The following is a 115,343-nucleotide window of genomic DNA, read 5'->3' on the forward strand; positions in this document are numbered from 1 at the left end:
GGATGCGCTGATGGATCTGCCGTTTGCGCTGCCTACGGCGGTAGCGGGTCTGACGCTGGCGTCACTGTTTTCGGTTAACGGTTTCTACGGCGAATGGCTGGCGAAACTGGATATTAAGGTCACTTACACCTGGCTGGGTATCGCGGTGGCAATGGCCTTTACCAGCATTCCGTTTGTGGTACGTACCGTACAGCCGGTGCTGGAAGAGTTAGGTCCGGAGTATGAAGAAGCGGCGGAGACGCTGGGTGCTACGCGTTGGCAGAGTTTTCGCAAAGTGGTGCTGCCAGAGTTATCACCTGCGCTGGTTGCCGGTGTCGCGCTCTCATTCACCCGTAGTTTAGGCGAATTTGGCGCGGTTATCTTTATCGCCGGGAATATTGCGTGGAAAACGGAAGTGACCTCGCTGATGATTTTTGTTCGCTTGCAGGAGTTTGACTACCCGGCCGCCAGCGCGATTGCGTCAGTAATCCTTGGGGCTTCGTTGTTGCTGCTGTTTTCGATTAACACCCTGCAGAGTCGCTTTGGTCGACGCGTGGTAGGTCACTGATGGCAGAGATTACCCAATTGAAACGCTATGGGGCGCCCCGCATCAACTGGGGGAAATGGTTTCTGATTGGCACGGGCATGCTGGTGTCCGCGTTTATTTTGCTGGTGCCGATGATCTATATCTTCGTGCAGGCGTTCAGTAAGGGGTTACTGCCGGTATTACAGAATCTGGCTAACCCGGACATGCTGCATGCCATCTGGCTTACGGTGTTGATCGCACTGATCGCAGTGCCGGTGAATCTGGTGTTTGGTGTCTTGCTGGCCTGGCTGGTGACCCGCTTTAACTTTCCGGGTCGCCAGTTGTTGCTGACGCTACTGGACATTCCGTTTGCTGTGTCGCCGGTTGTTGCTGGTCTGGTGTATCTGCTGTTTTACGGTTCTAACGGCCCACTCGGCGGTTGGCTGGATGAACATAACCTGCAAATCATGTTTGCCTGGCCGGGCATGGTGCTGGTTACGGTCTTTGTAACCTGTCCGTTTGTGGTGCGCGAACTGGTGCCCGTGATGTTGAGCCAGGGCAGTAATGAAGACGAAGCGGCGGTTTTACTCGGCGCGTCCGGCTGGCAGATGTTCCGACGCGTGACGCTGCCGAATATCCGTTGGGCATTGCTGTACGGTGTGGTGTTGACCAATGCCCGTGCGATTGGTGAGTTTGGTGCGGTGTCGGTGGTTTCCGGCTCGATTCGCGGCGAAACCTTATCGTTGCCATTACAGATTGAATTACTGGAGCAGGACTACAACACGGTCGGCTCCTTTACCGCCGCGGCGCTATTAACGCTGATGGCGATTATTACCCTGTTTTTGAAGAGCATGTTGCAATGGCGTCTGGAGAACCAGGAAAAACGCGCGCAGCAGGAGGAAAATCATGAGCATTGAGATTGCCAATATTAAGAAGTCTTTTGGTCGCACCCAGGTGCTGAACGATATCTCGCTGGATATTCCTTCAGGTCAGATGGTTGCGCTGCTGGGGCCGTCCGGCTCGGGCAAAACCACGCTGCTGCGCATTATTGCCGGGCTGGAGCATCAGTCCAGCGGGCATATCCGTTTTCACGGTACCGACGTCAGCCGTTTGCATGCTCGCGACCGTAAAGTGGGGTTCGTGTTCCAGCACTATGCGCTATTTCGCCATATGACCGTTTTCGACAATATCGCGTTTGGTCTGACGGTCCTGCCACGGCGTGAACGCCCGAATGCGGCGGCCATCAAAGCAAAAGTGACCAAACTTCTGGAGATGGTTCAGCTTGCCCATCTGGCGGATCGTTTTCCGGCGCAGCTTTCCGGTGGGCAAAAACAGCGTGTGGCGCTGGCACGAGCGCTGGCGGTGGAACCGCAGATCCTGCTACTCGATGAGCCGTTTGGTGCACTTGATGCTCAGGTGCGTAAAGAGCTGCGTCGCTGGCTGCGTCAGTTACACGAAGAACTAAAATTCACCAGCGTGTTTGTTACCCACGATCAGGAAGAGGCGACGGAAGTGGCCGATCGCGTGGTGGTAATGAGCCAGGGACATATTGAACAAGCCGATGCGCCGGATCAGGTATGGCGCGAACCGGCTACCCGCTTTGTGCTGGAATTTATGGGTGAGGTTAACCGTCTGCAGGGGACGATTCGTGGCGGACAGTTCCATGTCGGCGCACACCGTTGGCCATTGGGTTATACGCCAGCGTATCAAGGGCCGGTCGACCTGTTCTTGCGCCCGTGGGAAGTGGACGTCAGCCGTCGTACCAGCCTGGATTCCCCGTTGCCGGTACAGGTGCTGGAAGCCAGCCCGAAAGGTCACTACACCCAATTAGTTGTGCAGCCACTGGGGTGGTATAACGAACCGCTGACAGTGGTCATGCAGGGAGATGATTCCCCAGCTCGTGGCGAACGTCTGTTTGTCGGGCTGCAAAATGCACGTCTGTACAATGGTGATCAGCGCATTGAAACGCGTGAAGCGGAACTTGCCCTGGCGCAATCGGCCTGATAGGTTAATTCGCATCGTTATCTCCCGGTGGCGCTGCGCTTACCGGGCTTACGGGCTAAAGTATGACCTGTAGGCCGGGTAAGCGTAGCGCCACCCGGCATTTTATTGAGCTGAAAACGTGAACACATTAGAACAAACGATTGGCAATACGCCTCTGGTGAAACTGCAGCGCCTTGCGCCGGATAACGGCAGTGAAATTTGGGTCAAACTGGAAGGGAATAATCCCGCGGGCTCGGTGAAAGACAGGGCTGCGCTGTCGATGATTGTCGAAGCGGAGAAACGCGGAGAAATTCAGCCGGGCGATGTACTGATTGAAGCAACCAGCGGGAATACCGGCATTGCGCTGGCGATGATCGCCGCGCTGAAAGGCTATCGCATGAAGCTGCTGATGCCAGACAACATGAGTCAGGAGCGGCGTGCGGCGATGCGGGCTTACGGGGCTGAACTGATACTGGTGACCAAAGAGCAGGGCATGGAAGGGGCGCGTGACTTAGCCCTGGAGATGGCCCAGCGCGGTGAAGGTACGTTGCTCGATCAGTTTAACAATCCTGATAACCCGTATGCGCATTACACCACAACCGGCCCGGAAATCTGGCAACAAACCTCAGGCCGTATCACTCATTTTGTCTCCAGTATGGGCACCACCGGCACCATTACCGGCGTGTCGCGTTTTCTGCGCGAGCAGGACAATGTGGTGACTATTGTTGGTCTGCAGCCGGAAGAGGGCAGCAGTATTCCGGGGATTCGCCGCTGGCCTGCGGAGTATATGCCGGGGATTTTTAACGCTTCGCTGGTGGATGAGGTACTGGATATTCATCAGAACGATGCCGAGAAAACCATGCGTGAGCTGGCGGTTCGTGAAGGCATTTTCTGCGGTGTCAGTTCTGGCGGCGCGGTGGCGGGGGCGTTACGCGTGGCGCGTGCTACACCCGGCGCTGTGGTGGTGGCGATCATCTGCGATCGCGGCGATCGCTACCTTTCGACCGGCGTTTTTGGTGAAGAGCACTTCAACCAGGGCGCAGGGATCTAATTTGTTGGCCTGATAAGCGTCGCGCCATCAGGCAAACAGACGACACGATCGCCGGATAAGACGTTGCGTGTTTTATCCGGCCTTCAATGATTAATCGTTACGGTTCTCTACCAGTTTATCCAGGAACTGCCACAGTTTTTCATTCATCTGCTGGTAATCCCATTCGCGCATTTCGGCGACAGAGCGGATAAAGCGTTTTCCTTTGGCCTCTGCTAACTCTTGTTCTGAATGCTGAATCAGCCCCTCGATTGCCTCGGCGGTGAATTCCATATGACACTGGAAGCCATAGATAAAATTACCGTATTGCACGATTTGTCGCGGACAGCCTTCACTTGTCGCCAGAATGGTCGCCTGATCGGTTAATCCAGGCATGTCGTTGTGCCAGTGACCGACCATCAGCGGCGATCCAAAGTGGGCGATCAGCGGGTGTGCTTTACCTGCTTCAGTCAGTGTAATGGGATAATGACCAATCTCTTTTTCCGGGCTTTGACACACCTTCGCGCCCAGCGCTTCGCCAATTAGCTGTGAGCCTAAGCAGATCCCCACCACAATTTTGCGTGTTGAAATCGCCTGATTGATCAGATGCTGTTCGGCCTGAGAGTCAAAATACGGGCACTCTGCCAGCGTGGTGCGTGGAGATTGCGGGCCACCAAAGACGACCAGCATATCGAACCCATCAGCATTGGCGGGAACCGATTCTCCGGCGTAAACCCGTGACCAGGTGATGGTATAGCCACGCTGTTCTGCCCACGGCAGATACGCGCCAGCAGATTCAAAAGACTCATGAATAACAAAATGAACTCGCACTTTTTCTCTCCTGTTAGCGCTTTTGCGCCTGATGAATATCAGCCGCCAGCTTATGAATATCGCTGTCGTTTAAGGTCGACAGCGTAATGCGCAGACCGTGCGATGGTGTATTCACACCAAACACCTCACCTTCGCGTACCAGCCAACCGGATTTTGCCAGGGCAAAAGCAAGTGATTGACTGTGGTGCGCCAGGGGCAGCCACAGATTCAGACCATCACCGACGGGCAGATCAATGCCATATCCTCTGAGAGCGGTGGTCAGTTTTTGCTGCTGTTTTGCGTAAAACCGCTGAGTCTGCACCAGCTTACGTTGATACTCCTCGTCACTCAGGCAAGCGCAGGCTAAATCCTGCAGCAGATGGCTGACCCACTGACTGCCGGCGTTGAGTCGTAACCGCAGTTTTGCTGAAGTGACCGGATCGCTGGCAACGATGGCAAGACGTAAGTCCGGGCCTAATGTTTTCGACATTGAACGGACGACAGCCCAGTGCGTGGTTTGCGTGGCAATCACCGGGTGCCAGCGGGAAGCGGACAGCAGCGCAAAGTGGTCGTCGACAATCACCAGCACCTGCGGATAGCGGGCCAGGATTTTTTGTAACTGGGCGGCGCGTGAGGCACTCAGGCTACATCCCGTCGGGTTGTGGGCCCGCGGCGTCAGGATCACTGCCCGCGCCCCTCTCTGTAACGCCGCCTCCAGCATGTCGGGTTGCATACCTTCGTTGTCTACGGTGACCGGGCTTGCTGAGAATCCCGCATAACGCAACATATTGATGCTACTTAAAAAGCAGGGATCTTCTACCGCGACGCTATCGCCCGGCAATAAATGGGCGCACAGTAGTCGTTCAATGGCATCAATAGCACCGCTGGTGATATCAATTTCCCCCACGCCAGGGAGGGCATCCTGCATCCAACGTGTGGCCCAGGTTTTAAGCTCAGGCGATACGACGGCATCGCCATACAGACGTGGATTCTTATTTATTTGCGCGAAATAACGACTGAGATCGGGGAGACAAGTCGGCGCAGGGTTACCGCCGGAAAGGTCGGTAAGTGGGGTATCCGGGTTCCCTCCCTCCAGCGCGATAGGGGAGGAAATTCCTTTTATTACCGTCCCGTTTCTCCCAAGACTGAGTGCCAGCCCGGAGGTGACCAGCCGTTTATAAGCCGCCGCGACAGTATTGCGGTTGACGTTCAATGTCGTCGCCAGCTCGCGCACTGGCGGAAGCGTTTCGCCTGAGGCGAGGGTGCCTGTAGCGACATGTTGACGAATACTGTCAAAAATTTCGTTAGCGGTTTTTCCGTCGATCATTATTGACCTATGACAAAATGAATTTTAGCATATGACGATAATAGTGAGGCGATAGCCCGTTGTCCAGTGAGAGGAGAAGTTTATGCAGCAGGAGAGTGAAATACAGTCAGTGCTCTTCGACGACAAGCATCGGGCGTTACAAACCGATATCGTCGCCGTCCAGTCACAGGTGGTGTATGGCAGCGTAGGCAACAGTATCGCCGTCCCGGCCATCAAAGCGCAGGGATTACGCGTCACCGCAATCCCAACGGTGCTGTTCAGCAATACACCGCATTATGAGACCTTTTATGGCGGTGTTATCCCGGCCGACTGGTTTAGCGGCTATCTTCGCGCCTTAAATGAACGCGATACGTTACGTGAGCTAAAAGCGGTGACCACGGGGTATATGGGCAGTGCGGAACAAATCGCTCTGCTGGCACAGTGGCTGGAGACCGTTCGGGCTACCCACCCGGATCTGTGTATTCTGGTCGATCCGGTGATTGGCGATACGGACAGCGGCATGTACGTAAAGGCCGAAATACCGGAGGCGTATCGCAAACATCTGCTACCGCTGGCACAGGGACTGACGCCAAACGTGTTTGAGCTGCAGATGTTGAGCGGTAAACCGTGTCGCACGCTGGATGAAGCGATATCGGCAGCCAAATCGCTGCTCACCGATACGCTGAAATGGGTGGTAATTACCAGCGCATCGGGAGAAACCGAGGAGGTCATTCAGGTTGCCGTCGTGACGGCTGAAACGGTTGAGGTGCTGGCCCATCCGCGGGTGAAAACGGACCTGAAAGGGACCGGCGATCTGTTCTGCGCTGAACTGGTGAGCGGTATTGTGCTGGGGAAACCACTCACTGCTGCCACGCACGATGCTGCACAGCGCGTGCTGGAAGTGATGACATGGACGCACTTGTGCGGTTGTGATGAGTTAATTCTGCCACCGGCAGGGGAGGCGCGATGAAGAGTTATCGACTGGTGGTGCGTCAGCATGGGCGCATCGTTGGACATTTTGACACCAGCGGGGCTGCAGCGCTGGAAGATATCTGCGTGGCACGAGCGATGTTTGGTATTACGGGTGGCTATGATTGTGAACTGTTAGTGGCGGATTCGGAACGGCGGATGCTGGAAAGCGGGCCGGAAGGCATGAAAATCCTGATGCGCGAGGCGTGTTACCGACCGGTCACCTCACAAATTTAATGCTGGATGGCGGTGCATACGCCTTATCTGGCCCACGTTACAGCGTTCTTCGTAGGCCGGATAAGCGTAGCGCCATCCGGCAAGGTACAGCCTGATTGCCGGATGGCGGCGTAAACGCCTTATCCGGCCTACGCAAGAATTACTTCTTGATGCGGATAACCGGGGTTTCACCCACGGTCACGCTACCGGACAGTTTGATCAGTTCTTTGATTTCGTCCATGTTGGAGATAACAACCGGCGTCAGGGTAGACTTGGCTTTTTCTTCCAGCAGCGGCAGATCGAATTCAATAACCGGGTCGCCCACTTTAACGCGTTGACCTTCTTCAGCGATACGCTTGAAGCCTTCGCCTTTCAGTTCAACGGTATCAATACCGAAGTGAACGAACAGCTCAATGCCGCTATCAGATTCGATAGAGAACGCATGGTTGGTTTCAAAGATTTTGCCGATGGTGCCATCAACAGGAGCAACCATTTTGTTACCGGTTGGTTTGATAGCGATGCCATCACCAACGATTTTTTCAGCAAAAACTACATCCGGCACGTCTTCGATGTTGACGATCTCGCCAGAGAGCGGAGCTATAATCTCAATAGTTCCGGTGTCTTTCTTATCATCAGAAACCAGAGATTTCAGTTTATCGAACAAACCCATGATCTTCTCCTAAGCAGTAAATTGGGCCGCATCTCGTGGATTAGCAGATTGTTTTTTCTTCAATGAACTTGTTAACCAGCGTCATTAACTCGTCCGTTGTCGGTTGAGCAAGAGCCTGCTCTGCTAACACCTTCGCATCTTCGAAGTTCGTGTTACGGATAATCTTCTTAATGCGCGGGATAGAAATGGCGCTCATAGAGAATTCGTCCAGACCCATCCCCAGCAACAGAAGTGTAGCACGTTCGTCGCCTGCAAGCTCACCACACATGCCGGTCCATTTGCCTTCAGCATGAGAAGCATCAATAACTTGCTTGATCAGCGTCAGAACAGATGGCGACATCGGTTGGTAAAGGTGTGAAATCATATCATTACCACGGTCAACTGCCAGGGTGTACTGCGTTAAATCATTGGTGCCGATACTAAAGAAATCAACTTCTTTGGCTAAATGACGCGCAATTGTTGCCGCAGCCGGTGTTTCCACCATCACGCCAATCTCAATGCTTTCGTCAAATGCTTTACCTTCGAGCCTAAGTTCCTGTTTGTAGATTTCGATCTCTTTGCGCAGCGCGCGCACTTCTTCAACAGAGATAATCATCGGGAACATGATGCGCAGTTTGCCGAAAGCAGAGGCACGCAGGATTGCGCGAACCTGGTCACGCAGGATCTCTTTACGATCCATCGCGATACGCACGGCACGCCAGCCCAGGAACGGGTTCTCTTCTTTCGGGAAATTCATGTACGGCAGTTCTTTATCGCCGCCGATGTCCATGGTACGTACGATAACCGCCTGAGAGCCACACGCTTCAGCAACGGCTTTATACGCAGCAAACTGTTCTTCTTCAGTCGGCAGCGATTCACGGTCCATGAACAGGAATTCGGTACGATACAGACCCACGCCTTCAGCGCCGTTACGCTCAGCGCCTTCAACGTCACGAACGGTACCGATGTTGGCACACACTTCAACCTGGTGACCGTCCAGCGTGATAGCGGGCAGATCTTTCAGCTTAGCGAGTTCCGCTTTCTCGGTAGCAACCTGCTCCTGAACGGCACGCAGTTGTTCGATAACGTCGTTAGTTGGGTTGACGTAAACCTGATTGTTTACGGCATCCAGAATCAGATAGTCGTCGTTTTTCACCTGAGAGGTGACGCTACCGGTACCTACGATGGCAGGCAGTTCCAAAGAACGCGCCATGATTGAGGTATGAGAGGTACGTCCACCTGCGTCAGTGATGAAACCCAGCACCTTCTCGAGGTTCAGCTGTGCGGTTTCTGACGGAGTCAAGTCAGCGGCAACCAGGATTACTTCTTCCTGGATAGCGCTCAGGTCGATAATTGCCAGACCCAGGATGTTACGCAGCAGGCGTTTACCGATGTCACGTACGTCAGCCGCACGTTCTTTCAGGTATTCATCATCCAGCTCTTCCAGGGCTGTGGCCTGACCTTCGATAATCTCATGCGCAGCTGCGTCAGCCGTCATGTGCTTATCTTTAATCAGGGCTATGATTTCCTGCTCCAGCTCCTCATCTTCGAGCAGCATAATATGCCCTTCAAAGATGGCTTCTTTTTCTTCACCGAATGTTTCACCAGCTTTGGTTTTGATCGCTTCCAGTTGCGCAGATGCCTTGGCACGACCGCTCAGAAAACGTTCAACTTCCTGATCAACCTTGTCGGCAGAAATTTTTTTCCGGTCAATGACGATTTCGTCTTCTTTCAGCAGCAGTGCCTTGCCGAAAGCGATACCCGGGGATGCTAAAATGCCTGAAATCATAACCCTACCTTACTTGTGACTGATATTTAAAAGAACTCGTTGAACTTACTCGAGTTCAGCCATCAGTTTAACCAGATGCTCAACTGCTTTCTGCTCGTCTTCGCCTTCTGCGGAAAGGGTAACAACGGTGCCCTGAGTCAGGCCCAGAGTCTGCAGCTTAAACAGGCTTTTTGCGCTAGCGCTTTTGCCGTTGGAAGTCACAGTGATTTCAGACGTAAAGCCTTTTGCTTCTTTAACAAATTGAGCAGCAGGGCGAGTATGCAGACCGTTCGGAGCGGTAATGGTAACTTCTTGCTGGAACATTATATTTCCCCAACTTATAGGTTTAGTGTTGTGGAACTAAAGTCTAGCCTGGCGGTTCAACTTTAGCCTGTATTGTTAGCGTCGACGTAAACAGGACGCGACACAAAAGGAGTTCGGTGCAATCCGTTGCTGGCAACTTCTTGCCGCTGACGTTTCGTTCGTCATTAAACATTATGCCGCGAAAGGAAGAGTTGAACCAAATCATAAAATCGATTCAGCTAGCGCTTTTCCTGTAACGATTAATTTCGCGCATCAAAATAATTAGTTTGGTTAAATACCAGTTCCGGCGGGCTGAATCAATGCCAGGTGGGTTGAAACTTTGAAGCAGGCCACAAAAAAGCACCCAAAAGGGTGCTTTTTTACGCGTATTTAACATGCTGGCATTACTGTTGCAGTTCTTTCTCAGTGAAGAGATCGGCAAACAGTGCTGTGCTCAGATAACGCTCACCCGATGACGGTAGAATAACCACTATATTCTTATTGGTAAAGGTTTCATCTTCCTGGAGCTTAAGCGCGGCCGCAACCGCAGCACCTGAAGAGATACCTGCCAGAATACCTTCTTCTTCCATCAGGCGGCGTGCCGTGGAAATCGCTTCATCATTAGTGATGGCAACCACTTTATCGATAAGCTTCAGGTCAAGGTTACCAGGAATGAAGCCTGCGCCAATGCCCTGAATTTTGTGCGGACCCGGTTTCAGCTCTTCACCCGCCAGCGCCTGGGCGATAACCGGCGAGTCTGTCGGCTCAACGGCAACGGTGATGAGGTCCGTTTTGCCCTTGGTCCCTTTAATGTAGCGAGTCACCCCGGTCAGCGTACCGCCGGTACCTACGCCAGAGATAAACACATCAACCTGACCATCGGTATCTTCCCAGATTTCCGGACCGGTGGTTTTCTCGTGGATTTCCGGGTTCGCCGGGTTGCTGAATTGCTGAAGCAGCAGGAATTTTTCTGGGTCGCTGGCAACAATCTCTTCTGCCTTTTGAATCGCGCCCTTCATGCCTTTCGCGCCTTCGGTCAGCACCAGGTTTGCGCCTAATGCCTTCAGCAACTTGCGACGCTCAATGCTCATGGTTTCTGGCATCGTCAGGGTGAGTTTGTAACCACGGGCGGCAGCAACGTAGGCCAGCGCGATCCCGGTGTTACCGCTGGTCGGTTCGACCAACTCAATGCCCGGCTTCAGTACACCACGTTTTTCGGCATCCCAAATCATATTGGCACCGATACGGCATTTGACGCTGAAGCTCGGGTTACGTGACTCCACCTTCGCCAGAATGCGTCCGTTACCGATACGGTTCAGTCGAACCAGCGGCGTATGACCGATAGTCAGCGAGTTGTCTTCAAAAATCTTACTCATGGCCTGTCCTTAACTGTATGAAATTGGGATACCGCTTCAGCATACCTGTTGAGAAAGTATGGGGAAGTAAGGATTTAGCATATCTATATTCAGAAAGGAAATATTCGACGTCAGTATGGAATAAGGGGCGGCATAAGCACCCCCTGTTTTACACATTTTTGCATTACTTCCATAACGCGTGTTTAGCACGGTAGCAGTCTACCCACATCGCCGTGGCACCACAAACCGCAACCGGCATGATGAACAGATTGAGCACCGGGATCATCGTAAGCAGACTGGTTAGCGCACCAAACTGCATGTTGGTGACTTTGCGTGTGCGCAGGGCGATACGCATCTCTTTAAAGGGCACTTTGTGGTTGTCGAACGGATAATCACAATATTGAATGGCCAGCATCCACGCACTGAACAGGAACCACAGTACCGGGGCGACGGTCTGCCCCACGCCGGGGATAAAATAGAGGAGCAGTAACACAAAGGCGCGCGGGAGATACCACGCCAGCTTTTGCCATTCACGCTTCATAATACGCGGCACATCTTTCATGATGCCAAGAACGCCAGTGTCAGGCGGTGTTGCACCCGTCAGGCGGGCTTCGAGTTGTTCTGCCAACAAGCCGTTAAACGGTGCGGCAATCCAGTTGGCGATGGTGGAGAACAGGTAGCCAAACACCAGTAGCACGGAGACAGTGACAATCGGCCATAGCAAATAGCTCAGCCACTGTAGCCAGCTCGGGACGTGGCTCATCAGCGCGGGGATCCAACTGTCCAGTTGCGTAAACAGCCACCAGAATGCGCCGCCCATCAGCAGAATATTCACTAGTAAAGGCAGGATAACAAAGCGACGAATTCCCGGTTGCGTGATGAGTTTCCATCCCTGAGAAAAGTAATAAAAACCGCTGCGAGGTTCAATTGCAGATGATGAAACCATGGTCAGGACATACTCCTTGTTATATGAGCTCTGGTAAACTTTGCGTATCTTACCGGGTTGTTGAGCGTTAGGCTGTTCAGAAATGTTCGAAAAAACAGCAAAAAGCACGTTTTTATTCATCTTTATGCCGTGAAAGCCAAGAGTGCACTTGCACTTGGCGTAATCGGCAAATACTCTTAGTGAGTAAATGTTTGCCGTGGTGGCAAGGTGTTAGAACAACAGAGAATATAATGATGCAGGATTTGCGTCTGATATTAATCATTGTTGGCGCGATCGCCATAATCGCTTTACTGGTACATGGTTTCTGGACTAGCCGTAAAGAACGGTCTTCTATATTCCGCGATCGCCCACTGAAACGCATGAAGTCTAAACGTGATGACGAGGATTCCTACGACGACAACGTCGAGGAAGACGAAGGCGTGGGCGAAGTCCGCGTGCATCGTGTGAATCATGCTCCCGGCAGCGCTCAGGAACATGGTGTTCCTCCTCAGTCGCCGCAACACCAGTACCAGCCGCCTTATGCGTCTGCTCAGCCGCGTCAACACGCGCAGCAGCCCACTCAGGCACCGCAGGTACCGCAGCCGCATGCCCAGCATCCGCAGCAGCCAGTACAACAGCCACAACCGGTGCAACATCAGCCGGTACAGCAGCAACCGGTGCAGCCTCAGCCAGCGGCTCCACAGGTACAGCAACCCGTGCAGCAAGCGCCACAACCTGCACCGCAGACCTTCCAGCCAGTAGAGCCTGTTGTTGAACCGCAACCGCAGCCTGAACCGGTTGTTGAAGAAACACCCGTTGCTGAAAAACCGCAGCGTAAAGAAGCGGTCATCATTATGAACGTCGCGGCGCATCATGGCAGCGAGCTTAACGGTGAAGTGTTGCTCAACAGCATTCAGCAGGCGGGTTTTAAATTTGGCGACATGAATATTTTCCATCGTCATCTCAGCCCGGATGGTAGTGGCCCGTCGCTGTTCAGTCTTGCCAATATGGTTAACCCAGGGACGTTTGACCCTGAGATGACCGGCAATTTCAGCACGCCGGGCGTCACTATCTTTATGCAGGTTCCGTCCTATGGCGACGAGCTGCAAAACTTCAAGCTGATGCTGCAGTCCGCACAGCACATTGCCGATGAAGTGGGTGGTGTGGTGCTCGACGATCAACGTCGTATGATGACGCCGCAGAAACTGCGCGAGTATCAGGACCGCATCCGCGAAGTTAAAGAATCTCACGCCTGATTTTCCTCTGGCGTGACCTCTCCTTTCTGAACCCCCGCCTGTCGGGGGTTTTTTATCATTGATGGTGCGATATGGAATCAATCGAACAACAACTGACAGAACTGCGAACCACGCTTCGCCATCATGAGTATCTTTACCATGTGATGGATGCGCCGGAAATTCCTGATGCGGAATATGATCGCCTGATGCGCGAACTGCGTGAACTGGAAGCGCAGCATCCTGAACTTGTCACGCCCGATTCACCCACCCAGCGCGTAGGTGCCGCACCTCTGGCGGCGTTCAGCCAGATCCGTCATGAAGTGCCGATGCTGTCGCTGGATAACGTGTTTGATGAAGAGAGTTTTCTCGCTTTCAATAAGCGTGTTCAGGACAGACTGAAGAGCACGGATAAGCTGACCTGGTGCTGTGAGCTGAAGCTGGATGGTCTGGCGGTCAGTATCCTGTATGAGAACGGTGTGCTGGTCAGTGCCGCAACGCGTGGTGATGGTACTACGGGTGAGGATATTACCTCGAACGTGCGTACCATTCGTGCGATCCCGTTAAAACTGCGTGGCGATAATATTCCGACGCGTCTGGAAGTGCGCGGTGAAGTGTTCCTGCCGCAGGCCGGGTTTGAAAAAATTAACGAAGAGGCCCGCCGCACGGGCAACAAAGTGTTTGCTAACCCGCGTAATGCGGCGGCAGGATCATTACGCCAGCTCGATCCGCGTATCACCGCGAAGCGACCGCTTACTTTCTTCTGCTATGGCGTTGGTGTGCTGGAGGGCGGCGAACTGCCCGATACGCATTTGGGGCGCTTGCTGCAGTTTAAAGAGTGGGGATTGCCGGTGAGCGACAGAGTTACGCTTTGCGACTCTCCGGAGGAAGTACTTGCTTACTATCATCAGGTTGAAGAAGACCGACCGACGCTGGGATTCGATATCGATGGTGTGGTTGTCAAAGTCAACTCCATGGCGTTGCAGGAGCAACTGGGCTTTGTTGCCCGCGCCCCGCGCTGGGCGGTAGCCTTTAAGTTCCCGGCGCAGGAACAGATGACTTTCGTTCGCGACGTTGAGTTTCAGGTCGGGCGTACCGGCGCGATTACACCCGTCGCCCGTCTCGAGCCGGTGCAGGTGGCTGGCGTGCTGGTCAGTAACGCGACGTTGCATAATGCCGATGAAATCGAGCGTTTGGGGTTACGCATTGGCGACAAAGTCGTTATCCGTCGTGCGGGCGATGTGATCCCGCAGGTGGTTAACGTGGTGTTGTCCGAGCGTCCTGAAGATACGCGCGAAATCGAGTTCCCCACTCATTGTCCGGTGTGCAACTCTGACGTTGAACGCGTGGAAGGCGAAGCCGTGACTCGCTGCACCGGTGGGTTAATCTGTGGGGCGCAGCGTAAAGAATCGCTGAAACACTTCGTTTCCCGTCGTGCGCTGGATGTTGACGGTATGGGCGACAAAATTATCGATCAACTGGTCGAGAAAGAGTACGTGCACACACCAGCGGATCTGTTCACGTTGACCGCAGGCAAGCTGACCGGTCTCGATCGTATGGGGCCGAAGTCGGCGCAAAACGTGGTGAACGCGCTGGAAAAAGCGAAAGAAACCACCTTTGCCCGTTTCCTGTATGCGCTGGGCATTCGCGAAGTCGGCGAAGCCACGGCGGCGGGTCTGGCGGCGCATTTCGGTACGCTGGATGCGCTGGAAGCGGCTTCCATTGAAGAGCTGCAAAAAGTGCCGGATGTCGGCATCGTGGTAGCGACCCATGTGTTTAATTTCTTTGCCGAAGAGAGCAACCGCGAGGTGATTGTTCAGCTTTTGGCGCAGGGAATTCACTGGCCAGCGCCGGTGGTAATCAACGCTGAAGAAATCGACAGCCCCTTCGCGGGCAAAACGGTGGTGCTGACCGGGAGCCTGAGCCTGATGTCACGCGATGACGCCAAAGCGCGACTGACCGAGCTGGGGGCAAAAGTGGCCGGCAGCGTGTCGAAGAAAACCGATCTGGTGATTGCCGGCGAAGCGGCAGGTTCGAAGCTGGCAAAAGCACAGGAGCTGGGTATTGCCGTGATCGATGAAGCTGAAATGATCCGCTTACTGGGCGCCTGAGATGGAAAAAGAGCAGCTGGTTGAAATCGCCAACACCGTGATGCCTTTTGGAAAATATAAGGGGCGTCGGCTGGTTGACGTTCCGGAAGAGTATCTGTTGTGGTTTGCCCGCAAAGATGAATTTCCGCCGGGTAAACTGGGTGAGCTAATGCAAATCACGCTGCTGATTAAAACCGAGGGGCTGACGCAGTTGGTACAGCCCCTGAAACGCCCGCTTTAAGCCTTCGCGGCGCGGCTACTCTGCTGCGCCGCCTGCAATGCGTCCGTCTGGCGCTTATACCGACGCGCCAACACGGCGCATACCATCAGCTGGATTTGATGGAAGATCATCAACGGCAGCACCATCATACCAATCACCGAAGTCGGGAACAGAATATTGGCCATGGGGATCCCGTTCGCCAGACTCTTTTTCGACCCACAGAAGACAATGGTAATTTCATCGGCTTTATTGAAGCCGCATTTGCGTGCGACAAAGACGTTGATACCAATCACGATGGCCAGTAATACAAGGCTGACAATCACAATAAACAGCAGTGAACCGACGCCAACTTTGTGCCAGATCCCGTTCACGACCGCCTCACTGAAAGCGGAGTAAACCACCAGCAGAATGGATGACTGGTCCGTTTTGGCGATCCATTTTTTATGGCGCGACACCCAGTCGCCAATCCATGGACGTGAAAGATGCCCAAGCACAAATGGCAGCAGCAGTTGCAGCATGATTTTACCCACCTGCTCCAGGCTGCCCTCTGCACCATGCATATTCATCACCAGTCCGACCAACAGCGGCGAGAGGAAAATCCCCAACAGGCTGGAGGCAGAGGCGGAGCACACGGCGGCGGCAACGTTACCGCCCGCCAGTGACGTAAAGGCAATTGCCGACTGCACCGTGGCAGGCAAAATGCACAGGTACAGAAAACCCGTGTAGAGCATCGGATCAACGTTGACCGGTGCCCACCAGGCAAACAGGACACCCAGCACGGGGAAGACCACAAAAGTGCTGCACATGACCCACAGATGCAAACGCCAGTGGCTACCGCCGGCAATAATGGCTTCACGCGAGAGCTTTGCGCCGTGCATAAAAAAGAGCAGGGCAATAGCGGCGGTGGTTAGGCCTTCAAAGAAAGGAACAAAGCCGCCCTCTGCTGGGAAAAATGAGGCCAATAAAACGACGGTAATCAGCGTTATCGTGAACGGATCAAGGATACGAAAAAGTTTCATAAAAGCTCCTGAAATTCGGTAGGAACATTTTGCGTTTTTCCGTTTGAGAAATAAAATTGATTTATTGCATCTATATATGAATCGAATCGATGAATTATTCTTTGCGCCAATTACGTATCTTTGTCACCGTCGCTCAGGCCAAAAGTTTTAGCCGGGCGGGGGATATCATCGGCTTGAGCCAGTCGGCGGTCAGTCATAGTGTAAAAGAGCTGGAAGGGCAGACGGGGGTCAGGCTACTGGATCGTACAACGCGCGAGGTGGTGCTGACGGAAGCCGGGCAGCAACTGGCAGCACGGCTGGAACGCATTCTGGATGAACTGCACAGTACGCTGCGCGAAGCAGGCCAGGTGGGTACGCAGTTAACCGGTACGGTGCGTGTGGCTGCCAGCCAGACGATTTCTGCGCATCTCATTCCGCAGTGTATTGCGCAGAGCAATCAACTTTATCCGGCAATCGATTTTGTCCTGCACGACCGGCCACAACAGTGGGTACTGGAGAGTATTCGTCAGGGGGAAGTGGATTTTGGCATCGTGATTGACCCGGGAGCCGTGACCGATCTGCAGTGTGAAGCGGTGCTATCGGAGCCGTTTCTGTTGTTGTGTCGTCAGGATCACCCGCTAGCTCACCGGGAATGGATTAACTGGCAGGATCTGCAGCATGAGCGTCTGGTTTTGCAGGATTATGCCTCCGGTAGCCGACCGCTGATTGATGCGGCATTGTCTCATTTTTCTATTGATGCCAACATTGTACAGGAGATTGGACACCCGGCAACGCTGTTCCCGATGGTCGAAGCCGGGATTGGTATCAGCGTGCTGCCCGCGCTGGCGCTACCCTTACCGCAGGGCAGCCATTTACAGGTTAAACGTTTAACACCCGTCGTTGAGCGGCAACTGATGTTGGCACGGCGTAAAAATCGCTCTCTCTCAACCGCCGCTCAGGCATTGTGGGACGTGGTGCGAACGCAGGCCAGTGAATTAACGGCGGGCCGGGCACGCGATCCGCTCTATCAGATTTAAATGCACCTGCCAGTCGGGCAGGTGCGGTAGGTTAAAATATGTATTTGATGGAATAAATAATGCCGTCCTGCAGGAAAGACTCCCCCAGTTTATTATCGGCGTAGCGATATTGAATTCCTGCGGTAAGGCGCGGTGTCGCATTCCACCACAGCGCTACTGCGCCATTAATGCCATCTTTACCGCCATTGCCCGCAGCGTAGGACGCATCGCGATCAAACTCGTACTCATTCCAGTTCGTCACACTGAATTTCTCACTACCCAACGAGAAGCTATATCCGGCAACCCAACCCAGTACATAACCATTATCTCCTGTGTAGTAGGTCTGGTCGGTGTAACGTTTGGCAAAGAAGGGTTTAAACCAGTAGCCGCTGCCAGTGAAGTTATACCCTAACTAGATACGGTTGGTATTTTTGAAGGTATAGCGCTGTTCACTGCCGGGTTTAGCGTGGCGGCCATTGTAGAAATTCTCCCAGTCGAAGAATCCATACATTTCTCCCCAACTAAAATTCGCGCCACCTTCAAGCTCCAGATAACCAAAATTTCATCGGCTTTATTGAGGTAAAACTGTCCTTTTAGCATCCGAAGGCTGGAATTCAACTATAACCGTTCAGGCTTTACGCCTGCATCAGCAACCGCAGGCCATCATATCAGCGAAAATCAAGCTGAAGCCCGAAATGGTGGAGCCGACAGCCAACGCGGTACTAAAAAATTAGGTATATTCAATAAATTCAGTGAATATATAATATTGTATTTATTAGTCAGATGCTACCGGATATCACGGATACTCTAACATCCCTAATTAACGAGTACTTTTAGGTGCTTAAATCTTCATCTTGAGCTTTATTGGGTATATAAGCTATATCTCAAGTAAGCACTTTATATGCGTAATGATGCAAAACTGGCACCATAAGATGATAAAGCAAAAACAAAACACGGTGGTTGTACTATATTGAATAGTAAACCTAATTTTGAGAGGAATGATCATATTTCTGTAAAAGAGAATGTAAATATATCATGAGCTGTTAAGGAGTGATGAAACTTTACAATGAAGTGGCTTTGTTGAATAAATTATATTTTAGTAGATTATGTGTTGTCTGATAACGCTCCCCTCTCATCCTTTTTCGTAACTAATTGATTATTCGTGAATCTATATTTTTCTATGAACGATTTTTGGAGTGAAAGTGATTTATTTAACAAAGTCCAATGAAGCGGATGAGAAAGCTAACTGAGTTGACTAGTGTGTGTAAAATGAGCGTTTTCAGGCGCTTTTCCTAATCTGTTACTGGTTTGGGTAATGGACATTGAATACAGCCGTAAATCGGTTTAAAGTTTCTTTAAACATTAAAACAGACATATAAATTAATAAGTACCAAAAGGAAGTTGGACATAGACAGGAAGTATTTATATGGAACTGCTCAATGAAATTGGGGTGACTCCCATAAGTGTAAGTAACCCTGTTGGCACTTCGCCTCAATACGGTGATCGATATTACGTCATCTCACAAGAAATTGACAAATTAAATAGTATTTACAGTGAGAGTATTGATTGGGCACTGATTGCTAAGAAAAGTAGTGAAATTTTGTTGGAAGAGGGGAAGGATTTTAAAGTCGCGACTTGGCTACTGTACGCAATGTACCGAATTGAGGGGATCACAGGGCTCTGCTGCGGTACTCTGATTGTTAAAGATCTGTTGAGTTACTTCTGGGATAGCATGTTTCCCCCTGTGGATAAACTACGTGCCAGACGTAATCAGTTAGAGTGGCTTATCAATCGGCTTGAAAAAGATTTAGCCAGCGTGAGCGATACTATATCGGCAGAGTGCATCTCAGAGTTGACGGTTACCTGGAAATGGATAGCAGACTTTTGGTATGAAAAAGACAATGATGCGCCAAATATTAGTCGTATGTATAGACTGTTTCGCACATTGCCTCAGGAATCGCCTCAGGGGATTAAGGATGCGAGAAGCATTGATGTTCCCTCTTCGGAAGTCGAGAATCTTGGTGTTCACGACACTGTAGTAGCAGAGGAAAAAACTACCGCAGAGGAGAACAATGATTTTTACAGTGAATCAATCAATGCTGGTGATATCGATACACAGTCCTGTTTATGGCATGATCTTTCATCAGTAGAAAAGAAAGCATCAGAAATATTTGCAATACTGAATAGGTTTGTTGTGACTGGTTTGGAAAAAAATTTCATTTTTCCATTGTGGTATCGTCTTAACAGGCAGGCGGCATGGGCGTATTTAGTTGATAGTCCTCCGGCGATAGAAACTGTCACGCGTATTCCACCGCCACCTCCACAACAAATTGAAAGCTTCAATAGAATTAACGATGCAGGCAATCCGATTGATGTTATTAATTTTTGTGAAGCACGTCTAATAACTTATCCGTTTTGGCTAGATTTAAATCGTGCAAGTTTTGATGCACTGTCAAAACTTGGCGCTGAGGCAAAGAAAGCATCAGAAATTATAGAGCAAGAAGTCAGGTATGTTATTTCCCGATTATCGGGTCTGGAATTGTTAAAGTTTTCAGATGAAATGCCATTTGCAGATAAGAGCACGCGTTTCTGGTTATCGACTTTTAATCATGTCGAAAGCGATATTGTTACCAAATCACAGCCAGATGACATTGAAATGTTTTTCCATGAGGCAATAAAATTAGTTACCAATGATCGATTAGATGCAGGCATTAAATTTCTGAAAAATAAAATAGATACAGCAAGCAGTGAAAGAGAACGATATCAATTTCGTTTTGCAATATGTAAGTTAGTAGACAGGTTTTCTAGTGAGACGGATATTTCTATGTTACTAGAATTGCTTACAAGAATCGCGGATAAACATGAACTTAAAGAGTGGGAACCTGCATTGATAGAGCCTGTCATTGTTTTGGGCTTGTCTCGAAGTAGTCATGATACCAAAAATAAATGGGCCGAACGTTTAGCAGAGCTCGATTTCGAAACATACTTAAAGCTCATGCAAGAGCAAAAATAGCTTAAGACGTTGCCCGTAAATTCTTTTACATAGTATATAGGAAACCACATGGCAGATAATGGTTCTGTAGCCCCGAAAGAAAGGGTAAATATTGTATACCGTTCATCAACGGGTAACGCAAGTGAAGATGTTGAATTGCCGTTGAAACAGCTGGTAATTGGAGATTTTACGCTAAAAGATGACAGTCGCAATGTTGAGGATATTAAGCCGATTAATATCGATAAAGATAATTTTAGCGATGTTCTGAAAGCGCAAGAAATCAGCATGCAGCTGATCGTTCCAAACATGCTTGCTGATAATGCTTCTGACGGCGAAGAACAAGCAAGTATGGCTGTCAACCTTAATTTTGAATCATTGCATGATTTTGAGCCGGATTCGTTAGTAGAACAAATCCCAGAGCTGAAAAAATTGATCGAATTACGCGATGCGCTAAAGGCGCTGAAAGGTCCTCTCGGAAATCTTCCTGAATTCCGGAAGCAACTTCAGTCACTCGTCAAGGATGAAGAAACCAGGCAACGCTTAGTATCTGAACTAGGAATTGAGGACAAGGAGTAATTCCATGAGTAATGAAGAAACCCAGATGCAGGCACAGCCTTTGTCAATGGTTGACGAAAGATCGCTTTTAGAGCAATTACTCGAAACATCAAGAGTTAAGCCGGGAGATGAGTCTTATCCGGTGGCAAAGCAGGGGCTAAAAGCTTTTGTTGCTGAACTTCTTGAACCCGTTCGTAAAGACGAAAAAGTCAGTGTTAATTTAATTGACAGTATGATCGCACAAATTGACAACAAGTTATGTCAGCAAGTTGATGCCGTCATGCACCATGAGAGTTTTCAAAAAATAGAATCTGCGTGGCGCTCACTTAAATTTCTGGTCGACCGCACTGATACGCGCGAAAATAACCGACTGGAGATTCTTAATGTTTCTAAGCAAAAATTATTAGAGGATTTTGAGGACGCTTCAGATATCACCAACAGTGGTTTGTACAAAATTGTTTATACTGCTGAATTTGGTCAGTTTGGCGGACAGCCTTTTGGAAGTATCATCGGTAATTACGAATTTGGTCCAGGACCGCAGGATATCAAATTTTTGCAGTCTGTGGCCTCCATTTCGGCGATGGCTCACGCACCTTTCATTGCAGCAGCAAGTTCGCAGTTCTTTGGTGTGGAAAGTTTTTCTGAGTTGCCGAATTTGAAAGACCTGGAAGCCATTTTTGAAGGACCTCAATACACAAAGTGGAATTCATTCAGAGAGAGTGAAGATGCGCGCTTTGTTGGATTAACGCTTCCACATTTTTTATTGCGGACACCTTATGGTGAAGACACCATTCCGGCTAAAAAATTTGTTTATAATGAAGATGTTAGTTCTGGTAGTGATAAATTCTTGTGGGGAAATGCAGCTTTTGCATTCGCCAGTTGCCTGTCTGACAGTTTTGCGCAATATCGCTGGTGTGCAAACGTAATCGGGCCTCAGGGTGGGGGAGTTGTTGGAAATTTACCAATTTACAATTACAAAGCAATGGGTGAATACCAGACGAAGATTCCAACCGAAGTGTTGATCTCTGAAAGAAGAGAGTTTGAATTAGCAGAACAAGGGTTTATTTCATTATCTATCCGCAAGAATACCGATAATGCAGCTTTCTTTTCAGCAAACTCTTGTCAAAAACCAAAATATTTTGGTAATGATAAAGAAGGCAAAAGTGCTGAATTAAATTATAAACTGGGAACTCAGTTGCCTTATATTTACGTGGTTAGCCGACTTGCTCACTACATAAAAGTAATTCAGCGCGAAAATATTGGTACATGGAAAGAACGCGGTGATCTGGAAACCGAGTTAAACAACTGGATTCGCCAATATGTTGCTGATATGGATAACCCAGCCGCGGGGGTTCGTAGTCGACGTCCATTGCGACAGGCAGAAATTAATGTTGTGAGTATTGATGGTGAACCAGGCTGGTATGGTGTGAATTTGAAAGTACGTCCGCATTTTAAATATATGGGAGCTTCTTTCACATTATCATTGGTAGGTAAGCTGGATAAGTCATGATAGTGGTAAGTGATAATTTGTCTCAATATATGTGAGGCGTTGTCAAATGTATTTATATCAGTGATTTTTTAAATATTTTTGTTGGTATAAATAAATGTAGTGATCATTTTATAAAGGAGAATTATTATGCCTATGCCATGCTATATGACCTTGGAAGGTGTGAACCAAGGGAAAATTGAAGGGTCAAGTGAAGTTTCCGGACATGAAGGGAAAATTCTCATTCAAGCTGTAGACCACCTGGTTGATATTCCGAAAAACCCTCAGACTGGCTTACCTGCAGGTAAGCGTATTCACCAGGGTATGACGTTGACAAAAGAAATTGATAAATCCTCTCCAAAGCTGTTTCAGGCTTTGGCATCTGGTGAGCAATTGAAAAATGTCACGCTGGAATTTTACCGTATTTCTCCAAAAGGTATGGAAGAAAAGTACTACACAATTATGCTGGAGAATGCAGTTCTTGTGAGTGCGCGTACTTGGGTACCAAACGTATTAGTACCAGAGAATAAGCAAATTGGTCAGATGGAAGATCTGGTCTTAACATACGAACGTATTGTATGGACTTGGTTACCAGATGGTATCGAAGCGGAAGATTCTTGGTTAGCACCTAAAGCATAGTTTTTATGTAGATATAAAACTGCACATTCCGCGGTTTGTGCAGTTTTTTACTTATCTGGAGTGGTTGACGTGAGAGAGCAACGATTATTAGAGCGAATTAGCTATGCTAGCGATCGTGCTGAATCCGCTGGAGCCTATAGTTGGGTCCAGGTTGATATGCTGGTTAACTCAATCGTCGAACACTTAAAAAGGATACTCAATACACGGCAAGGCAGTGTTCCTATTGATGATGATTTTGGTGTGCCTGATTTTACCAATCTTGCAGGGACATTAGAAACAGGCGATACCAGACAGATAGTAGATAATGTAGAACGAATGATAAAAAAGTACGAACCGCGTTTAAAGTCTGCACATATTGCTATCATTGAAAACGATCGCGAAGTGCTATCGTTGAATTTTAGCTTGGATGGGCTGATAGAAATAGATAATCAGGATATCCCTGTAAGGTTAACTACTCGCATTTCTTCAAATGGCCAAATTTATCTGGCAAGGAGCTAATTAACTCATGTTAAGTAATTATTATCAAAATGAGCTAAATAGCTTACGCAATCTTGCTGACGAGTTTGCGAGACGAAACCCCGCACTTGCGCCAATGTTAGGTGCTGAGAAAGCCAGCGATCCAGACGTCGAGAGATTGCTTGAAGGTGTGGCATTTCTCACCAGCATTATCCACCAGCGCCTTGATAATGAATTCCCTGAGTTCATACAGACACTCACTCATCTGCTTTATCCTCAGTTTTTAAAGCCGATCCCTTGCATGTCGGTCCTGCAATTTAAGTCTCGCTCTGCCCTACAGAGTGTTGTTCAGATTGAGAAAGGATGCGAAGTTGCTTCTGTTCCTGTAGAGGGCTACAGAATACCGTTTCGGACAGTATTGCCCGTTGCGCTTGAACCGGTGGATATTACAAAAATTTATTGGGATAAGGATAATATTCAGCAAAAGCAAATGGTTGTTGAGTTGAAATTTAGCCAGCCAGATATTAATGCCTGGGAGGCCGATGCACTCCAGTTTTTTTTAGGTGATGGACAAGTTGAGGCATGTTTACTTTTGAGATTGCTTTCCCTCAATTTGAAAGAGATTGTTTTCGAATCTGAGAATGCTCCCTCTAAAACACTCGGACCTCAGCACCTCAAACATTTGGGTTTTGATAATTCATTTAGCCTGTTACCTTGTTCAGATGAGTCTTTCCCGGCTTATCGTCAGTTGCTGGAGTATTTTACATTTCCAGAAAAATTTTTGTTTTTAGAACTGAATGGTATTAAGGAGTGGACGAAACGAGGAGCGTGTAGCACCTTCAATATTAGATTCATTTTTGATACCATCCCCGCGTGGGCTCCAGAATTAACTGGAAATAGCCTGATGCTCGGTGTGACACCTGTGGTGAATGTTTATAAACAAGGCGCTCATCCGCTCTACATCGATCATACTCAGCCTGAGTATCGAATTCAGCCGCCTGGATTGGGAAAGGGATATCATGCGTGGATTTACTCAGTGCTCAATGTCACGAGGTTAATGAGTGATGGTTCAGAAAAAAAACTGCTTCCGTTTAATGTGTTTTCTGAAGATGAATCTTACAATTTAAATATTCAGCCTTCAATTATGAACTCCAGAGAGTATGATATTTATCTGGGGTTAATGAATTTTGAAGATGATCTTTCGCCATCAACGTTATCGATAGATTTGCTATGTACCAATGGGACACTCCCTGAAGTCTTAAATCAAGGTGACATTAATCTCCCAATGGATAATACACCCTCCAGAGTTGTATTCAAAAACATTCGTCTGGTGAGTAACTGCCAACAACCTAAATATGATACCCATCTTTTATGGACAGTATTGTCACAAATTAATGCCAATCATTTTCGCCTACTCGATAGTGATTATTTAAAAAACTTGCTGAAATTATACGTTCCTTATTCAAAAAAGGATAAAACAGGCGCGAGTCATCAGCATATTGAATCCATTGAAAAAATAGAATCATACCAGGAACGTCGTTTCGTGCGTGGTTTACCGATTGATGGAACGATTATAAAACTTTTCTGTAATGGTGATAACTTTGTTAATGCTGGTGACTTATACTTGTTTGGCTGTATTTTAGATTCTCTGTTTTCGAACTGTGCTGCTGTTAACAGTTTCGTCGAATTAGTTATTTATAATACGCTAAATAGTGAGGTTATTATATGGCCAGCGAAATTCGGCAATCAACAACTGCTGTAGATTGTGTATTGCCGTTGAATGGGAACCTTTACTCATTTTTTCAGGCAATTCGTCTTATTAATAAAATTGACTCTTGTCCTGGTGAGATTGTTGACAATTTTAGGATTAGGCCTCATTTAGGTTTGGGGTTTCCTGGCAATGATATCAACTGTATTACGAAAAATAATGATGGAAAATATTTCCTCGAGGCAAATTTTTTTGGCTTGTATGGGGTAGACTCGCCACTGCCTGTGTTCTATACAGAAGATTTGCTTGAAGAGAAAAGGCAAGGTGGAACAGCAGGTAGAGATTTTCTCGATATTTTTCATGCTTCATTATATGCATTGTTTTTCCGAGCCTGGGAGAGAAACAAGCTTTGGTTATCCACTAACGAGAGGAATGATTCACGCCACCTGGTGTTATTAGAGTCATTACTCGGTGTTACCGATGCCAGAGGTAAACATCGAGCTCTGGCCAGAAAACTGTTTAGATTTGCGGGTATATTCAACCAGTTTCCTCGTAATGTAATGGGCCTGGAAACTTTATTGAAGGTTTCTTTAGATAATGAAAATATTAATGTGGTGTCTTGTGTTGAAACGTTGATTGCTATTGAAGAGTCATCTCGTTTTTGTCTTGGGGTAAAACAAACAACGTTGGGCGATGATACTATACTGGGGCAGAGGGTGCTGGATCGCAGCCTTACATTTGATATTTATGTATCATCTCTGAATGAGAATGATTTTATTTCTCTATTGCCTGGTGGTACCAGCTTTAATTTTTTAAAAGAAATAATTTCTCTGTACTTAAATAATGTACTGACATGTCGTTTAGTCTTGAAATTAAGCAATGATGTCAGGCTGATTAATTCATTGGGAAATAATTGGAATCAGTTGGGATTAAACACATGGATCGGTGAAGAGAGCAATCAGGATGCTGTAACGTTTGTTCTTTCAAAGTAGCCGTCTGGAATGTATAAACATGGGAGTTGAAAATGATTCATGTAGAGTTAAAAGAGCTGTTTAAACATTTGAATACATACTCTACTCGCTCAATAGAAAGTGCTGCGGGTATGACATTGGCTAGAAGCCATTATGAAATATCGCTTGAGCATTTGTTCAGACAATTAATGGATGATGAATTGTCTGATATCTCATTGATTTTAAAGTATTTTGAAATTAATTCGTTAAAATTTATTGCTCTGCTGGATGAGTATCTTAGCCATGTCAAAAAAGGAAATCCTGGGCGCCCAGTTTTTTCAATGTTCCTCGTTGAGCTGATTCAAGATGCATGGCTGTTGTCGTCCATTACGCTGAAAAGTTCGTCTATTCGCAGCGGTTCTCTCTTATTAGCATTGATTTCTCGCATTGGCTATTATGCCTCTAACACGCATTATGGCGATCTCTTAGCCAATATTCAAAAAGATGCCTTGATAAGCAGTTTTGCTGATATTGTCAGTAGCTCATCTGAAGGTGATTTAGCTGATTCGCTGAGTGGTATTTCAGAAAATAATAGCACTCTAGCAAGACAATCTGGCGAGAGCGCGATTGCGCGCTTTTGTGAAGACCTTACTGAGAAAGCAGCGTCAGGGAAAATTGATCCCGTGTTTGGCCGGGATAATGAAGTGCGTCAGATGATTGATATTCTTGCTCGCAGGCGTAAAAACAACCCTATTATTGTGGGTGACCCTGGTGTGGGTAAAACGGCTGTTGTTGAAGGTCTTGCATTGTTCATTAGCCAGGGGGATGTACCTGATTTTCTGAAAAATACACGGCTATTAAGCTTGGAACTTGGCCGACTTGAAGCTGGCGCTAGCGTCAAGGGGGAATTCGAAAACCGCCTCAATGGTGTTATCTCTGAAATAAAAGCCTCAATAACACCTGTCATCCTATTTATTGATGAAGCTCACATGCTTATTGGTTCGGGAGGTGCTGCAGGGGGATCTGACGCTGCCAATTTACTTAAACCTGCGCTTGCCCGTGGCGAACTACGCACTATTGCGGCAACAACGTGGGCTGAGTACAAGAAGTATTTTGAAAAAGATGCTGCGCTGGCCAGACGTTTTCAGTTGATTAAACTTGATGAACCCAGTGTCGCGGATACAACACTTATTCTGCGTGGGTTAAAGTGTTATTACGAAGAAGTCCACAACGTCACTGTCCGCGATGATGCCATTGTTGCCGCAAGCGAGATGGCGCATCGTTATATCACCGGTCGCTTATTGCCCGATAAGGCTGTCGATTTGCTCGATACTGCCTGTGCACGTGTTCGTATTGGTCTGGATATTAAGCCCGCTGAACTGGAAGCGATGGAGCGCAAATTACTCGAGTGGAAACGTGAGTGCGAGGCCCTTACGCGTGATCGTGATGCAGGATTCCCAGTGGATAGTATACGGATAAACACTTTACTTACTGAAAGTATCGTGCTCGAGCAAAAGCATGCGGAACTGAAAGCGCATTGGGCACGTGAGCGTGATGCGGCATACCGGCTGCTTGAAGCACGCAAAAACATGGAATTATGTCAATCTGATACAGTGTGCCGCGATGCCGTTGGTGACGAACAGGGGGACAAAGAGAAGTGTGACGCAGAGATTGCGCTATCTATAGCAGAATTAACCGAGTTACAAGGCGAAACGCCACTCATCTTTACTGACGTTAATCCGGATACTATTGCGCAGGTTGTGTCCGACTGGACCGGGGTTCCACTGGGAAAGGTTCAGCGCGATAGCACGAATAATATTTTGACTCTGGCCGATAAGATTAAAGCGCGTATCCTCGGCCAGGATGAAGCTGTATCTGAAATATCTGAAATACTGAAAATTGCTCATTCTGGTGTTCGTGACCCACGGCAACCACTGGGCGTATTTTTGCTGGTCGGCCCTTCCGGCGTAGGAAAAACAGAGACGGCAGTCGTTGTGGCCGATCAACTCTTTGGTGGAGAGCAGTCACTTATTTCTATTAACATGAGTGAATATCAGGAGAAGCATAGTGTTAGCCGATTGGTTGGTTCTCCTCCGGGGTACGTAGGGTATGGTGAGGGGGGGATTTTAACGGAAGCTGTCCGCAAGCGTCCTTATTCGGTAATTTTATTGGATGAAGTTGAGAAAGCACATATTGATGTTGTGAATCTTTTTTATCAGGTTTTTGATAAAGGCAGCCTGGCTGATGGTGAAGGGCGGATTGTTGATTTTAGCAATACGGTTATTTTCCTGACGTCGAATTTGGCAAGCAATGAGATTACAAAATTTTGCGCAACCGAAAGACCCTCCGCTGAGGTGTTGGTTGATAAAATCCGACCACAACTTTCACAACATTTTAAGCCAGCTCTGCTGGCGCGTATGACCGTAGTGCCTTACTTTACCCTTCCTCCGAAGTATTTAGTAGGAATAGTGAGATTAAAGTTAAATATTTTAAGCGATCGGGTAATGAACACGATGAAAGTTGCACTACATTTTTCTGATGATGTCATTGACGAAATTGCAAATCGTTGTACGAATATTGAGACGGGGGCACGAAATGTCGATTTCATTATTCGTAAGGGGCTAACACCGAAGATTTCAGAAATTTTGTTAAATGAAATTGTTGGAGATGAATTCATGAAATCAATTAATGTTTCATTGAGTGAGGAATATGACTGGAAAATAACAGTAAGTGAAAGGCATGACGATATGAGTCAGGAAGTGACCGCTTGAAATCTTACTCATTCGCAGAAAAACAGTTAGTAAAACTACGTATATAGAAAGGATTTTATTATGATGACTCATGCCGAATCAGTAGCAATATTTAGTTCTACCGCACTGGAAGCGACGACACTGTTGGTTGAGAAATGGAAAGGTGAAGAAGAAATTTCGAAACCATACCGTTTTGAGATTGACCTTGCTTGTGAGGATATGACTTTCGATGCTCAGACCCTATTGGGGAAACCTGCAACTATTTCTCTCGTTAATGCTAACGGTGAGATGGAGCCTTATCATGGTGTTGTCACTTCTGTAGTAGAACTGAATGCCGACAGCCATTATTCATATTTTCAGGTTGTGCTTGAGCCGCGTTTGGCATTGTTAAAACAGTTTCGTTTCTCTGATACTTGGCTCGATCTTAGCCTACCCGATATCATTCGCGTGGTTATTGCTGAGCTGGGAAACATGACTGAGGGGGCGGGAGTCCAGTCAAAAGAAAGTATGGATAAATATGACTTCGATATTCGCATCCCCTCTGAGGATATTGGCTATACACAGGAGTATTTTACCTGTCAGTTTGAGGAGACGAGTTTAAGATTTTTGGCCCGTAAGCTGGAGTATTATGGGATTTATTATTATTTTGAGCAACAGCGCGACCATGAGGCGGTTATTTTCTGCGGTGATATCCGTTTTCAGCCGGAGCATGAGAGTGTTACGATAAATTACCGTCCTCAGTCCCGGACGTTGGCGGCGGAAATTGATCAGGCCATGTTGAGTTCGTTTACTCGGCATGCGCAAATAGTACCAGACAAACTGGTACTGAAAGATTTTTCTACAAGTAATGCGCAGCTACAGCTTACTGTAGAAGACACAGTGGATATGATGCCTAATAAAACTTCGTCCCGTAAAGATGGCTCAGAAGGTCATGCGTTTATCGGTGAGCAAGTCACTTATGATGAACATTATGGATCTCTGGCAGAAGGTGACTGGTTGATAAAACGCCGATCTCAGGCGTTGCGCTGCATACAGTCCGTGTATCAGGGAAGTGGTCGGGCCACAGGGGTGCGCGCTGGCTATTTTATGCGTTTAAACGGCCATTCTAACCAGCGACTCAATACGCGTTTCCAGGTGATTAAAGTCAAACATACAGGTCAACAACCGTTGCCTGCCCTGGAGAAAGAGGGAGTTGCTTCTATTCAGGAAGAGTCCCGAACTCAATTTGTTGCGCTGTCAGAGGATCTCCAGTTTCGCCCAATGCGAACGACGGCAAAGCCGCGGATAATTGGCACACTCAATGCTGTTATTGATAATGACAATGAAGATGATGTGCCGTTGCTGAATGAGCATGGCTGCTATAAAGTGAGATTTCCGTTTGCGAGAAAGGACAGGGCGCAGACGCGTGGGTCGGCATGGGTACGGATGGCTACCCCGTCCAATGGCAGTAAGCATGGAATGCACTTTCCTTTAATAAAAGGGACTGAAGTATTGATTTCCTTCATGGGTGGCGACCCGGATCGACCGGTTATTATTGGCAGTGTCCCTAACTCAGAGAATCCCAGTATTGTTAACGCAGATAACGCAACGACCAGTGGTTTCACTACGGTTAATGGCCATTATCTAAAGGCAGATGATAATCCATCTACAGCGAATATCTCTATGGGAACCCCGTCGGGAGATTCGCATTTCTCGCTAGGGCATGCCGGGGTATCTGGCGCCAGTTTGACAACCCAAAATCATATGAAATTTGGTTCGAATTCGTTTGAACAAAACATCGGCGATCATTTCACCGTCTCTGTGACTGGAGCAGATGCACCTGTAGAGTCTGTTAAGGGTGAAGCGAAAGATACGGATAAACACCTGCATTGGGCTAATAACCATTCGACGGGGACTAAAGCGAATAATGTGACGTACAAAAAATTTGTAGCCAACTCTGTATCATTTAGTGGAGATGTAAATAGTGCTGGAATAAAATTTGTAAATAATGCGAACGGTATAAATACTACACTTAATGAAAATGGGGCTGCTCTTACAGTAAATGCAAATATCACTTCTGTTACATTAAACGCTACTGGGGCTACGTTTAAAGCTGAATGTAGCGGTCCTTCATACACTTTAAATAAAGTTTTACATAAACGGCTGGCGACAAATCATGTCTCTCTCATAAAGAAAAAAACAGTTGTTTATGATAAAGAAGATAAAGTTGTGAGCAAATCATTGTTATATATCGCCGATACTTATCATATTTATTTTGCTCCTGAACTTTCTGGTACTGTTAATGTTGCTAACATTGCAGATATAAAAGCTGATGCAAACCCTATTTTTACGATTCATAATACCGGCAAGGTGGAATTACAAAGCCCTGTAGAAATAATTTTAAGTTGTGGGAACTCCAGTATTACTCTAAAAGACGGCGAAATTTGTTTGAAGTCTGGAGATAGTGTTTATCGTGTAAAACCAACCGCAATAAACACAGACTCATCATCGGTGAAGATAACAGCTGGAGGCCAAACGTTGCAGGTTGATAGTACAGGTATCAATGCAAATGATGTGAGTATTTCGAAATAATAAAACTCCTTTGATAATGGTTTTGTTTATAAAAATGATATGGGTTTAATTTGTTAAGGAATATGTTTTCACGGAGGGAATATGAAAAGCAGATGTAGCGATTTCAGCCTGGTCCTGCAAACGAAGCATCGATTAGACGTAATAAACAGCCAGGTGATTACCCTTGGTTTATTACTTGATGCGCAAGGAAGCGTGGTTGCAAGCGAGGAGGCATGGCCGTGGATTGTGCAACGTTTTGGTAATTTACCTTTCGATTGTGGGCTCAAAAAGCACCGTGGAACGTTTGCTGTTCACGGCACCGCTTTTGCGTTGACACCTGAGCAGCGGCAGGGGATGACTGTACTGACCCAGGTAGGTAAGGTTGAAAAAATGTTGCATGTTTTCCCTCCACGGTACTGGCAAAAAGGTATTTTGGGCTGGAAAGCCGTGGTGTCTGCGCCGCTCACGAGCGTTGCCATCGATTGCCACCATGCCTTTGGCGGTGAAGGATGGGCGGCAAACCCCAAAGGGTGTGGTTTCATACAAGGCGAAGTTGAAGACGGTGTTGTTCTGCCGCAAATTGAAATTAAAGAGGAGCCTTTACTTCACCCAGGACAGTGCCCGAAGACTGCCACTTTGATGCCGTTGTTGCCACAAAACCCCGAACGTGCCTGCCATATAGGAACGCTGGATTTACTCTGGCAGCACACAACGCAGCCTTTTTTGCCGATAGATAGCGATCGCCGTTGGTTCGACGAAGTCCCGCAGGATCAATGTCAGGATGATTTCTGGCATGGGGATGAACAGTGGCGCGTAGTGGGGATGCACCCTGAACATCTGGAAATAACCGGCCAACTGCCAGCGCTCCGCCCCCGGTTATTTGTAGAGCGTCTCTCTGGTGATGAGGCAATAGTGACAGAAGCGACGTTAGATCTGGATACCGTCTGGTTGTTCCCGGATGTTCATCATCAATTGCTTCTCTATCGCACGGAATTGCCAGTAGAGGATATAGATGGTGAAGATCTGCTGTCTGTGGCGGCGGTGTGTGAGAAGCAGAGTACCCCTCCACGCCACAAACTTGACTGGATAAATGAGTTATGGCCTGCTGAGCCGGTTATCCCTCTGTTACCTGCTGAACCTGAAATTGAAGTTCCGCCAGTCCTGGATAAAAAAGGTGAATTGCAGCAGAACGGTGAAAATAGAAGTATTATTGATGAGGCATTCGCGGAAGCTGAGAAAGAAATGATAGCCATCATTGATGATATGCAAAAGCGTGCGCCCAATATTGATTTATCCAAGTACAAGGCGGCAATTCTGGCCGTACCAAACCCTGTGGACTTGGAAACTGAAGAGTACCCTTCTGGCATGTCTATCAGTGAACTCATTGATTTTGAAATGGAAAAAGGGATGGCGCAGGTTAAAGAACACGCTGCAAAGGCTGGTATTGATATTGATGAATTTGAGCACTCTGCTTCAGGCGACGTTGACAAATACATTAACGATCCAATGCTATTAATGTCGGACGCAATATCGACACTGGGGGATAACATATCTGAAGAGCAAAAGGCTCAATTCATGCAGAGCATGGACGAATTTTCGGCACTGAATAAAGAGCTGGAGTCTTTATCCAGAGTAGGCATGTTACCTCTGGTCGATATCAACGTTAAAGATAAAACATGGACAAAAGAAGAGCTGGAAGAGAGTTACCAGAATAATATTTTCTTGCAGAAACAACATTTCATGGGGTTGGATCTTTGCGATGTTTATTTGGTGGGCGCAACTTATCATGCTTGTGAATTTAGTCAATGCCAGTTTGATCGTGCCAATGTAGCTGATGCAACATTTAGTGATTGTATCTTCCGTGATTGTCAATTTATTAATAGCAAATTGCAGAACGTATGTTTCCCCAATGCCATGTTTGAAAACTGCAATTTCAGTGGCGCTAATTTTAAATGTGCTGACTTTACGTCGTCAAGGGCTGAATATTGTGATTTTAGCGGAGCATGTCTGGCAAGTGTGGCAGGGGAACACGCCCAATTTAGAGATTGTATATTTAATGATGCAATAGCTGATAGCTCCCGGTTCGAAAGTGGGCGGTTTATAAATTGTAAAATGAATGGCGTTAAGTTTGCACAAAGTGCCCTGACGAAAGCTCAGTTTATTGATTGTCAGATAGATAATGCTGTATTTAGTGGCAGTGTCCTCGCGAGTGTAGTGTGGTCAAAGATAAAAGGTTGCTCTGTTAACCTGAGTGAAAGTGATTTACATGATTTGCGTATGGACTGTGAGTGCCATTTACCTGATGTAGATATGTATAATTCTGACTTAACAAACATAAGTATTCAGAATAGTTATTTAAAAGGAGCCATTTTGCGTCAGGCCAATTTGGAGAAGGCCTGGATTGTTCGTTGCGATTTGACTGAATCAGATGGGTATCGGTTTGTTGGCCAGTCAGCGGATTTTAGCCGCTGCGATCTGAGCCGTGCTCACTGGATTTCAGTGAATTTAATGGATGCCTGCCTTCGCAATACCTGCTTACAAAATGCTGATTTACGCGGCAGTAATTTATATGCCGCAGATACTGAAGGGGCATATGGGAATGATGTTAATCTTGAGGGTGTTTTATTAACGGATTGTCGTATATTGCAGGATTTGAATGACGGAGCACAAAATGCTTAGTGCTGATGAACTGCAGGAGTATATAAAAAATAGTGCTTGTGTACATGATGTTTCTCTCGCCGGAGGAGATTATCAGAACATAAATCTCGAGGGGATACGTTTTGAATGTATTGATGCCCGAGGTGCAAAGTTCACTGCGGTGAATTTAAATGATAGTGTCTGGGAATGTTGTCAGTTAGATAATGCTATTTTTTCTCAATGTCATATTGATAATTTGTATATGACAGATTGTACGCTGACAGATGGAAATTTTTTTGATACCGTGCTAAAAAAAGGTTTGTGGAGCCGTTGTTCTGCTGAACGTTTGAGTTTTGCTCAGGCGTCTCTTGAGAGTACTGTTTGGAATGCTTGCCAGTTTTCGGACATTAGGCTGACAGAAGCACAGTTTCATAATGCAACCTGGTCTGCTTGTATTTTTAAAGATCTGCAGCTAGATGATTGTTATCTGGAAAAAGTGAGAGCAAGTGATTGTGATTTAAATAATGCCTGTTTTCGGCGTTCAGATCTGATTCAATGCGCAATTGAGCGGTCGGTACTAAATGAATGTATTTTTTCCATGAATGATTTGCGGTATTTATCATTATACCGCTCACAATGTGAAAACAGTGATTTTACTCATGCTAATATGGCATTTTCGATACTCAGTGAAAGTTATTTTCGGCATTCAACATTCACTGGCGCAAATCTGACAAATGCGAATCTTAATCTCATGAGTCTTGATGCTGGAGATATGTCAAAAACCGATCTGCGTTACGCCAGTTGCCGTAGGCTAAAGGCGAACCTGACTTCATTTGTGGAAGCCAGGTTAGATAATGCTGATTTTCATCAAGCTGAATTTATTGATTGTGACTGGCGTGGAGTGGACAGAACTTCAGTACGACCCATCGAAGAGAAACGGGTGGCGGCAGAAAAGTGGCAACCTCATTTATAGGGAAAGATGATGAATCTAAAAAGTTGTGTTTCATATAGTTCAACCGGAGCGCAATTATTTCAGGCGCGTGTTAATGCGCTCGATGGGGAGCGTTTCGGGGTGGTATGCAGTGACGGCCAGCGCCATTGGTTGAAAACCGCATTTGGGTGCTTAGTGCGTCCGGTTGTAGGGGATGTTGTTTTGATTTGTCGGGATGAGACAAACGGCTATATTCTGAATATTCTGGAGCGAGGTTCAGTCCAGGAGGTTGAACTGCGTATGCCTGGTGATCTCAAGCTGGTCCTGCCAAAAGGGCAATTCAGCATTACCACTCGTGAAGGCATGCTGATTGATGCCGGAGATAGTTTGGTTATGCAAGCAAACCAGGGAGTTGCATGCTTTGGCGATGCACTTTTTACTGCTCAACATCTTCAAGTTACTGGGAAATATCTGGAAAGTCGTTGGCATGAGCGGAGTGAATATGCAATCAGGCACACCCATGTCGCAATGAGCTATCGTAGCGATATCCAGGAGTCTCAACGACGCATTTGCGGACATGAAAATGTTCGTGTTGGGTCCCAGCGGCAGTTGATTGAAAAAGAATGCTGTGTGCATGCCAACGTGCTTGATATGCAGGCAGATGTCTTAGTCACTGTCGATGCTCAGCGCATTAACTTAGGCTAGGAGAGAAAACATGTATGTTCTTTGTAATGACGGTGCAATGGCGGTCGCAACGGTGCCGGATGTTTGTAAAACGCCAGCACCTCTTGGACCCATTCCTGTTCCTTACCCAAATATGGGCGATACAAAGATGGCCGACCCAGGTGGTTTGGTCAACAAGGTGCTCGTGTGCAACATGCCTGCACTCAATCTGAAAAGCAAAATTTCGATGAGTAATGGCGATCAGGCAGGAAGCATCGGCGGTGTCACCAGCAATAAAATTATGGGTGAAGTAACATTTATTACAGGGAGCCAAAAAGTGATGTTCGGCGGTAAACCGGCGGTACGACTCACTAGCCAGACTACACATAATGGCAGCCCGCAAAATACAATTGGTATTGTGTCCGTGCCTGGTCAGACCAAAGTGATGGCTCTTGTATGAAGGTCCTGGCATTATTTTTTCTGACTTTTGTCCTTCTTGCTACTGGAGGATGCAGCAATGGTGAGGATCAATCAAAAGATCAGGCACTTCTGGACATGAAATGGGGTTATGACGAGCAAGGAATACAGCTGAATTTAATTGCCAATAAAGAGCTTAATCAATATCAAGGGCAATCACATACTCTAATGCTATTGCTTGTGCAGTTTGACAAGTTAAAGGATTTTACGGCTTATGTTCAGGATGATAACCATTTAAGCCAGTTATTAATGTTGAAAGAAGCACCAAAGGGGGTAATCAGTCTTAACCGATTTTTTATTAAGCCCGGGGAGCAACGGAAAATAACGATTCCTCGCCTGGAAGGAACCCAAAGAATCGCTCTGGTAGCAGGGTATGCCCATCTTGATCCTGCTCGCAGCGTGCGTTTATATCAAATTGGAGTTGATCTGTCTTCTGAGGGTTTCTTTTCTAAATCCTGGCAAGCTCTTCCTGAACCTTTAGTTATTGATTTAATTCTTGGCGGTGATGGTGTTTTATTGGGGCAACAACAAGCATTGAAGCGTGCATCGCCAAGAAAACCTGTTGCGATGGAATTACCCCTCCCGGATGTTGATTCAGATGAAGAGTTTTAATTGATGTGTAGTATAGGGATTTATCAATAAAAGGAAGTTACTATGAGTATTCATCGCCCACTATATTGGCATCAGGGGCTGTTTTTACAACCTCAACATTTTCAGCAAAATGATTTACGCATTGACGCGAACATACAGGAATCATTGATTTTAACTCAAAGATATGCTTGGGGTGTTATTAATCAAAAAATCAATGAACCGGCTTTGCTTGCAGGACAATGCTTATTCGATCATTTAGCATTACGTTTCTCGGAAGGAACGCTAGTGGAATATCCAGGGAATGCGATTCTGGAGACCCGTACAATTGCGAACAGTGATTTTACGAAGGGGCCACGTGTGCTATATGTCGGGTTACGTCGATTAATGGCTGATGAAACTAATATTGCTTTCGTCGATGATTTTCCTCAAGCATATCGAGCAGATAAACGTTTTGCCGTAAAAAACGAACCAGAAATGTTGGCTGACATATTTGGACAATCTGGTGATGCAAGATTAAAACGTATGTCTTACATACTGCGGCTCTTTTTTGAAGATGAGCTTGAACATCTTTCTGAATATGAACTGTTACCTATTGTGTCGCTGGGCCTGGAAGGTGAACACCTGCAGGTCATGAGTCGATACGTGCCTCCCTGTCTAAATCTTAAAGCCTCTCCGGTATTACAACAAACACTTCGTGGAGTCAGGGATGCTTTAGCTAATAAAGCCAGGCAATTAGAGATCTTTAAGTGTCCCAGAGAGACACAATTTGGTGATTTTGATATTACCCAAATTAATCATTTGTTTGTTTTGATGATATTGAATAGATATATTCCACAGCTAACGCATTTACTGGAATCATCACCTGTTACTCCGTGGGAGCTGTACAGCGTTATGCGTCAGCTTGTTGGTGAATTGAGCCTGTTCTCGGAGCGCTGTGACATGTCAGGTATATCACAGGATGGACGGCATCTGGTGCCATCCTGGCGGCAGGAAGAGAGCGGTAATGGTATTGTTGCTCTGGCTGTCTTGATTAATCAACTATTAAGCGACATTGGTGTAGGTACCGAACTTGCGGTGCGCTTTGAATGGCAGAATGACCATTACAGTGGTAAATGTATGGAGGGCTTCTTTGACCCACGTCATCGGTATTATTTGGTGGTAAGAGGTGCTTCAGACTCAACTAAGCTGATCAATAGTTTATTACGAGATGGTAAGTTTTGTGCATCATCAGAATTAAGTAACCTGGTGAGTCGCGCGTTACCTGGTATTGAATTGAGTCATCTTCAGAACCCGCCTTTAGGGATCTTTCACCGATCGGGTGCGCAATATTTTCGGATGGAATCCTTGAGTGCTAAATGGGATTCTTTACAAAATGAGTGTACTGGCGCATTGTTTTTACCTGATTTAAATGATGAATTATTAATCGAAATGGTTGCGGTAAGAACATGACTATATATAGATTAGTTGATTGTTGGATGCCATTTTTTGAACATCTTAATAACATGATCGCGCAGCCAGGCGCCACGTACGAAGAATTATCAATGGCATTAATGAATATGCTTGAAGATGCAGAACGCAAAGCTTACGAATGCCAGTTTGCTCCGGAGGAAGTTAAGGAAGCAAAGTTTGCGATTGTCGCTTGGATTGATGAAGTGGCAATGACAACGTTATGGGCGGGGGCTGATACATGGCGCAGATTTCCGTTACAACGGCATTATTTCTCTACTACATTTGCAGGGGAGCTTTTTTATCAGCGTCTTGAACAGTTGCCTGAATTATTTCAAGGCGCGAAAGAAACATATGCGCTTGTATTGCTGGCTGGTTTTCAGGGGCGTTATATTCAATGTTCTAAGCATGAAGAAAATGAATTCCATAAAAAGATACTACGGACAATTATTAAGAATTATGAAAATGATATGTCTGATGAGAATTCACCTATCTTTATTCAGCCTAAAGCATTTAATTCAAATGTGAATCTCCGCGCTCATCGTCGACTACCGTCACTATTAGTTCTTTTATTAATCATGACTCCTGTATTAATCTTAGTCGCTTTATATATTTTTTTGACAGTGGCTTAGTGGGTCAGATATTTGCTTTGATTAGAGGGATATATGCTTAGTAAATTATCTAAAATAATGCTTTTTTTACTTTGTATTACAGTTGCTTTCATTCTATGCTGGCTAGTTGTTGCATGGAACTCGTGGCCGCTTTGGTCATTTCCTGTCCTTTTACTAGGTGTGATTGCCGCTTTTTATATATGTAAGTTTGTTGTTTATAAGGCTTACGCATTCGGTATTCATCAGCGTATGAAACATAATTTATTAAACAAAGATAAGGAAAATACTTCTGCGTTAGATGGTAACTGGTTGGAAGGTATAAAACTGCTCCGGCATTCTCGTTTAAATCGGCTTGGTTCTCCATTATATGCTTTACCTTGGTTCTTAGTTGTGGGAGATGAAGAGAAAGACAAAAATGTTTTACTTAATAATTCTGGACTCCATTCCACCCTGGCATCAAGCCTCAGAAGGCACACAGATCGCTCGTCGGAAAAACTGAAATGGTGGTTTTTTGAAAGAAGTATTTTTTTAGAGCCATCTGGCGATCTTTTTTCAGATACAAGTACTGATTTACAATGGAAAAGGTTATTACATTGGTTGTTTAGATCTCGTCGTCGTGAGCCGTTGAATGGTGTAATCTTAGTCTTAAATATAGAAACATTGTTATCAAAAAATAAAAATGATCTTCAAGATTTAGGTTTTCACTATCGACATTATCTGGATGATTTAGAAAATATTTATTCTACGCGTGTGCCTGTATATCTTATTTTGACAGGATGTCATAATATCGAAGGATTTAACGATTGGCTTCAGATATTTAGCGCGCAGCAGTGTGAACAACCATTAGGCTTGATATCTGAATCGGGCCAGGACGGGGACGGCATTGGGCATTTTTTAGAAAATGTTTTTTCAGCTATTCATCATAGACTATCTGAATTACGAATGATTGGCGCTGCCAATAATACTAAAAAAAACAATGTTTTGTTATTCCCTCAGCGTATAGCATCGTTAAAAACGCCATTGGAATCGATGCTGGTTCCTGCCTTTGATGAAAAAACGTATAGTAATTCTCCATTATTGAAAGGTCTTTTTTTTGTTGGCGAAAATACCAGTAATGAACGCAGTGAATGTCTTTTTAGTAAACAGTTATTAGGGAACGTATTAGCAGATTATCGCTATGACTATCAGCCGATAACGAGATTCAGTAATTGGCGTCGTTTTTTAACGCATACGGCGGTTGTCGGATGGTTAACTTTATGTGTCGGTGCTTGTGCATGGCTATTTTTTGCTAATCACTATGTTGAGCAACTACTATCTGAAATTACTAATGCAAAACCCGAAAACAAAACTCAGTTAGTCAGTCGAGATTTATACTATTATGGAATTAAATTAGAGACAGTCGAAAATAAACGAGACGATAATTTTTTATTCATCTTGCCATTTCGTTATAAAGTTAATGATGCGTTAGCTGTGCAGTGGAAAGATTATGTCAGTAAATATTCTACTCAGATTAAGAGTGGTGTTCTTAGCGGGTTTATTAGAGACAAATTACCTGCAGCATTGCTCAGTGATAATGATACTATTATTTCTGCCTATGTGCAGCATCTGGTAAGAAGTATTAATCTACTCAATGCGCGTTTGGCAGGACGGTCTCTGCAGGACCTTCCTGTGCCAGGCAGAGAAATGGCAACAATTTCTCAGTTCTTTTCACCTCAGGATAGTATTACTTTATCATCCAGTAGCTATATTGGTGAGGGGTACCGCGATTACCTAACACACCAAACAGATATTCAGGCACTGAAATCTGAACGACGTCAGCTCTTAGATTTGCTCAAATCAATGGGACTCGGCGATCGATCGCTATCCTGGGTAATAGCCTTTGCAAATTCCCAGGGAAATATTCCCGCTATACGTTTTGATGACTTTTGGTATGATCCTGAATATGCACAAATGCAGATAGCGCCTGCTTATACTGTTAAAGGTCTGGAAACAATCAGAGCATTCATAGATGAGCTAAAAACAGCAACGCCTGAAAAATCTCGATGGAAACTCTTGTATGAACCATTCTTCGAACAATATCATAAAGATACCCAACGAGTTTGGTTTAATTTCATTCATGCTGTCTTACAAAGCTCTAGCGATCGACCAAAGGTTTATGCTGATTGGAAGGATACACTGTATTCTTTGAATACAGATAAAGACCCATTCCATAAAATGCTGAAATATAGTGCAGAAAGGTTTAAAGCTATTCCTGTTAAAATGAGAAATCCTTCATCATCTCTGGCTATACGTCTATATGATCAATTCTCCTTGTCAGATCATTTGGCGGCGATGCCGAAAGCTGATGTGGTAAACAATCTTGAAACAATTAATATTGTTATTGGCGATAAACTTAAAGAGATAGTCACTGGAAAAAATATATTACCGGATAATGATGGTCTATCTTCAGGTATGACCGAAGCTCAGATATTCAACCAATTTTATTTAACGTTAGATTCAATTGTGTCTGAATTGAGGCAAAACGATGAAAAAGCAAAAGTAATGATTTATAACTCTTGGGAGTATAATCGTTCTCCTGATGCCAAAGCTTCACTTTTTTTACAAGCTGATAATTTGCGGAATACAGTAAAAACGCTAATTAATTATTCAGACCCTGAATCTGACACCATTTGGAAGTTAGCAACGGGCGGACTTGATTTTGCATTAGATTATTCTGTCATAACTATGGCTTGTGATTTTCAGAAACAATGGGATAACCGGTTGTTGAGTAGTATAAAGGGCGTAAATAACCCCGCAACGTTAAGTGATATTTTGTTTGGTGACAATGGTAAATTTAAGGATTTTATGTCTGGGGATATAAATAATTATATTCAAAATGTTGATGGCTACTATTCACCTAGAGTTATCATGAATAAGGCAATACCATTTAATGAAGATTTTTATAGTTATATTAATAAGGTTCAATATACTGATGCTTTTATAAAAAATGAAAAACAAAAGGTTCTGGTTTCAGCGTCGACTCAGGCCTTGGATAAACAAAATCTTGAAAATAATAAAGCATTACTTCAAGCGGAAATAGAGAGTTTGCAGCAGCAGTTGCAAAAACTTCAGAATTTTGATGCTACCATTAACTTGAATATAAAACCTGTTCAGGTAAATAATGCAGCGAGAGAAATTCCGCTTTTCACTCGTCTGACGATGCAGTGTAGTAAAGAAAAAAATGTTCTTGAAAATTATAATTTCCCAAATGGTGCCCAGTTCCATTGGGAGGCAGGTAGCTGTCTGGGTACAACACTTGAGATCGTTTTTAATAATTATTCTTTAGTTAAGCGGTGGCCTGGAGCAAATGGTTTTATCGACTTTTTGAAAGATTTTCGTGGCGGAGTGAGACAGTTTAGTGTTGCGGATTTTCCCCGCCAACGTAATAATATGTTAGTTGACAATATTAACAAAATATCATTGTCAATTAGTCAGGATGGTGAAAAAGATATACTCGGTTATTATGAGAAATTCACCGATATTACTAACAAGTTGGACGCGGCAAATAGTCAATTTGAAAATGTAAGTGTTCGGCTTTCACAATTTGAGGTGAAGAACCTTAATCAAAAACTAATAGATACAGTAAAAGGTACAGAAATGCAGCAGCGATTAACTGAGGTTTTACCTCCATCGTCTATAGCACAGTGTTGGAAATAGTTGGCACAGTGTATGGCGAGGTCAATATCTTCCTTTATTTTCGCAGATCGCATTAGAGCCTATCGGTGAGTCAATTCGGTTCACGAGACTTAGGGCTGAACGGATATTTAGGTGAGACATAGAGTACCGGGCGAGTGTGTCGCCGGCACTCTATGTTCCGGGCGGCGTTGTCGGATGCGGTGGGGCAGGTTAGGGAACGAGTATCCTCCCGACCACGCCACTTCTGGCAGAAAAATAATGTGAATTAAAACCAGTTTAGCGCACCTCATCGATACCGATTTGCTATCGTTTGTCGGGATAAACGGTGCGGAAGTGGGCTTTATCCTCACTATCCCGTTCTTCCTCAAACGCTTTGGCATCAAAACGGTGATGCTGATGAGTGTGAGTTTGATTTCTTCAACATCTCAGGGGCGGCATTTGTGGAGCAGGAGGTCAGTTCTAATATACGTGCCAGTGCACACGGGCTGTTTATGGCGATGGTAAATGGTGTTGGTGCATGGGTAGGTTCGATTTTAAGCGGCATGGCCGTTGATTATTTCTCTATTGATGGCGTAAAAAACTGGCAAACTATCCGGCTGGTATTTGCTGCTTGTGTACGATCAACAACAGGCGATGCCCGCGCTGGAGAAACTGGTGGCGGCATTGATAGTATGATATTGGTGCCGGATGGCGACTGACGTCTTATCCGGCCTACGCGTGCAGTGTTGTCTGTGCCGGATGGCGACTAACGTCTTATCCGGCCTACGCGTGTAGTGTTGTCTGTAGTCGGTAGGCCTGATAAGCGTAGCGCATCAGGCAGTTTTATAAATCGCGGATAGCAAAAAGGCGCCTTTAGGGCGCCTTTTTACATTGGTGGGTCGTGCAGGATTCGAACCTGCGACCAATTGATTAAAAGTCAACTGCTCTACCAACTGAGCTAACGACCCGAAGTGGTGGGTGATGACGGGATCGAACCGCCGACCCCCTCCTTGTAAGGGAGGTGCTCTCCCAGCTGAGCTAATCACCCACTTCGGTACTTCATTTTATTGTAAGAAATCCAGCTGGCGAGAAAGTGGTGGGTGATGACGGGATCGAACCGCCGACCCCCTCCTTGTAAGGGAGGTGCTCTCCCAGCTGAGCTAATCACCCACTTCTCAATTTCTTACTTTACACGGCGGAGACTACTTAAAGTAGTTGGTGGGTGATGACGGGTTCGAACCGCCGACCCCCTCCTTGTAAGGGAGGTGCTCTCCCAGCTGAGCTAATCACCCCCGCTGTGTGGAGTCGCATTATAGGGAGAGTTGAAAATGAGTCAACGCATTTTCTAAAGAAATTGTTCGTTCGTCGTAAATTTAAACAAAACGATCGCAAAACAATCCATGCCGCATGATTTGTATACGAAAATGGCAAAGCGTGATGTTCCGACCCGATGAACATTGAGGAATCAGACCACAGTGATAGAATACGAGCCTGATAATCTTCCCTGGATTTGCCGGTTGTCGGCATCTTTATAAACGTAAGGCCATTTCATGAAAATCAAAACTCGCTTCGCGCCAAGCCCGACAGGTTATCTGCACGTCGGCGGTGCGCGTACTGCTCTTTATTCCTGGCTTTTTGCACGTAACCATGGCGGTGAGTTTGTGCTGCGTATTGAAGACACCGATCTCGAACGCTCCACGCCGGAAGCTATTGAAGCCATTATGGATGGCATGAACTGGCTGAATCTGGAGTGGGATGAAGGCCCGTATTTCCAGACTAAACGTTTTGATCGTTATAATGCTGTCATCGATGAGATGCTGGAAGCAGGCACCGCGTATAAATGCTACTGCTCCAAAGAACGCCTGGACGCGCTGCGCGAAGAGCAGATGGCGAATGGCGAGAAACCGCGTTACGACGGTCGCTGCCGCCACGGTCATGAGCATCATGGCGCCGATGAACCTTGCGTGGTACGCTTTGCCAACCCGCAGGACGGGTCCGTTATTTTTGATGACCAGATCCGTGGGCCGATCGAATTCAGCAACCAGGAGCTGGACGATCTGATCATCCGCCGTACCGACGGTTCCCCGACCTACAACTTCTGCGTAGTTGTCGACGACTGGGATATGGAAATCACTCACGTTATTCGTGGTGAAGACCATATCAACAACACCCCGCGTCAGATCAATATCCTGAAAGCGCTGAACGCGCCGGTGCCGGTTTACGCGCACGTGTCGATGATCAACGGCGACGACGGCAAAAAACTCTCTAAACGTCACGGTGCGGTCAGCGTGATGCAGTACCGCGACGACGGCTACCTGCCGGAAGCGTTGCTGAACTATCTGGTACGTCTGGGCTGGTCCAGCGGCGATCAGGAAATCTTCACCCGTGAAGAGATGATCAAACTGTTCTCCCTTGGTGCGGTGAGCAAGTCTGCGAGCGCGTTCAACACTGAAAAACTGCAGTGGCTGAACCATCACTACATTAATGCACTGGCGCCAGAATATGTGGCGACACATCTGCAGTGGCACATTGAGCAGGAAAATATCGATACGCGCGTCGGCCCGCAGTTATCTGAGCTGGTAAAACTGCTGGGTGAACGCTGCAAGACGCTGAAAGAGATGGCGCAGAGCTGCCGCTACTTCTACGAAGACTTTGCTGAGTTCGATGCCGATGCGGCGAAGAAACACCTGCGTCCGGTTGCGCGTCAGCCACTGGAAGTGGTTCGCGACAAACTGGCTGCTATCAGCGAATGGACCGCGGAAAACGTGCACCACGCGATTCAGGTAACCGCTGACGAGCTGGAAGTGGGTATGGGTAAAGTCGGGATGCCGCTGCGCGTAGCCGTAACCGGTGCGGGTCAGTCTCCGGCGTTAGACGTTACGGTACATGCGATTGGTAAGTCTCGCAGCATTGAACGTATTAACAAAGCGCTCGCGTTTATTGCTGAGCGTGAAAGCCAGCAGTAAGACGGGTTAAGAGATGAAAAAACGGCAGGCGCACACCCTGCCGTTTTTTTTGGCATTTATTCAGACTCATCAATGCCCAGACGGGTCAGGAAAGTGCGAATACCTTCGCGCGAAATATACATCGCCAGCTTTTCCTGTTCCGTTGGCGACATGTTATCCAGTGCGCTGATTATCTGACGGCAGGCGTGACTGCGAACCACGTGTGTATACTCGGCAAGCGGTTCTTCTGCCTGATAAAATTCTGGCACCTTGCGAAAAGCTGGAATATTGAGAAGAAACTCTCGGACGCCGGCATCAATATGAATAAGCCTTGCGCGACCACCTTTAACGCCGGGAAACTTTTCGGTTGTCCAGTTTTGCTCTCTGATCCAACGATTGACGGTTTGTTTGGCGACACCGAGACATTCAGCCAGCTCTTCGGTGGTCATTTTACTGCGTAATTTTTTCATATTATTTGTTGTCGCGAATCCCTAAGCGTTGTAACAAACCCGTAATGCCTTCACGCAGGATCAGCGACGTAAACATTTTCTGTTCTGATGGCGTCATTTCTTTGGCGAGTCTTATCAGTAGAGCTTCGATGGAGGTGTCACCGGATAAAGATAAATTATCTGATAAGCCTTCCGCTGAACGCTCGGCGCTGCGAATGTATTCACGAACTTGTTCGGTAACGTGAACCAGACGGGCTTTACCGCCCTGAACGCCGGGTTTGGGTGAGGTAGCCCAACCTTCCTTGCGCACCCATTTATTGATGGTCTGTCGGCTGTATCCGGTCAGATTAGCAAGTTCTTCTGGCGTCATCCGTTCCTTGAACATAACGATTCCCTGAATAGTCGTGGGGTTAATTAGTGGCTCATTTTATAGCACCATTTTAGTAGAAACCGTGACGCGTTTAACTACTGAATGCGAGTTGTTGCGCAATGTTCTTCATTTGCCTGCTTTTTCAGCGATTGAATTCTATGAGTTAATTTTGCCGTTGACACACGCGAAGGGAATTCATATGATGCCGCCCGTCAACTCGACAAGCTTTACGTGACGGGGCTATAGCTCAGCTGGGAGAGCGCTTGCATGGCATGCAAGAGGTCAGCGGTTCGATCCCGCTTAGCTCCACCAAATTTAATCCCAATGAATTTGGTACGTAAAGGCATCGTGGGGCTATAGCTCAGCTGGGAGAGCGCTTGCATGGCATGCAAGAGGTCAGCGGTTCGATCCCGCTTAGCTCCACCAAAATTGAAACCCTCGCTGAAAAGCGGGGGTTTTTCGTTTCTGTATCCTGCCTTTTCTTACCCTGTATCTCTTCGGTTTGCTGAATAGCAGGCATAAAAAAACCGGGGAGAAGAATCTCCCCGGTCTTATCAATACGACGTTGTCTTACGCTTACAGCACCAGTGCGGCGATAGATGCAGACAGTACGCTCACCAGCGTAGAGCCGTATACCAGTTTCAGACCAAAGCGGGAAACCACGTTACCTTGCTCTTCGTTCAGGCCTTTAATTGCACCTGCAATGATACCGATAGAAGAGAAGTTCGCGAAGGAAACCAGGAATACAGAGATAATGCCTTCAGCGCGCGGAGAGAGCGTAGAGGCGATTTTCTGCAGGTCCATCATTGCGACGAATTCGTTGGAAACCAGTTTAGTTGCCATGATACTGCCCACCTGCAGCGCTTCGCTGGACGGCACACCCATCACCCACGCAATCGGGTAGAAGATGTAACCCAGGATGCCCTGGAAGGAGATGCTGTAGCCAAACCAACCGGTAACGGTCGCGAACAGGGCGTTCAGGGCAGCGATCAGCGCGATGAAACCAATCAGCATTGCTGCAACGATAATCGCAACTTTGAAACCTGCCAGAATGTATTCACCCAACATTTCGAAGAAGCTCTGGCCTTCGTGCAGATTGGACATCTGAATATTTTCTTCGCTAGCATCAACGGTATAAGGGTTGATCAGTGACAGAACGATAAAGGTGCTGAACATGTTCAGAACCAGCGCAGCAACAACGTATTTTGGTTCCAGCATCGTCATGTACGCGCCGACGATAGACATGGAAACGGTAGACATCGCCGTTGCTGCCATGGTGTACATGCGGTTGCGCGACATTTTACCGAGGATATCTTTATAGGCGATAAAGTTCTCGGACTGACCCAGAATCAGGGAGCTAACGGCGTTGAAGGATTCCAGTTTGCCCATACCGTTCACTTTGGATAACAGGAAACCAATCGCGCGGATAATAACCGGCAGAACACGGATATGCTGCAAAATACCGATCAGGGCGGAAATGAAGACGATTGGGCAAAGCACTTTCAGGAAGAAGAATGCCAGGCCTTTATCGTTCATGCTACCGAAGACAAAGTTAGTCCCTTCATTAGCGAATCCGAGCAGTTTTTCAAACATTTCGGAGAAGCCTCTTACAAAGCCCAGGCCGACATCAGAGTTCAGGAAGAACCATGCCAGTAACACTTCGATAACAAGCAATTGAATAACATAACGAATGCGGATTTTTTTACGGTCACTGCTTACCAGCAGTGCGAGTACCGCAACCACGGCAAGGGCCAGGACAAAGTGAAGAACGCGGTCCATATTTGCTCCAAATTTGAGGCAGATTTAGTTTTCGTGCACATTCTATGTAACAACAGTAAAGAAAACGAGATCAAACACACACTATAATAAGGACCTGTGACGAGATTCAAAATTAGTGATCGGTGATACACTTCCGTTATGTTTAGTATGGAAGTGAAAAGTTATGTCACTGTGCTAATCTCATAACAATAATCAAACATCTTACCGGCATTTCCAAATTTCTTACCGTTCCATAGACAAACGCTATCAGAGAAATCAACTTCTCCCATCAAAATGAATTTGATAATCATTCTCAATAGGCGTAGCTTGAAACATAGCAAAGGCTATGTTTCTGAGGCACTAAAATGACTAACGATCGCGTTGAGAGTAGCAGTGGACGGGCAGCGCGCAAGTTGAAGCTCGCATTAATGGGACCTGCGTTCATCGCGGCTATCGGATATATCGATCCCGGTAACTTTGCTACGAATATCCAGGCAGGGGCTAGCTTTGGCTACAAACTGCTGTGGGTTGTGGTCTGGGCAAACCTGATGGCGATGCTGATTCAGGTGCTGTCGGCCAAGCTTGGCATTGCCACCGGCAAAAACCTGGCGGAACAGATCCGCGATCACTATCCTCGTCCAGTGGTTTGGTTTTACTGGGTACAGGCCGAAATTATTGCGATGGCGACCGATCTTGCAGAATTTATTGGCGCTGCGATTGGTTTCAAGTTGATCCTCGGCGTGTCATTATTGCAGGGGGCTGTGCTCACCGGTATTGCGACATTTTTAATTCTGATGCTGCAGCGTCGCGGGCAAAAACCCCTGGAAAAAGTGATCGGCGGTTTGTTGTTGTTCGTGGCAGCGGCATATATTGTTGAGCTGATCTTTTCCCAACCAAACCTTGCGCAGCTTAGCAAAGGGATGGTTATACCGAGCCTGCCCAATTCCGAAGCGGTGTTCCTGGCGGCCGGTGTGCTTGGCGCCACCATCATGCCGCACGTCATTTATCTGCACTCCTCCTTAACCCAGCATTTGCACGGTGGTACGCGCCAGCAGCGTTACGCAGCGACGAAATGGGATGTGGCTATTGCCATGACGATTGCCGGATTTGTCAATCTGGCAATGATGGCGACCGCAGCCGCTGCGTTTCACTTTAGCGGGCATACCGGGATCGCAGACCTGGACCAGGCCTATCTGACGCTTGAGCCGCTGCTGAGCCATGCTGCGGCAACCGTGTTTGGTTTAAGCCTGGTGGCGGCAGGGCTTTCCTCTACCGTGGTCGGTACGCTGGCGGGGCAGGTGGTGATGCAAGGATTTATTCGCTTTCACATTCCGCTTTGGGTGCGCCGCACTGTCACCATGATGCCGTCATTTATTGTGATTCTGATGGGATTAGATCCGACGCGTATTCTGGTGATGAGCCAGGTATTACTCAGCTTTGGTATCGCCCTGGCGCTGGTACCGCTACTGATTTTTACCAGCAACAGCCAACTGATGGGGGATTTAGTTAATAGCCGTTGGGTGAAACAGGTTGGCTGGGTGATTGTGGTACTGGTCGTGGCACTGAATATCTGGCTGCTCGTCGGGACCGCGCTCGGATTGTAGCAGGGCTTTCATCTGCTGTGGTTACCCGGTCAAACCGGGTAACCCTCATGATTATTTTTTATTTAAGTGACTACGGTATGTATCAAGTACCACTGCAACGATTATCACGGCTCCTGTGATAAAACGTTTTGTCGGTTCGCTTGCGCCAACTTGCGCCAGTCCCGCCGCTAGAACGGAAATAATCAACGCGCCAAGAAACGTACAGATAATCGAGCCACGTCCTCCCATCAGGCTCGTGCCACCAATCACAACGGCGGCAATCACCTGTAGTTCCATGCCAACGCCGCTATTGGGATCGGCGGCTTCAAGACGGGCAACCTGAAACAGCGACGCCAGACCGGATAATCCCCCCATCAAGGCAAAGACTGCGATCTTATAAGGACCTGGATTTATACCTGATAATCGAACGGCTTCTTCATTGGTGCCAATACCGATCAAATGGCGACCAAATACGGTTCGCGTCAGCACCAGATGCCCGGCAACAATGACAACGATCGCGATAATAAAAGAAGGGGAGACGCCAAAGAGAATGGGGTCGGCTAAATAATCATAAATAGAACCGAGATACGCGGTCCGCGAGTCAGTTAACTGATACGCGGCTCCGCGGGCCATTTCCAGAACGCCCAGTGAGACGATAAACGCCGGAATACGCCAGGCAACGGTAATCAGGCCCGTTAGCGCCCCAACGAATGTGGCGAGCGCTACGCCTGAAAGCGCGGCCAGCCAGGGCGTCCAATGAAAATTTAAATAGGTGACGCTGACGACTGCAGCAGCAAGCGCCAGCAACGATCCAACGGAAAGGTCGATGCCGGCAATGATTAAGATAAATGTCATCCCCACCGACATGACGATTAAATCGGGGATCTGATTCGCAATAGTGCTGAAAGTGTTCATGCTCCAGAAATGAGAACTGAGGCATGAAAATAGGACGATCATTGCGGCTAACGCCCCGAGCAACCCGATATAGCTACTTAGGCCTTTCCATGACGTCGGTATATTTCTTTTCTCTGCTGCCGCTTGTTTTGTCGCAAAATTGTTTTTCATTTTTTATCCCCGGCTACTCGCTGACAGTCTCTTCTGAATGCTGATAGGCCGAAAATGCAGCCGCTAAAATGCGATCCTGGCTCCAGTTATCACGTGTAAATGTGTTCACTAACTTGCCATCGGAAATGACCGCAATACGATCGCAAACCAGCATCAGTTCGCGTAGGTCACTGGAAACGACAACAACGCCTTTTCCCTTCGCCGTTAACGTATTCAGTAATTGATAAATATCTTGCTTGGCACCTACATCAATACCGCGAGTCGGCTCATCAAATAAGACGACTTCACAGTCTCGTTCCAGCCAGCGGCTAATGAGAACTTTCTGCTGATTACCACCTGACAGGCTTTCCACGGCCTGTGAGGTGTTCGTTGTACGAACGCCTAAACTTTTGATGTGCTTATTCGCTAATGTGGTTTCACTCAATGTGTTAACGACCGACAGATGGCTAATTTTGTCGCTGTTGCCCAACGAGATATTTGCGGCCACCGACTGTGGTAGCAGAAGCCCTTCACCTTTACGATCCTCCGTGACTAAGGCAATACCGTGGCGGATAGCCTGTGCAGGCGAACGGATCACCACCGGCTTTAGTGGAGTACCAATCAGTAATGTGCCACTGTCTATTTTGTCCGCGCCAAAAATAGCGCGTAGCAGCTCTGTCCTGCCAGAGCCGACAAGGCCACTGATGCCGAGCACTTCGCCACTGTGCAAGGTAAACGACGTGTCGCGAATGATTTTCCCACGCTTAAAATTTTCCACTTTCAGGATGGGTTGGCCTGCCTGGCGTCCACTTAAATCAAATGAACTTTCTAAATCACGGCCGACCATCAACGAAACAAGTTGATCGCGGGTATAGCGTTTAATATCGTCCACGCAAACCAAATGACCATCACGTAGCACCGCAATGTCATCAGCAATCATCGCAAGCTCATCCAGTCGGTGAGAAATATAAATTATTGAAACGCCCCGGGCTTTGAAGAGCGCGATTTGTTTAAACAGCAGTTCGACCTCACGACTACTGAGCATGGCCGTCGGTTCATCCAGAATCAGTACCCGGCTTTCACCAATCAGGTTTCTGGCGATTTCGATCATCTGTTGGTGACCAATACCCAATTCGCCCACCAGCGTATTTGGATCGACTGATTGCAGCCCAACCATTGCCATCACCGGACGGGCCATTTCTGCTAGCTTTTTTCGATCGATCCAGCCGAATCGATGCGGAAGTTGTTCGAGAAATAAGTTTTCTGCAACCGACAGCGTAGGCAGTAAATTGAGTTCTTGCATAACCATGCGAACACCCAGTTTTTCCGCCTCTTTTCGGCTCGCAGGTGCGTAAGGCTGCCCCTGATAAACCATTTTCCCGGTCGTTGCGTTGGTTAACCCGCCAATAATTTTTGATAACGTACTTTTCCCGGCACCGTTTTCTCCCGTCAGGGCCAGTACTTTTCCTGGATATAATGCTAGCGTCACATCCACCAGAACAGGTTCACTGTAGGTTTTACCTACCCCCTGTATTGTGAGGATTTCTTGCCCACTTTTCATATTCTGGCCTTATCCGGTAAGCCGCTCTGATACTCAATTGATGGCAGTACCACAGCGGCGTACTGTTGTTATCCGCTTATTGTTTAACGATCAGTTTTATTGGCGTTTCTACGTTGCTGGAGAGCTCACTCTGTTTTTTGCCATTTTTTAAGGCATCAAGGGCGGCATCAATACCAAATACCGCTTGTTGAGAAGCAAATTGGTCCGCAGTAGCTAAAACACGACCGTCATTTAACATAGGCTTAATCGCTTCGATATTGTCATAGCCGACAACCAGAACCTGTCCTTTTTTCCCGGCAGAGCGGATGGCGGAAACGGCACCTAATGCCATATTATCGTTATCGGCTAACAGTGCTTTGATATCAGGGTACTCACTTAACATTGCCGCCGCGACCGCATTGGCGTTGTTAATTTCCCATTGGCCAGATTGAACAGAGACGACTTTCATACCGCCCTGCGCCATTGCATTTTGGAAGCCCAGAGTACGTTGCTGAGAGTTGCTGGAGGTAGGGATGCCTTCAATAATACCAACCTGATCGCCGGCCTTAAGATGCTTCGCTAAATAATCGCCAATTTCTTTTGCACCTTTTTGGTTATCCGGGCCAACAAAAGGAATATTCAGGCTTTTATCTTTAAGTACACCGTCATCAAATTTGTTATCAATGTTGATGACAATAATACCTGCATCAATTGCCTTCTTAATGACCGGTACAAGGGCTTTCGAGTCTGATGGCGCAATGATAATCGCATCGGCTTTCGAGACAATCATTTGTTCAACGATCTGGATTTGATTTGCCGTATCCGTTTCGTTTTTGATGCCGTTAGAAATCAAATCAAACTTGTCGGCATTTTTTTTCTGATACTCTTTTGCTCCGGTTTCCATGGTCAGGAAAAACTCATTTGCCAGTGACTTCATCACCAGCGCGACTTTAGGTTTATGCGTCTGAGTATCGGCGGCATAAGTGGGGGCGGTGAAAGTGGCGGAAAGCGCTAAACCGACTGTGGCACCGATAACACGATAAAACATTTTATTTTTCATGAAATTATCCTATAGGTGTAGGGGGCTGAAGATGCTCTAAACAGCTACTGCATACGATGATAAACGAGTGAATTGTTGGGCATGTTTGATGCACCTTTACGTTCAACTTTCAACGAGGCAAACGCAGAAGCATACTGCGCTGCATTGATGAGTCCTTTACCGTTTGCAATGCATGCAGCCAGTGCCCCGGTAAAGGCATCGCCTGCTCCACTGGTATCGACCACGGCTGATTTATAGGCAGGAATATGCGTGAAAACTGTGCCATCAAAGATCAGACAACCGTCGCTACCTAACGTGATAATGACGCATTTTGCGCCTTGCACATAAATGCTCCTGGCGGCATTTTTGGCCGAATAGATATCAACAATGTTGATACCAGATAACGCTTCAGCTTCAATTTTGTTCGGCGTAATAATGTCAATTAAATGCAATATTTCTTTGATCTCTGAAACATAAGGCGCCGGGTTCAGGACAACCAGCGATTTTCCGAGTTTTGCCTGCATGATAGCGAAACGCGTGATCGGAAAATTATTCTCCAGCTGAGTTAAAAAAACTTTGCAATTACGGATGGTATCAATATCCAATAGAATATCTTCCTGGGTAAAAGTTTCATTGGCCCCAAGATCGATACTGATCATATTGTCACCCGTAGCACCTGAAACCCATACCATTGCAATGCCGGTGGATGACATTTCATTTTCAAAAAAAGAAAAAGAAGAAATTTCAGTATTGGTTAAATATCTTTTGGCTTTTTTTGAAAACTCATCGGCTCCTAACTTAACGGTGAGATGAACATTGTTATTGATTTTAGCCGCGGCAACCGCCTGGTTTGTGCCTTTTCCTCCGGCATAAAAACGGGTTGCAGAGGCTCGGATGGTCTGGCCAATCTGAGGAAATGTCGTCGTTTCAGAAACAATATCTATATTGAATGAACCAAGTATGTAAATGCTATCATCTATATAGCTATTTTGTTTGGCATGAGCAGAAACCGATACAATTTCTTTGTGGCTTTTGAACCCATTCAATATGGTGTTGGTGAAAGACTGCTCAAATAATGATTCCTCAGGTGTGCTTTTTAATTGTGCACCACCATGAAATAATGAGAAAAGGCTATTCTGACTTAATTCATTTAAGTCATTACGGATCGTCCGAGTTGTGACAGATAATTCCTTTGCTAATTCGCTAACATAAACCTTTTTATCGGTTACTAACTTAACCCGAATGGCCTTTTGTCTTTCTTGTTTTTTCATTAGCGCTCACCCCAGGTTTTATAATATTAAATTAATGTTAATATTTATCGCGCAAAGTTCAAAAAAAACACGATAAATCGGAATTTTTTTTTCCGATTTTGCGAATTTGTGAAATGAACAGGAAATTTACGGGAAAACAGGGGCGAGCGGATGTGGCTGCTTGTCATCTGGCGATGGGCAAGGCGTGATGCAAAAAGGGCCTGGGTATACACACAGGCCCTGGGTAACTCAATGATTTGTGTGAACAATACTCCCCGCATGATGGGGATTTGTTACATTAATGGCGGTGCCCGTGGCCACGTCCACGCCCGCGATGGTCATCGCGATCGTTCCAGCCTTCACGATAGCCACGCTCATAAGCTTTGCGCTTATCCCAGCCGCGATGATAACCGTTGTCATGACGCCACCAACGATTTTTACGCCATTCATAATTATGGTGCCAGTAATCCCGGTCACGCCAGCGCCCACCGTCCCAGTAGTTGCCGTAGTTATCGCGATCGCCAATTTGTAATTTAATCGACGGCAGCAGGGTGATTTCGCCAGCGTTTGCGGCCAGCGGTGCAAAAGCCAATAAGACTGCCGCCAGAATCAGTGACCTGAACATTGTTTCTCTCCTTCACGATCGAGCCGTAGCCGGCCTGTTAACGTAATATTACGGGGCAGTAAAGCCCCGTTTCATCGCCTTAACTCTTAAATCGTCAGAGAGCGCACTTTTTGTTAATAAATGTGTCTTTATTTCCATCAACCCAGGATGGCGTCGATCTCCGCACACTCTTCGGCAGAGAAATGACGGTTTGCCAGCATGCCAACGGCATCTTCAATTTGCCCAGGTTTGCTGGCGCCAATCAGTACTGACGTCACCTTATCGTCGCGGAGAACCCAGGCTAACGCCATCTGGGACAGTTTTTGTCCCCGGAGCCCGGCCAGCGCATTAAGGGCACGGACTTTTTCCAGTTTTTGTGGGGTGATCTGGTCTGGGTTGAGAAAACGGCTGGCACTCGCTGCCCGGGAATCCGCCGGAATACCGTTCAGATAGCGGTCAGTTAATTGCCCGCCAGCCAGTGGGGAAAAGGCGATGCTGCCCACACCTTTTTCCTGCAAGAGTGACAGCAGTCCCCCCTCAACCCCGCGCTCAAACATGGAATATTTCGGCTGGTGGATGAGACATGGTGTCCCTAAATCATCGAGTATTTCGATCGCCTGCCTGGCGAGATCCGCAGGATAGTTAGAGAGTCCTACGTACAACGCTTTCCCCTGACGCACAATATGATCCAGCGCGGTCATGGTTTCTCTGAGCGGAGTTTGGGGATCGGGGCGGTGATGATAGAAGATATCAACATACTCCAGCCCCAGACGTTTCAGACTTTGATCGAGGCTGGCAATCAGGTACTTGCGCGATCCCCAGTCACCGTAGGGACCTTCCCACATGGTATAGCCTGCTTTGGTCGAGATTATCAGTTCATCCCGGTACGATAAAAAATCTTCCTGCAGGATGCGACCGAAGTTTCGTTCAGCCGAACCCGGCGGCGGGCCGTAGTTATTCGCCAGATCAAAATGGCTGATCCCCAGATCGAAGGCGTGCTGTAATAGGGCCCGGCTGTTTTCGACCCGAGTGGTATCACCAAAATTGTGCCACAGACCCAGGGAGACAATCGGCAGTTTGAGCCCGCTCTGACCGCAGCGGCGGTATTCCATTGTGTGATAGCGATTTTCGTTAGCCTGATAAGCCATGTCGCCTCCTTCCAGAACATAGGTGTCTTTTAGTGTATACGGTTACACAATCGATTCTTCAAGGAAATTTTGATCGTCAAAACTGTACACCCTGCTTTCCACCTCCTTCGCAGCGACATTCCTGGACAGTCATCACAGTTCTTCGATACTCAACATGAGGTTACCGTCAGAAGGATAGCTGTCATGCAAACCCCGTATTCCGTTGCTGATTATCTGCTGGACAGGCTGGCAGGCTGTGGCATTGACCATCTGTTTGGTGTGCCGGGCGATTACAATTTGCAGTTTCTTGACCACGTCATTGACCACTCAAGCGTGCGTTGGGTCGGGTGTGCGAATGAATTGAATGCGGCGTATGCCGCGGATGGCTATGCCAGGGTAGTCGGAGCGGGAGCGTTGCTTACCACTTTTGGCGTGGGCGAGTTAAGCGCAATTAATGGTATTGCCGGAAGTTACGCGGAATACGTTCCTGTCCTGCACATTGTCGGGGCGCCGTGTCGCAGCGCTCAGCGTCGTGGCGAGTTAATGCATCACACCCTCGGCGACGGTGACTTTCAGCATTTCTACCGTATGCAACAGTCAGTGACGGTCGCCAGTGCCGTGCTGGATGAACAAAATGCCTGCTATGAAATTGACCGCGTGTTGCAGGCGATGTTAACCGAAAGACGACCGGGTTACCTGATGCTACCTGCTGATGTTGCGAAACAACCTGCTACACCACCGAGTGACATACTTATTGTTCCCTTGAGCGAGCCGGAAAGTAGCGTAGCTGCTGCGTTTCGCTATCATGCGCGTGAACAGTTGCTGGACAGTTCGCGCGTGTCGCTATTAGCCGATTTTCTCGCGCTACGCTTTGGCTTGCAGCCCGTTTTACAACGCTGGATGACGGAAACGCCGATGGCTCATGCCACGCTGTTGATGGGCAAAGGATTGTTTGACGAGCGACATCCGGCGTTTGTGGGTACCTACAGCGCGGGGGCCAGCAGCGATTATGTGCGCCAGGCGATAGAAGACGCCGATACGATTATTTGCGTCGGTACCCGGTTTGTTGACACCCTGACCGCCGGGTTTACGCAAAACTTACCTCCCGAGCGAACGATTGAAGTTCAACCCCATGCGTCGCGGGTTGGGGGAAGCTGGTTTAACATTCCGATGGAACAGGCGGTTACTACGCTACGGGAACTGTGCCTGGAAATGTCGTTTTCGCTGCCGCCTGAACGTCCTTGTGCCGGGCGTCTGCAGGTTGAGAAAGGCCCTCTGACGCAGGGAAATTTCTGGCATACGGTGCAACAGTATCTGGCCCCCGACGATATTATTCTTGTCGATCAGGGGACCGCAGCATTTGGTGCAGCTGCGCTATCACTTCCTGTCGGGGCGGAAGTACTGGTCCAGCCGCTGTGGGGGTCAATCGGTTACGCTTTGCCTGCTGCATTTGGGGCGCAAACAGCCTTCCCGCACCGTAGGGTGGTCCTGATTATTGGCGATGGTGCGGCACAGCTCACCATTCAGGAATTGGGAACCATGCTTAGAGACGGGCAAACGCCTGTTATTTTACTGCTCAATAATGACGGTTATACCGTGGAACGTGCCATTCATGGTGCGAACCAACGATACAATGATATCGCCGGGTGGAGCTGGACGCTGGTGCCACAGGCGCTAAGTCGTGAATGTCAGGCGGAATGCTGGCGCGTGAAGCAGGCTGTCCAACTGGAAGAGGTTCTGGCTCGTCTGGCAAAACCGCAACGCCTCTCGTTGATAGAAGTGGTGTTGCCGAAGGCTGACCTTCCCGAACTCTTGCGCACGGTGACCCGTGCGCTGGAATCCCGCAACGGGGGGTAGCTACTTATCGGGACGGTCAGCAATCATCATTGGTTTTCCGGCTAATAGCAGCCAGGCCGGAAGCATGACGATGCACAACAGTGGGAGTAGGGTGGTGTCCGGCACCACCACTGCCGCCATAAACAGGCTCAGCCATGCATCACGAGTGACGACCAGTACCAATCCCAGAATGGCGCAGGAGACCGTAATCGCGGCAGGAACGGCTTCGACATGGGCATGCAGCATCAGCCCCAGTGCGACGCCAACGAATACCGCGGGGAAAATTCGCCCACCGCGAAAACCACTCGCTGCAGCCACGACCAACGCAGCCAGCTTTATCACCGCCAGCATGAAATAGTCTGAGGCTCCCAGCGTCTGGCTAAATGCCATTTGCTGCATCTCATCCAGGCCCTTAAACAGGGTCAGTGGCCCTCCGATAACACCCAAAATACCGAGGATAAAGCCTCCCGCGCCGAGGATCAGCACCGGGTGTTTCAGGCGATGTATCAGATGGTGCAAACGAGGCAGGCACCACACGGCCACCATCCCCGCCGCGATAGCAATGGCCGCAACGACCGCGCCGCTGAAGATATCGACCAGATGCATCTGCGTATAGTGCGCGATAGGCAATGAAAAGTGGGGATGAAAGAACAGGCTGGTGGTGAGTGATCCTGCCGCGGCGGCCATTAACGGTGCGAACAAACGGTCCCATAGGGGGACATCGTTGGAGCTGTTCAGCGTTTGCGAAAAGACCAGCGCAGCGGCAACCGGGGTACCAAATAGCGCCCCGATGGTGCCAGCAGAGGCGAGGATGGTCCAGTCCAGCTTTGCGATTCGTGGAAACATGCGGCTACCCATCGCCACTGCCAACGCAATGTTAACGGTCATGATGGGGTGCTCTGGACCCAAACTGACGCCCCCCGCGAGGCCAATAATCAGGGCGGCCAGCAGTCCTGGCAACGCAGACGTCGAGACGGGCATGCCGATTAAAGGTTCGCAGGCTGGGTCAGGGCCAGCATGGCCATGACTGTAGCGGATGATGAGCCCGACTACGACCCCGGTAAGCGTGAGCATAGCAATAATCCAGAATGGAGAATCCTGGGCAATACCGATGCTTACGGGCAGACGTTCCCACAAAAACTGCTGTAAAACGGAAGCCACTTTCATCACAGCAATCAGCACCAGACTGGACGCTACACCAATCAGCAGCGCAGGCGTTGATAGCAAGAGCATCGTTCTGGCTCGTGGATGGAGCATTTTCTATTCCTTAATGCAGAGTCATAGGCGTAGTTTGCACAGCCTGCCCAACGGCATCGCTGCAAATGGTGCTGAAACGATAAAGTAATTCTGTGACCTGGATCGATATTCCATGGGCATCAGCCTTCAGGGCGTTGTTGTTATGCCCCCATGAATTTACAGTGTGACAAAGATTTATTCTGACTTTAGCGGAGCCGTGAAAGAATGACAAAATATGCTTTAGTGGGTGATGTTGGCGGCACCAATGCGCGTCTTGCTCTGTGCGATATTGCCAGTGGCGAGATTTCGCAGGCGAAAACCTATTCCGGGCTGGATTACCCAAGCCTTGAAGCCGTTGTGCGCGTGTACCTGGATGAGCATAGCGTTAGCGTCAAAGATGGCTGTATCGCCATTGCCTGCCCAATAACCGGTGACTGGGTGGCCATGACCAACCATACCTGGGCATTTTCCATTGCCGAGATGAAAAAGAATCTGGGCTTTAGCCATCTGGAAATCATCAATGATTTTACTGCCGTATCAATGGCAATCCCGATGCTGAAAAAAGAGCATTTGATCCAGTTTGGCGGCGCTGAGCCTGTCGAGGGCAAACCCATTGCGGTCTATGGCGCAGGTACCGGTCTAGGCGTGGCGCATCTGGTACATGTGGATAAACGCTGGGTGAGCCTGCCAGGCGAGGGGGGGCATGTGGATTTTGCGCCGAACAGTGAGGAAGAGGCGATTATCCTGGAAGTGCTGCGGGCTGAGATTGGTCACGTTTCGGCGGAGCGCGTGCTGTCCGGTCCTGGGCTGGTAAATCTGTATCGTGCGATTGTGAAATCCGACGGACGTCTGCCGGAAAATCTGCAACCGAAAGACATTACGGAACGCGCCCTGGCTGATTCCTGTATTGACTGTCGTCGCGCACTGTCGCTGTTTTGCGTCATTATGGGCCGGTTTGGCGGCGATCTGGCATTAACGCTGGGGACGTTTGGCGGGGTGTACATTGCTGGCGGCATAGTGCCGCGCTTCCTGGAATTCTTTAAAGCATCGGGTTTTCGCGGCGGTTTTGAGGATAAAGGGCGTTTTAAAGCCTATGTGCAGGATATCCCGGTATATCTGATTGTGCATGATAATCCAGGCCTGCTTGGTTCCGGCGCGCATTTACGCCAGACGCTGGGACACATTCTGTAAGGCCCGTGCCGGATGGCGCTTTGCGCTTATCCGGCCAACAACGAAAATAATTCCGTTGACGGTTAAAACGGAGACGCTCTGAGGAAGTGGGCGATTTTTTGTATTATCAATTATTACAAATGTCATTGTGTTGACATTAAATATCCGGGCACAACCGCAAAAGGTTGCCGCAATAATAAGAAAAAGTATAAATAACACACTGATGAATAACGTGTCGAAATATCATTAAGTTAGCGTAAATTTAATGCAGTTCCCTTTATGAGAACGGACATCTTATTTACATTGATACATCGGGATAAGGTTGTATTATCCAGGCCAGATTGCTGCAATAAGAATCGATTTATCGCGAGGATTTCTTTTTAGTATATTTAATAAGCGATAAAAGTGATGGAGCTTAAAGAGGCTAGTGAGCTAGAATAAACTTCCAGATTTATTGGTAATACATTTCAGCCTGGCGAATTTTTAAATATGTTTATTCCTTCTGTTAGTGCGACGGCCTTTGTTGCTTCGATTGCCACATTGGGCATTCTTTCTCCCGGCCCGGACTTCTTCATGGTGATTAAAAATGCGGCGCGCTACCAGCGTCTTCAGGCCATGATGACGGCTCTTGGCATTGTCGGTGGTGTGGCGACCCATATGTCCTACTGTGTGGCAGGACTGGCGGTTGTTATTACCACGACGCCCTGGCTGTTCGATATTTTGAAATATGCGGGGGCTGCGTATCTGATTTGGGTGGGGCTGCAGGCTCTGCTGTCACGCGGGCACAACAGTATGGATATGACCCAGGTTGCGCGCCAGGAAGTGACGTTAGGTAAAGCATTTCTGCAGGGCTATTTGTGCAACCTGCTTAATCCAAAAGCAACGCTGTTTTTCCTGTCGATCTTCACTCAGGTGCTGAGCGTCCAGTCTGGTTTTCCAGAAAAAGCCTGGTATGCCGGCGTTATCCTGATGGTGTCAGTGATTTGGTGGCCGGTACTGGTGATCCTTATCCAAAGTGCGCCAGTGCGCGCTGGCCTGGCAAAGGCGCAGAAAGTCATCGATAAAATGCTGGGGGGTCTGCTGATTGCCCTCGGTATTAAGGTTGCTCTTAGCTAATTCAGTTTAGCCTGCAGCATGCTCTGTACGCTAAGTGGCCGCGAGTTAAGGGTTTAGTTAGCTCGCGACCGGTTATTGTCAGTGAGATGTCGTGCTTGTTGCGTTTTGTATCGGCAGTTTCCCGGCTCTCAGTAGCACCATCTCTTGCTTACACAGCAGTACGATAGCCTGACGAGCCTTCATTCGACGTGAGGTGAGGGCTTTTTTCACCGTACGGCGATCCGCACCCATTTCCAGCATCTGAAAACATAACTGGGATAGCGCATGTCTGTATTTCATTGAAAATTCACTTTATTACGTTTTATAGCACCGGCAGTAGATCGCCATTTTACAACGATCCGCACGGTCATGACTAATCCCCTATAAATGCATTAACTGTCTGAATTCTTTTACTTTGCTCCGGCTAACCGGGATTTCAAATTCCAGATCTTTTAATCGCAAAATATAGGTGTTGTTAAACCACGGTTCGATCTCGCGGATTTTGTTCAGGTTTACGCAGAATGAGCGGTGGCAGCGGAAAAAATGTGAGGCAGGCAGTTTGCTGCAAAATTCGGTGATGTTCATCGGCATGACATACGATTCGCGCCGCGTGTAGACGAAGGTCATCTTTTCATGGGCTTCAGCGTAGTAAATATCGTTGATTGGCGTAACGATGATCCGCTCGTCTTTGATCAGGTTGATCGTATCGTTTTCACGCATCACCGGGCTGGTAAGGGGGGCTCCTGTTTGCTGCTGCTGCCAGGCTGCCTCCAGTTTTTGCAACATGCCGACAATCCGTGACTCCTGGTACGGTTTCAGAATGTAGTCAAACGCTTCCAGTTCAAAGGCTTCAACAGCGTGTTCTTTCCAGGCTGTAATAAACACAATAAAGGGCTTATGCGCAAACTGACTGATGTTTTGCGCCAGCAGCACACCATCCAGTGACGGAATATTGATATCCAGAAAAATAGCGTCAACGCGGTTGTGCTGCAGGTATTTAAGGACATCCAGACCGTCGTCAAATGTGCCGACAATCTCCATCTGGCTGTGCTCTTTTATCAGCCAGCTAAGTTCCTGTTGGGCCAGGAATTCATCTTCAACAATGATGACTTTCACAACTTAACTCCTGGTTAAAGCAATAATGTGGCCGGGGCCGCTGCAGGGGAGTGCTGGTTTGGCACGTAAAAGGCAATCTCTGTGCCTGGCTCAAGACGGCGGATATGTAGCCCTTCGCCGTACAGGAGCTTAACGCGGTGATGCACATTCAACAGGCCAATTTTATTGCCCGGCATTTCATTGGACTCAACGCGTTCAATGACTTTCGGATCGATACCATGGCCGGTATCTCTGACGGCAATGCGTACCCGATTACCACATTCCGCCACGCTGATAGTGACCACACCTTTCCCTTTGCAGGGTTGGATCCCATGGACGATGGCATTCTCAACCAATGGCTGAATCAGCAGGCTGGGAATAAAACAGCTGACTTCTTCATCAATATCATAAATAACCGTCAACTTATCGCCAAAACGGGCCTGCTCAATGGCAATGTAATCTTTAATTTGATACAGCTCTTTCTTGATGTCGATCTGCTCATCATCTTTTAATTCAATATTATAGCGAAGATAGCGGGATAAATTAAAAATGAGCTGGCGTGCAGTGTCCGGGTTAAGCCGCACTGACGATGAGATCGCGTTTAGCGCGTTAAACAGAAAATGGGGATTTATTTTACTTTGTAGTGCCCGCAACTCTGCCTTATTTGCCATTTCGCGTAGCTGTTCGGCGCGGGAAACTTCAAGCTGAGTCGAGATAATTTGTGACAGACCGATAGCCATTTCCTGTAATGAAGAGGTGATCTGGTGGGCATGGCAGTAGTAGATTTTCAGCGTACCGGTGACCACCCCTTTTTCCCACAACGGTATTACCAGCATGGAGTGTATTTCCGGTGTGCGATGTGCTTCATCATTGTTCTTTATGATGATTTTTCCGTAATTTATTGCCTGCTGGGTAGTAGGGCTAACGAAATCATCGTTATCGCGGTAGTTCAGTTCGCCAACGCCGACATAGGCCAGAACGTGCTGGGTATTGGTGATCGCGACGGCATCAGCATGAATATCATGGCGAATAATTTCGCACACCTGGCGTAGCGACTCGCTATTGACCTGACGAAAAAGCGGCAGGGTTTTGTTGGCGATATCCAGCGCCAGCTTAGCCTGTTTTGCCGCACTGGCCTCTTTCTCTCCTTCCACGCTTTGTACCAGCATGACGATAAAGCCGATACAGACGCTGCCAAGGATCATTGGGATACCGATTTTCGAGACGATATCCAGCCCCAGTTCGGTGGTGGGGGCCCAGGCGACCACCAGAATCATGGTCAATGATTCGCACAACATTCCGCCTAAAATACCGGCGCGCCAGTGTTGTGCCTTAGGGATTTTTCGGTTGATCCAACCCGCAATACAGCCAGCAAGGATACTGGTAATAAAACAGGGAAGGGCGGTAACACCTCCAATATCAATTAGATAACGGTGTGTACCCGCGATGAGTCCGGTAATGATACCGACCCATGGGCCGAACAGAATTCCTCCTGACATCACGGCAATAATACGCACGTTCACCAGTGAGCCTTCTACCGGTACACCAGACCAGGTGCTGAACAGGGCAAACATGGAGAAAATGGCCGTAACGGCGAGCAGCTCTTTCACCGAGTGAGCTGACTTGTGCAACAGTTCGCGGAACAGGCGGATACGAATCAGGAAAAACAGACAGAACAGCATCAGCGCTGCCCGATCAAAGACCGCCAGCAGCATATTGAATATTTCGTGCACAGGTGACTCTTGCGAAGGGGGTAAACCTCTATGATAGGTAACCTGAGGCAGGATGACCAGCATCCCTGTCAGCACAGGCTAATGAGGAAAAACCACAACATTAAAAGGGGATTGTTGCATGATTGTTGTATTTACAATATCTCTCCACAGAAGGCGAACTTCAACGTAATGTATTTAACAACAGAATGTTAAAAACTGGTGATTTCATGAGGGTTAGATATTCATGCATTTCCCGTTTTAGAAACGTTGTTCCTCTTTTATGCCGATAAAAAATATTTTGCTGTACCTCTCGACAGAAGGAAATTAATCAGGCTATTTTCTAAACGTGCCACCATCGTGGCCGCGTCGCTCGGACGGTCCGGGCGCTAACGTACATCTGAGGATATTATGGCTGACTCCCGCCCTGAACGTCGTTTTACGCGTATTGATCGTCTTCCCCCTTATGTTTTTAACATTACCGCTGAACTGAAGATGGCTGCGCGTCGGCGTGGCGAAGATATTATCGATTTCAGCATGGGGAATCCGGATGGCGCCACGCCTCCTCACATTGTCGAAAAACTGTGTACCGTGGCGCAGCGCCCGGATACCCACGGTTATTCAACGTCGCGTGGTATTCCTCGTCTACGTCGGGCGATTTCTCGCTGGTATCAGGAACGCTATGACGTCGAGATCGATCCGGAATCCGAAGCGATTGTAACGATTGGCTCCAAAGAGGGGCTGGCTCACCTGATGTTGGCGACATTGGATCACGGCGACACGGTCCTGGTGCCAAATCCCAGTTACCCCATCCATATTTATGGTGCTGTTATCGCCGGAGCCCAGGTGCGTTCCGTGCCGCTGGTGGAAGGGGTCGACTTCTTTAATGAACTGGAACGTGCGATTCGCGAAAGCTACCCGAAACCGAAGATGATGATCTTAGGCTTCCCGTCCAACCCGACGGCGCAGTGTGTCGAGCTGGAGTTTTTCGAAAAGGTCGTCGCACTGGCTAAACGCTACGACGTGCTGGTGGTTCATGACCTGGCCTACGCCGATATTGTCTATGATGGCTGGAAAGCGCCATCGATTATGCAGGTTCCGGGTGCCCGAGATGTTGCCGTTGAATTTTTCACCTTGTCGAAAAGCTATAATATGGCGGGGTGGCGCATTGGTTTTATGGTTGGCAATAAAACGCTGGTAAACGCACTGGCGCGCATTAAGAGCTATCACGATTACGGAACGTTTACACCGCTGCAGGTAGCCGCTATTGCCGCGCTGGAAGGCGATCAGCAGTGCGTACGGGATATCGCCGAGCAATATAAGCGTCGTCGCGATGTGCTGGTCAAGGGGCTGCATGAAGCGGGTTGGATGGTTGAAATGCCAAAAGCATCGATGTACGTGTGGGCGAAAATTCCGGAGCAGTACGCCGCAATGGGGTCGCTTGAATTTGCCAAAAAATTACTGAATGAGGCGAAGGTTTGTGTTTCGCCGGGGATTGGTTTTGGAGACTATGGTGATACACACGTGCGTTTTGCGTTGATTGAGAACCGTGACCGTACCCGCCAGGCAATCCGCGGAATCAAAGCCATGTTCCGCGCAGATGGTTTACTGCCGGCCAGCCCGAAATCAGCCACTGAAAGTACAGACTAGCAAAACCTTCACCTTACAACGCAAACAGGAGCCAAATGGCTCCTGTTTTTTTGCTGCATCTTTTAATTTAGATCATCAGGGCAAAAGTACCGGCCCACACGATGACCATAAAAGAAATGCCCATAAAGAAATATTTCACTTTTCATCTCTCCGCATACGATGAGTACGCCTAAATGAACATATGCTTACCTGACAGAGAGCTGATGCAAGCATAAACGAAAGGAAGAATACCCCGCGTTTGCTTGGCTGCATCACCTCAGAATTCTGAGCTTTAATGCTCCAGACGGCGCTAATGTACGCCTAAAAATGAGGTGAAACAAGAGGCATTTTTTTATTTAATTTTAGTAACTTACAAGTGTCGTGATTCGGCGACAGTTTAATTTCTGACGGTAATAAATTGCTATTGAGCGACGTAGTTGTTACTCAGAGAATTCTCATATCACCTTGAGGTTAATGCGGTTAATTTTCTCGCGGAATTTGATAATGAAAAGGTTAAAAATGACCAGATTAATGATGTTAGCACTTGTTCTTGCGCCATTGACGTCGATGGCGGCTGCACCACAAGCGTTCAATTTCAGCTGCGCAAGTATTGGTGGTGTGAATAGCGATGGTAACGGCAATGTATGGATTAATGGCGAAAAAGCGACCATTAAGACCTTCAATGAAAATTACTGGGAGGCGAAGAGCGGTAAAAATACCGTCTCTATTTCCAGAAAAGATGACGGAAACCCGGAAGTGTCCTGGGCTGGCCCAAACCGCAAGCATGGGATTTGTCAGCCTGAAGATAATGTTGATTTCTCTCCGGCGAAAAATTCGACTCATGCTGGCCCATCGTTCTCCTGTTCTGCAGCGGAAAAGGGAAGTATGGAAGAGATTATCTGTCAGAGCCCCTCGCTCTCCGCAATGGATTTAAAATTGAACGGGGTCTACAAGCAGGCGCTGGCTAAATCGAAAAATGACCCGACGCTAAAAGCAGAGCAACGAGGCTGGATCAAAGGACGTAATGAATGCTGGAAAGAGCAGGATAAGCCCGCCTGCCTTGCCAGAGAATATAGCGAACGAATGACTGAATTACAGAGCAAGTGGGGTGTTAAGTAATTCAGGCGCAGAAATAAAGAAAGGCCATTCGGCCTTTCTTTTTAGACATATAGCGAGGCTTCACCCATCGGGCGGGTTTTGAAACGACGATGGATCCAGAGATACTGCTCAGGTGCCCGCATGATCTCTTTCTCAATGATTTTGTTCATATAGGCCGCGGCCTGGTTTTCATCTTCCGGGTAGCCTTCCATTTCTGGCGTGATAAACAGACGGTAGCCGGAGTTATCAGATTTTCTCACCATGGTGACGGTCAGCATTTTCGCCCCCGACAAGCGTGACAGCACGTAGGTGCCGTTGGTTGTCGCAACATCTTTGACGGCGAAGAATGGCGCAAATGAGCTGCCTTTACGGCCATAATCCTGATCGGGTGCAAACCATACGGCTTCCCCTTTTTTCAGGGCGCCGACAATGCCGCGCAGATTATTTCTGCCAATCATGGCTTTGTTCGAGCGCATACGGCCGCGGGTTTGTATCCACTCCATTAATTTGTTGTTGTGCGGGCGGTAGGTTGCCATCATTGGCTGGCAAAGACCCATCACACGGCCTCCCAGTTCCAGCGACATAAAATGCACGCCGACAACCATTACGCCACGGTTATGCGCCTGAGCGCGTTGCAGATTGTCCAGGCCTTCAACATCAAACCATTTACGCACCCGACGATCTGGCCAGAACCAGGCCATACCGGTTTCAAGCAGTGCCATGCCGAGTGAGCGGAAATTCTCGTCGACCAGTTTGTTCCTTTCTTCTTGTGACAGATTTGGGAAACAGAGTTCGAGATTTTTATGGGCAATGGATTCCCGGCGCTTTAAAAATGGGCGCGCCAGCGTACCTGTACGGGTGCCCAGAAAACATAAAACAGGATAAGGGAGCTGCACCAGTAACCAGAGCACACCGACACCGAACCATGTGAGCCAGTAGCGCGGATGCAAAAACGCGCGTGAAAATTTACATTGGGGGAACATAAGCACCTGTTGTTGGTACGAAAATAATGTATCGCGAAGATTCTTTGTCTACAGCGTTACTCTCTGACACTGAACAGTTAGGTCACTATGAGCGACAATGGTTCCTGTAAAGAGTGTAAAACTGAGTCAGGACAAACCACGAGGGATATGAATGATCGGACGCATAATGTACACCCGAAGATTAATGTCATCCAGAAATAATTCCTCAAGTTTCGTAAATGTTTTTGGGTCGATCAAAAGCAAGAATAGGCTTATAGATAATTTGTTGTTTTTATGACGATTAAATAAAGGCCTGCAGGGAATGCTCGGTTCAGAAAATGAACAGCTATTGTAACGAAAATGTTGCTTGAATTGCGAATGGATAGGAATTGTCTTAGACTATAAAATCAAGGAAGTGTAAGGACTTACGTCGATTTTTACGGCAGACAGGAGGTAACGCTATGTTCTATTTTTGGACTTTCCTCGCATTGAGCATTCTGTGCGTCAGTTGCTATATTTGGCAGGTAATGGGCGCTGCCGCGTCAATTAGTTCTTTTTTCGGCATGGCTATCCTTACGGCATTAATTTATTTCTTTACCATGCGGTTGACTGACGGAAACGAAATGGTAACGGGACTGTTTCTTTTTCTTGCCCCGACATGCGGATTGATCATTCGCTTTATGGTGGGGGACGATAAGCATTAAATCGCAGGTTCATAACTGAAAACGCCATTGTGTACCCCATTGACTGATTGTCTGGCTTCCATCTGAGCAAACTAAAGTGCCAGTATCGCTGGCACTTTTTTCTCTCTAAAGCCGATTACCTGGCATCAGCAAGCTGCAGCTCCGTGTCCTGTTGTTGGGCATTCTTTCGTTGTTGTTCGAGTTCCAGCGCCCCGCGGTGAGACAGATAGCAGAACAGAATGCAGCAGACAATCCCGCCCATCAGCAAATAGAAACCGCCATGCCATCCCATTTTATCGACCATGACACCAAACAGGCTGGTTCCCAGCGATGCACCAAAAATGTAGCTCATAAAACCGCGTAATCCGACCGCCGAACCGACAGCAAAGCTGGGGACGATTTCCATGGTCTGCACAGACGCCAGGAACTGAGGCACATAGATCAGGCATCCGACGATGGCGGCAAAAATAGTGACCATCAGCAGGGATTCACTTTTCCAGTAACCGATCAGGCAGACGAAGATCAGCGCCATACAAATCATGGCCAACGGCATGCGACGACCCTTAAACAGTTTATCGGTCAGCCAGCCTGCCAGCAGTGTGGAAGGAATTGCGGCCCATTCGAAAAACAGGAACGCCACACTCATTTGCTCTTTCGAGAAATGTTTTTCAGTTAACAGATAAATCGGTAACCAACTGATCATGCCAAAACGCACCATATAGACAAAAACATCTACCAATGAAACATACCAGGCGTTTTTGTTACGCAGCACGTAGGTGCAAAAAATTTGAAAGGCGCTCATATTTTCCGGCGCCTGGGTTACGTGCCGGGCATTTAACACGACTTTTTCTTCCGGCATCATCTGTTCCAGAGCAGGCAAGCCTTCTTCGCGCGGTGAGCCTTTGCCCAACATCAGAACGATAAAAGCAAACAGCACCGCAACACAGGCTGGGACGATATAGCTGGCGCTTTGCCAGTGTTCACTGCCGAGAATAGCAAAGGCGGCGCCAACAATGGGGGCGACAATACCGCCACCGACGTTGTGTGAGATATTCCAGAATGCGCCAACGCGTCCGCGCTCTTTGCGTGGGAACCAGTTGGCGATGGTAATAAACGAGGGACCGACGCCCATTCCCTGAAACAGTCCGTTGAAGACCACCAGTGCGGCAAAAATCCAGAATCCGGTGCTGAACCCTAAGCCAACGTTGACAATGGCGCACAGGATCAGGCCGCAAGCCATAAAGACTTTCGGGCTGGCTTTGTCTGCCAGGCTGCTCATGATGCCTTTACTGATCCCATAGGCAATGAGCATACAACTGCTGAGTAAACCAATCTGTGTTGCGCTGAGATCCAGATGTTCTTTCAGGTACGGGGTAGAGAGGGTGAAGTTATTGCGTACAATATAATACGCAAGATAACCAAGAAATACGCTAAGTAACGCCTGAATGCGGTATCGACCATAAGTCTCCTGGATTTTTTCTTCCGGGACTTTATTTGCCGATGGCCCTGTCTTAAATATTGATAACATATCATCACCTAAATTTATATTGATGTGAATATCAGGATTTTTCGCAGTGAAGAGTGAAATAGGTGGCGAAGAAATTCAAATTGAAGAAATGTGTCACTATTGACCCAATTTGCTGAAAGTGGGACTGATTTTGACCCTTTTGAATTATGGCGAGGTCAGAGCTATTATTCTTAATGCGTTTTTATCATCAGCATGTGCGGGTATTAACAAATTCAAACGACATTTTCAGGTATTCTTTATCTCTGTTATCGCATTCCGTCTGGTTATTTTGATAGCAGTTTTATCTTTTCCACCTGCTGTGATAAACGGGTAAGTTTTGTCTCAATATTATTTTTCGAAGATGTTGGTATTTATGAACAGGATCACAAACAGACTTTTCTGTCGGGGTAGTTTGTTGGCGCTGTCACTGTGTTTTATGTCGCTGTCGGCGACCTGTCTGGCACAGGGGAAGGAGCTGGTGATGGCGACGACGTTTTCCCCGGGGGCAACGGCCTGGATTATTCAGCGCTGGCAAACGGAGCCGGGGTCAGTGATGATCCGCACGCTAAACCGGACCAGTTCTTCTCTCGAACAACTGCTCGATACCGCAAATGCGGAAAACGTTGACCTGATTTTAACCTCTTCGCCGATGCTACTGCAGCATCTTCAGGAGCATCAGAAACTTGCTCCTTTTGATAATGCATTGCCGGAAAGCCAGCGGCTGGTGCCTGAGTCAATACGGTCGACGTCTGTAGCCGTGGCTCTCTCGGGATTTGGTCTGCTGATTAATCGTTCAGCACTGACGGCGCGACATCTGCCACCACCGACGGACTGGGGCGATTTAACGCATCCTAAATATCAAAATGCCCTGCTGATGAGTAGCCCATCGCGCTCCGATACCAATCACCTGATGGTTGAATCACTGCTGCAACAAAAAGGGTGGCAAGAAGGTTGGGCGACATTGCTGGCCAGTGCCGGGAACCTGGTGACCATCTCATCACGCAGCTTTGGTGTTGCGGATAAAATTAAGAGCGGGTTGGGCGTTGCGGGGCCGGTTATTGATAACTATGCCAATCTGCTGCTCAATGACCCCAATCTGACCTTTACTTACTTCCCACACTCTGCGGTCTCGCCGACCTACGTAGCCGTGCTGAAAAACAGCCCGCGAGCCAATGAAGCGCAACGTTTTATCCGCTATTTATTGAGCCCGGAAGGGCAGCGGATCCTTGCCGATGCGAATACCGGTAAATATCCGGTAACGTCGCTGGCAGCAGATAACCCGCGTGCAGCCCAACAGGCCATTTTGATGAAACAGCCACCGCTTAATTACCGTCTGATCCTGAAGCGTCAACAACTGGTCCAGCGGATGTTTGATACGGCCATCAGTTTCCGCCTCGCGCAGCTTAAGGATGCCTGGCGAGCGCTGTACAGTGCGGAAGCTCGTCTGAAACACCCGCTACCCGAAATCAGAGCGCTGTTAACCCAGGTCCCAATCGACGCCAGGAGCAGCGAAGATGAAGCCTGGCTTGCTCAATTCGATAATAAAAGTTTTGCTGAACAGCAAATGATGGAGTGGCAACTCTGGTTTCTTAAAAACCAGCGTCTGGCGATATCAAAACTGGAAGAACTACAATGAAAGGCGGTTCGCTATGGCAACGTCTTCGTCAGCTCAGCATCAGCAGCAGTTTGCGGGGGGCTTTTCTGACGGGGGCTTTACTGACGCTGAGCGTGAGCTGTGTCAGTTTGTATTCCTGGCATGAGCAAAGTTCGCAAATCCGCTATTCGCTTGATGACTATTTCCCGCGCGTGCATTCCGCTTTTTTGATTGAAGGGAATCTTAACCTGGTTGTCGATCAGCTTAATGAATTCCTGCTGGCCCCCAATACGACCGTGCGGTTGCAACTGCGCAATCAGATCATCGAGCATCTGGACAAAATTGAACTGCTGAGTCGGGGATTGCAACCCGCGGAACAGCAACAGCTGGCGGTAATTTTGCAGGATAGTCGGGCGTTGATGACCGAGCTGGACAGGGTGCTCTACAACATGTTCCTGGTACGCGAAAAAGTCAGCGAACTCTCCGCGCGAATCGACTGGTTACATGATGATTTCACGACCGAACTGAACTCTCTGGTGCAGGATTTCACCTGGCAACAGGGAACCTTGCTGGATCAAATTGAAGCGAAAAATGGCGACGCGGCGTTGTACCTGAAACGCGCCAGGGAGGTGCAGAATGAGCAGCAACAGGTGTACACGCTGGCAAGAATTGAAAACCAGATCGTCGATGATTTACGCGACAGATTGAATGAACTGAAGTCAGGTAGCGACGACGGCATGCTGGTAGAGAATCATATTCGCTATCTGGAAAATCTGAAGAAAACGGCGGATGAAAATATCCGCACCCTGGACGACTGGCCCAGCACTATCACGTTGCGACAAACCATCGACGAATTGCTGGAAATCGGGATGATGAAAAACAAAATGCCCGATACGATGCGCGATTACGTCGCGGCGCAAAAAGCGCTGGTTGATGCCAGTCATGCCAGAGAAGCTACACTTGGTCGTTTTCGAACATTACTTGAGGCTCAGTTGGGAAGTAGTCATCAGCAAATGCAGATGTTTAACCAGCGGCTGGAGCAGATTGTTCGCGTCAGCGGCGGGCTTATTCTGCTGGCGACGCTGTTGGCGCTGCTTCTTGCCTGGGGACTCAACCACTACTTTATCCGTTCACGATTGGTGAAGCGTTTTACCGCACTCAACCAGGCCGTGGTGCAAATTGGTCTTGGCAGAACCGATGCCTCGATCCCGGTTTATGGTCGTGATGAGCTAGGGCGCATTGCGGGGTTACTGCGCCATACGCTGGGTCAGCTCAATACGCAAAAAAGTCAGCTCGAGCAGGAAGTGGCAGAGCGTAAGGAGATTGAAGCCGATCTGCGAGCGACCCAGGGCGAATTGATTCAGACGGCGAAACTGGCGGTGGTTGGACAGACCATGACCACGCTGGCCCACGAAATCAATCAACCACTGAATGCATTGTCGATGTATCTGTTTACTGCGGGCAGGGCAATTGAACAGGAGCAGTTGGCGCAGGCCAGAAGCACGTTAACCAAAGCTGAAGGACTCATTACCCGTATCGATGCCATTATTCGCTCATTACGGCAGTTTGCGCGCCGGGCCGAGCCGGGGGCACCACTGCATCCGGTCGATTTACGACAAACCTTCAGCGCGGCCTGGGAGCTATTGTCTATGCGGCATAAACCGCAGCAGGGTACGCTTTCGCTGCCGGTTGAGCGCGTGTGGGTTACGGGCGATGAAGTGAGAATTCAGCAAGTCCTGGTCAACATACTGGCAAATGCGCTGGATGCCTGTCCGGTTGCTGCGAAGATTGACGTTCACTGGCAGGTCGAGGGCAGCACGGTGTGTGTCTTTGTCAGCGATAATGGCCCCGGCTGGCCTGCTGCACTGCTACCGTCGCTATTAAAACCGTTTACCACCAGTAAAGATGTTGGTCTCGGTATTGGGCTATCAATTTGTGTCTCGTTAATGACGCAGATGAACGGCGAGCTACGCCTGGCGTCAACGCTGGGGCGCAATGCCTGCGTGGTACTGCAATTCAACCTGACGGATGTAGAAGATGTTGAGTGATGAATATTCTGTTCTGCTGATTGATGATGATGCCGATGTCCTTGATGCTTACACCTTGTTGCTTGAGCAGGCAGGCTATCGGGTATGCGCGTGCAATAACCCCTACGATGCCCGAAACTGGCTACAGGCTGACTGGCCCGGTATCGTTCTGAGTGACGTGTGTATGCCCGGCTGTAACGGTATCGAACTGATGGCTCTTTTTCATCAGGATGATAACCAGCTGCCGATCCTGCTGATTACCGGACATGGTGATGTGCCGATGGCGGTGGATGCGGTGAAAAAAGGGGCATGGGATTTTCTGCAAAAGCCGGTCGATCCCGGCAAGCTGCTGTTGCAGGTTGCAGAGGCGTTGCAGCAGCGAAAATCTGTGATTGCCCGTCGTCATTACTGCCAACAAAAGCTGCAGGTTGAGCTGGTTGGCTACAGCGACTGGATAAATCAGTACCGTCAACGCCTGCAGCAACTGGCAGAAACGGATCTTGCCGTCTGGTTTTATGGGGAGCCAGGGACGGGACGCATGACGGGAGCCCGTTATCTGCATCAGTTGGGACGTAGCGCCCAGGGGCCGTTTATCCGCGCAGAGCTCACCACCGGGAACACCGCTCAGCTCGGTGAACTGATTGCCCAAGCGCAAGGCGGGACGCTGGTATTAAGCCATATAGCGTGTTTGACGCGCGAGCAACAGCACCAGTTGGTTCACCTGCAAAGCCAGGAGCGGCGTCCTTTTCGGTTAATTGGTATTGGCACGACATCGCTGGTGGAGCTGGCGGCAACAAACCAGATCGTGGCCGAACTGTATTACTGTTTCGCCATGACGCAAATCGCCTGCCAGCCGCTATCCCTGCGCCCGGACGATATTGAGCCGCTATTTCGCCATTACCTGCAAAAAGCCTGTCTGCGTCTGAACCACCCCATTCCGCAGGTCGACGGAGAATTGCTGAAAGGGATGCGACGTCGTGTGTGGTTGAGTAATGTGCGAGAGCTGGCAAACGCCGCAGAGCTTTTTGCCGTTGGGTTGCTGCCATTGGCGGAAACCGCCAATCCGCAGTTGCATGTGCCGGAACCAACACCGTTGGATCGTCGGGTTGAAGAGTATGAGCGGCAAATCATTACCGAAGCGCTAAATATTCATCAAGGGCGTATTAATGAAGTGGCAGAATATCTGCAAATTCCGCGCAAAAAACTGTATTTGCGGATGAGAAAATACGGGCTAAGTAAAGAGCATTATAAGTTCTAGAGAGATGAGGCGCGGTTATGATAAGGGTAATTGAATGAACATCTGAGTCGTCACCTCATTATTAGAAAAAATGCCGGACTTATTATCCGGCATTTTTCGCTTACCACATTAAATCGTCAGGTACGACGAAGTCAGCATACGGATCGTCTTCGTCTTTCGCTTCCTGGCTCAGCTCACAATTTAAGACGATGTAGCTGTCGTCGCGCTGTGCAATTTTATCGGCAACGACGGCCGGGATAATAGCATATTCGCTGTCACGGTCGCTTTCGGCGGTCAGCCGGGCAATAGCCAGACGCCCTTTAATCAATTGCGCCTGTGTCACCTTATCTACGTAGATTTTTTTAATCAGATTATTATCGGTGAAGTTATACCCAATATCACCTTTGGAAATGGTGATTTTGTTCATTTCAATAAGCTGCTTAATCTGCGCTTTGTATTCTTTCGACAGCGTCGCTTGTTTCTGTTGATCGCTTAACTGCTTATCCCGTTCAATTTGTGCTTTTTTATTCTCTTCAACCGCTTCTCTGGCTTCACGGGCCTGAACGCGCGATTTTTTCGCCGTTCTCTGTACTTTCGCCATTTTTTTGCTGGAGACTAAGCCAGCTTTCAGCATCTGCTCTTGTAGGGTGAGTTTTGTCATTTTTGCGTCTGATCCAATAAAATCGTTGTCAGGATTATAACCTTAACGTCCAACGGGATGCCAGAATACGGGGTTTGCCAAATCGGTCTGGCTCCTGTCTGGCATCGCGAAATGCTCAGGCGCTAAACGGCGTATCTCCGGGCTGAACATGCTGATACCAGGCCATCAGCTCAGTCGTGCCGGGCTCGCCCTCGGCAGGCGCCCAGGCCGCAACGTCTTGTTCGGCCACGGGTTGATAACCACCGTGTTTAACTTCAAAAATAACGCCCCCCTTATCCAGGGACAAGACGGCGTGCCAGGTACCGGCATCCATCTCCAGCGCCATACAGTCCTCTCCTAACACAACACGTCGCGTAACGACGCCGGTCTCATCAAAATTCAATACCACAAAGCGTCCGCTGAGAGGTAATAACAGCTCAAAGGTATGTGGGTGGCGATGAGGACGGACATAGCTTCCGGGTTCCATCGCAATCGCCAGACGCTGAACGGGATCGCTTAGTTGCGGATGAAAATTACGATGTGCGCGCAAGCGAGGAGAATGGGCTGCCGCTTCACTTTGTTGTTGCAGATCGCTGAAGGTTATTTGTTTCATGTTAGCCGCCAGAAAGGAGTCCAGTGTCAGTCAGTCTGTTTGGATTGTGCAAAGCAGTGTATGTGAAGGCGATATTGGTAGGGAAGGCATTCATACCCAATAATCATAACAGACTATAATTTGCCAGCCGTACTGAAAACGGTAACAACTTACCCTGAGGGCCATCCTATGGAAACCTATTTACAAACCGTGAAGGACGAGTGGGTACAGTTGATTAATGAGACGGACCCAGTTGTCCATCAGCTTGCAGCACAACTGGCACACGTTCATGCGCCGGTGCTGATCGCAGAGTTTTACCGCGTTGTATTGGCCGACCCTAATGCCGCAGAGTTTTTGACCACCGAGCAGGTGGAAAGGCAGCTACAAGAAGCATTACGTCGTTGGCTTGTCGATGTGCTTTCCTGCCAGGTCGAACAGGTTGAAGAACAGATGCGCGCCCAGCAGCGTGCCGCGGATGTTCACGCTCGCATCGGGATCTCTGTTGATCTGGTTGAAATGGGTTTCAGGGTACTAAAAAAATTACTGTTGCCGCTGATTAATACCAGTCCGCACACTTCTGAAATCAAACTCAACATTTACCACTACGCCATCAACAGTATCGATCTGGCGATGGAGGTTATGTTGTAGTGGTCAACAAAAACTGGCCACAGCTTTAGAGTTTTTCCAGAACAATCGTTCTGATTCATTCGGCGTCAAACCACCATTATATTGATGAGGTCTGAGCTGGCTGTAATATCCTGTGATGTAATTCGTTATTGCCGTGCTGGCTTGGCTAAAATTCGCGTAGCCATTATCCGGTACCCACTCTGTTTTCAGGCTTCTGAAGAACCGTTCCATTGGGCTGTTATCCCAGCAATTTCCCCGGCGACTCAGGCTTTGCTTTATCTGATATCTCCACAGTAACTGTCTGAAATTCCTGCTGGTATAGTGACTGCCTTGATCCGAGTGATACAGTAAATTAGCCGGTTTTCCCCGTGCTTCCCAGGCCATCGACAGGGCTTTACCTGTCAGTGCGGAATCAGGGAAAAATGACATCGCCCAGCCAACCGGTTTACGGGAAAACAAATCGAGTACAACAGCCAGATAAGCCCAGCGTTTTCCCGTCCAGATATAAGTCACATCACCACACCAGGCCTGATTAGGCTCGGTAACAGCAAACTGGCGATCCAGATAATTAGGGATCTCAATGTGTTCCTTAGACGCCTTCTTATAACGATGGCCAGGTTGCTGACAGCTGATAATATTGAGCGCTTTCATCAGCTTTGTTGCCCGCCAGCGGCTCAGTTTTATACCTTTGGTGGTGACCATTGCGGCAATGCTTCGCGCTCCTGCTGAACCGTTACTTTCGCGATAAACTTCACGCACAAGGCTCAGTAATGCCACTCTCGTGGCGTCAGGCTTCCTGGGCTGCCGCCAGTATTTATAACTGCTGCGATGAACCCCAAACACGTTGCACACAACGGCAACAGGAAACCGCGCCCTGAGTTTCTCAACTAATGAGAATTGTTCAGGGAGTCTGACATCAAGAGCGCGGTTGTAGATTCAATCTGTCAATGCAACACCCCTTTCAATTATCTCTTTCGGTGTTTTGAACTTCAGTGTCTTTCTCGGTCTGTTGTTTAGCTGAGCAGCAACCAGATCTAGTTCATGTTGAGTATATTGGGCAAGACATGTCTTTTTAGGAAAGTACTGCCGAATTAGCCCATTTGTGTTCTCATTTGTTCCCCGCTGCCAAGGACTCTGAGGATCGCAGAAGTAAACTTTAACGCCGGTGCTGACAGTAAATTCTAGATGTCTGGCCAGTTCCATTCCTCTGTCCCATGTCAGTGATTTTCTGAGTTCTGACGGTAAACTCAGGAATTTGTCGGTAAGAGCCTGATTTACTGAGACAGAATCTTTGCCCCTGAGTCTAAGGATGATCGTATAACGTGATTTTCGGTCTACAAGTGTGGCTATATGAGAGTTTTTTGTACCTGAGACTAAATCGCCCTCCCAATGCCCCAGAGAGCGTCTGTTATCGATATTTCGGGAACGTTCGTGAATTGGTGTTCCGTTCACTATGTTAATCGTACCTCTTTCGCCTTTGCGGGTATGACGCCTGCCATGGCGAAGGCTATGCGACCGTCGCAGATGCTGTATATTCAGGTGGTGTAGCGCTTCACGGCTACGAAAGTACAGCGTTTTATAAATTGTCTCAGGTGATATTCGCAGCGTTTTTTGACGTGGTTTTGTTCGCCTTAACCATCCTGATATTTGCTCTGGAGACCATTTCATCTCCAGCTTTTCCAGAACAAGCTTTCGCAATGGTAAATTTTGATCCAGTAAGCACGGTTTTGGCCTTTTCGCCATTCTGTTGGCTCGGTTATTAGCATCAACAGCTTTGTAATAGCGTCTGCCCCGATTACGCTGAACTTCACGTGAGATCGTCGAAGGACTGCGATTCAGCGCAGTAGCTATCGCACGAATGCTCATTTTGGCTGACAAACCAGCTCGTATCTCCTCGCGCTCAGACAGTGTCAGGTGAGCTACAGCCCGCTTACGCTCATGGGGTTTTATGCCGCCAGTATCCCTTAACATAGTGAAGATCGTTCCGGGTTTTGAACCCAGGATATTCGCTATTTCACTGAAGCCTGTTCCGTTCTTCCATAGTTCAAAAACAGAGGCTTTTTCCTCTGCTGTAAATGTTCGTCTCATTCAAAAAACCTCCGCAACCCCATGTTTTCACATAACTGTTGCGTTGACCAATTGAATCTACAGTAGCCTTTTTTAATATATCCCGTTCCATTTCAACGCGTTGAAGTCTTTTCTTCAACTCACGTATCTCAATCTGCTCAGGTGTCATGGGTGAAGCTATGGGTGATTTTCCCGCTCGCTCTTCTTTCAGTTGTCGAACCCATTTATCCATCGTGGATTTGCCGACATTCATCGCAGTGGCAGCGGCGGCAACGGTGTAATGCTGATCGAGTACAAGCTGGGCAGCCTCGAGGCGAAACTCGGGGCTAAAATTGCGTCTGTTACGTCCGGTCATAATGTCACCTGTTTTGACTATGAGGTGATGATATCACCTCTATTCAGGTGGCCAAATTCACTATGCCACTACATGTCACGAGCGTATGTCTTCAGTGAGAATAATGCGGCTAAAGAGGACGAAAACTATCGCATCTTCTCACTGATGGAGAACGCAGAAGAGGAAAAGGAACGGCAGACTAACGCGTTACTGACGTGGGAAATGACGCTGCTTTATAAAGTCATGTTTGACTCCAGCATCGGGAATAGCAGCCCGCTTGGTCAATCCGATTTCGGATTGTGGTTTAGCCATAAGGGACGTCATTACTTCAGTGGGATTGCTGAGGCAGGACATATATCCCGCCTGATCCAGGATTTTGATGACATTTTTAAAGATATCCGCATCTCTGACGATGCCCTCGCCAGTAAACCGCGACGGGTTAAGTTTTTGCAGCAAACACGGAACATACTCTCGCAAATCGTCACTTTACTGCGCGAACTGTTTGATGAAGTCTCGCGACATGAGGTGGGGATGGACGTGTTGACGCGCTTGCTGAACCGTCGTTTTCTGCCAACCATTTTTAAACGCGAAATCATTCACGCCAGTCGGAGCGGGATACCTCTTTCGACGCTGCTGATTGATGTCGACAAATTTAAGCAGATCAACGATACGTGGGGACATAACACCGGAGATGAGATCCTGCGTAAAGTTGCCGGTGCGTTTTATGACAATGTGCGTACCTGCGACTATGTTTTTCGTTATGGCGGCGATGAGTTCCTCATCATCCTGACCGAAATCACAGTGGCAGACACTCTGCGCATTGCGGAGCGGATCCGCAAAGGCGTGGAGAGAATTAAGGTGAACTCTCCGACAGGCGAACCCATTTTACTTTCTCTTTCAATCGGTGCAGCGATGTTTAATGGACATCCCGATTATGAGCGCCTTATCCAGGCGGCTGATGAAGCGCTGTATGGCGCAAAACGCCGGGGGAGAAACTGTGTGGAGCTATGGCAAGTACCGTGATGGTGAAATAAAACGCAGCGTTGCGTGATAGATGTGATGGTGTCCCCTGCAGGAATGATTAAGTAAGGTAACGTCATGACTATTAATGATATTTATTAGCTGTGTGTTTGGGGGGATACATAGAAGGATATCTCGAATCGATGAGGCCACCAGCCAGATAATGAAATCATCGACATAATCATCAAGCCCGTACCGCAAGCTTTGCTGTGCTATTCCTTCATGCAATGGATAATGGAAGAAGAGCATTACTGTTCATCATAAATGGAAGATCAGTTTTTGGCTGGCCCATCAGGTAGATGCACCAGCTAATACATTTTTTATAAAATGTAATCATGGTTATGTCATTTACATCAATTCTGGCTCAGGAGGCTTGACGCCACTGCCATGACATAAGAAACATATGCCATTATCAACATGTTTCCACTGCTTAAAACGCCCCGTACCATGACATCTGGGGCAGCGTGATTTTGTAAATTCACGCTCAACCTTGGTTTCACCTTCGATACAACCAGACTGACTTGGTGTAATTCTGGTTATGCGTCTTTTGTTGCGTATTATTGCCATAAATCACCTTCTTAACATCGGATTATTAATTTTAATTTGTTGGTATTACATTGTAATAAAACCCGCCAGCTACTGAGATGATGAAATCATCAACATAATCATCAAGCCCGTACCACAGGCTTTGCTGTGCGATTCCTTCATGCAATGGATAAACATCAAGAGCCTCAAGAGGCGAAGCATTTTCCGGTACCTCGCCATCAGGATACGCTTCGGTGTATTCGTCCGGGTCTGTAAACCGCCAGTACTCTTCGTGGGTTATACCAGAGTTCGCGAAGGTCATCACATTGGTAGCGCAAGCGGTATCTACCAGCGCCGTTATCTCCTGAATGATAAGCCCGGCGATCATCGGCGGTAAATGTTCAGTATCAATTCCATTCACGATAGTCCGCGCATAATCCCTGTATCGTTCGTCAGTGCCACAGTAGCGGTATTTTTCAATAAAGCCAGCAATCAGGCAGAGTGAATCCGAAATCTCGCGCCTGTCCTTCTCTGTACTTCTCCTGAAGGGGATCGCCATCAGGTCGGTAAGAATATTCAGATAGTAAGGTTTAAGCCCGCTGTATCGTGCTGACAGCGTTTCTTCGGCGTTTTTTATGTATGCCTCATATTTCTTCTTTCCTTCAGTATTGAGCACGTCACGAGCTGCTATGAGGTTCTCTCTGACGAATCCTAGTCCATAAAGATACTCAGTTAACATTCCAGTATTACGGCTGCTGAAAAACGTCTTGATATGGTGGGCGCGAATACCGAGCGCATTGTTAGGCGCAGGGTCGAACTCTTCCGATCCTGAATAGAGACGAACCTCTTCCTGATGTTCGCGGAGTTGCCGCATAGCGGCATTAAGTTTTTGAACGGTGTTAGAGAACTTAGTATCGCTCATATATTTGGGGTTATCAGTCAGCATGGTAATTCCTTGGCGGTAACGGAAAAGGGCGTTCAATTCTTAAATCGGTAGATGGTAGTTTTACCAGCCTTTATGCCTTTGGATGCCAGCTCGGAAACGATTTGCGGATAACTCAGGCCATCAGCCCAAAGAGTAGCGATTAAGTCACCATGTTCGAATTGAGGCCGACCACAATGAACCCCCTCGGCCTTGGCGCGAGCGATCCCTGCATCACGGCGTTCTGCGATGATACTTTTTTCCATCTCAGCAAAACCAGCCATCATGTGGAGCATCATCTTTCCGGCTGGCGTACTAAGATCGAAACCTTCCCGGAGGCTAACAACCTTCACGCCCTTATCTGCCAACGCCTTGACTGTTGTCAGCACGTCAACGGCATCACGCCCGAGGCGGTCAATTGCAACCACCACGAACACATCACCTTTACGCGCCATTTTCATCGCGTCATTTAGGGCGGGGCGCTTGCTGGCAGGAACGCTACCGCTTATCCCCTCATCGCAGAATTGAAAATCTTTCTCGACTGCGTAACCCGCTGCTTCTATTTGTTGAATCTGGTTTTTTGCGTTTTGCTCATCAGTGGATACGCGCAGATAGGAGATAACAGCCATTTCGTTGCCTTTTGTTCATAAAGTCATTCCGTAAATTGTATTTGTTCATAAATTATAAAACAACCTTTTTGAACGTATCATTCGAATGTTATTGTGATGTTCGTAAAGGGGTTCCTTTACGAACTGTTGCAAACCCATCAAGCGAGGCTCTATGAATACAATGTTTCTACTCATGGCTGAATATGAAATGCCATCGGTTCCACTGTCGGAGATCTGCTAGAAGTATCTCGGCATCAAACCGACCACATCAGAGAAAAAGGCGAGGAGATTGGCTCGCCTCACTGATTAAATTCTTCCTCCGAACGGTAATTTAATTAAAGTGGCGTACCTGTATGTTTTGGAATTTGCGCGACGGCCGCAGCTGTCAGGTATGACCGCATCTCCTCAGCCACCAGCCCGCGATTGATTGCAATAGTGGCAAATTGCGCAGGTGTATATTTGATGCTCGGTAACCCGAACTCCTCGGTCAGAAGATCGATAGCTTCCATTGCTGCAGCCCCAGTACGCAGGAATGCAGCTGAGTTATCACGGCGGAGGTCTTCTTTGTAGGCTGAATGCTCGCAGGCGGCCATGTAATTGGCTATTGCTTGGTGTGTCTTGGTTAGGACAGTGATTTCAAAGCCTTGCGGGTTCGTCTCTTGCATGGTGCGCATGGCTACCATTTCTGGAGTGGCGTATAGCCACTTAATAGCGTTGATAAATTCGCGTGCTGCGGCCTGCCGGCATTTCTTGTTTTTTCCAGCCATAGTTACAGCGTAGCTCTGACCATTGTCGCCTTCAATGGCTGTGCGAGTGCCGACAAAGAAAGTTACGCGGTACGGCTTTGCTGAGTCAGGAAGACTCCATACGTTAATATGCAGGTTGTCTAATTTCATGTGGTCTCATCAATATTCCGACGATGGGTGCGACTTAATCCATTCGTTCCATGTTGTATCTTGTGGTACTTGCCCCAGCGCGCTGGCACGCGTTCTTTTCCAGTTGAGAGTTGGCAAACCAATCAGTTCGGGTTCGATAAGCCAAGGTAACTCTAAACAGCGACAGCCGTCATGGTGCGGCACGCGAGGCATTTCCCCTCGCTCGATTTGTTCCCAAGTCCAGCTTGTGCCGTCCAGTTCCCCGCACTTCTGACAAGTTTTCCAATCCAGCGTGGCCATGATGCGCAATCCCTTACTAATGTCGCCCATTTCTTCGCGGGTTGGGCTGTAGGGATTTATTGCGGTGGGCTGTGGCAGGGTATCTCTCGCCTTTTGCTCATCGGTGCGCGTGATGAGTCCTGGATATGCTGTTTTGGTTACTGCTCCCGGTTTGATTTTTTTATAGCTTTTCATGGTGTCTCTTGGTTGGTTACGGGACAGCATTATGTGCTTGGTCTTGATTGAATTATGGTTTTGAAATGCGGTGCAGATATTCACATTACGATCAGGTACCCACCATCAGATTGGTGTGGTGCGTCCTATGCTTGATTTTTTTTGTTGAGGCAACGTTCGTCATATCCTTACGAACTACGGCAAGTCAGTATGTCTATCATCATCTCGCTTTAGTTATGCATTGATTGAGTTCCCCCCAACCCAAATACAGCACCAGAACTCAACACTGCCAACATGCTTTTACACAGTTGCGGGTACGGAAAGGGGCGGGTTAATCAGAGCAGAGTTACAGGCTGAGTGGCTGGTTCCATCATTGTCGCTGCGGTGCTGTCCTGCCCCCGGCTGATCGCGAGCGGGCGAGGTTCGCCTGCGGGAGTGTTCGACCACCCCGGCTTTTGGCTCCATATCAGCGGCTTTGGCTCCGCGAGCAGGCAAATTGGCTCCGGGAAATGATTTCCAGAGAGATCTTTTAAATTTCAATCAATTCCTCGCGGAGCCATGGAGCCAATGGAGCCAGCAAAAAATACCTATATACGTACACAAGATGATGTGGCGCTGTATTAAAAACGGACATTGCGCCACGGTCGAGATTTTCCATACGCGAAAGAACGCATGGCTCCATTGGCTCCATTGGCTCCATATACATGTATTCATATATAAAACAGTTAGTTATTGTATTTTTCATGGAGCCAAATCTCTTTTATTTGGAGCCAAATGCATATTATTTGGAGCCAAATGCATATTATTTGGAGCCAAATGCATATTAAATGAGCAACAATGCTCACTGGTTTGTATGAAAAGTGACCGAAAAAAATATTTATTGGCAAACCGTTCAGATATGTGTGTGGCGCGGCGCGAAAATTCAGCCCCATTCCGTTAGGGCTGTATTTTTCTTTTGGGTGTTTTATAGAGGTGAGGTTGTTAGGGGGAGCCAGCCGACAAGATAGAGGGTTAAATCTCTGACGCTTCCTCCGGTGCTGAGATTTTTATCAGTCGCATTTTGGTTGTGGCCGAGCCGCTCCGCACCCATCTTGATACAGTCCCATCCCTTTCTCCTCGGGCATTGTCGGGTGTCTCGTGATAACCGTACTTGGTTAGTACTGACAACAAATCACCGCCAGACATACCACAGGCCTCTTTTGCCGCGTTATTGAGTTGGCGTTTATTGAGGTAGAACACAGGGCGACATTCATCACCCTGGTTGGTTTCAACCATATCTAACCATCCCGCAGACTCATCGCCACCGCGCTGGAGATTGGCTTTATTGCCCTCTCTGGCTATTGCTCCCATACGGTTGATTGCACCCGTAAGGTAATCCCACAATTCAGCGGCAGCGGTCATGTCTCGCGCGTGGCCTACGTCATTACTCGCCATTTCTTCGAGCATGTTGCTGCACACGGCTTCAAATATTTCATCTTGGGTGAATCCAGTGATGTTTGAGGACATCACCCCAGCGGCGTAGGTTACGCCGTAAAGTGAGTGCGCTCTGACTTTATGCCCCTCTCGGGCGCTCATAACGTCTGGGTATCGTTGATGCATCAGACTCTCAAATTGATTCGAGCAGGTTTTCAGACTGGACTGGATATTGTCCCAGCCGATAGCACTCAAATGATTTAGCCATTCCACGCCGACCACACCGTTATACGACAGCATTACCGTAGTTAGGGCGTTGGCAAAGCTCCGAATGTCGCGATGTCCCTTTAAGTCTTGCGGTTCTATGAATGGTTGCTCAATCAGGCGCCCCTCCGCGCCTGCTTTAAATCGATGCTTTTCTTTCTGCCATAGTTCGTCGGCAATTGTCTTTTCCGCAGTCATCAGGCAGATCGTGCTAAATGAGGTGACTGGCATGTTTTTGCCGTCTTGACCGCTGCGGCCTTTGGCTTTGCCGTTAGCAATTGAATAAACAAGGTTCTCAAAGTCAGCGCCCCGGAGGTTAGGCATTGCTGAAAGGTCATCAATACGCATTGCGGAACCGCTGGAACTGACAGCGCTATTGATGATTGCCGTATAGGTGGCATTCGCACTTTCAGTAAGCTGGTCTGGATTACCCCACAGGCTTGCGCCAAGTTTCATCGCCAGCGTTTTACCCTTTCCGGAGCGACCGTAAACATTGACCGTGATGCCTTCAGCTTTGATTGAGCCGTTACGGATAGGGAACAGGACTGAAGCCAGTTCCAGCAGTATCTGAAACGTAAGGCCATGGTTGCCTTTGGTTAGCTCAATGACGTTTGCCCGATAATCCGCAGCAGTACCAACTACGGATGCTCTGTATTTACTATCAACGGGACTGTCGAACTCGAAAAGTACACTGTCAGACAGATATGTTTTTCCAGCCTGCGAAACGTAGAATTTTACGCCGTCGTGTTCGTGCCAGCCGGGGGCAGAACCATAGACTGCGGCCAGTAAATCCTGCTCTACCAGATAAGCATTGCGATAGAAATCAATACAAGCCCCGTCTACGACAACATTGGAGCCGAGCGACCTCAATGCCGCAGCGAGGCGCTTGGCATCACTCGACCAAGGCAAAGACACGCGGCGCGAAGAATTGCTGATATTTTCAAAGGTGATATACGCTTCATGCTCTTTGTATCCCCTCAGCGCTGGCCTAACTCCACGCAGAATCTCGGAGGTTCTGGCGTGTTTAAATGCTCCCGAGCGACCATCTTCATCGCGCCCGGTGGTAGGGTCTACCAATGCAATTGATTCATCATCGCGTTCAACAATGAAATCAGTACCATCAGGCTGCTGGTCTTGCGGTGTAACCTTGTCGGAATAGTATTTTTTGTAATGGTCAGGCGTGCGAAACTTCGCAATGTTTACCGTAGCAGGGATTCGCAGAACACTTGCAACGGGCTGGCTTTGCTCTGGATTGCCTGCCGTTACATTTGATGCGTTGACCTCCCAAGGATATGGGTTATGATTCGCGCTGTTTTGAGCTGTACCTGATAAAGCCTCTTGCCCGGAGGCTTTTTCTTTTCTGGCCTTCTCCAGCTCGCGGTTAAATTCCTCGGTCATACGCTCTACTCCCAGCTCGATGCGTACATCATCCCAATCCTGTTTCTTTCTGCCCAGGCATAGCGGGGCGACAACCAGACCGTCTACCGACTTGGCGGCTTCATTGGCTTTTACCAGCCCGGTGTTTTGCTTTGGCCTGTCGTAGGCGTCAACATCGCTTGGTGCGTGATAGTCGTTATCTGCGGCGATGATAATCTCAAGCGCCGGAAAACGATCTCTAAAGGCCGTGGCGACGTTTTGAAGGTTAACCGCGCTAATAGCTGCTACAACATGAGAAAGCGGCTCAGAGATCGATACGGATCGTCCTGTGGCATATCCCTCAGTAATGATAAGGGTGTTAGAGTCGTTATTTGGTTGTACGTCGATAAATGCGCCGGAAATAGGTGCATCTTTCATTAGGCTCTTGTGTCGCGGTTTTCCGTCATCGTCTAAAGCTCCCGGAGCTGGAAGGTACTGCACCGAACGGTAACGACCATCAATATCAGTAAGGGCGATAACACCATCACCACGAGCGGTAACGGGAAGAAGGCATTCATTCAATCCTTTAGCCTGTAAGTAGGCACAATCACCCAGCGTGGCGCGAGAAAGAGCACTAAGAACCTTTTTCTCGGCGGAGGCGATTTGCTGCGCCTCCTGTTCGGCTGATTCGCGCTGGCGCTGTTCAAGGGCTTCTTTCCGTGCACGCTCCTGGGTTGCTTTCTGCTCTGGCGTTAATGGGGTGTACTTTGGATCATCTTCAAAGAACCTCAGGCCAAGGCGCTCATCCACTAGCTTAGCTGCCTGGCGAATCAGCGTTCCTGATACTCGCTCTTCCCGAGATGCTCCCAGCTCTTTACGGGCGATCAAATCAAGGATGCCGAAGCCACAGCCTTTTACACCGCATGTGCAAATGTATGTGCCAGCGTTTGCGCCGGTCATTCTCACCCGGAACTTGACCTTGCCGCATAGTGGGCACTCATGTTCTTTGGTCGATTGTTCGCATGGGATTGAAAACCCCGCGCAGGCGGCGGGGTAATTGGTTTTCATCCAGTGCTTAACGCAGTCGAGGGCGCTCACCGCGTCACCTCCAGTAATTCTGCTGCGCGGTCATGTGAATAACGAAAACCGACAGGGATCATGATGAGCCGCGCTTCATGCTGCGTTATGCCTTTACTGCTCATACTTGAACAGGGATCAACACCGGCAATCACTTTTAGTTTTATAGCCTGTCCTGGCTTAAGACGTGGATAACCCCCGCATTTCATCCAGTTGTGATGGCATATCGTCAGCCCCAGTTCATCACCGGAATTAAGCGATGCCACTCCTTCGATAGCATCAACGATACAAGTACATGCGTGTGTCGTTTTCCCCCTGAATTTAAGAGGCTTCATAGCAGTTGTTACCGTTGCGGTGATAATGGCTGTTTGGTTTGCTGATACGGAAGACGGGCGGTTATTCATTTGGATGCCCCTTCTACTACGCCAGAACCGATACGCTTTGCGGTTTCAATCAGGTAATTTTCTACGTCCTCAATGCGCCAGACGCACAGGCAAGGGGAGATCTTAACGGATGCCGGGAAGTTGCCCTTCTTCATTTCGGCATAAATCCATGAAGTTGAGCGCCAGACCATATCCTTTACTTCGCTGATACGAATGTGTTTTTTTGAAGGGTCAAAAGGTTTGTGTTTGAAGTTGATAGCGGTAGCAGCCATTACAGAGTCTCCTCGTTCTGGATGACACCAGCGAAAGAAAGGACGTATTGACGACTGGCAGACAGACGGGCAAGGCGTTCAGTTGCTGCGGTGATGTGCAACATTACCGGGCGGCTTGATTGGATATTGGCACGCTCAACAGCGGCGAAGATGAAAGTTTTAAGGCGTGAGTGGGCGTTGATAGCCATGAAGGCGATCTCCTTTTGCAGTGATTTTAAATCACCACCAAGGGACGCCAATCCAATGGTGGTGAGACTGGTTGCAGATTGGCGTACCGGCGCAAAAGGAAACTTCCGGCGCTTCGTGAGAAGCTCCACAACCAGCCCCACCATTGAAGATGTGCTGATTTCAGACAATAAAAAACCGCGAGTCGCGGCGTTATTATCGCCTTTTGCATTTACCAGACGCCAATCTGGTGCGCCTGATTTTGCAGGCGCTTGATTATGATGCGCTAAGTACGCGTGAAGTGTCAACATTGAATACCCCTCTTTCTAATTCCAATTCGATGGGGGGGATTCTCAATTATTGTTTTAGGGCTTTGGCGTACCGCTAGCGGTAGCCAAAAATAGAAGTATGATTCTTAAGTGATTTTTCGTGAATTTTTCTTTTTTGCAGGTAACCACGCCTTTATCTCTTCGTGGGTTGTGCCCTCAAGAGTCTCGGCCTTTTCTGGCGGGGCTATTTCTCTGATTCGTTTAATGAAAGCGTCTTGAGATGCCCACGACTGAGAATTCCATTGCGCCATGACCCATTTTCTTAGCCGTTCTTTTAAGGTGGCTGCTGATGGTGGGTGCGAACCACCAGACGATTGGCTCTCACTCATAGCCCCAGCTTGCTGGGATTCGTAGAAAATAAACAACTGGTTTAATGCATGAGATAATGATCGCCTTTCGCTTTCAGGTCGGTACTCTCTGTTTTTATCTGGGCAATATCGAAGAAAATCCTGAAATTCAGCTACCTTTCTGTATTCTCCGATTGAGTGAATGAAGATAGTTCCCTTATCTTTTTGATGCGCTTCAATAAGGTCTGTCGCACTATCAATGATGCCTCTATTGAAAATAATGAGATCGGCAATTATTTGCTTCAATTTATCTTCCGTAACACCGTCAAGCGCCTCAATAATCGAACTGGCAGACAAGTCGCGTTCGTGATGTGGTGTGTCAATCCAGTACCCGGAATCTGCGGGGGATTTAGGATGATCACGTAATCGTGAGTTTCGTAGATAAGCGAAGTTGTAGGCTCTTTCATCCTCAGCGATGGTTAGTGCAGATTTATGATTGGAGCTAAAACCCTCCTGCGCATGGATGTTACGGACTACATCGATACGCTTTTCAAGATTTGAATGGCGGATGCGCTTGTTTCTTTCCAGTACTTTTGTCAGTTTTTTATCGATCATGATATGAGCCATTACGGAATAGGGCGGTTTATCTAAAATGGTAAATTTGATGATTGACCATTAGTTACGTTGATCCACTCACCAAGGTCATATTTTCTTGATGTCCTATAGCCTCCTGGCAGCAGATAGACGACATTTACCCACATACCGATACTTGAAATATAATCAACTGTCGCTGTCATATACCTGTCCCATTGGTAAAGCGTAACCTCATCGCCTGGGCTAATGTCTCTTGCTCGCTTTTGAAAGCTCATTCCCGGATATCCTTACGACTATCTATGTGATCCGCATACCACTGCATCATCTCTCGACGCCCTTCCAGATACTGCGCCCGGTTATACGTTCCGCGAATGGTGTTGCGGTCAACGTGGGCGAGTTGTAGCTCTATCCATGCGCTGTTAAATCCCTTCTCGTGAAGAATGGTGCTCATCATGTGCCTGAATCCATGCCCGGTGAGCTTTTCGCCGTAACCGCATCGATTAATAAGCTGGTTCATGGCCATATCAGACATGGGGCGGGTAACGTCATTTCTACCGGGGAACATCAGGCCATAATTACCACTGATGGCTTTAACGGAACGAAGCAGTTCTATAGCCTGTTCAGACAGCGGCACAAGGTGAGGGCGGCGAGCCTTCATACGTTCGGCGGGGATCTCCCATAGGGCGTTATCTAAATCAATCTCTTTCCATTCCCCCTTCCGTAGTTCTCCGGGGCGTAAGCCGGTAAGCATCAGCAGGCGAACGGCAAGGTTAACCATAATGTTCCCGGTCGTCGTTTCCAGTGCTGTGAGGAATGCAGGCAGCTCGGCGGTATCGAGGGAAGCATAATGCCCGCGCTGGAAGCGTTGCATAGCGGTAGCTAAATCGCGTGCCGGATTATATTTGGCTCTCCCGGTCACAATGGCGTAGGCGTACACCTCACCACAGCGGCGGCGTACTTTCGTGGCGAGTTCATTAGCGCCGCGATCCTCTATCTTGCGCAGCAGGTCTAACAGCTCCAGCGGCTGAATATCACCGATAGATCGACTACCTAATACTGGAAATACATTGCGTTCGAATAGGCGTTTTGTATCGTCAGCGTATACTTCCGACCATTGTTGTTGTCGGGTTGCCTGCCATTCAAGGCAAACGCCTTCGAATGAGTTGATAACCTTGCTGGCTTCCATCTTGTCCCGCCGCTCAGTTACCGGGCTGATCCCCTGAGCAACTTTGGCGCGAGCATTAGCAGCGCATATACGAGCCTGAGCGAGTGAGATCTCTGGATATGAACCTAAAGACAGCTTTTGTTTTTTTGCGTTGATGGAATAACGGTAGCGCCAGAGCTTTGCGCCAGACGGCTTGACGAGTATTACCAGCCCGCCGCCATCAGACATGACATATTCTTTGTCTTTGGGCTGCGCGTTTTTTATTTCGATATTTGTTAAGGGCATGTGTCCCTCCCGAAGTTCTAACAGCACGAGGGTACTTTAAAGGGACACTTTTAGTTGTGTTTATAGGTGCTATTCGCTGGAAATCATTAGATATGAAAAACGCTGCAAAGCCTTGTATAGTGCGGGTTTTCTGGGATTTATAAGAGGTTGGTAAAAGAGGTCATGGTGTCCCCTGCAGGAATCGAACCTGCAACTAGCCCTTAGGAGGGGCTCGTTATATCCATTTAACTAAGGGGACGAAGCGGCACGAGTATAGCGTTTTTTACTCTCAACGGTAAGTCTCAGGCTGCCTGACTGCTCAAACAGTCGCCATTCAGGTCTGTTTTTTCTGGTTTTTCTGCGGTTGTGCTTCCCGCTTTGCTTGCAGCCTGGCTTCTTCTTTGCGTTTATTACTCATATCGTTGCGGATCTGCGCGTGGCTCATCAGCGCAAAGATAAATGTCCCGCCGCAGATATTTCCGGCCAGTGTCGGTAAGGCAAAAGGCCAGAAAAAGTCGCCCCAGTGCAATGTTCCATTAAAGACCAGATAGAGAATTTCAACTGAACCCACGACGATATGTGTGGTATTGCCTAAGGCAATCAGCCAGGTCATCAGGACAATGACGACAATCTTTGCAGCTCCGGCGGCGGGAAACATCCAGACCATCGTGGCAATCAACCAGCCGGAGACAATGGCATTGGCAAACATCTCCGTCGGGCTATTTTTCATTACATCCATGCCTATTTTGACGAAGGCGTCGCGGGTCGCCTCATCAAAAATCGGCATGTATTCAAACGCCCATGCCGCAACCCCGGTGCCCAGAATATTACCCAGTAGTACTACGCTCCACAGACGCATCAACAGACCAAAATTGCCGAGGGTAGGGTTTTGCATAACGGGTAAGACGGCGGTGACGGTATTTTCCGTAAAGAGCTGTTGGCGGGCCATAATCACAATAATAAAGCCGAAGGTATAACCGAGATTCTCCAGCAAAAATCCGCCGGGAACACCCTCCAGTTGTACGTGAAAAATTCCCTTTGCCAGCAGTGAGGCTCCCATTGACAGTCCGGCTGCGATGGCTGACCACAATAGCGCCATCGCGTCGCGTTCCATCTCTTTTTCTCCGTCCTGGCGGATATGTTCGTGGATCGCCATTGCTCGTGAGGGGAGCCTGTCCTCATTGAGCTCTATCTTTTTTCCGCTCCGCTTTTCTTCGCTTTCCACCTGGAGCTCGTCGCTGTGGCGATCAATCTTCTCTTTTTCGATGTCATTCATACCAGGGTCCTGAATAAGCACGTATTGCTAAAGCGTAGCGGTTTTTATTTGAGGGCAGGCGGATAAAGTCTGAAATCGCAAAAATGGTAACGCATGCTTTTATTGGCTTCGTTAAAATGAACCATCACTGTGTCTGTATTACCAGGCTATGATCAAATCAGTAAGTTAGGGCATATAGACATCGATTGACGTGCTGTTACAATCGCTCACATCTAATCAGGCGGATACATCATCGTTCCGTCATGGATGGCAATCAGCGATAGCCATAATACACAGGGAGACACTTATGAAGCTTCGCCTGTCGGCGCTTGCGCTGGGAACCACACTTTTGGTGGGGTGTGCGAGCTCCGGTACTGAACAGCAGGGGCGTTCGGACCCATTTGAAGGGTTCAACCGTACCATGTACAACTTCAACTTTAATGTGTTGGATCCATACGTTGTTCGCCCGGTGGCTGTAGCCTGGCGTGATTATGTTCCGCAGCCGGCCCGTAATGGTTTGAGCAACTTTACTGGCAACCTTGAAGAACCGGCTGTCATGGTTAACTATTTCCTGCAAGGCGACCCCTATCAGGGGATGGTGCATTTTACCCGTTTCTTCCTCAACACCTTGTTAGGTATGGGCGGGTTTATTGATGTGGCGGGGATGGCGAATCCGAAGTTGCAGCGTGTTGAACCACACCGCTTCGGCAGCACATTAGGCCATTATGATGTCGGTTACGGTCCATATATGCAGCTTCCGTTCTACGGCAGTTTCACGCTGCGTGATGATGGCGGCGATATGGTGGATACGCTGTATCCGGTTCTGTCCTGGCTAACCTGGCCGTTGTCGATAGGTAAATGGACGGTTGAAGGAATTGAAACACGTGCGCAATTGCTCGATTCTGACGGTCTGCTGCGTCAATCTTCAGATCCTTACATCATGGTGCGTGAAGCTTACTTCCAGCGTCATGACTTTATTGCGAATGGCGGTAAACTCAAACCAGAAGAAAACCCGAACGCAAAAGATATTCAGGATGAGTTAAAAGAGATCGATTCTGAGTAAGGAATAGAGGCAAATAAAAAGGTGAGCTAAAAAGCTCACCTTTTTTACATCTGATGAAAATCAGAATGCGTAGTTCAGGTTCATACCATACAGCCAGGCTTTCCCTTCTGATTCGAAGGAGTACGGGCCTTCTTCGAATTTCACTTTCTGACCGTGCATATAAGAAATGCCGACATCCAATGAAGCATCTTTATTAAACGCATAGGTGGTACCCGCACTCAGCCAGAAGCGGTCCTGATCCGGAATAGAGATGGAACGGCGGTTAGCTGGAACTGGGCTATCATCGAAGGCGATACCGGTACGGAATGTCCAGGTATCATCGTAGTAGTAGGTAGTCCCCAGCGCGATACGGTAAGAATCTTTGAAACCTTCTTCTTTATAGAACAGAGTCTGGCCGTTGCTGCCTTTTGCTTTAAGCTCCTGGAACTGACTCCAGCTGGTATATGCCATGCTGTAGTGAACCGCCCACTGTGGCGCAACGCGGTTATAACCTGAGAACTCCCACATTTCTGGCAGATTCAGATCAAGCGAACCGTCGATTGTGTTGCCGTTAGTGCCAGCAGGCAGGCTAGCGAACACCGGGCGCAACTGCGCTGGAATACGGTCCATTGATGGCAGACTGCTGCGGTAATCACCGTCGAAGTCAACTTTTACTTCCGAACGGTAGGTGAAACCGTAACGGTTGTCTTTATCCACTTCATAAAGAATACCGGCGTTCCAGCCGAAGCCCCATTCGTCACCCTTCAGGCGCGCAATCTGGGTATCTGCCGGGTATTGTGCGGCCAGTGCGGGAGGAACCCGGCCACCAGAGCCTGCAACGATTTGCTGCGGCAGATCGCCTGCATAACGCTCAAGCTTCGCTTTGGCATAGACGGCGTTAAAACCGAGGCCGAAGCTAAAATGATTATTCAGACGGTAGGCGCCGCTCAGGTTTAAGTTGAGCGTTTCCAGATCGGTTTTTCCGCCCATCGAGCCGGCTGCGTAATTATTGTTAAACTCCGTTGCCAGACCATAGTTAGAGGTAACTGACGCCCCCCAACCAAATTGATCGTTAATCGGGGCAACAAAATGCACGTTCGGTATCCAGGCGGTTGGGGCGATATTGTCCTGGCTGGCGTCGTTACCAATACGTGAGCGTCCGGAAATATCGACATCCGGGTCAACGAAAATGGCACCCGCAGAGAAAGTAGGGCGATCAAACATCATGATCAGCGCGGGGTTACGACTGGCGTTACCCGCATCATCTGCAATAGCGCCTTCACCCGAATATGCCCGGCCAAGGCCAGAGGAAGAAAATTCGTTTAACTGAAAGCCTGCAGACCAGGCCTGTGTGGAGATAATTGCCACTGCGACTGCGAGAGCAGACTTTGTAAACAGGGTTTTCTGGCTCATGACCATAACCTCATAGATTTATTTTTATACAAACTATGTTACATGCCGTAACAGGAGCGCGAAGTGTAGGGTCTGAGGTACCACATAGAAATCAGACCAGTGGCGAGAGTATAGGTCGGACCAGCCAGAATGTTGCAAGTATGTTTATAAATATTTTCAATTCTGATCTAAGAAACGCGATCCAGCTGGCAAAATTGCGGGTACGCGCACTCACCTGTTTGGGCGATTTTTGTTTTAGATCATTTTTAAGTGTGATTTCTGTCACTTATCTCATTTCGCACAATTAACGACTGGAGAGGCGAATAATGGGAGCGTAAAATGTCCCTATCGTTTATCTGGCACCTCGGGTGCGAATACAGAGGAAATCTACAATGAGTAAATGCAGTGCTGATGAAACCCCGGTTTGCTGCTGTATGGATGTTGGCACCATCATGGACAACTCCGATTGCACCGCTTCCTACAGCCGCGTGTTCGCGAATCGCGCAGAGGCAGAAGAAACGCTGGCCGCTCTGACTGAGAAGGCACGTAGCGTGGAATCTGAACCTTGCAAAATCACCTCGACTTTCACTGAAGAGTCAGAGGGTGTGCGTCTGGATATCGATTTTGTTTTTGCCTGTGAAGCTGAAACGCTGATTTTCCAGCTGGGCCTGCGTTAATCCCTTCTGCTCATGCCCTTGCCACCTGGTGGCAAGGGCATTTTCGTAACAGTCAGTGACTATTCACTGTGTCATAGCTCTCACTTTCTTTTCTCCCCGCTTGGCTAAATGTAAAAAATTGGTTAAGACTGTGATCAGGTCAGACCACTTATTTTTATTTTTTACAGGGGAGTGTTATGAGTCAGGCTTTACCGCTGGTTACCCGCCAGGGCGACCGTATCGCCATCGTGAGCGGATTGCGTACGCCATTTGCCCGTCAGGCTACCGCGTTTCATGGCATTCCCGCCGTTGATTTGGGAAAAATGGTTGTTGGTGAATTGCTGGCCCGCAGCGAAATACCTGCTGATGTTATTGAACAGCTGGTTTTTGGCCAGGTGGTTCAAATGCCAGAAGCCCCCAACATTGCCCGGGAAATCGTTCTGGGAACCGGAATGAATGTGCATACCGATGCCTACAGCGTAAGCCGGGCCTGTGCTACCAGCTTTCAGGCCGTGGCGAATGTCGCTGAAAGCCTGATGGCCGGTACTATTCGTGCTGGGATTGCCGGCGGCGCAGACTCCTCTTCCGTTCTGCCTATTGGCGTCAGCAAAAAGCTGGCGCGAGTACTGGTGGATGTCAATAAAGCCCGCACAACCGGTCAACGCCTTAAACTCTTTTCCCGGCTACGCTTGCGCGACCTGATGCCTGTGCCACCGGCTGTTGCTGAATATTCCACCGGTTTACGCATGGGCGATACCGCCGAGCAAATGGCCAAAACCTATGGCATCACGCGTGAGCAGCAGGATGCGCTGGCGCACCGTTCTCATCAGCGCGCAGCGCAGGCATGGTCTGAAGGAAAACTAGCGGATGAGGTGATGACGACCTACGCGCCGCCGTTTAAAGATCCTTTTTCGGAAGATAACAATATTCGCGGCAACTCGACGATGGCGGATTACGCCAGGTTGCGTCCGGCATTTGACAGAAAACACGGTACCGTTACGGCGGCCAACAGCACGCCGTTAACAGATGGTGCTGCCGCCGTGATTTTGATGACGGAATCGCGTGCGAAAGAGTTAGGGCTGGTACCGCTGGGATATCTGCGTAGTTTTGCCTTTACCGCTATTGATGTCTGGCAGGACATGCTGTTGGGGCCTGCATGGTCGACACCACTTGCCCTGGAGCGCGCAGGGTTAACCATGGCGGATTTAACGCTCATTGATATGCATGAAGCCTTTGCCGCACAAACGCTGGCGAACCTCCAGTTGCTGGGCAGCGAGCGTTTTGCCCGCGAAGTGCTGGGGCGCTCCCATGCTACTGGCGAAGTCGACGACAGTAAATTTAACGTGCTGGGTGGCTCAATTGCCTATGGGCACCCATTCGCCGCAACCGGTGCACGAATGATCACCCAAACCCTCCATGAACTACGCCGTCGTGGCGGTGGGTTTGGTTTAGTCACCGCATGTGCGGCAGGTGGTTTGGGTGCGGCAATGGTTCTGGAGGCAGAATAATGGAAATGACATCGGCTTTTACGCTCAACGTGCGTCTGGATAACGTCGCCGTTGTCTCCATTGATGTGCCCGGAGAGAAAATGAATACCCTGAAAGCGGAGTTCGCTTCTCAGGTTCGGGCCATTCTGAAACAAATTCGCGACAATAAAGCGTTGCGTGGCGTCGTGTTCATTTCGGCGAAACCCGATAATTTTATCGCTGGTGCCGATATCAACATGATAGGTGATTGCCGCAGCGCACAGGAAGCTGAAACGCTGGCCCGTCAGGGGCAGCAGATCATGGCGGAAATTAATGCCTTGCCGATCCCGGTTGTCGCCGCGATTCATGGTGCCTGTCTGGGCGGTGGGCTGGAGATGGCGCTGGCCTGCCATAACCGTATCTGTACCGATGACGTTAAAACCGTGCTGGGTTTACCGGAAGTGCAGTTAGGCCTGCTTCCCGGTTCCGGGGGCACCCAGCGATTGCCCCGTCTTATTGGTGTCAGTACAGCGCTGGATATGATCCTGACAGGAAAACAGCTCCGGGCAAAACAGGCGCTAAAAGTGGGGTTGGTGGATGAAGTTGTACCACAGACCATTTTGCTGGAAGCCGCGGTTGAACTGGCTAAAAAAGACAGTTCGGCGCACCGGGTTCTGCCCGTACGTGAACGCGTGTTGGCGGGGCCGCTGGGACGTGCGCTGCTGTTTCGTATGGTCAGCAAAAAGACGGCGCAAAAAACGCTGGGCAACTACCCCGCAACGGACCGCATTCTTGAGGTGATCGAAACCGGTCTCGCGCAGGGCAGCAGCAGCGGCTATGAGGCGGAAGCTCGCGCGTTTGGCGAGCTGGCGATGACTTCGCAGTCTAAGGCGCTACGGAACATCTTTTTTGCCAATACCGATGTGAAAAAGGATCCCGGTAGTGAAGCGAAGCCCGGCCCGCTGAATAGCGTCGGTATTTTGGGCGGTGGCCTGATGGGCGGCGGTATTGCTTACGTCACTGCCTGTAAAGGTGGCTTGCCGGTGCGCATCAAAGATATTAATGCTAAAGGAATCAACCACGCGCTGAAGTACAGTTGGGATCAACTTGAAACGAAGGTTCGTCGCCGTCATATCAAAGCGGGTGAACGTGACAAACAGCTGGCGCTGATTTCGGGAACCACCGATTATCGCGGTTTTGCTCATCGCGATCTGATTATTGAAGCAGTATTCGAAGATCTGTCGTTAAAACAACAGATGGTGGCAGAAATTGAACAAAATTGCGCCCCTCATACTATTTTTGCGTCGAACACCTCATCTTTACCGATTGGCGATATTGCGGCTAATGCTGCCAGACCTGAGCAGGTAATTGGTCTGCACTTCTTTAGCCCGGTAGAAAAAATGCCACTGGTGGAAGTGATCCCGCATGCAACAACCTCTGAGCAGACGATTGCCACAACCGTTAAGTTAGCGAAAAAACAGGGCAAAACGCCGATTGTTGTCCAGGATAAGGCTGGCTTTTACGTTAACCGTATTTTAGCGCCTTACATCAACGAAGCGATTCGCATGCTGACCGAAGGCGAACGTGTCGACGCGATTGATGCCGCGCTGGTTAAGTTTGGTTTTCCGGTAGGGCCAATCCAACTTTTGGATGAGGTCGGAATTGATACGGGCACTAAAATTATACCAGTGCTTGAGGCCGCATATGGAGAACGTTTTAGCGCGCCTGCAAATGTTGTTGCTTCAATTTTGAATGACGATCGCAAAGGTAGAAAAAATGGTCGGGGTTTCTATCTTTATGGCGCGAAAGGGCGTAAAAGCAAAAAACAGGTCGACCCTGCAATTTATACGCTTATTGGCGTCCAGGGTCAGGGTCAACTCGCAGCCCCGCAAATTGCCGAGCGGTGTGTCATGTTAATGCTTAACGAAGCAGCACGCTGTTTTGGTGAGCAGGTCGTCCGCAGCGCACGTGATGGTGATATCGGCGCTGTATTTGGTATTGGTTTTCCGCCATTCCTCGGCGGCCCGTTCCGGTATATGGATTCTCTCGGTGCGGGTGAAGTGGTTGCGGTTCTGCAACGACTGTCCACGCAATATGGTTCACGGTTTACTCCGTGTGAACAGTTATTGCAGATGGCGGAACGTGGTGAAAGATTCTGGAATATCGGGGAAACTGACCTGAATTCATGAGGTCAAAGGTAGGATGAATCCGCACCGAATGTATGTGTCGCGCTCAAAATGTAAACAGAGATTGACTATACTTACGCCGTTGAGGTAAAAAACAGCGTTTCATTCGGTGAATGGATAAGGCACAATGCCGGCCACCACATAGTTACCACAGCCAATAGGGGCTTTGTGTAAACGTGTTGGTGATTCTGGTTAACAAAAGCGGTGCAATATGCAAGTTTTTATCATGCGTCACGGCGACGCGGCCCTCGATGCCGCCAGTGATTCGGTTCGTCCCTTAACCTCTTGTGGTTGTGACGAATCTCGCCTGATGGCGAACTGGCTGAAAGGTCAAAAAGTGGATATCGAACGTGTTCTGGTGAGCCCGTTCCTACGAGCCGAACAGACGCTGGATGTGGTGGGAGAGTGTATGAACCTGCCAGCCGGTGTGGATGTTTTGCCGGAGCTGACTCCCTGCGGCGATGTCGGTCTGGTCAGCGCCTATTTACAGGCTCTGGCCAATGAAGGTATCGCGACGGCGCTGGTGATTTCTCACTTACCGTTAGTGGGATATCTGGTGTCTGAGCTTTGCCCGGGTGAAACGCCGCCGATGTTTACCACATCTGCAATAGCCAGCGTAACGCTTGATGAGAGCGGAAAGGGCATTTTTAACTGGCAGATGAGCCCGTGTAATTTGAAAATGGCAAAAGCGATTTAATCGAACCCGTGCCATGTTTCATCCTCCGGATAAGGCAGAGCCGCCATCCGGAAAATAAAAGAGCCGCAAATGCGGCTCTTTCTGTTTCTGAATCGCAGGCTCAGGGGAGTTCAGGTGGCAACCACTCTTCCACTTCGATCAGTACCAGTAGTGCAGCATCGCCACCGTACTCTTTCGGTGCCTGATGGAAGGCCATCACATGCGGATGTTGTGCCAGCCACAGCGGCGTTTGCTGTTTCAGAATATGCTTCCCGTGACCATGCATCACGCAGGCGCAAAATACATGCTCACGACGACAGGCGGCAATCAGCGCGCCTAACTCTTGTTTGGCCTGTTGCTGGGTCAATCCGTGCAAATCGAGAAACAGCTCCGGAGAGTAATCGCCACGGCGCATTTTCTTCAGTTCGAAATGGCTGACGTCGGCACGCAGGTATCTTACCGGGCCGTCCGTATTCAGCAGCGGCTGAAACTCGTCAGAGAAATAGTGGCTGGCATCAGCCTGCTCCTGTAGCAGCCTTTTGACCGGAACCTCGGTGATTTTTTTACGTAGCGGTCGGTGAACAATAGTGTCCTGCTTAATTTTACGCGTGCCGGTCATCAGCTGGCGAAACAGCGTCTGATCCTCCTCGCTGAGCGATGTTTTCTTTTTCATTCGAGCGTCTCATCTTTTATTTTCCGTTAGTTTAACCCGACTCGACGGGCATCCGATCGCTTAAAACGCAATTTTCGCGCTCAGGCCCCGCGTGAATGCTGATTTATCGCCGTCTTCGTGGCAAACTAGCCGCCGAAATTAATACGAGCATGCCCTGGAGGAATACGTGGATAAAATTTTCGTCGATGAAGCAGTGAGTGAACTGCATACCATTCAGGACATGTTGCGTTGGGCGGTCAGCCGTTTTAGCGCAGCGAATATCTGGTATGGCCATGGTACGGATAACCCGTGGGATGAGGCCGTACAGCTGGTGCTGCCGTCACTTTATTTGCCGCTGGATATCCCAGAAGATATGCGTGCCGCACGTCTGACCTCCAGCGAGCGTCATCGTATTGTTGAACGTGTGATTCGCCGCGTCAACGAGCGCATTCCGGTTGCTTATCTGACCAACAAGGCCTGGTTCTGCGGGCATGAGTTCTATGTTGATGAACGCGTGCTGGTTCCGCGTTCACCGATTGGCGAGCTTATCAATAACCGCTTTGCGGGTCTTATCAACGAGCAGCCGCAGCATATCCTCGATATGTGCACCGGCAGCGGTTGTATTGCTATCGCCTGCGCGTATGCCTTCCCGGAAGCTGAAGTGGATGCGGTTGATATTTCGACGGATGCGCTGGCGGTTACCGAACACAATATTGAAGAGCACGGTCTGATTCATCACGTCACGCCGATCCGTTCCGACCTGTTCCGCGATCTGGTGAAAATCCAGTATGACCTGATTGTCACTAACCCGCCGTATGTTGATGCGGAAGACATGTCAGACCTGCCGAACGAATACCGCCATGAGCCTGAACTGGGTCTGGCATCCGGTAGTGATGGACTGAAGCTGACTCGCCGCATTTTGGGCAATGCTCCGGACTACCTGTCTGATAACGGTATTCTGATTTGTGAAGTCGGAAACAGCATGGTACATCTGATAGAGCAATACCCTGATGTGCCGTTTACCTGGCTGGAATTCGACAACGGTGGAGACGGTGTATTCATGCTGACCAAAGAGCAGTTAGTTGCCGCTCGTGAGCACTTCAGCATTTACAAAGACTAACTACACGCGCAGATACACAACACGCATAACGGAGCCGTGATGGCAGGAAATACAATTGGGCAACTCTTTCGCGTAACGACCTTCGGTGAATCACACGGGCTGGCGCTCGGTTGTATCGTTGATGGTGTTCCGCCGGGCATTCCTCTGACAGAAGCCGACCTGCAGCACGATCTCGACAGGCGTCGTCCGGGCACGTCGCGCTACACTACCCAGCGTCGGGAACCAGATCAAGTGAAGATCCTCTCCGGCGTATTCGAAGGCGTCACCACGGGTACGAGTATTGGTCTGCTGATCGAAAATACCGATCAGCGTTCTCAGGATTATGGCGCCATCAAGGATGTTTTCCGTCCTGGACACGCCGACTATACCTACGAGCAGAAATACGGCCTGCGTGATTATCGTGGCGGTGGACGTTCATCCGCTCGTGAAACGGCAATGCGCGTAGCGGCGGGAGCAATCGCCAAGAAATATCTGGCGGAAAAATTCGGCGTTAAAATCCGTGGCTGTCTGACTCAAATGGGCGATGTTCCGCTGGAGATTAAAGACTGGTCTCAGGTCGAATTGAATCCCTTCTTTTGCCCGGACCCGGATAAAATCGACGCGCTGGACGAACTAATGCGTGGGCTGAAGAAAGAGGGTGACTCCATTGGGGCAAAAGTCACCGTTGTCGCTGACGGAGTGCCGGCAGGTCTCGGCGAACCGGTATTCGATCGCCTGGATGCCGACATCGCCCATGCGCTAATGAGCATTAACGCCGTTAAGGGCGTAGAGATTGGCGACGGATTTGACGTTGTTGCGCTGCGCGGCAGCCAGAACCGTGATGAGATCACCAAAGACGGTTTCCAGAGCAATCATGCGGGTGGCATTTTGGGCGGGATCAGCAGCGGGCAACAAATCATTGCTCATATGGCGCTGAAACCGACGTCCAGCATCACTGTACCTGGGCGTACTATCAACCGCTTTGGTGAAGAAGTTGAAATGGTAACCAAAGGACGTCACGATCCGTGCGTTGGGATCCGCGCCGTACCGATCGCCGAGGCGATGCTGGCTATTGTGTTGATGGATCACCTGTTGCGCCAGCGGGCGCAAAATGCGGATGTGAAGACTGACATTCCACGCTGGTAAGAAATGAAAAAAATGGCACTTGCGGCGCTGGCTCTGCTTGCCAGCACCGCCTGTCTGGCGGCGACGCCCTGGCAGAAAATTACCCATCCGGTTGCGGGTAGCGCACAGTCTATCGGCGCATTCTCCAATGGCTGTATCGTGGGGGCGGATACGCTGCCGGTACAGTCAGAACACTATCAGGTGATGCGCACCGATCAGCGCCGTTACTTTGGTCATCCGGACCTGGTGATGTTTATCCAGCGCCTGAGTAATCAGGCTAATAATCTGGGGCTGGGCACGGTGTTAATCGGTGATATGGGTATGCCGGCCGGTGGGCGTTTTAATGGCGGTCATGCCAGTCACCAGACCGGGCTGGATGTCGATATTTTCCTGCAACTGCCAAAAACGCGCTGGACCCAGTCGCAACTGCTGCGGCCGCAGGCGTTAGATTTGGTCTCACAGGACGGCAAACGTGTCGTGCCGTCACTGTGGAAGCCGGAGATTTTCAGCCTGATCAGGCTGGCGGCAAAAGATAATGAAGTAACGCGTATTTTCGTGAATCCGGCGATTAAGCAGCAACTTTGTCTGGATGCAGGGACCGACAGGGACTGGTTGCGTAAAGTGCGGCCATGGTTCCAGCATCGTGCGCATATGCATGTCCGGTTACGTTGTCCTGCCGACAGTCTTGAGTGCGAAGATCAACCGTTACCGCCACCGGGTGACGGCTGCGGCGCGGAGCTGCAAAGCTGGTTCGAACCTCCAAAACCTGGAACCACCAAGCCTGAGAAGAAGACACCGCCGCCGTTGCCGCCTTCCTGCCAGGCGCTACTGGACGAGCATGTACTCTAATGGATCATTTTGCCAATTTGTTTATGGTGTCTCCGCTGCTGCTGGGTGTGCTTTTTTTTGTGGCGATGCTGGCAGGTTTTATTGATTCTCTGGCCGGAGGCGGTGGTTTACTCACCATCCCGGCATTGATGGCGGCCGGGATGCCACCTGCACAAGCGCTGGCGACTAATAAGCTGCAGGCCTGTGGCGGATCTATCTCTTCTTCCCTCTATTTTATTCGTCGTGGTGTGGTTAACCTGGCGGATCAGAAGCTCAATATCTTCATGACGTTTATCGGGTCAATGAGCGGCGCGCTATTGGTTCAGCACGTGCAGTCAGATATTCTGCGTCAGATCCTGCCGGTTCTGGTTATCTGTATTGGCCTTTACTTTCTGTTAATGCCGAAAGTGGGCGAAGAAGATCGGCAGCGTCGATTGCACGGGTTGCCTTTCGCGCTGGTAGCCGGTGGCTGTGTTGGCTTTTACGATGGCTTTTTTGGTCCGGCGGCGGGGTCGTTCTACGCGCTGGCCTTTGTCATGTTATGCGGCTATAACCTGGCGAAATCGACGGCCCACGCCAAAGTATTAAATGCCACATCGAATATCGGTGGGCTATTGCTGTTTGCTCTCGGCGGCAAAGTGATTTGGGCGACCGGATTTGTGATGCTCATTGGCCAGTTTATTGGCGCACGGATGGGCTCGCGGCTGGTGCTCAGTAAAGGACAAAAACTCATTCGGCCAATGATTGTCATCGTCTCCGCCGTGATGAGCGCCAAGCTACTTTATGATAATCATGGACAGGAGATTCTCCACTGGCTGGGGATGAACTAATGAATAATACCCATCACTACGAACAGTTAATTGAGATATTTAACGGCTGCTTTGCCGATGAATTTAATACCCGTCTGATTAAAGGCGACGACGAACCGATCTATCTTCCTGCTGATGCGGAATTACCGTATCACCGTATCGTTTTTGCGCATGGTTATTACGCCAGCGCGTTACACGAAATCTCACACTGGTGCATCGCTGGTAAGGCGCGCCGTGAGCTGGTCGATTTCGGTTACTGGTACTGCCCCGATGGCCGCGACGCGAAGACGCAATGTCAGTTTGAAGATGTGGAAGTGAAGCCGCAGGCGTTTGACTGGCTGTTTTGCATGGCGGCGGGCTACCCGTTTAACGTCAGTTGCGACAACCTGGAAGGGGACTTTGAACCAGATCGCGTGGTATTCCAGCGCCGCGTTCATGCCCAGGTGATGGAGTATCTGGAAAAGGGGATCCCCGAACGCCCGGCGCGTTTCATTAACGCACTACAAAATTATTATCACACGCCTGAACTTAAGGCGGAACAATTCCCGTGGCCCGAAGCGCTCAACTGACGCCGATGCCACGTTTACAATGAGGAAAGAAGATGATCGCGGAGTTTGAATCACGCATTCTGGCATTAATCGACGATATGGTAGAGCACGCCAGCGATGATGAGTTGTTTGCCAGTGGTTACTTGCGTGGGCACCTGACGTTGGCCGTTGCTGAACTGGACGGTGGTGAGGACCATTCCGCTGAAGCATTGTACGCCAATGTGACCAGCAGCCTGGAGAAAGCCATCAGTGCGGGCGAACTCTCGCCTCGCGACCAGGCATTAGTGAAAGAGATGTGGGACACCCTGTTCCAGAAGGCGACAAAATAATCATTGCCCGTAGCCGACCGCCATCCGGCATTCTCAGCTTGCCGGGTGGCGCTACGCTTACCCGGCCTACGATTTTTTTACCCACAAACGATTCAGATTGGGGTTGTAGGCCTGATAAGCACCGCGCATCAGGCAATAATGAGATGGTATCTTATTTCACCGTTTTACCCTTCAATAACTTCCGTACCCACAGGCGATTCGGATTTAGCGCCGCCAGCGTGCTGGCATCCATTGGGATCGGTTCATCACTCATTTGCGCGGCCAGAATTTCTGCACATAGCGGGGCAGAACATAGCCCGCGTGACCCCAGTGCGCCCAACATGAACAAATCCGGGTATACCGGTGCGCGTAAAGCATGCTCTTTGTCTTCTGCAAGCCGGGCATACTGATCGAGTGTGGTATTATAGTCCGGCACATTACCGACCATCGGTAAGTGATCGCGCGTGGCACAACGGACGCCGCAACGGGCTGCATTGTCACTGACGTTCACTTCTTTCGCCCATGCCGCATCCGGCAAGCAGTCGATCAAACGCTGACGGTTTTGCTGCTGGTCATCATGACGGAACGACGTCTCTTCACTCCCCCGATGATAGCTGGCGCCAATACAGTGCTGCTGATTTTCCGGATTTTGCGGGGTAAGGTAGCCGTCATAGCACAGAACCTGACGCAGTGTGGAAAGCGAAGGCGTCGTGGGAATGTGACTTACCTGGCCGCCAACGGAATACACCGGTAGTGACTGAGTCTGTTCAAAACGGTGAATACAGTGCCCATTCGCCAGAACCACGACCTCATGTGTTGCCGCTTCTCCGCTGGCGAACTGCAGCTGCCAGCTATCGGTTTGATGAGCAAGTGAGGTCAGTGTGTGTTGGTAGTGGGTACGCAACCCAAGCGTTGTCGCATAGTCGAGAACGGCGGTGGTAAGTTGTGCCGGACACAGCCATCCGCCGGCCGGGTACTGGATGCCATCACATTCGGTCACAACGCCTGTTGTTTGCAAAATTTGGTCTGCGTCCACCCCGACGGCGAGCGCATCGGGCAGTTCAAGGGACAGCATTTGGCTGATTTTTTGCTGGCTTTTCTCATCCCAGGCGAGCTGCGTGACGCCACACCAGTCATGGGCAAAATTAATGGGTAGGGCATCGTACAGGCGACGAGCAAAGGTAAATGCGGTGGGGAAGAAAAGCGTAATCGCCGCATCATGTTTACTGAGCAACGGATAGAGTGCGCCCTGACGATTGCCGGAAGCACCCTGCGCGGGTTTATCGTCAGCGCAGTAGAGCGTGACCTGCCAGCCTCTGCGCAGTAGCGCCAGAGACAGTAATGCGCTGGCAATACCACCGCCAATAATGGCGGCTTCGCGTTTTTCTGTTCCGGTACGTGCAAACCACGGCGCCGAGGAGGGGAGCGTCAGCGTCTGTTCCATTACGCCACACAGCATTTCGCGTTTGCGACCAAAGCCTTTGCATTTTTGCATCGTAAACCCGGCTTCCTGCAACCCCCGACGGACAAAGCCTGCAGAAGTGAAGGTTGCCAGCGTGCCACCCGGACGGGCCAGTCGGGCCATGGCGTTAAACAGCGTTGGCGTCCACATATCGGGATTTTTTGCCGGGGCGAAGCCGTCCAGGAACCAGGCATCGACCTGCTGGTTCAGGGACTCGTCCAGCTTTCCGGTGAGTTCGTTGATGTCGCCGAACCACAGATCCAGAGTAACCCGCCCCTCATCAAGCAGTAGACGATGGCAACCCGCCAGCGGCAGTGGCCACTGTGCCTGGAGTTGCTCTGCCCACGACGCCAGTTCCGGCCAGCGCTGATGCGCTAATGTCAGATCCTCACGCGTCAGCGGAAATTTTTCAAAACTGATGAAATGTAATCTTTCCAGGGTAGCGTCAGGGTGTGCGTTGCGAAAGGTGGCGAATGCCTGCCACAGCGTGAGGAAGTTTAGCCCAGTACCAAAGCCACTTTCTGCCACCACGAACACCGGGCGTGGGTGCGCAGGAAAACGTGCGGTGAGGTGGTTGCCGCCAAGGAAGACGTAACGTGTCTCTTCCAGCCCGTTATCATTGGAAAAATAGACATCGTCAAAATCTCGGGAAACAGGTGTACCCTCAGCGTTGAATTCAAGGTTGGCAGGTTGTATTGCGTATTGTTTCACGTAAGTTACTCGTCTGGCAGGCTGTGCCCCGATCTTAACGAGGAGTGCCTGGCTGCGCAAATTTCCACATTAAATGGCTGATCGGACTTGTTCGGCGTACAAGTGTACGCTATTGTGCCACTCGAAACTTTAAAATAGTGCGACTTACAGAGGTATTGAATGAAACGTGCAGTGATTACTGGCTTGGGCATCGTTTCCAGCATCGGTAATAACCAGCAGGAAGTCCTGGCATCTCTGCGTGAAGGACGTTCAGGGATCACTTTCTCTCAGGAGCTGAAGGACTCCGGCATGCGTAGCCACGTCTGGGGCAACGTAAAACTGGATACCACTGGCCTCATTGACCGCAAAGTAGTGCGCTTTATGAGCGACGCATCCATCTATGCTTTCCTTTCTATGGAGCAGGCAGTGGCTGATGCCGGCCTTGCTGCAGAAGATTACCAGAACAATCCGCGCGTTGGCCTGATTGCAGGTTCCGGCGGCGGCTCCCCGCGTTTTCAGGTATTCGGCGCTGACGCAATGCGTAGCCCGCGTGGTCTGAAAGCGGTTGGCCCGTATGTGGTCACCAAAGCGATGGCATCCGGCGTTTCTGCCTGCCTCGCGACACCGTTCAAAATCCACGGCGTCAACTACTCCATCAGCTCTGCTTGTGCGACTTCTGCACACTGTATCGGCAACGCTGTTGAACAAATTCAGTTGGGCAAGCAGGACATCGTTTTTGCTGGCGGCGGCGAAGAGCTGTGCTGGGAAATGGCGTGCGAGTTCGACGCAATGGGCGCGCTGTCTACCAAATATAACGACAACCCGTCTCAAGCTTCCCGTACTTATGATGCACACCGTGACGGTTTTGTTATCGCAGGCGGCGGCGGTATGGTTGTTGTCGAAGAACTGGAACACGCACTGGCTCGTGGCGCGCACATCTATGCTGAAATCGTAGGTTACGGCGCAACGTCTGATGGCGCAGATATGGTTGCTCCGTCAGGTGAAGGTGCAGTTCGCTGCATGCAGATGGCGATGCACGGTGTTGATACCCCGATTGATTACCTGAACTCCCACGGTACTTCTACTCCGGTAGGCGACGTGAAGGAACTGGGCGCAATCCGCGAAGTCTTTGGCGATAACAGCCCGGCCATTTCTGCAACCAAAGCCATGACCGGTCACTCACTGGGTGCGGCTGGCGTTCAGGAAGCCATCTACTCTCTGCTGATGCTGGAACACGGTTTTATCGCGCCGAGCATCAACATTGAAGAGCTGGACGAGCAGGCTGCAGGTCTGAACATCGTGACTAAACCGACCGAGCAAGCGTTGACGACCGTTATGTCTAACAGCTTCGGTTTTGGCGGTACCAACGCCACGCTGGTTATGCGTAAGCTGAAAGCATAAGTCTCAGCTCATGCAGTACACGAAAGGGAGCCGTCAGGCTCCCTTTTCTACTTATTCATCTTTTCGTACTCCGGTGCGATCTCCGCAGACCATGCTTTCGCACGGGTAATATCCCCGGTACTGTAGATGGGCTGTTCATAACGATCGCGAATATCGCGAACGCGATAAATTTTCCAGCGCCTGTCTTCCCAACGCGTATACACTTCCAGCAGCATGGGTGCTTCGCCTGTCGGCCCACCTAATTGCACTTCCACCTTTTCGCCACCGAGAAAGGGTTGAGCCGGTCCAACCCGTAACCGCGGGATCCACTCTGGGTCGTAATCCTGCACGTACATAAAGTAGTCAGAATCCCGTATTTCCTGCTCGTAAAGACTATCAATCAGCGCCAGACGATTGATAACGTCTTTCGCTACATAGCGCTGCATGAGTGCGGACGTGTCTTGATCTTGTGTGTATGCGGACATCCACGCGAGATAGAATTGTTTAACATCCTGAGTGCTGTCACGGTGGAATGAAGAACAGCCACAAAGTAACAAAACCAGAGCAATCAACGAGAACGCTTTCATTACTGTTTCCTGTAAATGGTGTATGACGGTTTTGCCGCCCGATAGCCAGGCCCCGCCCACATATCACGCTGTCTAAAATCGGAGTACCACTCCTGGCCGTCAAATATCGCCATATGACCGCTTGGGTTTCCTCCCTCATACGGCTGAATGATGATGACATCTCCTTCTCGGGGCTGTTCAAAGTGGCCAATGGCGCTGAAACCGGCACTTTTTAGCATCGGGCCATAATCTTTAGCATGATAAGTATGCCCAAGAGTGATACCTCCTGCCTGAATGGCTTTGCGGGTAAATTCCGCGCAGCGTCCTTGAGAATGTGAACTCGCGTGGGATTTAGCGTGATTAACTGCTGTTGTTTTATTCCAGCTCATCATGACTCCTGTTAATGGAATAGGTAATAAGTTCGCGTATTGCTTTAACAGGATTTAATCTGATGGGAAGGGCCGATAGTGCTATTAATATCGTAAATATATTTGATTGAGATATTGATAAATCCGCCGGGTAAATTTTGGTTAATATATTTATAATTGATGATTATTCTTTGTAACGGTTTTTTTTGCTGATTTTGCAAGATAGCGTGACGGCCAAATTACGTCCGGCGTGGTTTCCAGCGCCTGTGCGATGATCTGTTCTGCACGGGGCCAACTGCGGGTAAATACATTACGCAGCGAGTCAGGAGATAAACCCGCCGAACGTGACAATTCTCTGAGTGTAATACCTCTTTTTTCCAGTGCACTTTTAATATCTGCACGATGCCAGTCTTGGCTTTTTTGTTCCATTCTGTAATCCTAAGAAGATGTGTTATCGGCACCGATATTTTTCAGGTTATAAATTAGAAAGACAAAAGAATGTTACTTTCTTTTTATCGTAGGAATAGTGCCAGAATTAATTTGAAATTTCGCGAAAAAGAAAAAATATTTTTATTTCATCAGCAGAAAGGAAAGAAACTGATGGTAAAAGAGTGGTTCACGGTAAAGGAGTGTCTTGAATTACCGGGGTTTCCTGGAAGCGCACCCGCTGTACGCCTGCGCTTAAATACCTACAGTGAAGGGAAAGAGGGCGTTAAGCGCAAGCGTGCGAAATCTAAGGCCGAGGAATTTCATATTTCTGTGTTCCCACTGTATCTACGCTCGTATCTGAATGAGAATGAGAAAACCGAAGCACCAGATCGCAACATCGTGCAGGAAGCAGGACCCAAAGAGATTTGGGATATGATGTTCCTGCTCCTGACGCCGCAGCAGCGTGAACAGGTAACCGAGCGGTTCAGAGCGAAAGGCATTGATGCGGTATTTCCCTTTTTGTTCGTAGAGAAATCACAGCGTTGAAACGCACTGCGATGCTTTCACAGTTGACAGCCAGGGCCACTCGCAGGCAGACTCCAGCTTCAACATTATCCTCTTGATAATGCGTAAGCGTTTAACGTTATCCAACGCACCTTAATCCTGATAGTCAGGTAGAGGGGGCGTGGACATTCCTCGCCTTACTCTGCATTTTGGAGTAACGCATGACAGCTGTAACCCAACAAGAAAAAATACCTTCGGCGAATTTTTCGCTGTTTCGTATCGCTTTTGCGGTTTTCCTGACCTATATGACGGTCGGTTTACCTTTGCCCGTCATTCCTCTGTTTGTGCATCAGGAACTGGGCTATGGCAACACCATGGTCGGTATCGCCGTAGGCGTCCAGTTTCTGGCAACGGTATTAACGCGCGGCTACGCCGGGCGCTTAGCCGATCAATATGGCGCTAAACGTTCGGCGCTACAGGGGATGTTTGCCTGTGCGCTGGCGGGCGCGGCGTGGTTGTTAGCCGCGCTATTGCCCGTCTCCGTTCCGGTGAAGTTTGCGTTGTTGATCGTTGGGCGTTTGATCCTCGGTTTTGGTGAAAGCCAGTTACTGACCGGAACGCTGACCTGGGGGCTTGGGCTGGTCGGGCCAACGCGCTCCGGTAAGGTGATGTCGTGGAACGGAATGGCGATTTACGGCGCGCTGGCGGCCGGTGCACCGCTGGGGCTACTGATCCACAGCCACTTTGGCTTCGCGGCGCTGGCGGGAACCACGATGGTATTACCGCTGCTGGCATGGGCGTTCAACGGTACCGTGCGTAAAGTGCCTGCGCATGCAGGAGAACGCCCTTCGTTGTGGAGTGTGGTGGGACTTATCTGGAAACCTGGTCTGGGCCTGGCGCTGCAGGGCGTTGGTTTTGCGGTAATTGGTACCTTTATTTCGCTCTATTTTGTCAGCAACGGCTGGACGATGGCGGGTTTCACCCTGACTGCATTTGGCGGGGCGTTTGTGCTGATGCGTATTCTGTTTGGCTGGATGCCAGACAGGTTTGGCGGGGTTAACGTCGCAGTTGTCTCTTTACTGGTTGAAACCGCGGGTCTGATTCTACTATGGCAGGCTCCATCTGCCTGGATTGCGCTGCTGGGAGCGGCATTAACCGGGGCCGGGTGTTCGCTGATCTTCCCGGCGCTGGGTGTGGAGGTCGTGAAGCGAGTGCCTGCCCAGGTTCGTGGTACGGCTCTCGGCGGTTACGCCGCGTTTCAGGATATCTCCTACGGCATAAGCGGTCCTGTCGCCGGGGTTCTGGCCACTGCATACGGTTACTCCTCGGTATTCCTTGCCGGGGCGATTTCCGCGGTGGTGGGCATTTTCGTGACGCTGCTGACTCTGCGAAAAGGTTAAGCAAGCAACCAGAACAGGGCTAATGCTACCAGCAAGGCGACAAATATCAGCCCCGGTCGTGCCGACAGTGTTTTTATTGTTTCAATCACCGGTGCGAACGGGCTGAAAATGGGTTGAAGATGACGCGGATCGTTTAATTCCTGCTCCCGGTCACGTTCCACGCGGCGCAGGAAGATTTGATTCAGCAAGTCCTGCACTTGTACCGCCGTCAGGATCGTTTGCGGCTGGATCTGGTACGTTTGCTGCGCATACTCTTTTATGGCCGTTAGCTCATTTGGCTCCAGCGGCTGTTTTAGCGCCGCCTGCAGCGTTTGCAGCGTCGGCGCATTTTGCAGACTGAGGGTCTGGCGCGCCTGCAGCCATGTCACCAGATGGGTGAACTGTTTTGCCGGGATCAGCTCGCCGCTTTTTACACCAGACAGTTCCAGCATGGACTGCCAGATCATTTTCCCCGACTCTCCCGTGGCGGCCGCCAGCTTAGTGACCAACTGATTCAGCGTATTGTGCTCGGCGGGTAATAAAGGGCGATCGGTTGCCGGACGCTGCTGCGGCTGCGGAATTGAAAGCTGCCCTTGTTGCAACAGGGTGAGCACATTCTTCAGCTGTTCCGGTTTGAGCTGGCTGAGCGCTGTCTGCCCGTACTGTTGACGGATAAAATCACTCACCGCCTGGCGATTATTTCCCTGACTCAGTAATTCAGTGAGCTGCGACAGAACCTGACGGTTAGCATGATTCTGCTGAGCAACCCCCAGACGCTGATTCAGGTTTTGTTCTGCTGCGGGGAAGTGACGTGACTGCAGCGGCGTATCGCTTTTAACGCCCAAATCGTGCTTCATTCCAGCCCACACCTCAGCGCTTTGCTGTTGGGTAAGCGAAATCAAACGGGTAATCAATCGTTCCAGCACGGTACGCTGCTGCGTGGACAGTGGCTGTTCACCGGCAACGGAAGGAGGGTTTTGGCCTTCACCGGGAGGGCGTGCGGGCATACCTGAAATGGGCTGCATCATCTCTGTTCCTTAAATCTGTGCTAACCAGGTCTCGCAGTATGCCTGGCGGCGAGATTATGGCACACTTGCCCGGTTAACTCTCGTTCTCAAACAGGTGAGAAAGACGTGAAAATCCTCGTTGATGAAAATATGCCCTATGCCCGCGAACTGTTCAGTCGTTTGGGGGAGGTCAAAGCGGTTCCCGGTCGCCCGATTCCCGTCACCGAACTGGATGATGCGGATGCGTTAATGGTGCGTTCGGTGACGAAAGTAAACGCATCGCTACTCAGTGGAAAACCGGTAAAGTTTGTCGGTACGGCAACGGCAGGCACGGATCATGTGGATGATGCCTGGCTTGCGCAGTCAGGTATTGGTTTTTCAGCGGCTCCCGGCTGCAATGCGATTGCGGTAGTGGAATATGTCTTCTCTGCGCTGCTGATGCTGGCTGAGCGCGATGGTTTTGCATTACGTGACCGTACGGTCGGTATTGTCGGTGTAGGTAATGTGGGAGGGCGTTTACAGGCGCGACTGGAAGCATTAGGTATCCGTACTTTGCTGTGCGATCCACCGCGTGCCGATCGGGGCGACGAGGGCGATTTCCGCACGCTGGAAGAACTGGTTGAGCAAGCAGATGTGTTGACCTTCCACACGCCGTTGTTCAAAGAAGAGCCGTACAAAACGCTGCACCTGGCCGATGAGGCGCTGATTAGCCGCCTGAAGCCCGGAACCATTCTGATTAATGCCTGCCGCGGACCGGTCGTGGATAATTCCGCCTTACTGAACCGACTCAACGCCGGGCAGTCGCTGAGCGTCGTGCTGGATGTCTGGGAAGGCGAGCCGGACCTGAATGTGGCGCTGCTGGAGAAAGCGGACATTGGTACGGCGCACATTGCCGGCTATACTCTGGAAGGAAAAGCGCGTGGCACCACACAGGTCTTTGAGGCCTACAGTAAGTTTATTGGTCGCGAACAGCACATTGCGCTCAACACCCTGTTACCTGCGCCGGAATTTGGTCGTATCACCCTGCATGGTCCGTTAGATCAGCCAACGCTGAAAAGGCTGGTTCATTTAGTGTATGATGTGCGCCGCGACGATGCGCCATTGCGCAAAGTTGCTGGAATTCCGGGTGAATTTGATAAACTGCGCAAGAATTATCTTGAACGTCGCGAGTGGTCGTCTTTATACGTAATGTGTGACGACGCTGCCGCCGCAGCCCTGCTGTGTAAGCTGGGTTTTAACGCCGTTCATCATCCGGCACATTAATGTCTTCTTAATGCTCCCTGTCGAATAATACGACAGGGACGCTTATGTATTTCTGGAGTAAATCACCATGTCTGAAGGCTGGAATATTGCCATTCTGGGCGCAACGGGCGCCGTAGGCGAAGCCCTGCTCGATACGCTGGCTGAGCGCCAGTTCCCGGTCGGTGAAATCTATGCGCTGGCACGCAATGAAAGTGCTGGTGAACACCTGCGTTTTAACGGTAAATCGGTCATTGTTCAGGATGTCGCTGACTTTGACTGGACCCAGGCTCAACTGGCATTTTTTGTCGCGGGAGTTGAAGCCACTGCGGCATGGGTGGAGGAAGCAACCAATGCCGGTTGTCTGGTGATTGACAGCAGTGGTCTGTTTGCGCTCGAGCCTGACGTTCCGCTGGTCGTCCCGGACGTTAACCCATTTGTACTGGCGGATTACCGCAATCGCAACGTTATCGCGGTGCCAAACAGCCTGACCAGTCAACTGCTTTCCGCGCTGAAACCGCTGATCGATGACGGTGGTCTTTCACGGATTACGGTAACCAACATTATCTCGGCTTCCGCCCACGGTAAAAAAGCGGTAGACGCGTTGGCCGGACAGAGTGCGAAATTGCTCAACGGGATCCCGATTGACGAGGATGACTTCTTTGGCCGCCAACTGGCGTTCAATATGCTGCCGCTGTTGCCCGATCGCGAAGGTAGCGTGCGCGAAGAACGTCGTATCGTCGATGAAGTCCGTAAAATTATGCAAGATGACGGCCTGTTAATTTCAGCCAGCATCGTGCAGTCACCGGTGTTCTACGGTCATGCGCAGATGGTGAATTTTGAAGCGCTGCGCCCGCTGGCCGCAGAAGAGGCGCGTGATGCCTTTTCTCGTGGTGAAGATATTGTGCTGTCAGAAGAGACTGATTTCCCGACTCAGGTTGGCGATGCGTCTGGTACGCCGCACCTGTCAATTGGTTGCGTACATAACGA

101 protein-coding genes, 7 tRNA genes and 6 pseudogenes (2 of these 114 only partly in view) are annotated in these 115,343 nt (G+C 49.0%); 60 read left to right on the top strand and 54 right to left on the bottom strand.

Translation table 11 applies throughout. The annotated features are described in order from the left end of the window. From cysT to cysM, 4 genes are all read left to right on the top strand, one after another. On the top strand, positions 1-547 hold the 3' portion of the coding sequence (gene cysT, locus HV261_RS09515) for a sulfate/thiosulfate ABC transporter permease CysT (RefSeq protein WP_003038061.1). 287 nt of this gene lie to the left of the window's left edge; only the last 547 of its 834 coding nucleotides appear in the window; its start codon lies beyond the left edge, outside the window; the stop codon is at positions 545-547. Then, complete coding sequence (gene cysW, locus HV261_RS09520; protein ID WP_202038118.1) at positions 547-1,422, top strand: sulfate/thiosulfate ABC transporter permease CysW; 876 nt, start codon at positions 547-549, stop codon at positions 1,420-1,422. Before cysT ends, cysW begins: the two co-directional genes overlap by 1 nt. Beyond that, positions 1,412-2,509: a sulfate/thiosulfate ABC transporter ATP-binding protein CysA gene (gene cysA, locus HV261_RS09525; RefSeq protein ID WP_137384728.1), complete on the top strand. Its 1,098-nt coding sequence runs from the start codon at positions 1,412-1,414 to the stop codon at positions 2,507-2,509. The genes cysW and cysA overlap by 11 nt, the downstream gene beginning before the upstream one ends. Positions 2,510-2,627: 118 nt before the next feature. Further along, complete coding sequence (cysM, locus tag HV261_RS09530) at positions 2,628-3,539, top strand: cysteine synthase CysM (RefSeq protein ID WP_202038119.1); 912 nt, start codon at positions 2,628-2,630, stop codon at positions 3,537-3,539. Positions 3,540-3,629: 90 nt separating this feature from the next. Here cysM and HV261_RS09535 read toward each other — a convergent pair whose 3' ends face one another. Both HV261_RS09535 and ptsJ read right to left on the bottom strand, forming a co-directional pair. After that, positions 3,630-4,346, bottom strand: coding sequence for a type 1 glutamine amidotransferase (locus HV261_RS09535; RefSeq protein ID WP_202038120.1), 717 nt, complete (start codon positions 4,344-4,346; stop codon positions 3,630-3,632). A gap of 13 nt (positions 4,347-4,359) precedes the next feature. Continuing rightward, positions 4,360-5,652: a MocR-like B6 salvage transcription factor PtsJ gene (ptsJ, locus tag HV261_RS09540; protein ID WP_202038121.1), complete on the bottom strand. Its 1,293-nt coding sequence runs from the start codon at positions 5,650-5,652 to the stop codon at positions 4,360-4,362. 82 nt (positions 5,653-5,734) lie between these two features. Here ptsJ and pdxK point away from each other — a divergent pair, with 82 nt between their 5' ends. Both pdxK and HV261_RS09550 read left to right on the top strand, forming a co-directional pair. After that, positions 5,735-6,601, top strand: a complete 867-nt coding sequence (gene pdxK / locus HV261_RS09545; RefSeq protein ID WP_202038122.1) for a pyridoxine/pyridoxal/pyridoxamine kinase — start codon at positions 5,735-5,737, stop codon at positions 6,599-6,601. Then, on the top strand, positions 6,598-6,837 hold the full coding sequence (locus tag HV261_RS09550; protein WP_202038123.1) for a cytoplasmic protein: 240 nt from the start codon (positions 6,598-6,600) through the stop codon (positions 6,835-6,837). The genes pdxK and HV261_RS09550 overlap by 4 nt, the downstream gene beginning before the upstream one ends. Before the next feature lie 139 nt (positions 6,838-6,976). On the opposite strand, the gene crr is transcribed toward HV261_RS09550, so the two are convergent. The 5 genes from crr to cysZ form a co-directional block, all read right to left on the bottom strand. Further along, positions 6,977-7,486, bottom strand: a complete 510-nt coding sequence (gene crr / locus HV261_RS09555; protein WP_008803873.1) for a PTS glucose transporter subunit IIA — start codon at positions 7,484-7,486, stop codon at positions 6,977-6,979. 40 nt (positions 7,487-7,526) lie between these two features. Next, positions 7,527-9,254, bottom strand: a complete 1,728-nt coding sequence (gene ptsI / locus HV261_RS09560) for a phosphoenolpyruvate-protein phosphotransferase PtsI (protein WP_137384722.1) — start codon at positions 9,252-9,254, stop codon at positions 7,527-7,529. A 45-nt stretch (positions 9,255-9,299) separates the two neighbouring features. Continuing rightward, entirely contained in the window at positions 9,300-9,557 is a 258-nt protein-coding gene (gene ptsH / locus HV261_RS09565; protein ID WP_002913505.1) for a phosphocarrier protein Hpr, read from the bottom strand. A 383-nt stretch (positions 9,558-9,940) separates the two neighbouring features. Next, on the bottom strand, positions 9,941-10,912 hold the full coding sequence (cysK, locus tag HV261_RS09570; protein WP_164562557.1) for a cysteine synthase A: 972 nt from the start codon (positions 10,910-10,912) through the stop codon (positions 9,941-9,943). Positions 10,913-11,075: 163 nt separating this feature from the next. After that, positions 11,076-11,837 (bottom strand): sulfate transporter CysZ, encoded by a 762-nt coding sequence (gene cysZ, locus HV261_RS09575; protein WP_202038124.1) that lies wholly within the window; start codon positions 11,835-11,837, stop codon positions 11,076-11,078. A 230-nt stretch (positions 11,838-12,067) separates the two neighbouring features. Here cysZ and zipA point away from each other — a divergent pair, with 230 nt between their 5' ends. From zipA to HV261_RS09590, 3 genes are all read left to right on the top strand, one after another. Next, entirely contained in the window at positions 12,068-13,072 is a 1,005-nt protein-coding gene (gene zipA / locus HV261_RS09580; protein ID WP_202038125.1) for a cell division protein ZipA, read from the top strand. Between the two features lie 71 nt (positions 13,073-13,143). Further along, positions 13,144-15,159, top strand: coding sequence for an NAD-dependent DNA ligase LigA (ligA, locus tag HV261_RS09585; RefSeq protein WP_202038126.1), 2,016 nt, complete (start codon positions 13,144-13,146; stop codon positions 15,157-15,159). A gap of 1 nt (position 15,160) precedes the next feature. Further along, positions 15,161-15,379 (top strand): DUF3820 family protein, encoded by a 219-nt coding sequence (locus HV261_RS09590; protein WP_202038127.1) that lies wholly within the window; start codon positions 15,161-15,163, stop codon positions 15,377-15,379. On the opposite strand, the gene HV261_RS09595 is transcribed toward HV261_RS09590, so the two are convergent. Further along, positions 15,376-16,377: a bile acid:sodium symporter family protein gene (locus HV261_RS09595; RefSeq protein ID WP_202038128.1), complete on the bottom strand. Its 1,002-nt coding sequence runs from the start codon at positions 16,375-16,377 to the stop codon at positions 15,376-15,378. The two genes, HV261_RS09590 and HV261_RS09595, sit on opposite strands and share 4 nt — an antisense overlap. 89 nt (positions 16,378-16,466) lie before the next feature. Here HV261_RS09595 and HV261_RS09600 point away from each other — a divergent pair, with 89 nt between their 5' ends. Continuing rightward, on the top strand, positions 16,467-17,393 hold the full coding sequence (locus HV261_RS09600; protein WP_202038129.1) for a LysR family transcriptional regulator: 927 nt from the start codon (positions 16,467-16,469) through the stop codon (positions 17,391-17,393). Between the two features lie 31 nt (positions 17,394-17,424). Here HV261_RS09600 and HV261_RS09605 read toward each other — a convergent pair. Further along, a pseudogene (locus tag HV261_RS09605) lies at positions 17,425-17,934 on the bottom strand (outer membrane protein OmpK); the annotation flags it as partial. Between the two features lie 864 nt (positions 17,935-18,798). On the opposite strand from HV261_RS09605, the gene tssA reads away from it, so the two are divergent. From tssA to HV261_RS09695, 18 genes and pseudogenes are all read left to right on the top strand, one after another. Then, positions 18,799-20,385, top strand: coding sequence for a type VI secretion system protein TssA (tssA, locus tag HV261_RS09610; protein WP_202038130.1), 1,587 nt, complete (start codon positions 18,799-18,801; stop codon positions 20,383-20,385). Between the two features lie 48 nt (positions 20,386-20,433). Further along, a complete protein-coding gene (gene tssB, locus HV261_RS09615; protein WP_202038131.1) occupies positions 20,434-20,940 on the top strand; it encodes a type VI secretion system contractile sheath small subunit in 507 nt (168 codons plus the stop codon). 4 nt (positions 20,941-20,944) lie between these two features. Continuing rightward, positions 20,945-22,429, top strand: coding sequence for a type VI secretion system contractile sheath large subunit (gene tssC / locus HV261_RS09620; RefSeq protein WP_202038132.1), 1,485 nt, complete (start codon positions 20,945-20,947; stop codon positions 22,427-22,429). Between the two features lie 126 nt (positions 22,430-22,555). Next, complete coding sequence (locus tag HV261_RS09625) at positions 22,556-23,044, top strand: Hcp family type VI secretion system effector (protein WP_202038133.1); 489 nt, start codon at positions 22,556-22,558, stop codon at positions 23,042-23,044. A gap of 69 nt (positions 23,045-23,113) precedes the next feature. Continuing rightward, complete coding sequence (gene tssE, locus HV261_RS09630; protein WP_202038134.1) at positions 23,114-23,542, top strand: type VI secretion system baseplate subunit TssE; 429 nt, start codon at positions 23,114-23,116, stop codon at positions 23,540-23,542. Positions 23,543-23,549: 7 nt separating this feature from the next. Beyond that, the gene (gene tssF / locus HV261_RS09635; RefSeq protein WP_202038135.1) at positions 23,550-25,262 is read left to right on the top strand and encodes a type VI secretion system baseplate subunit TssF; all 1,713 of its coding nucleotides are present in this window, start codon (positions 23,550-23,552) and stop codon (positions 25,260-25,262) included. Continuing rightward, positions 25,226-26,200, top strand: coding sequence for a type VI secretion system baseplate subunit TssG (tssG, locus tag HV261_RS09640; RefSeq protein WP_202038136.1), 975 nt, complete (start codon positions 25,226-25,228; stop codon positions 26,198-26,200). Before tssF ends, tssG begins: the two co-directional genes overlap by 37 nt. A gap of 32 nt (positions 26,201-26,232) precedes the next feature. Then, positions 26,233-28,929: a type VI secretion system ATPase TssH gene (tssH, locus tag HV261_RS09645; RefSeq protein ID WP_202038137.1), complete on the top strand. Its 2,697-nt coding sequence runs from the start codon at positions 26,233-26,235 to the stop codon at positions 28,927-28,929. 60 nt (positions 28,930-28,989) lie between these two features. Then, positions 28,990-31,479, top strand: a complete 2,490-nt coding sequence (tssI, locus tag HV261_RS09650) for a type VI secretion system Vgr family protein (protein WP_202038138.1) — start codon at positions 28,990-28,992, stop codon at positions 31,477-31,479. Positions 31,480-31,560: 81 nt separating this feature from the next. Then, positions 31,561-34,137 (top strand): DUF2169 family type VI secretion system accessory protein, encoded by a 2,577-nt coding sequence (locus tag HV261_RS09655; protein WP_202038139.1) that lies wholly within the window; start codon positions 31,561-31,563, stop codon positions 34,135-34,137. Next, positions 34,115-35,068 (top strand): pentapeptide repeat-containing protein, encoded by a 954-nt coding sequence (locus tag HV261_RS09660; protein WP_202038140.1) that lies wholly within the window; start codon positions 34,115-34,117, stop codon positions 35,066-35,068. The genes HV261_RS09655 and HV261_RS09660 overlap by 23 nt, the downstream gene beginning before the upstream one ends. Before the next feature lie 6 nt (positions 35,069-35,074). Next, positions 35,075-35,731 (top strand): DUF3540 domain-containing protein, encoded by a 657-nt coding sequence (locus tag HV261_RS09665; RefSeq protein WP_202038141.1) that lies wholly within the window; start codon positions 35,075-35,077, stop codon positions 35,729-35,731. A 10-nt stretch (positions 35,732-35,741) separates the two neighbouring features. Beyond that, entirely contained in the window at positions 35,742-36,149 is a 408-nt protein-coding gene (locus HV261_RS09670; RefSeq protein ID WP_202038142.1) for a DUF4150 domain-containing protein, read from the top strand. After that, positions 36,146-36,778 carry a type VI secretion lipoprotein TssJ gene (locus HV261_RS09675; RefSeq protein ID WP_202038143.1) on the top strand — a complete coding sequence of 211 codons (633 nt, stop codon included), beginning with the start codon at positions 36,146-36,148 and terminating at the stop codon, positions 36,776-36,778. The genes HV261_RS09670 and HV261_RS09675 overlap by 4 nt, the downstream gene beginning before the upstream one ends. Before the next feature lie 42 nt (positions 36,779-36,820). Then, positions 36,821-38,206 (top strand): type VI secretion system baseplate subunit TssK, encoded by a 1,386-nt coding sequence (tssK, locus tag HV261_RS09680; protein WP_202038144.1) that lies wholly within the window; start codon positions 36,821-36,823, stop codon positions 38,204-38,206. Continuing rightward, entirely contained in the window at positions 38,203-38,835 is a 633-nt protein-coding gene (locus HV261_RS09685; protein WP_326929137.1) for a DotU family type IV/VI secretion system protein, read from the top strand. Before tssK ends, HV261_RS09685 begins: the two co-directional genes overlap by 4 nt. Before the next feature lie 33 nt (positions 38,836-38,868). After that, complete coding sequence (locus HV261_RS09690; RefSeq protein ID WP_202038146.1) at positions 38,869-42,510, top strand: type VI secretion protein IcmF/TssM N-terminal domain-containing protein; 3,642 nt, start codon at positions 38,869-38,871, stop codon at positions 42,508-42,510. A 306-nt stretch (positions 42,511-42,816) separates the two neighbouring features. Next, positions 42,817-43,187: pseudogene (locus tag HV261_RS09695) on the top strand (hypothetical protein); the annotation flags it as partial. 173 nt (positions 43,188-43,360) lie between these two features. Here the strand turns inward: HV261_RS09695 and HV261_RS09700 are convergent. The 4 genes from HV261_RS09700 to HV261_RS09715 form a co-directional block, all read right to left on the bottom strand. Next, positions 43,361-43,436 (bottom strand) — tRNA-Lys (locus HV261_RS09700). 4 nt (positions 43,437-43,440) lie between these two features. Then, a tRNA-Val gene (locus tag HV261_RS09705) sits at positions 43,441-43,516 on the bottom strand. A 46-nt stretch (positions 43,517-43,562) separates the two neighbouring features. Beyond that, positions 43,563-43,638, bottom strand: a tRNA-Val gene (locus HV261_RS09710). A 46-nt stretch (positions 43,639-43,684) separates the two neighbouring features. Further along, positions 43,685-43,760, bottom strand: a tRNA-Val gene (locus HV261_RS09715). A gap of 258 nt (positions 43,761-44,018) precedes the next feature. On the opposite strand from HV261_RS09715, the gene gltX reads away from it, so the two are divergent. Then, a complete protein-coding gene (gene gltX / locus HV261_RS09720) occupies positions 44,019-45,434 on the top strand; it encodes a glutamate--tRNA ligase (protein WP_202038147.1) in 1,416 nt (471 codons plus the stop codon). A 56-nt stretch (positions 45,435-45,490) separates the two neighbouring features. On the opposite strand, the gene HV261_RS09725 is transcribed toward gltX, so the two are convergent. Together HV261_RS09725 and HV261_RS09730 are read right to left on the bottom strand one after the other, a co-directional pair. Next, entirely contained in the window at positions 45,491-45,883 is a 393-nt protein-coding gene (locus HV261_RS09725) for a MerR family transcriptional regulator (protein WP_005130008.1), read from the bottom strand. A gap of 1 nt (position 45,884) precedes the next feature. Then, positions 45,885-46,247: a YfeC-like transcriptional regulator gene (locus tag HV261_RS09730; RefSeq protein WP_003028277.1), complete on the bottom strand. Its 363-nt coding sequence runs from the start codon at positions 46,245-46,247 to the stop codon at positions 45,885-45,887. Between the two features lie 221 nt (positions 46,248-46,468). On the opposite strand from HV261_RS09730, the gene HV261_RS09735 reads away from it, so the two are divergent. Both HV261_RS09735 and HV261_RS09740 read left to right on the top strand, forming a co-directional pair. Next, positions 46,469-46,544: transfer RNA gene (locus tag HV261_RS09735), tRNA-Ala, on the top strand. Positions 46,545-46,582: 38 nt separating this feature from the next. Continuing rightward, positions 46,583-46,658, top strand: a tRNA-Ala gene (locus tag HV261_RS09740). Positions 46,659-46,808: 150 nt separating this feature from the next. Here HV261_RS09740 and nupC read toward each other — a convergent pair. Beyond that, positions 46,809-48,011, bottom strand: a complete 1,203-nt coding sequence (nupC, locus tag HV261_RS09745) for a nucleoside permease NupC (RefSeq protein WP_048210997.1) — start codon at positions 48,009-48,011, stop codon at positions 46,809-46,811. A gap of 273 nt (positions 48,012-48,284) precedes the next feature. Between nupC and HV261_RS27935 the strand changes: the two genes are divergently transcribed. Both HV261_RS27935 and HV261_RS09750 read left to right on the top strand, forming a co-directional pair. Further along, entirely contained in the window at positions 48,285-48,359 is a 75-nt protein-coding gene (locus tag HV261_RS27935) for a hypothetical protein (protein WP_418219455.1), read from the top strand. After that, the gene (locus HV261_RS09750) at positions 48,356-49,594 is read left to right on the top strand and encodes an Nramp family divalent metal transporter (RefSeq protein WP_202038148.1); all 1,239 of its coding nucleotides are present in this window, start codon (positions 48,356-48,358) and stop codon (positions 49,592-49,594) included. Before HV261_RS27935 ends, HV261_RS09750 begins: the two co-directional genes overlap by 4 nt. Before the next feature lie 51 nt (positions 49,595-49,645). Here HV261_RS09750 and HV261_RS09755 read toward each other — a convergent pair whose 3' ends face one another. The 6 genes from HV261_RS09755 to mgrA form a co-directional block, all read right to left on the bottom strand. Continuing rightward, complete coding sequence (locus tag HV261_RS09755; RefSeq protein ID WP_202038149.1) at positions 49,646-50,638, bottom strand: ABC transporter permease; 993 nt, start codon at positions 50,636-50,638, stop codon at positions 49,646-49,648. Positions 50,639-50,651: 13 nt separating this feature from the next. After that, positions 50,652-52,178: a sugar ABC transporter ATP-binding protein gene (locus tag HV261_RS09760; RefSeq protein ID WP_202038150.1), complete on the bottom strand. Its 1,527-nt coding sequence runs from the start codon at positions 52,176-52,178 to the stop codon at positions 50,652-50,654. A gap of 76 nt (positions 52,179-52,254) precedes the next feature. Then, positions 52,255-53,217: a sugar ABC transporter substrate-binding protein gene (locus tag HV261_RS09765; protein ID WP_202038151.1), complete on the bottom strand. Its 963-nt coding sequence runs from the start codon at positions 53,215-53,217 to the stop codon at positions 52,255-52,257. A 44-nt stretch (positions 53,218-53,261) separates the two neighbouring features. Then, positions 53,262-54,467 (bottom strand): putative transcription factor/ribokinase fusion protein RikA, encoded by a 1,206-nt coding sequence (gene rikA, locus HV261_RS09770; RefSeq protein WP_202038152.1) that lies wholly within the window; start codon positions 54,465-54,467, stop codon positions 53,262-53,264. A 277-nt stretch (positions 54,468-54,744) separates the two neighbouring features. Beyond that, on the bottom strand, positions 54,745-55,071 hold the full coding sequence (gene ypeC, locus HV261_RS09775; protein ID WP_005122377.1) for a DUF2502 domain-containing protein YpeC: 327 nt from the start codon (positions 55,069-55,071) through the stop codon (positions 54,745-54,747). Positions 55,072-55,208: 137 nt separating this feature from the next. Further along, entirely contained in the window at positions 55,209-56,198 is a 990-nt protein-coding gene (gene mgrA, locus HV261_RS09780; protein WP_202038153.1) for an L-glyceraldehyde 3-phosphate reductase, read from the bottom strand. A gap of 183 nt (positions 56,199-56,381) precedes the next feature. Here mgrA and HV261_RS09785 point away from each other — a divergent pair, with 183 nt between their 5' ends. Beyond that, complete coding sequence (locus HV261_RS09785; RefSeq protein WP_202038154.1) at positions 56,382-58,034, top strand: alpha-keto acid decarboxylase family protein; 1,653 nt, start codon at positions 56,382-56,384, stop codon at positions 58,032-58,034. Here the strand turns inward: HV261_RS09785 and HV261_RS09790 are convergent, their stop codons facing one another. Then, positions 58,035-59,270 carry an ion channel protein gene (locus HV261_RS09790; RefSeq protein WP_202038155.1) on the bottom strand — a complete coding sequence of 412 codons (1,236 nt, stop codon included), beginning with the start codon at positions 59,268-59,270 and terminating at the stop codon, positions 58,035-58,037. 204 nt (positions 59,271-59,474) lie between these two features. Here HV261_RS09790 and glk point away from each other — a divergent pair, with 204 nt between their 5' ends. Both glk and HV261_RS09800 read left to right on the top strand, forming a co-directional pair. Then, positions 59,475-60,440 (top strand): glucokinase, encoded by a 966-nt coding sequence (gene glk / locus HV261_RS09795; protein WP_115643122.1) that lies wholly within the window; start codon positions 59,475-59,477, stop codon positions 60,438-60,440. A gap of 468 nt (positions 60,441-60,908) precedes the next feature. Beyond that, a complete protein-coding gene (locus tag HV261_RS09800; protein ID WP_137384257.1) occupies positions 60,909-61,535 on the top strand; it encodes a LysE family transporter in 627 nt (208 codons plus the stop codon). A 78-nt stretch (positions 61,536-61,613) separates the two neighbouring features. Here HV261_RS09800 and HV261_RS09805 read toward each other — a convergent pair whose 3' ends face one another. The 3 genes from HV261_RS09805 to HV261_RS09815 form a co-directional block, all read right to left on the bottom strand. Continuing rightward, on the bottom strand, positions 61,614-61,814 hold the full coding sequence (locus tag HV261_RS09805) for a hypothetical protein (RefSeq protein WP_202038156.1): 201 nt from the start codon (positions 61,812-61,814) through the stop codon (positions 61,614-61,616). 81 nt (positions 61,815-61,895) lie between these two features. Beyond that, positions 61,896-62,630 (bottom strand): two-component system response regulator YpdB, encoded by a 735-nt coding sequence (gene ypdB, locus HV261_RS09810; protein WP_202038157.1) that lies wholly within the window; start codon positions 62,628-62,630, stop codon positions 61,896-61,898. 14 nt (positions 62,631-62,644) lie between these two features. Beyond that, positions 62,645-64,342 carry a sensor histidine kinase gene (locus HV261_RS09815; RefSeq protein WP_086523807.1) on the bottom strand — a complete coding sequence of 566 codons (1,698 nt, stop codon included), beginning with the start codon at positions 64,340-64,342 and terminating at the stop codon, positions 62,645-62,647. 387 nt (positions 64,343-64,729) lie between these two features. Here HV261_RS09815 and alaC point away from each other — a divergent pair, with 387 nt between their 5' ends. Further along, entirely contained in the window at positions 64,730-65,968 is a 1,239-nt protein-coding gene (gene alaC, locus HV261_RS09820; protein WP_137384255.1) for an alanine transaminase, read from the top strand. Between the two features lie 67 nt (positions 65,969-66,035). Here the strand turns inward: alaC and ypdK are convergent, their stop codons facing one another. After that, complete coding sequence (ypdK, locus tag HV261_RS09825; protein WP_010723117.1) at positions 66,036-66,107, bottom strand: membrane protein YpdK; 72 nt, start codon at positions 66,105-66,107, stop codon at positions 66,036-66,038. A gap of 344 nt (positions 66,108-66,451) precedes the next feature. Between ypdK and HV261_RS09830 the strand changes: the two genes are divergently transcribed. After that, on the top strand, positions 66,452-67,066 hold the full coding sequence (locus HV261_RS09830; RefSeq protein ID WP_202038158.1) for a lysozyme inhibitor LprI family protein: 615 nt from the start codon (positions 66,452-66,454) through the stop codon (positions 67,064-67,066). A gap of 41 nt (positions 67,067-67,107) precedes the next feature. On the opposite strand, the gene lpxP is transcribed toward HV261_RS09830, so the two are convergent. Beyond that, complete coding sequence (gene lpxP, locus HV261_RS09835; RefSeq protein WP_005129779.1) at positions 67,108-68,028, bottom strand: kdo(2)-lipid IV(A) palmitoleoyltransferase; 921 nt, start codon at positions 68,026-68,028, stop codon at positions 67,108-67,110. 440 nt (positions 68,029-68,468) lie between these two features. Between lpxP and HV261_RS09840 the strand changes: the two genes are divergently transcribed. After that, entirely contained in the window at positions 68,469-68,711 is a 243-nt protein-coding gene (locus HV261_RS09840; RefSeq protein WP_137384253.1) for a YfdY family protein, read from the top strand. Between the two features lie 115 nt (positions 68,712-68,826). Here the strand turns inward: HV261_RS09840 and pgtP are convergent, their stop codons facing one another. Further along, positions 68,827-70,218 (bottom strand): phosphoglycerate transporter PgtP, encoded by a 1,392-nt coding sequence (gene pgtP, locus HV261_RS09845; RefSeq protein ID WP_040231431.1) that lies wholly within the window; start codon positions 70,216-70,218, stop codon positions 68,827-68,829. A gap of 415 nt (positions 70,219-70,633) precedes the next feature. Between pgtP and pgtC the strand changes: the two genes are divergently transcribed. Genes pgtC through pgtA form a run of 3 tightly spaced genes read left to right on the top strand, consistent with a single transcriptional unit; the run spans position 70,634 to position 75,076 of the window. Then, complete coding sequence (gene pgtC / locus HV261_RS09850) at positions 70,634-71,833, top strand: phosphoglycerate transport regulator PgtC (RefSeq protein ID WP_202039677.1); 1,200 nt, start codon at positions 70,634-70,636, stop codon at positions 71,831-71,833. Then, complete coding sequence (pgtB, locus tag HV261_RS09855) at positions 71,830-73,839, top strand: two-component system sensor histidine kinase PgtB (RefSeq protein WP_202038159.1); 2,010 nt, start codon at positions 71,830-71,832, stop codon at positions 73,837-73,839. Before pgtC ends, pgtB begins: the two co-directional genes overlap by 4 nt. Beyond that, positions 73,829-75,076, top strand: coding sequence for a two-component system response regulator PgtA (gene pgtA, locus HV261_RS09860; protein WP_202038160.1), 1,248 nt, complete (start codon positions 73,829-73,831; stop codon positions 75,074-75,076). The genes pgtB and pgtA overlap by 11 nt, the downstream gene beginning before the upstream one ends. Positions 75,077-75,176: 100 nt before the next feature. Here pgtA and HV261_RS09865 read toward each other — a convergent pair whose 3' ends face one another. Beyond that, the gene (locus HV261_RS09865) at positions 75,177-75,716 is read right to left on the bottom strand and encodes a DUF2058 domain-containing protein (protein WP_040231426.1); all 540 of its coding nucleotides are present in this window, start codon (positions 75,714-75,716) and stop codon (positions 75,177-75,179) included. A 115-nt stretch (positions 75,717-75,831) separates the two neighbouring features. Continuing rightward, positions 75,832-76,308: a WbuC family cupin fold metalloprotein gene (locus HV261_RS09870; RefSeq protein ID WP_202038161.1), complete on the bottom strand. Its 477-nt coding sequence runs from the start codon at positions 76,306-76,308 to the stop codon at positions 75,832-75,834. Positions 76,309-76,476: 168 nt separating this feature from the next. Between HV261_RS09870 and HV261_RS09875 the strand changes: the two are divergent. Then, positions 76,477-76,929 (top strand): annotated as a pseudogene (locus tag HV261_RS09875) (protoglobin domain-containing protein); the annotation flags it as partial. A 9-nt stretch (positions 76,930-76,938) separates the two neighbouring features. On the opposite strand, the pseudogene HV261_RS09880 reads toward HV261_RS09875, so the two are convergent. The 3 genes and pseudogenes from HV261_RS09880 to HV261_RS09890 form a co-directional block, all read right to left on the bottom strand. Continuing rightward, a pseudogene (locus tag HV261_RS09880) lies at positions 76,939-77,838 on the bottom strand (IS3 family transposase); the annotation flags it as partial. 12 nt (positions 77,839-77,850) lie between these two features. Beyond that, a complete protein-coding gene (locus HV261_RS09885; protein WP_001254932.1) occupies positions 77,851-79,002 on the bottom strand; it encodes an IS30-like element IS30 family transposase in 1,152 nt (383 codons plus the stop codon). Positions 79,003-79,069: 67 nt separating this feature from the next. Next, a pseudogene (locus tag HV261_RS09890) lies at positions 79,070-79,336 on the bottom strand (transposase); the annotation flags it as partial. A gap of 72 nt (positions 79,337-79,408) precedes the next feature. On the opposite strand from HV261_RS09890, the pseudogene HV261_RS09895 reads away from it, so the two are divergent. Next, positions 79,409-80,338: pseudogene (locus HV261_RS09895) on the top strand (GGDEF domain-containing protein); the annotation flags it as partial. A 595-nt stretch (positions 80,339-80,933) separates the two neighbouring features. On the opposite strand, the gene HV261_RS09900 reads toward HV261_RS09895, so the two are convergent. From HV261_RS09900 to HV261_RS09960, 13 genes are all read right to left on the bottom strand, one after another. Then, positions 80,934-81,806, bottom strand: coding sequence for a hypothetical protein (locus tag HV261_RS09900; protein ID WP_202038162.1), 873 nt, complete (start codon positions 81,804-81,806; stop codon positions 80,934-80,936). 32 nt (positions 81,807-81,838) lie between these two features. Next, the gene (locus HV261_RS09905) at positions 81,839-82,411 is read right to left on the bottom strand and encodes a recombinase family protein (protein WP_202038163.1); all 573 of its coding nucleotides are present in this window, start codon (positions 82,409-82,411) and stop codon (positions 81,839-81,841) included. A 314-nt stretch (positions 82,412-82,725) separates the two neighbouring features. After that, the gene (locus HV261_RS09910) at positions 82,726-83,286 is read right to left on the bottom strand and encodes a hypothetical protein (RefSeq protein WP_202038164.1); all 561 of its coding nucleotides are present in this window, start codon (positions 83,284-83,286) and stop codon (positions 82,726-82,728) included. Positions 83,287-83,295: 9 nt separating this feature from the next. Beyond that, positions 83,296-83,739 carry a structural protein gene (locus tag HV261_RS09915; RefSeq protein WP_202038165.1) on the bottom strand — a complete coding sequence of 148 codons (444 nt, stop codon included), beginning with the start codon at positions 83,737-83,739 and terminating at the stop codon, positions 83,296-83,298. Between the two features lie 990 nt (positions 83,740-84,729). Then, positions 84,730-87,849: a DUF927 domain-containing protein gene (locus tag HV261_RS09920; RefSeq protein ID WP_202038166.1), complete on the bottom strand. Its 3,120-nt coding sequence runs from the start codon at positions 87,847-87,849 to the stop codon at positions 84,730-84,732. Next, complete coding sequence (locus HV261_RS09925) at positions 87,846-88,232, bottom strand: hypothetical protein (RefSeq protein WP_202038167.1); 387 nt, start codon at positions 88,230-88,232, stop codon at positions 87,846-87,848. The genes HV261_RS09920 and HV261_RS09925 overlap by 4 nt, the downstream gene beginning before the upstream one ends. Beyond that, positions 88,229-88,483 (bottom strand): helix-turn-helix transcriptional regulator, encoded by a 255-nt coding sequence (locus HV261_RS09930; protein ID WP_202038168.1) that lies wholly within the window; start codon positions 88,481-88,483, stop codon positions 88,229-88,231. Before HV261_RS09930 ends, HV261_RS09925 begins: the two co-directional genes overlap by 4 nt. After that, positions 88,483-88,959, bottom strand: coding sequence for a host cell division inhibitor Icd-like protein (locus HV261_RS27645; protein ID WP_326929138.1), 477 nt, complete (start codon positions 88,957-88,959; stop codon positions 88,483-88,485). The genes HV261_RS09930 and HV261_RS27645 overlap by 1 nt, the downstream gene beginning before the upstream one ends. A gap of 104 nt (positions 88,960-89,063) precedes the next feature. Continuing rightward, the gene (locus HV261_RS09940) at positions 89,064-89,879 is read right to left on the bottom strand and encodes a hypothetical protein (protein ID WP_202038169.1); all 816 of its coding nucleotides are present in this window, start codon (positions 89,877-89,879) and stop codon (positions 89,064-89,066) included. Between the two features lie 32 nt (positions 89,880-89,911). Then, positions 89,912-90,133 (bottom strand): hypothetical protein, encoded by a 222-nt coding sequence (locus HV261_RS09945; protein WP_202038170.1) that lies wholly within the window; start codon positions 90,131-90,133, stop codon positions 89,912-89,914. Next, positions 90,130-91,308: a tyrosine-type recombinase/integrase gene (locus HV261_RS09950; protein ID WP_202038171.1), complete on the bottom strand. Its 1,179-nt coding sequence runs from the start codon at positions 91,306-91,308 to the stop codon at positions 90,130-90,132. Before HV261_RS09950 ends, HV261_RS09945 begins: the two co-directional genes overlap by 4 nt. A 163-nt stretch (positions 91,309-91,471) precedes the next feature. Then, a tRNA-Arg gene (locus HV261_RS09955) sits at positions 91,472-91,546 on the bottom strand. Positions 91,547-91,621: 75 nt separating this feature from the next. Then, positions 91,622-92,563, bottom strand: a complete 942-nt coding sequence (locus HV261_RS09960; protein ID WP_202038172.1) for a formate/nitrite transporter family protein — start codon at positions 92,561-92,563, stop codon at positions 91,622-91,624. A 286-nt stretch (positions 92,564-92,849) separates the two neighbouring features. Between HV261_RS09960 and mlaA the strand changes: the two genes are divergently transcribed. Then, positions 92,850-93,605, top strand: a complete 756-nt coding sequence (mlaA, locus tag HV261_RS09965; RefSeq protein WP_005129765.1) for a phospholipid-binding lipoprotein MlaA — start codon at positions 92,850-92,852, stop codon at positions 93,603-93,605. A 60-nt stretch (positions 93,606-93,665) separates the two neighbouring features. Here the strand turns inward: mlaA and fadL are convergent, their stop codons facing one another. Beyond that, positions 93,666-94,997: a long-chain fatty acid transporter FadL gene (fadL, locus tag HV261_RS09970; protein ID WP_005129763.1), complete on the bottom strand. Its 1,332-nt coding sequence runs from the start codon at positions 94,995-94,997 to the stop codon at positions 93,666-93,668. Between the two features lie 371 nt (positions 94,998-95,368). Between fadL and HV261_RS09975 the strand changes: the two genes are divergently transcribed. The 4 genes from HV261_RS09975 to sixA all read left to right on the top strand — a co-directional run bounded on the left by HV261_RS09975 (position 95,369) and on the right by sixA (position 99,981). Further along, the gene (locus HV261_RS09975; RefSeq protein ID WP_137384194.1) at positions 95,369-95,653 is read left to right on the top strand and encodes a YfcZ/YiiS family protein; all 285 of its coding nucleotides are present in this window, start codon (positions 95,369-95,371) and stop codon (positions 95,651-95,653) included. Positions 95,654-95,829: 176 nt separating this feature from the next. After that, a complete protein-coding gene (gene fadI / locus HV261_RS09980) occupies positions 95,830-97,140 on the top strand; it encodes an acetyl-CoA C-acyltransferase FadI (protein ID WP_137384193.1) in 1,311 nt (436 codons plus the stop codon). Next, positions 97,140-99,287, top strand: coding sequence for a fatty acid oxidation complex subunit alpha FadJ (gene fadJ, locus HV261_RS09985; RefSeq protein WP_202038173.1), 2,148 nt, complete (start codon positions 97,140-97,142; stop codon positions 99,285-99,287). Before fadI ends, fadJ begins: the two co-directional genes overlap by 1 nt. 208 nt (positions 99,288-99,495) lie before the next feature. Continuing rightward, a complete protein-coding gene (sixA, locus tag HV261_RS09990) occupies positions 99,496-99,981 on the top strand; it encodes a phosphohistidine phosphatase SixA (protein ID WP_048211041.1) in 486 nt (161 codons plus the stop codon). A gap of 100 nt (positions 99,982-100,081) precedes the next feature. Here the strand turns inward: sixA and smrB are convergent, their stop codons facing one another. Continuing rightward, the gene (smrB, locus tag HV261_RS09995; protein WP_006683613.1) at positions 100,082-100,633 is read right to left on the bottom strand and encodes an endonuclease SmrB; all 552 of its coding nucleotides are present in this window, start codon (positions 100,631-100,633) and stop codon (positions 100,082-100,084) included. Positions 100,634-100,799: 166 nt separating this feature from the next. Between smrB and prmB the strand changes: the two genes are divergently transcribed. The 6 genes from prmB to HV261_RS10025 are packed head-to-tail and all read left to right on the top strand — an operon-like array spanning position 100,800 to position 105,350. Continuing rightward, entirely contained in the window at positions 100,800-101,732 is a 933-nt protein-coding gene (gene prmB, locus HV261_RS10000; protein ID WP_202038174.1) for a 50S ribosomal protein L3 N(5)-glutamine methyltransferase, read from the top strand. Positions 101,733-101,771: 39 nt separating this feature from the next. Next, positions 101,772-102,857 carry a chorismate synthase gene (aroC, locus tag HV261_RS10005; protein WP_137384191.1) on the top strand — a complete coding sequence of 362 codons (1,086 nt, stop codon included), beginning with the start codon at positions 101,772-101,774 and terminating at the stop codon, positions 102,855-102,857. Positions 102,858-102,860: 3 nt separating this feature from the next. After that, positions 102,861-103,685, top strand: a complete 825-nt coding sequence (mepA, locus tag HV261_RS10010) for a penicillin-insensitive murein endopeptidase (protein ID WP_202038175.1) — start codon at positions 102,861-102,863, stop codon at positions 103,683-103,685. Further along, positions 103,685-104,494, top strand: coding sequence for a sulfite exporter TauE/SafE family protein (locus HV261_RS10015; protein ID WP_137384189.1), 810 nt, complete (start codon positions 103,685-103,687; stop codon positions 104,492-104,494). The genes mepA and HV261_RS10015 overlap by 1 nt, the downstream gene beginning before the upstream one ends. Further along, complete coding sequence (locus HV261_RS10020; RefSeq protein ID WP_016153873.1) at positions 104,494-105,042, top strand: elongation factor P hydroxylase; 549 nt, start codon at positions 104,494-104,496, stop codon at positions 105,040-105,042. Before HV261_RS10015 ends, HV261_RS10020 begins: the two co-directional genes overlap by 1 nt. Positions 105,043-105,074: 32 nt before the next feature. Next, positions 105,075-105,350, top strand: coding sequence for a YfcL family protein (locus HV261_RS10025; RefSeq protein WP_005129722.1), 276 nt, complete (start codon positions 105,075-105,077; stop codon positions 105,348-105,350). Positions 105,351-105,501: 151 nt separating this feature from the next. On the opposite strand, the gene mnmC is transcribed toward HV261_RS10025, so the two are convergent. Further along, positions 105,502-107,502 (bottom strand): bifunctional tRNA (5-methylaminomethyl-2-thiouridine)(34)-methyltransferase MnmC2/FAD-dependent 5-carboxymethylaminomethyl-2-thiouridine(34) oxidoreductase MnmC1, encoded by a 2,001-nt coding sequence (mnmC, locus tag HV261_RS10030; RefSeq protein ID WP_202038176.1) that lies wholly within the window; start codon positions 107,500-107,502, stop codon positions 105,502-105,504. A 159-nt stretch (positions 107,503-107,661) separates the two neighbouring features. Between mnmC and fabB the strand changes: the two genes are divergently transcribed. Next, a complete protein-coding gene (fabB, locus tag HV261_RS10035) occupies positions 107,662-108,882 on the top strand; it encodes a beta-ketoacyl-ACP synthase I (RefSeq protein WP_005129715.1) in 1,221 nt (406 codons plus the stop codon). A gap of 47 nt (positions 108,883-108,929) precedes the next feature. Here fabB and HV261_RS10040 read toward each other — a convergent pair whose 3' ends face one another. From HV261_RS10040 to HV261_RS10050, 3 genes are all read right to left on the bottom strand, one after another. Then, entirely contained in the window at positions 108,930-109,448 is a 519-nt protein-coding gene (locus HV261_RS10040) for a YqhG/Tai3 family protein (protein WP_202038177.1), read from the bottom strand. Next, on the bottom strand, positions 109,448-109,816 hold the full coding sequence (locus HV261_RS10045) for a hypothetical protein (RefSeq protein ID WP_137384273.1): 369 nt from the start codon (positions 109,814-109,816) through the stop codon (positions 109,448-109,450). The genes HV261_RS10040 and HV261_RS10045 overlap by 1 nt, the downstream gene beginning before the upstream one ends. Positions 109,817-109,966: 150 nt before the next feature. Beyond that, positions 109,967-110,224 carry a helix-turn-helix domain-containing protein gene (locus tag HV261_RS10050; RefSeq protein WP_202038178.1) on the bottom strand — a complete coding sequence of 86 codons (258 nt, stop codon included), beginning with the start codon at positions 110,222-110,224 and terminating at the stop codon, positions 109,967-109,969. 171 nt (positions 110,225-110,395) lie between these two features. Between HV261_RS10050 and HV261_RS10055 the strand changes: the two genes are divergently transcribed. Both HV261_RS10055 and HV261_RS10060 read left to right on the top strand, forming a co-directional pair. Beyond that, positions 110,396-110,770: a hypothetical protein gene (locus HV261_RS10055; protein WP_202039679.1), complete on the top strand. Its 375-nt coding sequence runs from the start codon at positions 110,396-110,398 to the stop codon at positions 110,768-110,770. A 179-nt stretch (positions 110,771-110,949) separates the two neighbouring features. Then, complete coding sequence (locus HV261_RS10060; protein WP_202038179.1) at positions 110,950-112,128, top strand: MFS transporter; 1,179 nt, start codon at positions 110,950-110,952, stop codon at positions 112,126-112,128. On the opposite strand, the gene flk is transcribed toward HV261_RS10060, so the two are convergent. Further along, entirely contained in the window at positions 112,125-113,132 is a 1,008-nt protein-coding gene (gene flk, locus HV261_RS10065) for a flagella biosynthesis regulator Flk (protein WP_202039680.1), read from the bottom strand. The genes HV261_RS10060 and flk overlap by 4 nt on opposite strands. A gap of 108 nt (positions 113,133-113,240) precedes the next feature. On the opposite strand from flk, the gene pdxB reads away from it, so the two are divergent. Further along, complete coding sequence (gene pdxB / locus HV261_RS10070) at positions 113,241-114,377, top strand: 4-phosphoerythronate dehydrogenase PdxB (RefSeq protein ID WP_202038180.1); 1,137 nt, start codon at positions 113,241-113,243, stop codon at positions 114,375-114,377. 67 nt (positions 114,378-114,444) lie between these two features. After that, on the top strand, positions 114,445-115,343 hold the 5' portion of the coding sequence (locus HV261_RS10075; protein WP_137384181.1) for an aspartate-semialdehyde dehydrogenase. The gene runs 115 nt beyond the window's last position; the window shows 899 of its 1,014 coding nt (coding positions 1-899); its start codon is at positions 114,445-114,447; its stop codon lies off the right edge, out of view.

It is taken from the genome of Citrobacter sp. RHBSTW-00671 (genome assembly GCF_014103415.1).
Lineage (GTDB): Bacteria > Pseudomonadota > Gammaproteobacteria > Enterobacterales > Enterobacteriaceae > Citrobacter.

Excerpts from the sequence above, each read along its gene's own strand:
- cysW (WP_202038118.1), top strand. The coding sequence starts at position 547 with ATGGCAGAGATTACCCAATTGAAACGCTATGGGGCGCCCCGCATCAAC.
- cysA (WP_137384728.1), top strand. The coding sequence starts at position 1,412 with ATGAGCATTGAGATTGCCAATATTAAGAAGTCTTTTGGTCGCACCCAG.
- ptsJ (WP_202038121.1), bottom strand. The coding sequence starts at position 5,652 with ATGATCGACGGAAAAACCGCTAACGAAATTTTTGACAGTATTCGTCAA.
- pdxK (WP_202038122.1), top strand. The coding sequence starts at position 5,735 with ATGCAGCAGGAGAGTGAAATACAGTCAGTGCTCTTCGACGACAAGCAT.
- HV261_RS09550 (WP_202038123.1), top strand. The coding sequence starts at position 6,598 with ATGAAGAGTTATCGACTGGTGGTGCGTCAGCATGGGCGCATCGTTGGA.
- crr (WP_008803873.1), bottom strand. The coding sequence starts at position 7,486 with ATGGGTTTGTTCGATAAACTGAAATCTCTGGTTTCTGATGATAAGAAA.
- ptsI (WP_137384722.1), bottom strand. The coding sequence starts at position 9,254 with ATGATTTCAGGCATTTTAGCATCCCCGGGTATCGCTTTCGGCAAGGCA.
- ptsH (WP_002913505.1), bottom strand. The coding sequence starts at position 9,557 with ATGTTCCAGCAAGAAGTTACCATTACCGCTCCGAACGGTCTGCATACT.
- cysK (WP_164562557.1), bottom strand. The coding sequence starts at position 10,912 with ATGAGTAAGATTTTTGAAGACAACTCGCTGACTATCGGTCATACGCCG.
- cysZ (WP_202038124.1), bottom strand. The coding sequence starts at position 11,837 with ATGGTTTCATCATCTGCAATTGAACCTCGCAGCGGTTTTTATTACTTT.
- zipA (WP_202038125.1), top strand. The coding sequence starts at position 12,068 with ATGATGCAGGATTTGCGTCTGATATTAATCATTGTTGGCGCGATCGCC.
- ligA (WP_202038126.1), top strand. The coding sequence starts at position 13,144 with ATGGAATCAATCGAACAACAACTGACAGAACTGCGAACCACGCTTCGC.
- HV261_RS09590 (WP_202038127.1), top strand. The coding sequence starts at position 15,161 with ATGGAAAAAGAGCAGCTGGTTGAAATCGCCAACACCGTGATGCCTTTT.
- HV261_RS09595 (WP_202038128.1), bottom strand. The coding sequence starts at position 16,377 with ATGAAACTTTTTCGTATCCTTGATCCGTTCACGATAACGCTGATTACC.
- HV261_RS09600 (WP_202038129.1), top strand. The coding sequence starts at position 16,467 with ATGAATTATTCTTTGCGCCAATTACGTATCTTTGTCACCGTCGCTCAG.
- tssA (WP_202038130.1), top strand. The coding sequence starts at position 18,799 with ATGGAACTGCTCAATGAAATTGGGGTGACTCCCATAAGTGTAAGTAAC.
- tssB (WP_202038131.1), top strand. The coding sequence starts at position 20,434 with ATGGCAGATAATGGTTCTGTAGCCCCGAAAGAAAGGGTAAATATTGTA.
- tssC (WP_202038132.1), top strand. The coding sequence starts at position 20,945 with ATGAGTAATGAAGAAACCCAGATGCAGGCACAGCCTTTGTCAATGGTT.
- HV261_RS09625 (WP_202038133.1), top strand. The coding sequence starts at position 22,556 with ATGCCTATGCCATGCTATATGACCTTGGAAGGTGTGAACCAAGGGAAA.
- tssF (WP_202038135.1), top strand. The coding sequence starts at position 23,550 with ATGTTAAGTAATTATTATCAAAATGAGCTAAATAGCTTACGCAATCTT.
- tssG (WP_202038136.1), top strand. The coding sequence starts at position 25,226 with ATGGCCAGCGAAATTCGGCAATCAACAACTGCTGTAGATTGTGTATTG.
- tssH (WP_202038137.1), top strand. The coding sequence starts at position 26,233 with ATGATTCATGTAGAGTTAAAAGAGCTGTTTAAACATTTGAATACATAC.
- tssI (WP_202038138.1), top strand. The coding sequence starts at position 28,990 with ATGATGACTCATGCCGAATCAGTAGCAATATTTAGTTCTACCGCACTG.
- HV261_RS09655 (WP_202038139.1), top strand. The coding sequence starts at position 31,561 with ATGAAAAGCAGATGTAGCGATTTCAGCCTGGTCCTGCAAACGAAGCAT.
- HV261_RS09660 (WP_202038140.1), top strand. The coding sequence starts at position 34,115 with ATGACGGAGCACAAAATGCTTAGTGCTGATGAACTGCAGGAGTATATA.
- HV261_RS09665 (WP_202038141.1), top strand. The coding sequence starts at position 35,075 with ATGATGAATCTAAAAAGTTGTGTTTCATATAGTTCAACCGGAGCGCAA.
- HV261_RS09670 (WP_202038142.1), top strand. The coding sequence starts at position 35,742 with ATGTATGTTCTTTGTAATGACGGTGCAATGGCGGTCGCAACGGTGCCG.
- HV261_RS09675 (WP_202038143.1), top strand. The coding sequence starts at position 36,146 with ATGAAGGTCCTGGCATTATTTTTTCTGACTTTTGTCCTTCTTGCTACT.
- tssK (WP_202038144.1), top strand. The coding sequence starts at position 36,821 with ATGAGTATTCATCGCCCACTATATTGGCATCAGGGGCTGTTTTTACAA.
- HV261_RS09685 (WP_326929137.1), top strand. The coding sequence starts at position 38,203 with ATGACTATATATAGATTAGTTGATTGTTGGATGCCATTTTTTGAACAT.
- HV261_RS09690 (WP_202038146.1), top strand. The coding sequence starts at position 38,869 with ATGCTTAGTAAATTATCTAAAATAATGCTTTTTTTACTTTGTATTACA.
- gltX (WP_202038147.1), top strand. The coding sequence starts at position 44,019 with ATGAAAATCAAAACTCGCTTCGCGCCAAGCCCGACAGGTTATCTGCAC.
- HV261_RS09725 (WP_005130008.1), bottom strand. The coding sequence starts at position 45,883 with ATGAAAAAATTACGCAGTAAAATGACCACCGAAGAGCTGGCTGAATGT.
- HV261_RS09730 (WP_003028277.1), bottom strand. The coding sequence starts at position 46,247 with ATGTTCAAGGAACGGATGACGCCAGAAGAACTTGCTAATCTGACCGGA.
- nupC (WP_048210997.1), bottom strand. The coding sequence starts at position 48,011 with ATGGACCGCGTTCTTCACTTTGTCCTGGCCCTTGCCGTGGTTGCGGTA.
- HV261_RS09750 (WP_202038148.1), top strand. The coding sequence starts at position 48,356 with ATGACTAACGATCGCGTTGAGAGTAGCAGTGGACGGGCAGCGCGCAAG.
- HV261_RS09755 (WP_202038149.1), bottom strand. The coding sequence starts at position 50,638 with ATGAAAAACAATTTTGCGACAAAACAAGCGGCAGCAGAGAAAAGAAAT.
- HV261_RS09760 (WP_202038150.1), bottom strand. The coding sequence starts at position 52,178 with ATGAAAAGTGGGCAAGAAATCCTCACAATACAGGGGGTAGGTAAAACC.
- HV261_RS09765 (WP_202038151.1), bottom strand. The coding sequence starts at position 53,217 with ATGAAAAATAAAATGTTTTATCGTGTTATCGGTGCCACAGTCGGTTTA.
- rikA (WP_202038152.1), bottom strand. The coding sequence starts at position 54,467 with ATGAAAAAACAAGAAAGACAAAAGGCCATTCGGGTTAAGTTAGTAACC.
- ypeC (WP_005122377.1), bottom strand. The coding sequence starts at position 55,071 with ATGTTCAGGTCACTGATTCTGGCGGCAGTCTTATTGGCTTTTGCACCG.
- mgrA (WP_202038153.1), bottom strand. The coding sequence starts at position 56,198 with ATGGCTTATCAGGCTAACGAAAATCGCTATCACACAATGGAATACCGC.
- HV261_RS09785 (WP_202038154.1), top strand. The coding sequence starts at position 56,382 with ATGCAAACCCCGTATTCCGTTGCTGATTATCTGCTGGACAGGCTGGCA.
- HV261_RS09790 (WP_202038155.1), bottom strand. The coding sequence starts at position 59,270 with ATGCTCCATCCACGAGCCAGAACGATGCTCTTGCTATCAACGCCTGCG.
- glk (WP_115643122.1), top strand. The coding sequence starts at position 59,475 with ATGACAAAATATGCTTTAGTGGGTGATGTTGGCGGCACCAATGCGCGT.
- HV261_RS09800 (WP_137384257.1), top strand. The coding sequence starts at position 60,909 with ATGTTTATTCCTTCTGTTAGTGCGACGGCCTTTGTTGCTTCGATTGCC.
- HV261_RS09805 (WP_202038156.1), bottom strand. The coding sequence starts at position 61,814 with ATGAAATACAGACATGCGCTATCCCAGTTATGTTTTCAGATGCTGGAA.
- alaC (WP_137384255.1), top strand. The coding sequence starts at position 64,730 with ATGGCTGACTCCCGCCCTGAACGTCGTTTTACGCGTATTGATCGTCTT.
- HV261_RS09830 (WP_202038158.1), top strand. The coding sequence starts at position 66,452 with ATGAAAAGGTTAAAAATGACCAGATTAATGATGTTAGCACTTGTTCTT.
- lpxP (WP_005129779.1), bottom strand. The coding sequence starts at position 68,028 with ATGTTCCCCCAATGTAAATTTTCACGCGCGTTTTTGCATCCGCGCTAC.
- HV261_RS09840 (WP_137384253.1), top strand. The coding sequence starts at position 68,469 with ATGTTCTATTTTTGGACTTTCCTCGCATTGAGCATTCTGTGCGTCAGT.
- pgtP (WP_040231431.1), bottom strand. The coding sequence starts at position 70,218 with ATGTTATCAATATTTAAGACAGGGCCATCGGCAAATAAAGTCCCGGAA.
- pgtC (WP_202039677.1), top strand. The coding sequence starts at position 70,634 with ATGTCGCTGTCGGCGACCTGTCTGGCACAGGGGAAGGAGCTGGTGATG.
- pgtB (WP_202038159.1), top strand. The coding sequence starts at position 71,830 with ATGAAAGGCGGTTCGCTATGGCAACGTCTTCGTCAGCTCAGCATCAGC.
- pgtA (WP_202038160.1), top strand. The coding sequence starts at position 73,829 with ATGTTGAGTGATGAATATTCTGTTCTGCTGATTGATGATGATGCCGAT.
- HV261_RS09865 (WP_040231426.1), bottom strand. The coding sequence starts at position 75,716 with ATGACAAAACTCACCCTACAAGAGCAGATGCTGAAAGCTGGCTTAGTC.
- HV261_RS09870 (WP_202038161.1), bottom strand. The coding sequence starts at position 76,308 with ATGAAACAAATAACCTTCAGCGATCTGCAACAACAAAGTGAAGCGGCA.
- HV261_RS09885 (WP_001254932.1), bottom strand. The coding sequence starts at position 79,002 with ATGAGACGAACATTTACAGCAGAGGAAAAAGCCTCTGTTTTTGAACTA.
- HV261_RS09900 (WP_202038162.1), bottom strand. The coding sequence starts at position 81,806 with ATGCTGACTGATAACCCCAAATATATGAGCGATACTAAGTTCTCTAAC.
- HV261_RS09905 (WP_202038163.1), bottom strand. The coding sequence starts at position 82,411 with ATGGCTGTTATCTCCTATCTGCGCGTATCCACTGATGAGCAAAACGCA.
- HV261_RS09910 (WP_202038164.1), bottom strand. The coding sequence starts at position 83,286 with ATGAAATTAGACAACCTGCATATTAACGTATGGAGTCTTCCTGACTCA.
- HV261_RS09915 (WP_202038165.1), bottom strand. The coding sequence starts at position 83,739 with ATGAAAAGCTATAAAAAAATCAAACCGGGAGCAGTAACCAAAACAGCA.
- HV261_RS09925 (WP_202038167.1), bottom strand. The coding sequence starts at position 88,232 with ATGAATAACCGCCCGTCTTCCGTATCAGCAAACCAAACAGCCATTATC.
- HV261_RS09930 (WP_202038168.1), bottom strand. The coding sequence starts at position 88,483 with ATGGCTGCTACCGCTATCAACTTCAAACACAAACCTTTTGACCCTTCA.
- HV261_RS27645 (WP_326929138.1), bottom strand. The coding sequence starts at position 88,959 with ATGTTGACACTTCACGCGTACTTAGCGCATCATAATCAAGCGCCTGCA.
- HV261_RS09940 (WP_202038169.1), bottom strand. The coding sequence starts at position 89,879 with ATGATCGATAAAAAACTGACAAAAGTACTGGAAAGAAACAAGCGCATC.
- HV261_RS09945 (WP_202038170.1), bottom strand. The coding sequence starts at position 90,133 with ATGAGCTTTCAAAAGCGAGCAAGAGACATTAGCCCAGGCGATGAGGTT.
- HV261_RS09950 (WP_202038171.1), bottom strand. The coding sequence starts at position 91,308 with ATGCCCTTAACAAATATCGAAATAAAAAACGCGCAGCCCAAAGACAAA.
- HV261_RS09960 (WP_202038172.1), bottom strand. The coding sequence starts at position 92,563 with ATGAATGACATCGAAAAAGAGAAGATTGATCGCCACAGCGACGAGCTC.
- mlaA (WP_005129765.1), top strand. The coding sequence starts at position 92,850 with ATGAAGCTTCGCCTGTCGGCGCTTGCGCTGGGAACCACACTTTTGGTG.
- fadL (WP_005129763.1), bottom strand. The coding sequence starts at position 94,997 with ATGAGCCAGAAAACCCTGTTTACAAAGTCTGCTCTCGCAGTCGCAGTG.
- HV261_RS09975 (WP_137384194.1), top strand. The coding sequence starts at position 95,369 with ATGAGTAAATGCAGTGCTGATGAAACCCCGGTTTGCTGCTGTATGGAT.
- fadI (WP_137384193.1), top strand. The coding sequence starts at position 95,830 with ATGAGTCAGGCTTTACCGCTGGTTACCCGCCAGGGCGACCGTATCGCC.
- fadJ (WP_202038173.1), top strand. The coding sequence starts at position 97,140 with ATGGAAATGACATCGGCTTTTACGCTCAACGTGCGTCTGGATAACGTC.
- sixA (WP_048211041.1), top strand. The coding sequence starts at position 99,496 with ATGCAAGTTTTTATCATGCGTCACGGCGACGCGGCCCTCGATGCCGCC.
- smrB (WP_006683613.1), bottom strand. The coding sequence starts at position 100,633 with ATGAAAAAGAAAACATCGCTCAGCGAGGAGGATCAGACGCTGTTTCGC.
- aroC (WP_137384191.1), top strand. The coding sequence starts at position 101,772 with ATGGCAGGAAATACAATTGGGCAACTCTTTCGCGTAACGACCTTCGGT.
- mepA (WP_202038175.1), top strand. The coding sequence starts at position 102,861 with ATGAAAAAAATGGCACTTGCGGCGCTGGCTCTGCTTGCCAGCACCGCC.
- HV261_RS10015 (WP_137384189.1), top strand. The coding sequence starts at position 103,685 with ATGGATCATTTTGCCAATTTGTTTATGGTGTCTCCGCTGCTGCTGGGT.
- HV261_RS10020 (WP_016153873.1), top strand. The coding sequence starts at position 104,494 with ATGAATAATACCCATCACTACGAACAGTTAATTGAGATATTTAACGGC.
- HV261_RS10025 (WP_005129722.1), top strand. The coding sequence starts at position 105,075 with ATGATCGCGGAGTTTGAATCACGCATTCTGGCATTAATCGACGATATG.
- fabB (WP_005129715.1), top strand. The coding sequence starts at position 107,662 with ATGAAACGTGCAGTGATTACTGGCTTGGGCATCGTTTCCAGCATCGGT.
- HV261_RS10040 (WP_202038177.1), bottom strand. The coding sequence starts at position 109,448 with ATGAAAGCGTTCTCGTTGATTGCTCTGGTTTTGTTACTTTGTGGCTGT.
- HV261_RS10045 (WP_137384273.1), bottom strand. The coding sequence starts at position 109,816 with ATGAGCTGGAATAAAACAACAGCAGTTAATCACGCTAAATCCCACGCG.
- HV261_RS10050 (WP_202038178.1), bottom strand. The coding sequence starts at position 110,224 with ATGGAACAAAAAAGCCAAGACTGGCATCGTGCAGATATTAAAAGTGCA.
- HV261_RS10055 (WP_202039679.1), top strand. The coding sequence starts at position 110,396 with ATGGTAAAAGAGTGGTTCACGGTAAAGGAGTGTCTTGAATTACCGGGG.
- HV261_RS10060 (WP_202038179.1), top strand. The coding sequence starts at position 110,950 with ATGACAGCTGTAACCCAACAAGAAAAAATACCTTCGGCGAATTTTTCG.
- flk (WP_202039680.1), bottom strand. The coding sequence starts at position 113,132 with ATGCAGCCCATTTCAGGTATGCCCGCACGCCCTCCCGGTGAAGGCCAA.